Here is a 113,932-nt window from a genome sequence, read left to right on the forward strand (position 1 = left end):
TAACCCTGAGATCGCCATCAGGTGCGATGTACCGGTTTCCTGCATCAGGATCTTTATCTCGCGAGGGATCGCCAGACGTTCCCCCATGCCTAACCCCAGCATCACCGATTGCCAGGGCAGTTCCGCCAGGGTTTGATTGAGCGAGGCCAGATAACGCGCTCGTACACTACAGTTTCGCTCGCGAACTTCAGCGCTGATAAAGCGTCCGGTTAACGGACGATGCTGTGACAGCGCATAGCGCTGGCTGTCAAACCCGCCTTCGTTGAGCTGACCATGTACCGGACGCGCGCGTAGCGTCATGGCCCAAACCTGCCCTGCACAGGGCGGTTCAGGCAAATAATTACCGTAGAGGCTTACCCCAGGCGCGGGAAATAGCCGTCGCCCATCCAGACGGACAATTCTGCCCTGATGAGTTGTCTGCCCATCTGTTGCTGTCAGCACAACCTCAACCTGACGATTCCCGTTTGTTAACGTCTGTGTCGGCCATAGGGCCTGGCGAGCGCTGAGTACTCCCCAGACAAAAAACAGCGTTATCAATGCCGCGTATTGCGCAGCTCTACGGCGACATTGCGCAATAAGCAGCGCCAGCAGCATCAGTCCCCAGGTAACCGAACGCCCGGGCAAATCGGGCAACCAGAGCAGCGGCAGAATGCCGATAATCACACAGCCAGCAAGTTGTGGTAAACGCATTAGCACCTCCCTGTCAGAGGGAGTGTTGCGCTAAATGGAGAAAGTGTCTTTGAGGACAGAAAAGAAGTGGATTGCGCAATCCAGAGAACTTTCTCTGTTAACGCAAAAGAACTGACGTTTTGCGAGGCAACTTCCAGTACAGCTTTAAAGGCATAAAAAAAGCACCCAAAGGTGCTTTTTTAACGTTTAAGTATGTTGTCGCCGCTCAGCGAAACTTACTCTTCGTAAATATTGGCGCGGTCGCGTAATTCTTTGCCCGGCTTAAAGTGGGGAACGTACTTACCTTCCAGTTCAACTTTATCGCCAGTTTTTGGGTTACGCCCGGTGCGGGGTGCTCGATAATGCAGAGAGAAGCTGCCGAAACCGCGGATTTCAATGCGCTCGCCTTGAGCAAGCGTTGAGGCCATATGCTCCAGCATTTCTTTAACAGCATCTTCCACTGCTTTCGCAGGAATGTGAGATTGCTGGCTGGCAAGTCTTTCTATCAATTCTGACTTGGTCATTATTCCTCCGGTTTCCTTCAAGGCAAAATTAGCTAACAGCTTAAACAAGGGCGGCCGTAGCCGCCCTTTGTGCTTGATTACAGGACGAATCCTGCAATCTGTCAAGTAAACTCGTCATAATTCAGGTTGTTGTAACCCGAAAGACTAAGATTACTCGCCTTTAGCTGCTTTGAAAGCTTCAGCCATTGCGTTGTTGGAGAAGTTTGCATCTTCCTGTTTGTTAACAGTTGCGATTGCATCTTTCTCATCAGCTTCGTCTTTCGCACGAACAGACAGGCTGATTGCACGGTTCTTACGATCAACGCCGGTGAATTTAGCTTCAACGTCGTCGCCTACGCTCAGAACCAGGGTGGCATCTTCAACGCGGTCACGGGAAGCTTCAGAAGCGCGCAGGTAACCTTCAACGCCGTCAGCCAGTTCTACGGTTGCGCCTTTAGCGTCAACTGCAGTCACTTTACCGTTTACGATTGCGCCTTTCTTGTTCAGTGCAACCCAGTTGTTGAACGGATCTTCTGCGAGCTGTTTAACGCCCAGAGAGATACGCTCGCGCTCTGCGTCAACCTGCAGAACAACTGCTGCGATTTCGTCGCCTTTTTTGTATTCACGAACTGCTTCTTCGCCTGCAACGTTCCAGGAGATGTCAGACAGGTGAACCAGGCCATCGATGCCGCCGTCCAGGCCGATGAAGATACCGAAGTCAGTGATAGACTTGATTTTACCTTCAACACGGTCGCCCTTGTTGTGGGTTTCCGCAAACTGCTGCCATGGGTTGTTTTTGCACTGCTTCAGGCCCAGGGAGATACGACGACGTTCTTCGTCGATATCCAGAACCATAACTTCCACTACATCGCCAACGTTAACAACTTTGGACGGGTGGATGTTTTTGTTGGTCCAATCCATTTCGGAAACATGAACCAGGCCTTCAACGCCTTCTTCGATTTCAACGAAGCAGCCGTAGTCGGTCAGGTTGGTCACGCGACCGGTCAGTTTGGTACCTTCCGGATAACGTTTAGCGATAGCTACCCACGGATCTTCGCCCAGCTGTTTCAGGCCCAGAGATACACGAGTACGTTCGCGGTCGAACTTCAGCACTTTAACAGTGATTTCGTCGCCAACGTTTACGATTTCGCTCGGATGCTTAACGCGTTTCCATGCCATATCGGTAATGTGCAGCAGGCCGTCAACGCCGCCCAGATCAACGAATGCACCGTAGTCAGTGAGGTTCTTAACGATACCTTTAACTTCCATGCCTTCCTGCAGGTTTTCCAGCAGCTGATCGCGCTCTGCGCTGTTTTCGGATTCGATAACGGCACGACGAGAAACAACGACGTTGTTACGTTTCTGGTCCAGCTTGATGACTTTGAATTCAAGCTCTTTGCCTTCCAGGTGCAGCGTGTCGCGCACCGGACGAACGTCTACCAGGGAGCCCGGCAGGAACGCACGAATACCATTCAGCTCAACAGTGAAGCCACCTTTAACTTTGCCGTTGATAATACCGACTACAGTTTCAGCGTCTTCGTAAGCTTTTTCCAGCGTGATCCAAGCTTCGTGACGTTTAGCTTTCTCACGGGACAGCAGGGTTTCACCGAAGCCGTCTTCTACTGCATCCAGAGCAACGTCAACTTCGTCACCAACCTGGATTTCCAGCTCGCCCTGGGCGTTTTTGAACTGCTCTGCCGGAATGGCAGACTCAGATTTCAGACCGGCGTCAACCAGTACTACGTCTTTGTCGATAGCAACAACAACACCACGAACGATGGAACCCGGACGGGTTTCGATTGTTTTTAAGGATTCTTCAAATAGTTGAGCAAAAGATTCAGTCATGTTTAATCTTCAGGTTTCATATTTAACGTCCACCAGGCTCCATGCCGGATGGGGTTGTTTAACATACCCGCTAACAGTCCGTTGCTGCGGGGTACTGCTATAATTCGCAGGCTATTGTGCTTTATCGACGATAAGATTAAGCGGAAGCCAGTTTTTCGCGCGCATATTGTAGCGCTTTTTCAATCACTTGCTCAATGTTTAGTTCTGTGGAATCAAGAACTAAGGCATCGGCAGCCGGGATAAGCGGCGCCACTGTACGATTGCGATCGCGGTCGTCGCGCTCTTTTATCTCGGATAAAAGGCGATCAAAGTTAACACTAAAGCCCTTCTCCTGCAACTGAAGCATGCGGCGATGCGCACGTTCTTCCGCGGAAGCGTCAAGGAAAATTTTCACCGGCGCATCGGGGAATACCACGGTTCCCATATCGCGTCCGTCAGCGATCAAACCGGGCAGCTCACGGAAGGCTCGTTGACGGCGCAGCAATGCCTCGCGCACGCGCGGAAAAGCGGCGACTTTAGAGGCCGTATTGGCCACATCCTGAGTGCGGATTTCCGCGCTAACATCCTCCCCCTCCAGAATGACTTCCAGGCTACCGTCAGTGGAGACAAAACGGACATCAAGATGCGCGGCAAGCGGCACCAGCGCCTCTTCGGATTCAACATCAACATGGTGATGCAGCGCAGCGAGAGCAAGAACGCGATAAATCGCTCCAGAATCCAGCAGATGCCAGCCCAGCGTTTCTGCCATTGCCTTGCATAACGTGCCTTTGCCCGCACCGCCAGGCCCATCAATGGTGATTACCGGAACTGTTGCCGTCATCTTTTTCTCCTTTAGCAAGGCGCATAAATATATAAACGCCGCGCATTATACGCATCTCTTCGACGGAAAGTGAGCATTGGTTGTAAATTACGGATAACTGGAAATCTAATGCGGAAGAATTGTGCAATTATAGCGGGCTGATAGAGCATCAGCCCGGAAGATGAGGCAGTTTTACTTTTTATCTTCCGCGATACGGTCGCGGATATGCTGCGCACGTTCAGCTGAAGGCGGGTGTGAATCGAACAGAGATTTGCTGTGGCCGGCGTCAAGGCTGGCCAGTTTGTCGAAGCTGCCCACCAGCCCCTGAGTGCTGATGTTGCGCTTTTTCAGCAGATCGTAGGAGAAATCATCAGCATCGGACTCCTGAGAGCGGGAGAAAGCGGAGTTAATCATTCCCTCTGCGATATCGCCCAGCTGAGATTTAGACAAGCTTGCAGCCGCTCCGCTGGTGGCTGAAATTGCATCACGCGCGGCAATGGTCGCATAGGCGGTTTGCATCGCTTTGCGCGAATGTCCCAGCGCTACGTGGCCCAACTCATGGCCCAGAACCGCTTCAACTTCATTATCGGTCATCATGTCCATCAGGCCGCTATAGACGCGGACGCAGCCGTTGGCCATTGCCCAGGCGTTGACGTCTGATGTCATGTAAACCTTATAGTTTACCGGCGTGCCGTTGATACTATTTCCTAACGCTTTGGCAATTTTATTCAGACGCTTGGTGTACTTACTTGAAGCGCCGGCCTTTTTATTTTCGCTATCCATTTGCTTACAGGCATCGTCGGAAAGCGCTTTGACTTCAGAGTCAGAAAGCGTTGCCGCTTTGTAGGCCGTCATCCCTGAACTTACGAGGGCGTTGGTGTCCACCCCCTGCATATTTTTACAACCTGCCAACAACGTGGCGGAAACCGCTAAAGCCAGCATTACTTTTGTATTTCTCATATCAATCATCCATTGATTAGCATATTAAATGCTTATAAATCCTGTATTTACAAGCAATCAAGGCTAGCATTTAGTTTTCCGCCCGACAAGCAGACATAAAAAAACGCCGACCCAAGGGTCGGCGTTTTCACCTAAAATTCGCGTGATTCAGGCCAGCGTACTGATTCGCGCCAGCTGTTCGAAGTAGTCCGGGAAAGTTTTTGCCGTACACTTCGGATCAAGGATGGTGACCGGCGTATCGGAAAGCGCCACCAGCGAGAAACACATTGCCATACGATGGTCGTTATAGGTGCCGATTTCAGCGAACTGGAGCTTCGCAGGCGGAGTGATGCGGATGAAATCCTCCCCTTCTTCAACTTCAGCTCCCACTTTACGCAGCTCAGTGGCCATAGCAAACAGGCGGTCAGTCTCCTTGACGCGCCAGTTATAAATATTGCGCAGAGTCGTGGTGCCTTTGGCGAACAGGGCGGCCGTGGCGATAGTCATCGCGGCATCCGGGATATGATTCATATCCATATCGATGGCGTTCAGTTCGCCGCGCGTGCAGGCGATATAATCATCGCCCCAGGTAATGGTTGCGCCCATTTTTTCCAGCACATCGGCAAACCGAATGTCGCCCTGCACGCTATCGCGGCCAATACCGGTGACTTTTACCGTCCCGCCTTTAATGGCTCCGGCGGCGAGGAAGTAGGATGCCGAGGAGGCGTCGCCTTCAACCAGATAATCGCCCGGCGAGCGATAGTGTTGATTGCCGCGCACGATAAATCGCTGATAAGACTGATTTTCAACCTCAACGCCAAAGGTTTTCATCAGGTGCAGCGTAATATCAATATAAGGTTTGGATACCAGATCGCCTTTAATCGCAATGACGGTATCCTGAGGCGCCAGCGGGGCGGTCATCAGGAGCGCGGTCAGAAACTGGCTGGAAACGCTGCCGTCCACTTCAACCTGTCCACCGCTGAAACCACCGCGCAGGCGCAGCGGCGGGTAATTCTCCTGCTCCAGATAATCAATCTGCGCCCCGCCCTGACGCAGCGCGTCAACCAGGTGACCAATCGGCCGCTCTTTCATTCGCGGCTCGCCGGTTAGCACAATATCGTTACTCCCCAGACATAACGCCGCCGCCAGCGGACGCATAGCCGTTCCGGCATTACCGAGGAACAGTTCTAATGCTTCAGCCGCGTGCAGTGGGCCGGCGTTACCGGTGACTTCGCAGCGGGTACGGTCGGAAGACAGGGTGTAATGAACTCCCAGCGCGCTCAGGGCATTCAGCATGTGGCGTACATCGTCGCTATCCAGCAGATTGGTCAGCACCGTCGTGCCGCGGGCCAATGCCGCCAGTAGCAAAGCACGGTTAGAAACACTCTTGGACCCGGGCAGGTTAATTGTGCCATCTACGCGTGCGATGGGTTGTAACGTCAGGGATTCCATTAAACTCAACTCTCAAACAAACAGAATAATAACCCCGCAGACGAGCTGCGGGGATGAAAAACACGACAGCGATTAGCCGTGACGGCGTTCGAAGTCCTGCATAAAGTCGGTCAGCGCCTTCACGCCCGCCAGCGGCATGGCGTTATAAATGGAAGCGCGCATGCCGCCCACTACGCGGTGGCCCTTCAGCGCATGCAGGCCAGCGGCAAACGACTCTTCGAGGAACAGTTTATCAAGCGCGCTATCGGCCAACTGGAACGGCACGTTCATGCGCGAACGGTTCGCCGCAGCGACATCGTTGCGATAGAAACCACTGTTATCGATGGTGCTATACAACAGGTCGGCTTTCTGCTGGTTGATTTTATCCATAGCGGCAACGCCGCCCTGCTCTTTCAGCCACTTAAACACCAGGCCGGAGAGGTACCAGGCAAACGTCGGCGGCGTGTTAAACATAGAGTCATTGGCCGACAGGATGGAGTAATCAAGAATCGACGGGCAGGCTATGCTGGCTTTACCCAGCAGATCTTCGCGCACAATAATCAGCGTCAAACCTGCAGGACCGATGTTTTTCTGCGCGCCTGCGTAGATTACGCCATAACGGCTTACGTCAATTTCACGAGACAAAATAGTCGAGGAGAAATCCGCCGTCACGATGACATCGTCGCCAAAATCAGGCGTTTCTTCAATGGCAATACCATCGATAGTTTCGTTCGGGCAGTAGTGCAGATAGGCCGCGCCCGGAGTCAGCTGCCATTCGCTCATCGGTTTAACCGCGCGCTGGCCGTCAACGGTGATTTTGGCGTCAATCACGTTCGGTTTGCAGTATTTATGCGCTTCTTTAACCGCGCTGGCTGCCCAGTAGCCGGCATCAACGTAGTCGGCAACGGTTTTATCACCCAGCAGGTTCAGCGGGATACCAGCAAACTGTCCGCGACCGCCGCCGTGACAAAATAAGACTTTGTAATTGGAAGGAATATTGAGCAGGGAGCGAAAATCCTGTTCCGCCTCTTCAGCCACCTTGATGAACTCTTTACCACGGTGGCTGATTTCCATCACCGACGTCCCCAAACCGTTCCAGTCGCAAAGCTCCTTTTGCGCCAGTTTGAGGACATCCGCCGGCAGCATTGCCGGGCCTGAACTGAAGTTATAGACCTGAGCCATTTCCCCTCACCACTTGCTATGTTATTTACCCGCGAACCGTCGCGGGCATAAGTTATTCCTGTGGCTATCGGTTTTATCATTCAGTGACACGCACCGCAATGGCTAAAACTGAGCCTGGGGGAAATGCGGACTCGGTCACACAAAAGAATCTGCCAGCTTGACGTCATAAAACCGACATAATTGCTGTCAGGTGACTCTTTTTGCCCGACTGACCTTCGACCATTCTGCATTTGCGCAGCGAGGGCATAATTGTTTATCCCCAGCTCGTAGCGTAAGGATTGCGCTACAGCGAACGCAGGCGTACTCATCATCGTGAGGTATGGTGATAAAACGATCGGTAAAACGGGAAGGCAAAATGGAAAGCCCGGCTTTAACATCTTCATCCTCATAGTAATAAAGGCTGATCTGGCCGTTGGTTTCCAGAATGGCCAGCCGTACCTGACCCAGTTGCTCAACCCCGCTGATTCTCAGTTCCATAAAAAACTCGAATTCGGTCATATTTTCCGCCTGCAGTTTCTCCCAGGCCAGTTCGCCGTTCTCCACAACAATAATCGGCTTACCTTCCAGCAAGTCCTCCAGTTTTTCGCTATGCCCCATCAGCCACATAATCAATCGATACAGCAGAGCCAGGGTAATAAATACCGCCAGTACCGGCAGCATGGGAACATCATCATAAAACGCGACGTCCCCTGCCGCCGAACCGAGGGTCAAAATGATGAGGACTTCGAAAAGAGACATCTGGCGAACGCCACGCCGCCCGGTTATCTTGAGAAAAATAAATACCAGGACGAAGGTATAGAGGCTACGCAGTGCCACCTCGGCCAGAAACTCCACGGGCACTTTATCCAGTGCCATACGATGCCAGTCAAATGTCTTCATGGTTAACGCCTGAACAGTTATTGAGTGACATAAGCATAGCCAGACGATGGAGATAGCACCTGTCATATAAAACCCGTATCATTGCGCGCTTTACGTACGATAAAAGTGACTGCCATGACTCAAACGTTTATTCCCGGCAAAGATGCCGCCCTGGAAGATTCCATCGCTCGCTTCCAGCAGAAGTTGCACGACCTCGGATTTGATATTGAAGAGGCCTCATGGCTCAACCCGGTACCGCACGTCTGGTCAGTGCATATCCGCGATAAAGAGTGCGCTCTGTGCTTCACCAACGGCAAAGGCGCCACCAAAAAAGCCGCGCTGGCCTCGGCCCTTGGAGAGTACTTTGAGCGTCTCTCGACTAACTATTTTTTTGCCGACTTCTGGCTGGGCGAGACCATCGCCAACGCGCCTTTCGTTCACTATCCGAATGAAAAATGGTTCCCTTTAACCGACGATGACGAAGTACCGGAAGGCCTGCTGGATGCCCGCCTGCGCGCATTCTACGATCCTGACGATCAGTTAACCGCCAGCATGCTGGTCGATCTGCAGTCAGGTAATGACGATCGCGGCGTCTGCGGTTTGCCGTTCACCCGTCAGTCAGATGGCGAAACTGTCTATATTCCGATGAATATCATCGGCAACCTCTACGTTTCTAACGGAATGTCCGCGGGCAACACCCGCAACGAAGCCCGCGTTCAGGGCCTCTCGGAAGTGTTCGAACGCCATATTAAAAACCGCATTATCGCTGAAAGTATCAGCCTCCCGGAGATCCCGGCGGAGGTGATGGCGCGCTATCCGGGCGTGGTTGAATCCATCAACAAGCTGGAGGCCGAAGGTTTCCCGATTTTCGCTTATGACGGTTCGCTCGGCGGCAAATATCCGGTTATCTGCGTTGTGCTGTTTAACCCCGCAAACGGCACCTGTTTCGCCTCGTTTGGCGCGCATCCTGATTTCGGCGTGGCGCTGGAACGTACCGTTACCGAACTGCTGCAGGGCCGCAGCCTGAAAGATCTCGACGTCTTCACGCCGCCAACCTTTGATGATGAAGAAGTCGCCGAACATGCGAATCTTGAAACGCACTTTATCGATTCCAGCGGCCTGATCTCCTGGGATATGTTTAAGCAGGATGCCGACTACCCGTTCGTGGACTGGAGCTTCTCCGGGACCACGGAGGAAGAGTTCGCCACCCTGATGGCTATCTTTAAGCAAGAAGATAAAGAAGTTTACATCGCCGATTACGAACACCTTAGCGTCTACGCCTGCCGGATAATTGTTCCGGGCATGTCTGATATCTATCCGGCGGAAGACCTCTGGCTGGCGAATAACAGCATGGGCGCACCTCTGCGGGAAACGATTCTTTCTCTGCCGGAAAGCGAATGGGAAAAAGAAGATTATCTGGCGCTTATCGAGCAAATGGATGATGAAGGCCTTGATGATTTCACCCGCGTGCGCGAACTGCTCGGTCTGGCAACCGGCAAAGACAACGGCTGGTATACGCTGCGCATTGGCGAGCTAAAAGCAATGCTGGCGCTGGCGGGCGGCGATCTCGAGCAGGCCTTGATCTGGACCGAGTGGACCATGGAATTTAATGCCTCAATCTTTAGCGCCGAACGCGCTAATTACTACCGCTGCCTGCAAACTCTGCTGCTGCTGAGCCAGGAAGAGGAGCGTCAGCCGCTGCAGTATCTCAACGCTTTCGTACGCATGTACGGCGCCGATGCCGTTGAAGCCGCCAGCGCCGCGCTTAGCGGAGAAGCACCGTTCTATGGGCTGCAGGCAGTAGACAGCGATCTGCTCGCTTTCCCGGCTCACCAGTCGCTACTGAAAGCCTACGAAAAGCTACAGCGCGCAAAAGCTGCATTCTGGGGTAAATAAGCTCACTTTACTGCCTGAATCACCGTATGATGAGGGGGCAAATAGGCCCCCTCTTTTTATGTTTTCCACAACCCGCAACCAGGTTGTAGCCATAAAGTTAATTAGTGGTGAGAAATAATAAAATCGCGCCGCAAATATTGTTAATTTTAATAAAAATACCCCATTTTAATTAACCGAAAAACGGGGGTAAAATGAAAATAATCAACATTATTTGTAAAATTTAAAATTTATTTTTTCATTAAAAATCAAATAATTAGATATAAAAACATCAATTCCACACACTAAAAGGGCCTATAGTTCCGGTAGGATATGATCTACATCAAATTCCCTTCTATAATGCTTTGTTAGTATCTCACCGCCAACTTACATAAAGAGAGAGTTAGTGTGAAAGCTGACAACCCTTTTGATCTTTTACTCCCTGCTGCCATGGCGAAAGTCGCCGAAGAAGCAGGTGTCTATAAAGCGACAAAACATCCGATAAAGACGTTTTATCTGGCTATCACCGCAGGTGTCTTCATCTCTATCGCTTTTGTTTTCTATATTACCGCGACAACCGGCACGGCCGGGATGCCATTCGGGGTTGCCAAACTGATTGGAGGCATCTGCTTCTCACTGGGTTTGATTCTCTGCGTTATATGCGGTGCCGACCTGTTTACTTCAACCGTTCTTATCGTTGTGGCGAAAGCCAGCGGAAGAATAACATGGGGTCAGCTGGCTAAAAACTGGCTAAACGTCTATGTTGGTAACCTGGTTGGTTGCTTACTCTTTGTATTGCTGATGTGGCTTTCAGGCGAATATATGACTGCCAACGGTCAATGGGGACTTAACGTTCTGCAAACCGCCGACCACAAAATGCACCATACTTTTATTGAAGCTGTGTGCCTGGGTATCCTGGCAAACCTGATGGTCTGCCTTGCGGTATGGATGAGCTACTCCGGCCGTAGCCTGATGGATAAAGCCATGATTATGGTTTTACCGGTGGCAATGTTTGTTGCCAGCGGGTTTGAGCACAGTATCGCGAACATGTTTATGATCCCGCTGGGTATCGTCATTCGCGACTTTGCGAGCCCGGAATTCTGGACCGCAGTTGGTTCAACTCCGGAAAGTTTCTCTCACCTGACCGTCATGAACTTCATCACTGATAACCTGATTCCGGTAACAATCGGGAACATCATCGGCGGTGGTCTGCTGGTTGGGTTGACATACTGGGTCATTTACCTGCGTGGCGACAACCATCACTAAGGGTTGTTTCAGGCAGTAAATAAAAAATCCACTTAAGAAGGTAGGTGTTACATGTCCGAGCTTAATGAAAAGTTAGCCACAGCCTGGGAAGGTTTTGCGAAAGGTGACTGGCAGAACGAAGTCAACGTCCGCGACTTCATCCAGAAAAACTATACCCCGTACGAAGGTGACGAGTCCTTCCTGGCTGGCGCAACTGAAGCGACCACCAAGCTGTGGGACACCGTAATGGAAGGCGTTAAACAGGAAAACCGCACTCACGCGCCTGTTGATTTTGACACTTCCCTTGCGTCCACCATCACCTCTCATGACGCTGGCTACATCGAGAAAGGTCTCGAGAAAATCGTTGGTCTGCAGACTGAAGCGCCGCTGAAACGTGCGATTATCCCGTTCGGTGGTATCAAAATGGTAGAAGGTTCCTGCAAAGCGTACAATCGCGAGCTGGACCCAATGCTGAAGAAAATCTTCACTGAATACCGTAAAACCCACAACCAGGGCGTGTTTGACGTTTACACCAAAGACATCCTGAACTGCCGTAAATCTGGCGTTCTGACCGGTCTGCCGGATGCCTATGGTCGTGGTCGTATCATCGGTGACTACCGTCGCGTTGCGCTGTACGGTATCGACTTCCTGATGAAAGACAAATACGCTCAGTTCGTCTCTCTGCAAGACAAACTGGAAAGCGGTGAAGATCTGGAAGCAACCATCCGTCTGCGTGAAGAAATCTCTGAGCAGCACCGTGCGCTGGGTCAGATCAAAGAAATGGCGGCGAAATATGGCTGCGATATCTCTGGTCCTGCTACCAACGCTCAGGAAGCTATCCAGTGGACCTACTTTGGTTACCTGGCTGCCGTTAAATCTCAGAACGGCGCGGCAATGTCCTTCGGTCGTACCTCCAGCTTCCTGGACATCTTCATCGAACGTGACCTGAAAGCGGGTAAAATCACCGAGCAAGACGCTCAGGAAATGATTGACCACCTGGTCATGAAACTGCGTATGGTTCGTTTCCTGCGTACTCCAGAATATGATGAACTGTTCTCCGGTGACCCGATTTGGGCAACTGAATCCATCGGCGGTATGGGCGTTGACGGCCGTACTCTGGTAACCAAAAACAGCTTCCGTTTCCTGAACACCCTGTACACCATGGGGCCGTCTCCGGAGCCGAACATCACCATTCTGTGGTCTGAAAAACTGCCGCTGAGCTTCAAAAAATTCGCTGCAAAAGTGTCCATCGATACCTCTTCTCTGCAGTATGAGAACGATGACCTGATGCGCCCAGACTTCAACAACGATGACTACGCTATCGCTTGCTGCGTAAGCCCGATGGTTGTTGGTAAGCAAATGCAGTTCTTCGGTGCTCGCGCTAACCTCGCGAAAACCATGCTGTACGCAATCAACGGCGGCGTTGATGAAAAACTGAAAATGCAGGTTGGTCCTAAATCTGAACCGATCAAAGGCGACGTTCTGAACTTCGATGAAGTGATGGACCGCATGGATCACTTCATGGACTGGCTGGCTAAACAGTACGTCACTGCGCTGAACATCATCCACTACATGCACGACAAGTACAGCTACGAAGCCTCCCTGATGGCGCTGCACGACCGTGATGTTATCCGCACTATGGCATGTGGTATCGCAGGTCTGTCCGTTGCTGCTGACTCCCTGTCTGCAATCAAATATGCGAAAGTTAAACCGATTCGTGATGAAAACGGTCTGGCTGTCGACTTCGAAATCGAAGGCGAATACCCGCAGTTTGGTAACAACGACTCTCGCGTCGATGATATGGCCGTTGACCTGGTTGAACGTTTCATGAAGAAAATTCAGAAACTGCACACCTACCGTAACGCTATCCCGACTCAGTCCGTTCTGACCATCACCTCTAACGTTGTGTATGGTAAGAAAACTGGTAACACCCCAGACGGTCGTCGCGCTGGCGCTCCGTTCGGACCAGGTGCTAACCCGATGCACGGCCGTGACCAGAAAGGTGCAGTTGCCTCTCTGACCTCCGTTGCTAAACTGCCGTTTGCTTACGCGAAAGATGGTATCTCTTATACCTTCTCTATCGTTCCGAACGCGCTGGGTAAAGACGACGAAGTTCGTAAAACTAACCTCGCAGGCCTGATGGATGGTTACTTCCACCACGAAGCGTCCATCGAAGGCGGTCAGCACCTGAACGTCAACGTCATGAACCGCGAAATGCTGCTCGACGCGATGGAAAACCCGGAAAAATATCCGCAGCTGACCATCCGCGTATCCGGTTATGCAGTACGTTTTAACTCCCTGACTAAAGAACAGCAGCAGGACGTTATTACTCGTACCTTCACTCAGACCATGTAATGGTATTGACTGAAATCGTACTGTAAAAAGCGTACAATAAAGGCTCCACGCAAGTGGGGCCTTTTTAGCAATACCTTCCTGTCCCAGTCTCTTTTGTCCGCTGTCTATACTTTATGGATAACAGCCAAAACAGACTTAACACAGCCGGTTTGAGCTGTGCATGCACAGGCCCCGGACGGGCCGAATCTGGAGATATCACCGCAATGTCAACAATTGGTCGCATTCACTCCTTTGAATCCTGTGGCACCGTCGATGGCCCGGGGATCCGCTTTATCACTTTCTTCCAGGGCTGCCTGATGCGCTGCCTCTATTGCCACAACCGCGATACCTGGGATACCCACGGCGGTAAAGAGATTACCGTTGAAGAGCTGATGAAAGAGGTGGTGACCTATCGCCACTTTATGAACGCTTCCGGCGGCGGCGTAACGGCATCCGGCGGCGAAGCCATTCTGCAGGCCGAATTTGTTCGCGACTGGTTCCGCGCCTGTAAGAAAGAAGGTATTCATACCTGTCTCGACACTAACGGCTTTGTGCGCCGTTACGATCCGGTTATCGATGAACTGCTTGAGGTGACCGATCTGGTGATGCTCGATCTCAAGCAAATGAATGATGAAATTCACCAGAACCTGGTTGGCGTCTCTAACCATCGGACGCTGGAGTTTGCCCGCTATCTGTCAAACAAAAACATCAAAGTCTGGATCCGCTACGTGGTGGTCCCTGGCTGGTCCGACGATGATGATTCCGCGCATCGCCTGGGTGAGTTTACCCGCGATATGGGCAACGTCGAGAAAATTGAACTGCTGCCGTATCATGAGCTGGGCAAACATAAATGGGTGGCCATGGGCGAAGAGTACAAGCTGGATGGCGTCCATCCGCCTAAAAAAGAGACCATGGAACGCGTGAAGGGAATTCTGGAACAGTACGGTCATAAAGTGATGTACTAAATTTCCCCACCCGGTAGCGCAAGCGCTACCGGGTTTTTGCCAAACTATGATAAGCATCAGGACATAAAGTATTCCGACAGCTTATTTGCCACGCTTTCAATAGAGAAAATGCGCTTCTGATGCGCTTTACGGTATTCCGCATAGCGTTCATCCTGCTCTTCCAGCGCGCTGAGGATCCGGTCGGCCACCATCATGGCGCCGGCAATTTCCGCAAATCCTGACTCCCCCTCCCCCTGTAAAGCCACCGCCGCCTGAAGATTCCAGTCAGATAAGCGGGCTAACGGCGCGAACGTCCCCCGCGTCAGCGACAATATTTTCACGCCCTGCTGCTTTGCCAGGGACAGGGACTGCATCATATCCGCCGAGGCCTGTTCAGTATGCACGACGATAATGCCGGTTTTTTGGTTATCAGCCAGCAACGGCATCGCCGCCGGATAAGAGCGATCGACAAAGCTGGCCGCCTTACCCATATTGATTAAATTCATTTGCAGGAATAACGCGACCGGCACTGCCGTGCCCACGGCATAGATAGCAATGCTGTTCAGGGCGTTAAGCCAGTCAGCTGCGGCTTTCAGCTCCTGGTTATCCACGATAGCATTACTGTCGCGAATGCTCGCCAGCACCGGCGCAATCTCTTCGTTCTCGTTGATACCGTTGTCTTCCGAACGCGCGGCGCCCTGCTCCATCGCCAGCGCAGTTCTGAAATCCGAGAAACCTTTAAATCCGAATGCCCGACAAAAACGGGTGATACTCCCTTCACTGGTATCAATGGAGTCGGCCAGTTCTGAAATCGTGTGACGCATCACAAAGTCAGGATTTTCCGTAATAAAACGGCCAACTTTCTCCAGTATCGGGCTTAGCCCTGAAGCTCCATTTCTTATGCTTATCAACAAGTTATTGTCTATCTGGCTCATGTTTTGCCTTATTTGCTCAAAATGCAAACACAGTCACATCTTTCGTCCTGCCGCAAAGATAATAATTATTATCTCACACAAACAAATAAAAATAATTATTTTTACAAACAGGAGAACATCGAATGAAAGGTCTCATAGTCTGTCGTACCGGTATGGGCAGCTCCTTAATGCTCAAAATAAAAGCACAAAAAATCATCGACAAACACGGCTGGGATATCGAGCTGGAACACGACGTCCTCTCAGGCTTACGCACCTGGCGAGATATTGATTTTGTCATCACTATGCGCGATCTCACCGATGAAGTCGAAGCCGCCGGATTCAGAGCTGTCGGCATCACCGACCTGATGAACAGTGAAGAGATGGAATCTGCGCTCACCGACATCGTTCAAAGCAACTAACCTCTCCCGGAGGCAATATGGATTTCCTCAGATTTATTGTATTCGACATTCTGGGCGTAACCCCACTTTTAGTTGGCTTTATTGCATTAATCGGCCTGTTAATCCAACGCAAGCCGATTGAAAAAGTGCTTTCCGGCACTTTTAAAACCATCGTCGGCTTTCTGGTATTCGCCGGCGGCGCTGGTCTGGCGGTGACTTCCCTGGGTAACTTTCAGACCTTATTCAGCGATGGTTTTGGCCTGAAGGGCGTAATGCCGCTGGCTGAAGCGCTAACCGGACTGGCGCAAACCAAATTCGCCATGTGCGTTTCGCTGATTATGGTGATTGGTTTTGCCTGGAACCTGTTCTTTGCCCGCGTAACGCCGTTTAAATACATCTTTCTTACCGGGCAACATAACCTGTATCTCTCCGCGCTGCTTACCGTGACGCTAAAGGCGCTGGGCTACAGCGACATGACAACCATTATTGTCGGCTCGGTGCTGCTGGGGCTCGCCGCCTGCCTCTATCCGGCTATTGCGCAACCGTGGATGCGAAAAATTACCGGTAACGATGAGATCGCCATGGGGCACTACGTCACGCTGGCCTATGCCGCCTCCGGCTGGATCGGTTCTAAAGTCGGCGATCCTAAACAATCTACCGAAAAGCTGAATCTCCCCGGTTGGCTGGGGATCTTCAAAGATTACATTGTTTCAGTATCGATCTCGGTGAGTATTTTCTATTACATCGCCGCGCTCGCGGCCGGAAAAGCTGCGGTCACCGCAGCGGCCGGCGGCATGCACTGGCTGGTTTACCCGCTCTTTCAGTCGCTGACCTTTACCGCTTCTCTGTACATCATCATTACCGGCGTGCGCCTGCTGCTGTCAGAAATTGTTCCGGCCTTTCTCGGCATCTCGGAGAAGTTTATTCCTAATGCCAAACCCGCGCTCGACTGCCCGGTCGTCTTTCCCTACGCTCCAACCGCCACGGTTCTCGGATTTATCTCGTCTTTTGTCGGCGGGCTGGTGGTGATGGGTTTGCTGGCGATCCTCGGACAAACCGTCATTATCCCGGTCGCTATTCCCTACTTCTTCATCGGCGCCACCGCTGCGGTATTTGGTAATGCCTCCGGCGGCTGGAAAGGCGCGATTGCCGGAAGCTTCATCACCGGGATCCTGATCGGTATTGGCCCTGCGCTGATTTACCCGATTATGGAGTCCGTCGGTCTTTCAGGCACCAGCTTCCCGGAAACTGACTTCGTTGCCCTGGGTCTGGTCGTGTACTACATCGGTAAAATGCTGCCCTAAGAAGGAAAGAACATGAACATTGATGAACTGAAATCCCATGCGCTTGCCGCTCGCCGCGAGATAGTCACCATGATTTACGAATCCGGGATTGGCCATCCGGGCGGGGCATTGTCGATAATCGACATTCTTACCTGGCTCTATTATCAGGAAGTCGATTTGCAAGCCTCCCCGCGCTCGCGCGTGGTGATGAGTAAAGGCCACGCCGTCGCCGCGCAGTACGCCATGCTCTATCAAAAAGGAAAGATCGATCGCAGCGAGTTCCATACGTTCCGGCAGATCAACTCGCGCCTGCAGGGACACCCAAGCATTAAATCACTACCGGAGGTCGATGCCACAACCGGTCTGCTGGGTCAGGGGCTGTCGATTGCTTTTGGTATGGCGGCCGCCAAAAAGCGGCGCAACGATCCGCACCGGGTCTTTGCCATCGTTGGCGATGGCGAAATGCATGAAGGCCAAATCTGGGAAACCTTACAGCAGGCTGGTCACATGAAAATGGATAATCTGGTCGCCATCTTCGATTACAACGGCTTCTCTTCCCACGACCCCGTTAATGAAGTCGTTAATCTCGAGCCGCTGGCGGACAAAATCCGCAGCTTTGGCTGGCATGTACTGGAGCTGCACGATGGCAATGATATGCATCAGGTTGCCGATACCCTGATGCTATCCCGCCATCTGAAAGGCAAGCCGGTCGCCATCGTGGCGCACACGACGAAAGGTTCCGGCGTCAGCTATATGGAAAACAACGGTGACTGGCACTCAAAAACCCCGAGCAAAGAACAATTTCAGCAGGCAATGGAGGAGTTACAGTGATGAAAGCACCCCGTGATGAGATCGGTAAAGCCCTGATTGCGCTAAAAGAAAAAGGCTATCCCGTCGTTGTTATCGACAGTGATTTAGCCAGCTCTACCCGTACTGACCAGTTTCAGGCCATCTATCCTGAGGCCTTTTTCGAAATGGGCATTGCGGAAGGCTCCGCCATGAGTTTCGCGGTCGGCCAGGCGCTGGAAGGCTTTATGCCCTTCTATGTTAACTTTGCCATGTTCGTCACCGGCACCGCCTGGACCCAGCTGCGGCAGGCCTGCTACGCCAAAGCCAATATAAAACTCGTCGGTAGCCATCCCGGTATGGATGATGGACCTGACGGCGCTTCTCATCATGCGCTGGAGGACTTAGCGCTGACCCGCGTCCTTCCGGGATTAACCATCCTGACGCCAGCAGATGCGGAAGAAATCGCCGAGGCCTTCGAGCAGGCGGCAAAAATAAAGGGGCCCGTTTATATCCGCGTTGCCCGCGAACCGATGCCGGTTCGCGACAAAAGCGTCGTGCCGCGGGTGAGCGATATCGCCGCCATCGCCGACAGCGGCAATGATTTTGCGATTCTTTTTGAAGGGACGGTTCTGGAGCAGGCCACCGAGGGTTATGAAAAGTTGGTCGCCAGCGGCAAAAAGGGCAAGCTGATTCACGTCGCAACCCTTAAGCCCTTTAATCAGCAAGAATTTTATCGGCTGGTTAATGATTGTCCACTTATCGCTACGCTTGAAAATCATACCGTCAACGGCGGCCTCGGCGGGCTGATCGCGGAAACCCTGACGCAAAAGGCGCATCCGGCGCGCCTTACGCGGCTGGGAACGCAGGATACCTTTACCGAATCGGGTAACAGCAGACAGTTAAAAGCCAAATACGGCATTTCGGGAGAAGCGCTGTTTAATGCTCTACGCTAACCACCAGGCGAGCCGGTCAGATGGCGGTCGGCTCGCGCATAAAAGGAATGTGTATGGAAGAGACGCTGTTTTCCGCCTGTCAGTTCACCAGCCACTGCCTGAACTGGCGCAGCGCTGTTCAGCTCGCCTGCCGCCCGCTAGAGCAACAGGGGAAAATTACCGCCGGGTATGCCGGTGCGATTATCCACGCCACAGAGCAGGATGGCTCCTGGTATATACTGAGCCCGGGATTTGCGCTACCGCATGCGCGTCCGGAAGCGGGCGTGCTGAGCAAAAATAGCGCGCTTTCGCTGCTTTGCTGTAGCGAAGCCGTTGATTTTCCGGATCATCCCGGAATTCGGCTGATAGTCATACTGGCGGCGGCAGATAGCGAACAGCATATTCAGACGATCCAGCGGTTAGTCTGCTGGCTGGATGAGGGGGATAGACTTCAGCGATTCAGCACGGTGCAAAGCCAGACCGAGTTTGCCGCGCTTCTTGCTTCGCATTAAACCATAGCCAGGGCGTGACCTGGCTATGTTCTGCATAAATCAGGCGTGCGCCACCGGCGTAGGATGGTGGCCCGCTTTGCGCAGCAGCGTCAGCAGATAGATGAATGACACGCTGGCGATCATGATAAACAGCAGATTATCAGAGAAATTCTGCATCAGCATCGCGGTAAGGGTCGGCCCAAGCAGGCTACCCACGGTATAGCTCATTAAGAGCGCCTGGTTCATCGCCACCAGCTGATGACGCTCCACTTTTTCACAAGCCCAGGCCATAGCCACCGGATAGAGCGTAAAGCCGGATGCCCCCAGCACGAACAGCGCCGGCGCCATTGCGGCCTGGCTTAACATTGCCAGACAGCCGAGGATCACCACAAATACCTGAACGCGCAGGACCAGCAGACGCCCGTAGCGATCGGCAAGACGGCCAATCGGCCACTGCCCAACGATACCCGCGCTCACCATTACCGCCATCCAGAAGCCAATGCCGGAATCGCTAACGCCCTGGTGGTTAAGCCATAGCGGCATCAGGCCATACAGCGAACCGAGAACGATGCCGGAAATAATGCAGCCGTTGACCCCATGGCGGGCCTGACGCAGCCGTAGCATTGGCCAGATACGCGCCGGTTCATGCGGTTCATCGGCCTGAGTCGCCACGCGAGCAAACAGCAGCGGCAGGATGGCCGCCAGAGCCAGCGCCGTCACCCACGGCAGAACGCTCATCAGATCCGTCGGCAGTTTGCTGACCATTAGCTGGCCCAGTACCGTGCCGACATAATAAATCATCATATAGGCCGCCAGCAGTCGACCCCGGCTCCGCGAAGTGCCGCTACAGACCAGCGCGCTCTCAACCACCACCCAAATCATCGCGCAGCCGACGCCGGCGATAAAACGCCAGCTGAACCAGCTCCAGAAGCCAATAGTGATACCAAGACCCACGCAGCCCACGGCAAAAATAACCGATGCCAGGTAATAGCTGCGGTTAAATCCCAGACGCTTAATTACCCATCCGGCGAGCAACGTTCCCACCAGATTACCGGTAAAATAGGACGACCCCACCATTCCAACCTGCCAGGTCGGCATATTTTCATGGGCGAGCCAAAGCGGGACGAGCGTATTTAAAACCGCTATCGCCAGAGTCAACAGAAGCAGGCCACAGAGCAGCATTTGCACTGGCCGGGTGTAGATGGTCATGGATATAAACCGTGATGGAGTTCAGATTTCGTGCGCATCATGCCACTGCTGAAAACATTGTCAATCTACCTGAAATCAGGCCTGACGCGGTTTGCGGGGGAACGATTGAAGTTTTTTATCCAGCGGATCGTCAACAGAATAGTTATTTATATTATTCCATTGTTTTTATTAATTTATTAAAAAAAAGCGGTGGGAATATCAGTAGAAATATTTCATGAATCGACCGCACTTTTTATCGCGCCAGAAATCATAATTCTGGCGCGATAAAGGACGATTAGCTGGCGATTGCCATCCCGACGGTCATATGCAGGCCATAGAAGACGCCGCGGCCGATCGCTTCGCCAACCAGCACCAGCGCAAATGCCAGCCCCAGAAGCGGCAATGCGGGCTGATAGCCTTTGAGCTGCGGAGCAATCCAGCATACCAGCGCCAGCACCAGAGCCACCACGCGCCACGCCATCAGCGAACCATAGTTCGGCACCAGCGCCGAGGCCTGCTGGATAGAGCTATGGATTGTTGTCAGCTCCTGACCCTGCATCAGCACCACGGTCACGCTCACCACCAGCGCCAGCAGAGTCACCGCCGGCAGCAGGCGCATCGCCCAACCGTTGACGTCCGCAAAGCGCAGCAGCAGATATCCCAGCAGCGGACCGCCGATAAACATCGTCAGGAAGAAGCTCAGTGGCGTCCAGACCGTGTACCAGGTGGGCACCGTATCGATGGTGTTATAGACGCGGACCATCATCCAGACAAAGATTATCCCGAGCACCATGGTAATAACCAGCCAGAGGTGACGCAGTCCCGCGGGTAGCTTATTCACCACCGCCAGCAGCCAGCCAATGCCGCCGACGGCAAAGAACAGCGCACCGCTGGCGATTTCGTTGCTGAGCGATGAAGCCCCCACGCGATTAAGCGAGTTAAAAGCGCGCATCGGCGACCCAAGATGCAGAGTCGAGGCAATAAAACCTACGCCCATCAGCACCCACAGGCCAAACATACTTCGCACCACGCGCTGCTGCTGTTCACGCGTTAAATCGCCCTTTATTAGCGCCAGAGCCAGTACAATAAATCCGCCCACGACGCACTGACCCAAGACCGTGAAAATAATCAGCGGCCATTCATGCCATCCACTCCCCATCTCACACCTCCTTCGGGTTAGCCAGGTAGCCGGTGGTATCTCCACACGGTCGGCTGTTGGCATTAGGTTTAATCACAATGCTCGGCTTAGTGAAATGCGCCGAAGGCAGCGGCGCGACGGCAGCCAGCTGACCGTGTTTTTTACGCAGATCTTCAATCGGGCCGAAATCCAAGGCGCGCAGCGGGCAAGATTCCACACAAATCGGTTTTTTGCCGTCGGCGACGCGCTCGTGGCAGCCATCGCATTTGGTCATATGGCCTTTTGTCGCATTGTACTGCGGTGCGCCGTACGGGCAGGCCATATGACAGTAGCGACAGCCGATACAGACATCTTCATCGACGACAACAAAGCCATCTTCACGCTTGTGCATCGCTCCGCTAGGGCAAACTTTAGTGCAGGCAGGATCCTCACAATGGTTGCAGGCGATAGAGAGGTAATAGGCAAAGACGTTTTGCTGCCATACCCCGTTATCCTCCTGCCAGTCGCCGCCGGCGTATTCGTAGATACGACGGAAGCTGACTTCCGGCGTAAGGTTTTTATAGTCTTTACAAGCCAGTTCGCAGGTTTTGCAACCGGTGCAACGGGCGGAATCAATAAAAAAACCATATTGAGTTGTCATCGGTTACTCCTTACAGCTTTTCAACCTGGACGAGGTTGGTATGCGATGGATTGCCTTTCGCCAGCGGCGACGGGCGTTGGGTGGTCAGCACGTTGATGCTGCCAGCCTGATCCACGCGGCCTGCGTCCGGGTTATACCAGGCCCCCTCACCCAGCGCGACCACGCCAGGTATCATTCTCGGGGTCACTTTGGCTTCGATATGGACTTCACCACGATCGTTAAAGATGCGGATCCGATCGCCATTAGCGATGCCGCGCTTCTGCGCATCCAGCGGGTTGATCCACATCTCCTGACGGCAAGCCGCTTTCAGCACGTCAACGTTGCCGTAGGTGGAGTGCGTACGGGCTTTATAGTGAAAACCGGTGAGCTGCAGCGGATACTTTTCAGCCAGCGGATCGTCATAGTTTTCAAACCCAGGGCTGTAGATCGGTAGCGGGTCGATGACATCCTGTTCTTTAAGCTCCCAGGTCGCCGCAATTTCCGCCAGCTGCGCAGAGTAAATTTCAATTTTCCCTGACGGCGTCGTTAACGGATTGGCGGCGGGATCTTCACGGAAGGCTTTATAGGCAACGTGGTGACCTTCCGGATCGCGCTGCTTGAAGATTCCCTGCTTGCGGAATTCATCAAACGGCAGCAGTGCCGGGATCGCTTTACGGGATTGTTCATAGAGATGACGCAGCCACTCTTCCTGCGTGCGACCTTCGGTGAAGCGTTGCTCAACGCCCATGCGCTTCGCCAGTTCGCTGGTCATTTCATAAATGGTTTTGCACTCAAAGCGCGGCTTGATGGCCTGGTCGGCAAAAATCACGTAGGACATGTTGCCGCAGGAAGCATCCAGCGCAAAATCCATCTGCTCCGAGGCCGTACAGTCCGGCAGCAGAATATCGGCATATTTTGCTGAGGAGGTCATATGGCAATCAATGACCACAATCATTTCGCACTTCTTGTCATCCTGCAGGATGTCATGGGTACGGTTGATTTCTGAGTGCTGGTTGATAAGACAGTTACCAGCATAGTTCCAGACCATTTTGATAGGGACGTCAAGCTTATCTTTGCCGCGCACGCCGTCGCGCAGCGCGGTCATTTCCGTACCGCGCTCAATCGCATCGGTCCACATAAACATGGAAATACTGGTTTCCACCGGATTATCCAGCGTCGGCATGCGTTCAAAAGGCAGGGAGTAAGAACCTTCACGCGCGCCGGTGTTGCCGCCGTTAATCCCGACGTTACCGGTTAAGATCGCCAGCATTGAAATTGCACGGGATACCAGCTCACCGTTGGCATGACGCTGCGGGCCCCAGCCCTGAGAAATATAGGCAGGTTTAGCGCTGGCGATTTCGCGCGCCAGCTGCACGATACGCGCCTGGGGAATGCCGGTAATCGTCGCCGCCCACTCAGGGGTCTTCGCGATACCGTCTTTGCCCTGACCGAGAATATAGGCCTTATAGTGGCCATTGGCTGGCGCTCCTTCCGGCAGCGTTTTCTCGTCATAGCCTACGCAGTATTTATCGAGGAAAGGTTGATCAACAAGGTCTTCAGTAATCATCACCCACGCCAGCGCGGAGACCAGCGCGGCGTCGGTTCCTGGGCGAATCGGGATCCACTCGTCTTCGCGTCCGGCACCGGTGTCGGTATAGCGTGGATCGATAATAATCAGCCTGGCGTTGGATTTCTCCCGCGCCTGTTCCAGGTAATAGGTTACCCCGCCGCCGCTCATTCGGGTTTCCCCGGGGTTGTTGCCAAACAATACGACCAGCTTACTGTTTTCGATATCCGACGGGCTATTGCCATCGGCCCAGCCACCGTAGGTATAGTTCAGGCCAGCGGCAATTTGAGCGGTGGAGTAGTCGCCATAATGGTTGAGATAGCCGCCGCAGCAGTTCATCAGGCGGGCAATCAGGGTTTTTCCCGGTGGCCATGAGCGAGTCAAAGTTCCGCCGAGGGTACCCGTTCCATAGTTCAGATAGATAGACTCATTACCGTACTCTTTTATCAGGCGCTGCATATTGCTGGCGATAGTATCAAACGCTTCTTCCCAGCTGATGCGCTCGAATTTGCCCTCGCCGCGCTTGCCCACGCGCTTCATCGGATATTTCAGGCGGTCCGGGTTGTAGACGCGTCGACGCATCGAGCGGCCGCGCAGACAGGCGCGAACCTGATGCAGGCCGTCGTAGCTATCATCGCCGGTATTGTCTGTTTCAACATATTTGATCTCACCATCGACCACATGCATCCGCAGCGGACAGCGGCTACCGCAGTTAACCGTACAGGCGCTCCAGGTAACGGTTTCGCTGGTGGGACTCAGGCTATCCGCAGCGTGGGCAATGCGCGTGAAGGGTAAGGTAAAAGCGCTGCTGGCCATTGCCAGCCCGCCAATCGCCGTGGTTTTCATTAAACCACGCCGGCTCACCTCGGCAGCCAGTAAAGCATCGGGGGTTTTGGTTTTCATAGATACTCGCTTTGGTTGCTCACAATTAACTTAAAGCCGCTATATAGTTTGATATATAACGAAATTAGACTTTATTAGTTTTTTATGCTGGTTAATCCAAAGGGAGTATCTGCGTATTCGCGAAGTCGATTATTGCCCGGTATCAAGAAGGGGGTAAAAAAAAAGCGCCCGCAGGCGCTTTTGAGAAAAGAGTCGAAAAATCAGCCGATAAATTCAAGGCCGCGCATATACGGACGCAGCACTTCCGGAATTTCAATGCGGCCATCCGCCTGCTGATAGTTTTCCATCACCGCGACCAGCGTACGCCCAACCGCCAGGCCAGAACCGTTCAGCGTGTGTACGAGGCGAGTTTTCTTGTCAGACTTGCTGCGGCAGCGCGCCTGCATACGACGCGCCTGGAAATCCCACACGTTGGAGCAGGAAGAGATTTCACGATAGGTATTCTGCGCCGGTACCCACACTTCCAGATCGTAGGTTTTGCACGCGCTGAAGCCCATATCGCCAGTGCACAGAGCCACTTTACGATACGGCAGACCCAGCAGCTGCAGCACTTTCTCGGCGTGACCGGTCATCTCTTCCAGCGCGGCCATGGAATCTTCCGGACGCACAATCTGCACCATCTCAACTTTGTCGAACTGGTGCATGCGGATCAGACCACGGGTATCACGGCCGTAAGAGCCCGCCTCAGAGCGGAAGCACGGCGTATGGGCGGTCATTTTGATCGGCAGATCGTCTTCATCGATGATTTCATCGCGAACCAGGTTGGTCAGCGGGACTTCCGCCGTCGGGATCAGCGCATAGTTGCTGCTGTCGGCTTCTTCTTCCAGCGGGCGGGTATGGAACAGGTCGCCGGCAAATTTTGGTAGCTGACCAGTGCCGTACAGCGTGTCCTGGTTAACCAGATACGGAACATAGTTTTCGCTGTAACCGTGCTGTTCAGTATGCAGATCCAGCATAAACTGCGCCAGCGCGCGGTGCAGGCGTGCCAGCTGGCCCTTCATGACCACAAAACGAGAACCGGTCAGCTTCACGGCGGCGGCAAAATCCAGCCCTCCGTGCATTTCGCCCAGCGTGACGTGATCGCGAATGTCAAAATCGAACTCGCGCGGTGTCCCCCAGCGGCTGACTTCAACGTTATCGTTTTCATCGCGACCGGCCGGTACGTCATCATGCGGGATGTTTGGAATAGCCAGCGCAATATCGCGGATTTCCGCCAGCAGCGCGTCCAGCTCGGTCTTAGCGGCATCAAGCTGCTCACCGAGCTTGTTCACTTCCAGGCGTAATGGCTCAATATCTTCCCCGCGCGCTTTCGCCTGGCCAATGGATTTCGATCGGGAGTTACGCTCCGCCTGCAGGTTTTCAGTTTGAACCTGCAGAACTTTACGACGCTCTTCCAGAGCGCGAAGTTTATCTACATCCAGCTTAAAGCCCCGGCGTGCCAGTTTTTCTGCGACTGCGTCTGGCTCGGTACGCAGCAGATTGGGATCGAGCATGCTTATCCTGTGCTTATCGAATTAATAAAGAAAAATGGCCGCAGAGCGCGACCACGGAAATAGTGTGACAACCTTACCGCAACGCCTCAATTATCGGTAGCGTTTTATCGGGCTATTTTGATCCTGTTCGGTTAACCAGGCGAGCTTTTCGCCTATTTTGCCCTCCAGCCCCCGGTTTGTCGGCTGATAATAGCGAGTTTGCGCCATTTCCTCCGGGAAGTACTGCTCTCCGGCGGCATAAGCATTAGGTTCATCATGTGCATAGCGGTACGCCTGCCCGTAGCCCATCTCTTTCATCAGCTTCGTGGGGGCATTGCGCAAATGTACCGGGACGTCGTAATCGGGACGTTCGCGCGCGTCGGCCATTGCCGCTTTAAAGGCGGTGTAAACAGCGTTGCTTTTGGGCGCACAGGCAAGATAAACAATGGCCTGAGCAATGGCGCGTTCACCTTCCGCCGGTCCGACGCGGGTAAAGCAGTCCCAGGCGGAGATCGCAACCTGCATCGCGCGCGGATCGGCATTGCCTACATCTTCAGAGGCAATCGCCAGGCAGCGGCGGGCAACGTAGAGGGGATCGCCGCCGGCGGTAATAATCCGCGCGTACCAGTAGAGGGCGGCATCCGGCGCGCTTCCGCGGACCGATTTATGCAGCGCGGAGATTAAATCGTAAAAGCGATCGCCTTTGTTGTCGAAACGCGCGCTGCGCTCGCCGGCAATTTCGGTCAGCAGTTCAACCTGCAACACGCGATTGCCGGAGGCGTCGGTTTCAGCCATATCGGCCATCATTTCCAGCGTATTCAGCGCCCGGCGCGCATCACCGTTGACGAGGTCAGCGATGGCCTTGCGCGTCTCGTCCGGTAGTACAATATTTTGCCCACCGTAGCCGCGCGTTTTGTCGCTCATGGCCTGATTAAGCACCTGCTCGATATCGTCGCTGGTCAGCGACTTCAGCAGATAGACGCGCGCGCGGGATAGCAGTGCAGAATTGAGTTCAAAGGAAGGGTTTTCCGTCGTCGCGCCGATAAAGGTGATAGTTCCATCTTCGATATGCGGCAAAAAGGCATCCTGCTGGCTTTTATTAAACCGATGGACCTCATCGACAAACAGGATCGTGCGGCGACCCGCATTGCGGTTTTGACGCGCGCGTTCAATGGCCTCGCGGATCTCTTTCACTCCGGAGGTAACCGCTGAAATACGTTCAACGTCGGCGCTGGCGTAGCGCGCAATGACCTCAGCGAGGGTGGTTTTTCCCGTTCCCGGCGGCCCCCAGAGAATCATCGAGTGCAGGTGCCCGGCTTCAATCGCCCTCGGTAAGGGTTTACCCGGCGCCAGCAGGTGCTGCTGGCCAATGTACTGTGCTAAATTTTCTGGCCGCATACGGGCGGCCAGAGGTTGAAACGCGTTATCGGAAAAATCGAGCGACAGGTTGCTCACGTTCGCCTCTATTTACGTTGATCGTCCACCGTAACCCCTTGCGGCGGCGTAAAGGTGAACTTAGATGCATCCACGGCACCATTTTGTTGCGATTTCAGCTGATAGCTGCTGCGTTGATCGTCCTGTTCCACGGCGCTGAATTGATGAATCGTACCGTCACGACCCACATTGATGGTGAACTGCTTAAGATTACCGCTGCCGTTTTTCGGAGTCAGAACAAAATCGTCACCGTTCTGCTTAATGTTGTAGTTTTGCCAGTCGCTGGCCTGATTACGGGCAATCAGCATAAACGGCGTATTGCTGGTCGCGTCTTTTAACCAGGTGGCGGTTGCCTGCTCAACAAACGGATTGTAGAACCATAGCGTTTTGCCATCAGAAACCAGCACGCTTTCATCTGGCTGAGTCATGTGCCAGTTGAACAGATTTGGCCGCTTGACCCAGAGATCACCCTGCCCGTCCTGAACGGCATTACCGCTGCCGTCGGTGACCTTCTGCGTAAAACTGGAGTGGAAGCTGCTCACTTTATCAAGGCGGCTTTTTAAATCGCTAGCGGCATCCGCCCATACCTGGCTGACAACCAGACCGGACAGTAATGCACAGGTGATTGCGAGTTTTTTCATTATCATTCCTTTATGTGCGTCACTCCCGACGCGGGAGCCTCTTCTGCCAAATTTAGACCCGCTAACGGCGGCTAAACAGCAGAAAAGGCTGATTTTCACTTATTTACCCAGCTTAGCGGTTACTCGAAGGGCGGCGGAGCCAGCACTTCACGGTTACCGTTATGACCCTGCTCGCTCACAATACCCTGGGCTTCCATTTGCTCAATAATACGCGCGGCGCGGTTATAGCCAATGCGGAACTGACGCTGTACCCCAGAAATGGAGGCTTTGCGTTTTTCCGTCACAAAATTCACGGCCTGATCGAATAGCGGATCGAGCTCTTCCCCGCCATCGTAGCCACCGCCGCCGCCTTCGCTTTCGCTGTCGGAGGTGATGCCATCGACATACTGCGGACGACCGCGCGCTTTCCAGTCCTGAACGACAGCGTGAACTTCCTCGTCGCGCACAAAAGCGCCGTGCACGCGCACCGGAATCGTCGAGTTAGGCGCGGAGTAGAGCATATCGCCCATCCCCAGCAGAGATTCCGCACCGCCCTGATCGAGGATGGTACGCGAGTCAATTTTACTCGAGACGGTAAAGGCGATACGCGTCGGGATGTTGGCTTTGATGAGGCCGGTAATCACGTCAACCGAAGGGCGCTGAGTTGCCAGTACCAGGTGGATACCCGCGGCGCGCGCTTTCTGCGCCAGACGGGCGATCAGCTCTTCCACTTTCTTACCAACGGTCATCATCAGGTCGGCAAATTCATCGACCAGCACCACGATATAAGGCTCTTTTTTCAGTACCGGATGGGTTGCATCCATACTGTCGCCAGGCTTCCAGTACGGATCCGGAATTGGCCGTCCCATACGCGCGGCTTCGGCAATTTTCTCGTTGTAACCCGCCAGATTACGCACACCCAGCGCAGACATCAGCTTATACCGACGCTCCATCTCGTTAACGCTCCAGCGCAAAGCGTTGGCGGCGTCTTTCATATCCGTCACCACCTCGGTCAACAGATGCGGTATGCCTTCATAAACCGACAGCTCGAGCATTTTCGGGTCAATCATGATGAATTTCACATCTTCCGGCTGCGCTTTGTAAAGCATGCTCAGGATCATGGCGTTGACCCCAACAGACTTACCGGAACCGGTAGTACCAGCCACCAGCAGGTGCGGCATCTTCGCCAGGTCGGCGGTTACGGGTTCGCCCGCGATGTCTTTGCCGAGGACCACGGTGAGAGGTGAAGGATTGTCGCGGAATTTCGCGTTATCGAGCACTTCGCGCAGGTAAACGGTTTGCCGTTTTTTATTAGGCAGCTCCAGGCCAACGTAAGGCTTACCCGGAATAACTTCAACTACGCGCACCGCCGCTGTGGACAGGGAACGGGCCAAATCTCGCGACAGGTTGGAAATACGCGCTGCTTTCACACCCGGCGCCAGGTTAAGCTCAAAGCGAGTGATTACCGGGCCCGGTGAGTAGTTCACCACGTCGGCTTTAATGCGGAAATCGGCCAGACGAGCTTCAACCAGACGCGCCATCTGCTCAAGCGCAAAGGTATCAATCGGCTCAACTTCAGCCGGGGGCGGCGTAAGTAGGTCAAGAGACGGCAGCAGCGTCGTCGGCTTCTGCAACGGGCGACTGTCGCCATTGCGCATCAACAACGGATGAATGAGACTCTCCTGCGGCTGTGGAGCCGGCTGCTGCGGGGCGTGCCCCTGAGAAGCATGCTGCTGCGGATAGCTGCCAGCAGCCTGCTGCGGCATTTGCGGATGTTGAGCCGGCTGATGCTGCGCAGATTGATAAGCCTGGTGCTGCACATTTTGCGGTTGCTGAGGGGCGTGCTGATGCGGCATCGGCTGCGGCACGGGCTGCGAATGCTGGACCGGCTGCTGATACTGCGGAGCAGGCTGCTGCACTTCCGGCAATGGCGTGAAGACAGGCTCGCTCGGCGCATCGTCAACTAACGTTTTCATTGGCGAGAATTCATAGTCAGCCGCAGAGAACGGATGAGATCCCGGCGGCTGCTCGCTTGCGTAGCGCTGCTGTTGAGACGCGGCAAACTGACGAGCCAGCTCGGCTTCAGCAGCGGAATCGTCATCTGCAGTTTCATCTTCGGCAGCGTAGCTATCACCATAGCGCTGATTTTGCGCGGCGGCGAACTGACGCGCCAGCTCTCCCTGCTCGAGCTCTGCAACTTCCTCGTCAGACAGCGAATCATCATAGTGCTGATGCTCAGCCTGACGCGCGCGCTCTTCGGCTAACCGCTGCGAAGGCAGCTTGATCCCGTAGGAGGCAAGTTCCCGGCGGGTGGGAACCCGTACGCGATTTGGACGAGGCAATTTCGGGCCAATGCCTTCTTTTACCTGCGCGCGAGGACCGCCCGAAGCCGGGCTAAATAGCGGCGCAGCGCCGGATGCGGCAGAAGCGGTTGAGGCCGCGGCGGCGCTAGCTGCAGCCGCCCCCGTTGCCTGATGGACCCCGGCCGCCAGTGCGCTCACGGCGGCAACATCTCCCGCCGGTGAAGACGGAGGCGTGATGGGTTTTGTCGCCACCGGACTGACGGGTTCAGGAATCGGCTGATACCAGGCGGCAAGCTGCTCGCGTTCACGCGCGCGTTTCTCTTCTACTTCTTCAAAGTAATACATCGGCGGACGCTGAGGCTTCACCTCCTCTTGCGGGGGCTCAGGCTCAACGGGGGCAGCATAGGGATCGGGCTGGTGCACTGGCGCCTGTTCCGGCTGGTACGCATGCTGCGGCTGCGAGAACGGTTCCGGCTGATAAGCTGGCTGCTGCACCGGAGCCTGCTCCGGCTGGTACGCATGCTGCGGCTGCCATGCTGGTTCCGGATGATAAGCTGGCTGCTGCACCGGAGCCTGCTCCGGCTGGTACGCGTGCTGCGGCTGCCATGCCGGTTCCGGCTGATAAGCTGACTGCTGCACCGGAGCCTGTTCCGGCTGGTACGCATGCTGCGGCTGCGAGAACGGTTCCTGCTGATAAGCTGGCTGCTGCACCGGAGCCTGCTCCGGCTGATACACGTGCTGTGGCTGCAAGAACGGTTCCGGCTGATAAGCTGGCTGCTGCACCGGAGCCTGCTCCGGCTGATACGCGTGCTGCGGCTGCGCGATCGGTTCCGGCTGATAAGCTGGCTGCTGCACCGGAGACGGCTGCGGCTGGTACGCGTGCTGCGGCGGTGTCACTGGTTCGGGCTGATAGACTGGCTGAGCGTCGTACCCTGGCAGCGGTTCAGACCATGCCTGCGGAGCAGCGGTATCCTGCGCGGCCACTGCTACCGGATCGGCAATGCTATGGCCGTTCAACAGCGGATCGTATGGGTCAAAATCGCCAGGGCGTGCCGCGCTGACTCCGGAGAACAGAACGTCATCGGCATTGGCCGGACGCGCTGCGCTGGAACCAGAAAAGAGCACATCATCAGCGGCAACAGGCGCACCGCTGGCGCTATACTGAATCTCATCTTCCGCATCATCCATCCGCTTACCGGAGAACAGAGCGGCATCAGTTTTACGCCCCATCGGGTTAGCGAATTTTTCGGCCAGGCGCTGGCGGCGGGCTAAGGCGCTGCGTAGAATCCGCGCGCGTCGAGAACCCTGCGGCCTGGCGGGTTCATCATCTTCATATTCTTCTTCATCATCTTCATATTCCCCTTCATCAACCCAGGTGTCGTCACGACGGGTACGGTTGCTGGCAAACGTGAGAACAGAGAGAATCACACCGCCGATTTTTTCGGCAATGCTGACCCAGGACCAGCCGGTAAACAACGTCAATCCGGCCGCCCAGATGCAGAGCAGCGCGATTGTGCCGCCGCTGCTGTGCAGCAGAGGTTGCAGGGTGGTGCTCAGCAGACTGCCGATCACCCCGCCGGAGGCAAAGTACCAGATATCATCAGCGTTGATAGCCGCCAGCCCACAGGACGTGAGAATCAGCGCCAGCGCACCGATCAAACGCAGCGAGACGGCGAAATAATCGATGTACTCGTCGTTTTCCTGATGACGCCAGGCAAACCAGCAGCCGCCGATAATAATGACCGGAATGGTGTAAGCCATTACGCCAAAAATGAAAAATAGCGTATCGGCCAGCCATGCTCCGGGCGTACCGCCTATGTTATGAATAGGCTCGTGCCACGCCGTTTGCGACCAGCTAGGATCCGAGGGATTAAAGCTGAGTAAGGCCGCCATCAACCAGATGGCAAAAAGGGAGCAAAGAATGAGTAATGCCTCAAGGAGACGGCGCCCGCTACTCAGCTTTGTGAACTTGACTTCTTTGTCTTCGGTGTATTCCTGGCTCAAGAAAGGCTCTCCAGGTATCAGGCTGTTTCCTGCCTTCAGCTAAAACGGACAACAGTGCCGGGTCTCCCCGGCACTGTTGCTGTATGGATTAACAGGAGTGTAATCAAACTACGTCGATTTTGCACCTGTTCCGTGTTAGCGCGTCTTAATTACCAGACGATTACTTTGCTTGACTTCTTCCATTACCACATAGGTACGGGTGTCGTTTACGCCCGGCAGGCGCAGCAAGGTCTCGCCCAGTAGTTTACGATACGCAGACATATCCGGCACGCGGGTTTTCAACAGGTAATCGAAATCCCCGGAAACCAGATGACACTCTTGAATTTCTTCAAGTTTTTGCACAGCGGAGTTAAATTGCTCAAACACATCCGGCGCGCCACGATTCAGAGTAATCTCAACAAATACCAGAAGTGATGCATCCAGATAATGCGGGTTGAGCAGCGCTGTATAGCCCTGAATAAAACCCTGTCTTTCCAGTCGACGCACGCGCTCAAGGCAAGGCGTCGGAGAAAGTCCCACCCGTTTAGAAAGCTCGACGTTGGAAATACGCCCGTCTTTTTGCAATTCATTCAAAATATTACGATCAATGCGGTCGAGATCTTTGCCAGGGCGCTTCTTGCTATCTACCATTATTATTGTCTCTCTGTATTCCTTCCCTACTCCTGTTCCGACTCTGAGCCTTCACTGCCAGAGTCCATCCTGTCATTACCCTTACGACGATGGGTAACCCAGGGGTACGTGAGAAGCCCGTTGCCTGACGGCAGTCACCGACATCACGCATGGCGTCTGTCCACACCATGCGTAGATTTCGCTAACCCGGATAAAAATGGCATTTGCGTGCATTAAAATTCGCCACACGCTAAACACTGCTTTTCTTCTTCCATGAATGTTTTCGCAAAAGCACAGGGGATTGTCAAAGCAAAACATCGATTTTTAGTACAAGATGCCAGATATTCATTATCCTCCCCCGTTGATTCTCATGTTTTCCTCTTATAATTGTCCCCCTGACAGTAGAATTAGTTATATTCTTCGTTCGTTAAATCGCCAATTAATCAGCAGCTTCTATTACACATATCGTTAACAAAACTGCCACGCTCTTTTTTTACGTCCACAAATTCCCTACAATCCAGCGCATGTATGCTAATAAATTACGAGGATCTCATGGGCACGGCCAAACACAGTAAACTGCTTATTCTTGGTTCTGGACCTGCGGGATATACCGCTGCGGTCTACGCAGCGCGCGCAAATCTGCAGCCGGTACTGATTACCGGAATGGAAAAAGGCGGTCAGCTGACCACCACCACTGAAGTGGAAAACTGGCCAGGCGATCCTAACGATCTGACCGGACCGCTGCTGATGGAGCGCATGCACGAACATGCCACCAAGTTTGAGACCGAAATTATTTTCGATCATATCAACAGCGTCGATCTACAAAACCGTCCGTTCCGCCTGACTGGCGACAGCGGTGAATACACCTGTGACGCCCTGATTATCGCCACCGGCGCATCAGCGCGTTATCTGGGGCTTCCATCAGAAGAGGCATTTAAAGGCCGCGGCGTTTCTGCCTGCGCCACCTGCGACGGTTTCTTCTATCGTAACCAGAAAGTCGCCGTCATCGGCGGCGGCAATACGGCTGTTGAAGAGGCGCTGTATCTCTCCAACATCGCTTCCGAAGTCCATCTGATCCACCGTCGTGACGGCTTCCGCGCGGAAAAAATCCTCATCAAACGCCTGATGGATAAAGTGGAAAACGGCAACATCGTGCTGCATACCAACCGCACCCTCGAAGAAGTAACCGGCGATCAGATGGGCGTGAGCGGCCTGCGCTTGCGCGATACGCAGAATGCTGACAATGTTGAATCCCTGGAGGTTGCCGGGCTGTTCGTTGCTATCGGGCATAGCCCGAACACGGCGATTTTTGCCGGTCAACTGGAGCTGGAAAACGGCTACATTAAAGTTCAGTCCGGCATCCACGGCAACGCCACCCAGACCAGCATTCCTGGCGTCTTCGCTGCGGGTGACGTGATGGACCATATCTATCGTCAGGCGATTACCTCTGCCGGAACAGGCTGTATGGCTGCGCTGGATGCAGAGCGTTATCTGGATGGTTTAGCCGACGCTTGCAAATAATCTTTACAAGTCAGTAACAAAGGTAAAGAAGGCGACGAAAAGTCGCCTTTATTTTTGCCCCGTTGTAACATTGCCGTGCCCAAAAAACTCATAACTACACCTGCTAAGCGCGCAATGAATAAAACCCGTCAACAAGAGTTAACCCGTTGGTTAAAAGATCAAAGCATTATCTCCCGTCGCTGGTTGATGATTTCCCGTCTCCTGGGCGTCATTAGCGGCCTGCTCATCGTTGCTCAGGCCTGGTTCCTGGCGCGGATCCTTCATCGCATGATTATGGAAAATATTCCCGCCACGGCGCTGCTGCTGCCTTTTGTGTTACTGGTGCTGGTCTTTGTGCTGCGCGCCTGGGTTGTCTGGCTGCGTGAAAGAGTGGGTTTTCAGGCGGGCCAGCATATCCGCGTTGAGATTCGCCGCCAGGTTCTGGATCGCTTACAGCAGGCGGGGCCTGCCTGGATACAGGGGAAACCCGCAGGCAGCTGGGCCACGCTGATCCTTGAGCAGATCGACGATATGCATGACTACTATGCTCGCTATTTACCGCAGATGACGCTGGCGGCCAGCATTCCCTTACTGATCGTCATCACTATTTTCCCCATCAACTGGGCCGCAGCGCTGATTCTGTTGGGCACAGCGCCGCTTATTCCTCTGTTTATGGCGCTGGTTGGCATGGGAGCGGCCGATGCCAACCGACGTAACTTTCTCGCTCTGGCGCGGTTAAGCGGCCATTTTCTCGACCGCCTGCGCGGTATGGAGACGCTGAGAATTTTTCATCGCGGTCAAGCAGAGACGGATAACATACGCGAGGCTTCTCAGGATTTCCGTCAGCGAACAATGGAAGTGCTGCGTCTGGCATTTCTCTCCTCCGGCGTGCTGGAATTTTTCACCTCGCTCTCGATTGCGCTGGTAGCCGTTTACTTTGGCTTTTCCTATCTGGGAGAGCTCAACTTTGGCCACTACGGCGCCGGAGTGACGTTGATGGCCGGTTTCCTCGCGCTGATTCTGGCCCCCGAGTTTTTCCAGCCGCTGCGCGATTTAGGCACCTTTTATCATGCAAAAGCGCAGGCTATTGGCGCCGCTGATAGCCTGAAGACCTTTATGGAAACGCCGCTGGCGCAGCCAGAACGTGGGGAAAAAGTATTAAGCGATAATGAAATGATTAGCATCGAAGCCCGCGACCTGCTGATCAAATCCCCTGAGGGTAAAGTGCTGGCCGGGCCGCTGAATTTTTCCCTACGCGCTGGCGAGCGCGTGGTGCTGGTTGGGCAAAGCGGCTCCGGCAAAAGCTCGCTACTGAATACGCTAACGGGTTTTCTTCCCTACGAGGGCTCGCTCAAGGTCAATGGCGTTGAGTTAAAGAGTCTGGATGCCGACCGCTGGCGCCATCTCCTGAGCTGGGTAGGGCAAAATCCGCAGCTGCCGGCGGCAACGCTGCGTGACAACGTCCTGCTGTCCTGCCCTGATGCCACCGAAGCACAGCTACAGCTTGCGCTGGATAAAGCGTGGGTCAGCGAGTTCCTCTCCCTTCTGCCGCAGGGTATTAACACGCCTGTCGGCGATCAGGCCGGTCGCCTGTCGGTCGGGCAGGCTCAGCGTGTCGCCGTCGCGCGGGCGCTGTTGGTACCCTGCCGCCTGCTGCTGCTGGACGAACCCGCAGCCAGCCTGGATGCCCATAGTGAGCAGCGCGTGATGCAGGCGCTGACCAATGCATCAACGCAGCAAACCACGCTAATGGTTACCCACCAGCTGGAAGGCCTTGCGAACTGGGATGCAATCTGGGTGATGCTTGATGGTCAAATTGTTGAACAAGGCAGTTATTCGCAACTGGCAACCGCAGGCGGCCCTTTTGCAACCCTGCTTGCTCATCGTCAGGAGGAGATTTAAATGCGCGCATTATGGCCTTACCTGGCGCTGTACAAACGACACAAATGGCTGCTGCTGCTCGGTATCGTGCTGGCGATCGTTACGCTGCTGGCCAGCATTGGCTTATTAACGTTATCCGGCTGGTTCCTGTCGGCATCGGCCGTTGTTGGCGTAGCGGGCATCTACAGCTTTAACTATATGTTGCCAGCCGCGGGCGTACGCGGCGCGGCGATCATTCGCACCGCTGGCCGTTATTTTGAGCGTCTGGTCAGCCATGACGCAACCTTTCGCGTCCTGCAGCATCTGCGGGTATTTACCTTCAGCAAACTGCTACCGCTCTCCCCCGCCGGGCTGGCGCGTTTTCGTCAGGGTGAACTGCTTAACCGGGTGGTTGCAGATGTCGATACCCTGGATCATCTCTATCTGCGCGTCATATCGCCGCTGGTAGGCGCGCTGGTGGTAATTCTCGTCGTCACCGTGGGGCTGAGCGTACTGGACGTTACTCTGGCTCTGACCCTGGGCGGTATTATGCTACTTACCCTGCTGGTGATGCCGCCGCTGTTCTATCGCGCCGGTAAGCCCGCCGGTGAAAGCATGACTCATTTCCGCGGGCAGTATCGCCAGCAGTTGACCTCATGGCTGCAGGGGCAGGCGGAGCTGATGCTGTTCAACGCCAGCGATCGTTACCGGCAGCAAATGGAAAAAACCGAAGCGCATTGGCTGGATGCGCAGCGTCGCCAGGCGGAACTGACGGCCCTCTCCCAGGCGCTGATGCTGCTGATTGGCGGAGTGGCGGTTATTACTATGCTGTGGCTCGCCTCAGCAGGCGTTGGCGGCGATACTCAACCGGGCGCGCTGATCGCGTTGTTTGTCTTCTGCGCGCTGGCGGCGTTTGAAGCGCTGGCGCCGGTAACCGGCGCATTTCAGCATCTGGGGCAGGTGATCGCTTCCGCAAAGCGTATCACGCAAATTACCGAACAAGAGCCGGAAGTCGCCTTCACTCAGGGCGAAAGCCAAAAGCTGGATCGCGTTTCGTTGAGCTTAAATCAGGTTACCTTCAGCTATCCGCAGCAGCCCTCCCCTGCGCTGGATAAAATATCATTGCAGATCGAGGCCGGTCAGCATATCGCCATCCTGGGACGAACAGGCTGCGGTAAATCGACGCTGTTACAGCTGCTGACCCGTGCCTGGGATCCTGCGGAGGGAGAGATATTACTCAATGATCAGCCGCTGACGCAGCTTAACGAAGCGACGTTGCGCCAGGCGATGAGCGTCGTGCCACAGCGCGTACATCTGTTCAGCGCGACCCTGCGCGACAACCTGCTGCTGGCTTCCCCGGGGGCCAGCGATGCCCGGCTTGCAGAAACGCTTGAACGCGTCGGTTTAGCCAGGTTGCTGGAAGATAGCGGCCTGAATAGCTGGCTGGGAGAAGGTGGTCGTCAGCTTTCCGGCGGCGAGCTGCGCAGGCTGGCTATCGCTCGCGCCCTGCTTCACGATGCGCCGCTGATGCTGCTGGACGAACCTACTGAAGGCCTTGATGCGACGACCGAAAGCCAAATACTTGATTTACTTGCTGAAGTTATGCGTGAAAAAACCGTGCTGATGGTAACTCATCGTCTGCGCGGGCTGGCGCGGTTTAATCAGATAATAGTCATGGACAACGGAAAGATTATTGAGCAAGGTAGTCACGCAGAATTGCTGGCTGAACAGGGGCGTTACTACCAGTTTAAGCAGCGTCTGTAGGCTACTATTGAATCATTGCCTGATGCGTTGAGGTAAAAATGCGGCTGGTTCAGCTCTCTCATCATTCCATCGCCTTCCCCTCCCCGGAAGGCGCTTTGCGCGAACCTAATGGTCTGTTAGCGCTGGGCGGCGATCTTAGCCCGGCGCGGTTACTGATGGCCTATCAGCGCGGTATTTTTCCATGGTTTTCGCCCGGTGACCCAATTCTCTGGTGGTCCCCCGACCCGCGAGCGGTACTGTGGCCGGAGAAATTCCATCTCAGCCGCAGTATGAAGCGTTTTCATCAGCGCTCCCCGTATCGCGTAACGTTGAATCACGCCTTCGGTCAGGTTATTGAAGGCTGCGCCGATCATCGTGATGAAGGAACATGGATAACGCAGGGTATTGTTCAGGCATACCATCAGCTACATGAGCTGGGGCACGCTCATTCTGTTGAAGTGTGGCAGGGAGAGGAATTAGTGGGTGGCATGTACGGTGTTGCACAGGGGGCGCTGTTTTGCGGAGAATCAATGTTCAGCCGAGCCGAAAATGCCTCCAAAACCGCACTGCTGGTCTTTAGCCAGGCGTTTATGCACGATGGTGGAAAATTAATCGATTGCCAGGTGCTAAACAAGCATACGGCTTCGTTGGGCGCAGTGGAAATTCCTCGCCGCGATTATCTCGACTATCTCTCCGTACTGCGGACGTATCGCCTGCCGGAGCGGTTCTGGGTGCCAAGGGTGCTATTTGCAGGAGAAGCATAAATGTTTTCAGCACATTTTTTGTCGGGATGTTATAATTGCGCGGTAGAGTAGCTTCTGCCCGTTGCCCCGCCGCCGTTTGGGAATAATAAGAGTCAGATAACGCCCATCGTTCTGTCACTCCCCCTTTACGTTTGCGCCTGTCGCCCGGTTTATCCGCGTGAATTACGGGCAATGCGCCAAAACTACTTCGGCGATTTGACGTAAAACTTTACATACTTGCTGAACTTCGGCATTATCTTGCCGGTTCAAAACTACGGTAGTGATACCCCAGAGGACTAGATGGCCAAAGAAGACAATATTGAAATGCAGGGCACCGTACTTGATACGCTGCCTAACACTATGTTCCGCGTAGAACTGGAAAACGGTCACGTGGTAACTGCGCATATTTCCGGTAAAATGCGTAAAAACTACATCCGCATTCTGACGGGCGACAAAGTGACTGTTGAGCTGACCCCGTACGACCTGAGCAAAGGCCGCATTGTCTTCCGTAGTCGCTGATCGTTTTCGCGCTTAACGCGCCAGATGCTGAAGGCCGGGATAATTCCCGGTCTTTTCATTTCTTTTATTCTCACGCCGTTTCCCTCTTCGGCTTTGACGGCCCTGTCTCTGCGCCCGTAAAATAATAGCTGGATTGTCCTGGCGAGAAAGGATACCCAAATGAGCGCCCTGCAAATTATCTATCCCAACGATATGCTTCATCCGTCACAACCTGACGAGATGTTTTTAGCTGAGTACACTTATGCCTGCCAAAGCAGTATTACCTGCCTGTTACTCTCATCAGAGGCTGCGGCGCTGGGCGACTACCGCTTTTCATCCAGTTTTTCAGCCAATATGCCGGTACTGTGGCGCGGATGGATGCTGCACCCGGATGAGTACGAAAGTTTATCCCGAGCGGTGGAAAAGCGAGGCGCTCGCTTATTAACGTCATGCCAGCAATATCTTCAATGCCACCATTTGCCGGGCTGGTATGAAAGTTGTCGGGATCTCACGCCAGAAACCATCGTGACTAGCGAAGATGCTGACTTTGCTGCCCTCACTAAGGAATATGGTTGGCCTGCTTATTTTGTGAAGGACTATGTAAAGTCGCTCACAACCTCCCGCGGCTCAATCGCTCGCAATGCGCAAGAAATTGATGAAATCATCACATTGCTTAAACAGTTTCGCGGTGAAATTGAAGGAGGAGTTTGCCTGAGACGCGTGGAGAAATTTGATACATCCAGCGAAAGGCGATTCTTTGTTCTCGATGGCAAAGTTCATGCCGCAAACGGCGATATTCCTGCCAGGGTTAGCGAAATCGCCGCACGTATAAACAGCCCTTTTTACTCTATAGATGTTATCAATGATGAAGCTGGTGCTTTGAGGCTCGTCGAGATGGGTGACGGCCAGGTATCGGATATCAAAGAGTGGTCCGTTGAGCGTTTTGTGAAAATGCTGAGTGACTATGCGGTAAGTCAGGAAATTTAAGGATGGAATGCTGCCTTTATGGCAGTGAACTGGGCAAACCGCACCCCATCATATTGTTATTATTGAAATTAAATAATAAACCTCCTCTGCCATATTTTTTTTAACCGGTTTTTTTTATTTAAAATCAACATGTTAAAAAAACGAATAAAAGGATTCAGAAGAGAGGCATAAAAAAACCGGCCCTGAGGCCGGTTTTGACGTTTCACGCAAGCGACTTAATGTGCCGCTTCCGGTTTGTGCTTTTGCGCACTCTGGAAGGCATAGGTCAGCGCGTTTTTCTCTTTGTCCAGCTCAACGATCACCTGACCGCCGTCAACCAGTGAGCCAAACAGCAGCTCGTTAGCCAGCGGTTTTTTCAGGTTGTCCTGAATCACCCTCGCCATCGGACGCGCGCCCATGGCCCGGTCGTAGCCTTTCTCGGCCAGCCAATCGCGGGCTTCCTGGCTTACTTCCAAAGAGACGCCTTTCTGATCCAGCTGGACCTGCAGCTCAACGATAAACTTATCCACCACCTGGTGGATAACCGTCGTGGACAGGTGATCGAACCAGATAATGTTGTCGAGGCGGTTACGGAACTCCGGCGTAAAGATCTTTTTGATCTCATCCATCGCATCCGGACTGTTGTCCTGATGGATAAGGCCAATCGATTTACGCTCGGTTTCACGCACGCCGGCGTTGGTGGTCATCACCAGCACCACGTTGCGGAAATCCGCTTTGCGGCCGTTGTTATCGGTCAGCGTACCGTTATCCATTACCTGCAACAGCAGGTTAAAGACGTCCGGATGCGCTTTTTCAATTTCATCGAGCAGCAGTACCGCATGCGGATGCTTAATAACCGCATCGGTCAGCAGCCCGCCCTGATCGAAACCGACGTATCCCGGAGGCGCACCAATTAAGCGGCTGACGGTATGACGTTCCATATATTCGGACATATCAAAACGCAGCAGCTCAATACCCAGCGACTTCGCCAGCTGTACAGTAACCTCAGTTTTACCCACCCCGGTAGGCCCGGCAAACAGGAAAGAGCCGACAGGTTTGTGCTCATGGCCAAGCCCGGCGCGCGCCATCTTGATCGCTTCGGTTAAGGCCTCAATCGCTTTATCCTGGCCAAAGACCAGCATTTTCAGGCGATCGCCAAGGTTTTTCAGCGTATCGCGGTCGCTGCGGGAAACGCTCTTCTCAGGAATACGCGCAATTCGCGCCACCACGGACTCAATATCCGCCACGTTGACCGTTTTCTTACGTTTGCTCACCGGCATCAAGCGCGCGCGCGCGCCGGCTTCGTCAATCACGTCAATCGCCTTATCCGGCAGATGACGATCGTTAATGTATTTCACCGCCAGTTCCACCGCCGCACGTACCGCTTTCGCGGTGTAACGCACGTCGTGGTGCGCTTCATACTTCGGCTTCAGACCGTTAATAATCTGCACTGTCTCTTCCACGGAAGGTTCGGTGATATCAATTTTCTGGAAACGACGCGCCAGCGCGCGATCTTTTTCAAAGATGTTGCTGAACTCCTGGTAGGTCGTCGAACCGATAACCCGGATTTTACCGCTGGAAAGCAGCGGCTTAATCAGGTTAGCAGCATCGACCTGCCCGCCGGAAGCCGCGCCCGCACCAATGATGGTGTGGATTTCATCAATGAACAGAATACTGTTGGTATCCTGCTCCAGCTGCTTAAGCAGCGCTTTAAAGCGTTTTTCAAAATCGCCGCGGTATTTAGTGCCTGCCAGCAGCGAGCCAATATCCAGTGAATAGATAGTGCAGTCGGCCATCACTTCAGGTACGTCGCCCTGCACGATACGCCAGGCGAGACCTTCGGCAATTGCGGTCTTACCGACGCCGGATTCCCCCACCAGCAGCGGGTTGTTCTTGCGACGGCGGCACAGAACCTGAATAGCACGTTCCAGCTCTTTCTCGCGGCCGATCAGCGGATCGATACCGCCTACGCGGGCAAGCTGGTTGAGGTTGGTGGTGAAGTTTTCCATACGATCCTCCCCGCCTGCTTGCTCTTCACTGCTGCCAGGCTGGCTTCCGCTGTTATCGGAAGACTGGCTCGGCTCGTCTTTGCGCGTACCGTGAGAGATGAAGTTCACCACATCAAGTCGGCTGACTTCATGTTTACGCAGCAGGTATGCCGCCTGAGACTCCTGTTCGCTGAAAATCGCGACCAGAACGTTGGCGCCGGTCACTTCGCTGCGACCGGATGACTGGACGTGGAAAACAGCACGTTGCAGCACGCGCTGGAAGCTCAGCGTCGGCTGAGTGTCGCGCTCTTCTTCCGTTGCAGGCAGTACGGGTGTGGTCTGTTCGATGAAGGCTTCAAGTTCCTGACGCAGCGCGACCAGGTCCACTGAACACGCTTCAAGCGCTTCGCGGGCCGAAGGGTTGCTAAGCAGCGCCAGCAACAAGTGCTCGACGGTCATGAACTCATGACGGTGCTCGCGCGCTCTGGCGAAAGCCATGTTTAAACTGAGTTCCAGTTCTTGATTGAGCATAGGCACCTCCCCCAAGTTTATTGCCTGCATTCAGGCTTTTTCTAGCGTACACAACAACGGATGTTCGTTCTCCCTCGCGTATTGGTTCACCATCGATACTTTGGTTTCCGCGACTTCAGCGGTAAACACTCCGCAAATCGCTTTACCTTGATAGTGAACCGTCAGCATCAGTTGCGTTGCACGTTCAACATCATAAGAAAAGAATTTTTGTAACACGTCAATAACAAACTCCATTGGAGTGTAGTCATCATTGACTAATATCACTTTATACATAGATGGCGGTTTTAGCGCATCTTTAACTTCGTCCTCGATTAGCTGATCGAAGTCCAACCAGTCTCTCTTACTCATCGTCAGTGTTCATCATCGGTTGCTGTTGCCAACAGGCGGTGGCCTGTCGATGACCAGAGGCTATGCACATCACAAATCTACAATAGATCATAGATAATTATCATCTATTACTTCCATCCGCGATGTCTGTCACATTCCCCGGCAATAGCGTTAACTGCTTCAAATTTTGACGCATTTTTCACCGTCCCCGGTCGTCAATCGCTTGACGCATTTCCTGATTTCTCTAAATTGTAGTGGCGAGAGTTGGCGAGCAAATGAACAACTCGTCACTCCACTACCGGTTCATTCCATCTTACTTATAAGATTTACGAAGGATGTCGAAGTATGGAAATGGGTACTGTTAAGTGGTTCAACAATGCCAAAGGGTTCGGTTTTATCTGCCCTGAGGGCGGCGGCGAAGACATTTTCGCCCATTACTCGACCATCCAGATGGATGGTTACAGAACGCTAAAAGCCGGACAAGCGGTTCGGTTTGATGTTCACCAGGGGCCAAAAGGTAATCACGCCAGCGTGATCGTCCCTGTTGAAGCGGAAGAAACAGAAACAGCCGCATAACTCTTTTGCTTCATTGTGTACATCCTGCCAGTAAAATGCCAGTCCTTCTGACTGGCATTTTTTTATCGCTACTCCCGTGCCAGGGCGTCGACCGGGTCCAGACGAGCCGCATTGCGCGCCGGGAGCCAGCCAAACAACACTCCGGTCAGCGTCGAGCATAAAAATGCGGTCAGCAGCGCCAGCGGCGAAAAGCCGATTTCCCAGCCGGGCAAAAACAGCTGCAGCACGAAGGCAATCAGCAACGAAAGCGTCACGCCCAGCGCCCCGCCGACCAGGCAAACCAGCACCGCCTCAATCAAAAACTGCTGCAGTACGTCGCTGGCCCGCGCCCCGACAGCCATACGGATACCGATCTCTCGCGTGCGTTCGGTAACGGAGACCAGCATAATATTCATCACGCCAATCCCGCCAACCACCAGCGCAATCACCGCCACCAGGGTCAGAAACAGCTGTAGTGTATGTGTGGTCCGTTCCGCCGTTTTCAAGATGCTGTCCATATTCCAGGTGAAAACATCTTTCTTACCGTGGCGCAGTTCCAGGAGACGTAACAGCTGCTGCTCGGCAAGCGCGCTGTCGTAACCTTCATTGACCCGGACGGTGATGGAGTTCAGCCACGACTGCCCCATAACCCGGCCGGCCATCGTGGTATAGGGTAACCAGACGCGCAGAATTTTGCTGCTGCCAAACATCGACTGTTTTTCATCGGCAACGCCGATGACCGTCGCGGGCATGTTGCCGACAAGAATCACTTCGCCAACGACCCGCGCTTTGTGCGGAAACAGCTGTCGACGCGCGTTGCTATCGAGCACCACCACCTGCGCGCGGCTATTTAGCTGGAGTTCGTTGAAGGTGTTACCTTCGCTAAAAGTCATACCGTAAACGTTAAAGTACTGCGCCCCCACGCCCTCAGCGCTAGCGGCAACGTCGATATTATCCGCCCGCAGACGCAGGCTTTTGGAGACCGCAGGGGTCGCCGAGCTGACCCAGGGCTGTTTCTGAATAGCAAGCAGATCGTCGTACTTCAGCGACTGCTGATAGCGGGGATCGTCATCGCCGAAATCCTTACCGGGATAAACATCAATGGTATTGGTGCCTATGGCGCGGATATCGGCCAGCACCATTTGCTTCGCGGCATCGCCCACCACCACAATCGACACCACCGATGCAATGCCGATAATTATCCCGAGCATCGTCAGCAGCGTGCGCATTTTATTCGCCGCCATGGCGCGCCAGGCCATGACCAGCGCCTCGCGAAAACCGCTACTGAACTGACGCCATGCCGACGGTTCGGCCGCCGTGCGCTGGCGCAGCGCGCCGCCTTGCGCGGAGCTCAACGCGGGCGGGTTACGCACGATCTCACCGTCGTGTATCTCAATGACCCGCTCAGCCTGAGCCGCCACCTGCGGGTCATGGGTGACGATAATGACCGTATGTCCCTGCGCTTTCAGCTGGTGAAGGATCCCCATGACCTCTTCGCCGGAGCGGCTGTCCAGCGCACCGGTAGGCTCATCCGCCAGAATCACTTCCCCGCCGTTCATCAGGGCGCGGGCAATACTCACCCGCTGCTGTTGGCCGCCGGAGAGCTGTGAAGGTTGATATTCTGCCCGGTCGCCAAGCCCCAGTCGTACCAGCAGCTCATGGGCGCGGGCCAGCCGCGCTTTGCGCTCCGCTCCGGCATAGACCGCCGGCACTTCCACGTTCTGCGCCGCGGTGAGATGCGATAGCAGATGATAGCGCTGAAAAATAAAACCGAAATGTTCCCGCCGCAGGCGCGCCAGCTCATCGCCGTTGAGACGCGCCACATCGGTTCCGGCAACCCGATAGGTGCCGCTGGTGGGTTTATCCAGACAGCCGAGAATATTCATCAGCGTGGATTTCCCTGAGCCGGAAGCCCCGACAATAGCCACCATCTCGCCGGCGGCAATGCTCAACGTAATACCTTTCAGCACCTCAACGTTGCCATCGCCGGAGGGGTAGCTGCGGCGAATATCACGCAGTTCAAGTAACGCCGTCATTTCGCTGCTCCGGCCGCACCTTCGCCGATAATGACTTCATCCCCCTCTTCCAGCCCTTTCACCACCGCCACATCGGTGTCATTCCGCGCACCGATAACGATTTCACGCTCTTTAACTTCACCGGTACGTAGCAGACGCACGTGATAGCGGTTATCGCCGATGGCCTCCCCCAGCGCGCTCAGCGGGATGGTGATGACGTTTTTGACTTCCGAAAGCTGAATATGCACCTGGGCGGTCATCTCCAGGCGCAGGATGCCCTGCGGGTTCGGTACCTCAAAGCGGGCGTAGTAGAAGATGGCGTCGTTAACCTTTTCAGGCGTCGGTAGAATATCCTTCAGCGTCCCTTCATAGCGCGTCAGCGGATCGCCCAACACCGTAAACCAGGCCTTTTGCCCCGGCTTGAGATGGATGACGTCCGCTTCCGAAACCTGCGCCTTCACCAGCATGGTGCTGAGATCGGCCAGGGTCAAAATATTCGGCGCCTGCTGGGCGGCAATCACCGTCTGCCCCTGCAGGGTGGTGATTTGCGTCACTTCCCCGGACATCGGCGCCAGAATTTTGGTGTAGTCGAGGTTAGTTTTAGCCGTATCCAGGGTGGCCTGATTGCGTTTGACCTGCGCTTCAATCGTGCCGATTTGCGCCTCTTTCACCGCCAGGTCGGTCGCGGCGGTGTCCAGGTCCTGCCGGGAGACCAGCTGACGCTGCGCCAGCTGCTGCTGGCGAGCTAAAGTCGCCGCAGAGAGTTTACGCTCCGCGCGCGCCTGGTTGAGCTGCGCCCGCAGCTCCATCAGCGTCGCTTCAACTTCCTTAATCTGGTTTTCCGCCTGCTCCGGGTCAATAACCCCCAGCAGCTGGTCTTTTTTCACTTTGTCGCCAATCTCGACGCGCAGCGTTTTGAGCTGTCCGCTCACCTGCGCCCCGACATCCACTTTTTTTAACGCATCCAGCTTACCGGTCGCCAGCACGCTCTGCTGCAGATCCCCTTTACGCACCACCAGCGTCTGATATTGCGGCAGCGGCGCATTCAGTATTCGCCATCCCCAGACGGCGAGGGCCAGCACGACAATCGCCAGCAGCCACCAAATTTTCCTGCGCTTTCCATTTAATTTCATAACCATTCCTGATGTTTTAATCCGCAGAACCGGCGTCAATTCTATCTAAATGCGGTAACAGAATAACGTTCATTTTTAGCTGCGCTTAATTTTTGTTTAACTGAGGTTGAGTGATGTGCAGATGCAGACGCGCCGGAATCGCTCCCGGCACGAAGAGATAAACGTTGGTCGCCGCTAATCCGCCCGCCCGCGCGCCAGCCATAGCACGCGAGAAAACATTTTTTTCAACAGCGTCGGAATGGCGTCAACGCCGCGACGTCCGGCCTCCATCGCCACTTCAATCGCCAGGTCTGGCTTAGACGAGCGATGAATCGCTTTGGTGATCACCCGCCGCATATTCATAGGAATATTCATCGGCAGCTGCGCGACCCGATGATAAACATCATCGAATCCCTGACGATACATAAAATGTTCCATATCCATCGCCGGTAGCGCGGTGAGATGGTCTCGCTCCAGCATTTTATCGTCATTCAACAAACTGCGAACGGTGGCGGCGTATTTCTTCCCGGCTTCATCGCCATCCACCAGCACGTGCCACTCAATGCCCATTCGCCGGGCGAACTTAATCAGCGGTTTTAAACCCGACTGGGCAAACTCGATCACCTTCACCCCTTCCGCATCAAAGTGATGGCCGCACTGGCGGGCCAGTTCGTTGATAACCCAGGTTTCCGTCTCGCCTTCCACCAGCAGCCAGCAGCGGGCAAACAGCGATGAAGCGCGGTTAAAACGAATATGAAATGCGATGCGTCGACTGTCTTCTGCATTCATTCCACCAGGCCCCAGCCGCCAGGCCGACACCCGTGACGATTCACGCACCAGTCGGCACACATGCTCGACGGGCGTTAGCGACAGCAGCTCGCCGGAGTTCGTCGTCGTCACCCGCTGCAGCGGCAGCAAATTGAGCAAATGCCAGGCCACGGATAGCATAATGGGGTGCAGTCGGGTTTCCGGATCCTCAATTAACAGCAGCGGCCGCGCATCGCGATCGAGTCTGACGGTCCCTTTCGCCTGCAACAACGTGGAAAAGAGCCCCAATAAAATCACCCGATGGCTACGGCCGCCGGGTTTGTCGATCATACGGTTGATGATGTCCAGATAGCGCCAGCTGCGCTGTTCATCATGTGAATGGCGGCGCATCAGGCGGTGACGAGATTGCGCGCTGCTCTGCTCGGCAAAATAGTGCTCCAACAGCTGCACCATGGCCGACAGCCCCTGTCTGATTTGCCCGTCGGTTAAATTTTGCGGATGGTGCACCAGCTCGCGGGAGAGAAAATCGAGCTGGCGGGCGGTAATTTCGATCTGCGGCGAATGCGGCACGGTACCGTTGTGGATCCGCCGCATAAAACGGGCATCGCGCAGGCGCAGCACCGGCATCAGCCGCACCAGGTGACGGGCGAGCTCATCAATATTTTCAACCTCCAGCGCTTCCCCTTCGCCGTTAATAAAGCTGCGCAGAGTCATCACGCTATCATCATCGGCAAGCTCCCCCTCCAGGCGGTAGAACACTCGCTGATAGCCATCGTCGCAGGGTACCCAGCAATTGCTGAGCGGCCGATAGCGGCGGACCCGATGGCGGCCCGGTTCATTTTCACGGAAGGTCAGAATAATATGCAGATGACGCTCACGCCCCTGAACATCCCCGGGCGGAAACCAAAAATCTTCCCGAACAAAATGATAGAGATCGAACTCCGGCGACAGGAGCAGCGTCAGGGCATCCAGCAGGCTGGATTTACCCCATGCATTTTCGCCAATCAGCACGTTATTTTGCTCCAGCATCAACGATAACCGGTTGATGCCGCGAAAGCCTACTATTTCGACGCGCTCAAGATGCATATCCCCTCCGCTCGGTGGCTACTTTCTCCTTCAGTTATCAGCAGTATAGCGAGGTGGGGATGAACATGACACACCCGCTACTCCGCGCTGCAGGATAAATCTTAAGCGTATGTATCCGCACGGTGACTATTCAGCTTGCAAAATACTTAACGGGTTGCCAGTTTTTTAATTTGTTCTGTTCTACACTTCAACTCGGTAGACATTACTGAAGGAATCACATCACCTTGCCCTAAATCAAGTTACCTCGATTTATATTGCTAGTGCGACGATGTTGAACGTCCATAAAATAGCGGCGCTTTATTTTTATCGTCGTTATTTATATCGATAAATAAAGACCGGCGCGGTTTTCCGCGCTCGTAACATTATTTTATTGAGGTGGTTATGTTTAGAAAATTAGCAGCAGAATGCTTTGGTACATTCTGGCTGGTGTTTGGTGGTTGCGGCAGCGCCGTTCTGGCGGCAGCCTTCCCGGAATTAGGTATTGGTTTTGCCGGCGTCGCGTTAGCCTTCGGCTTAACGGTATTAACCATGGCGTTTGCCGTCGGTCATATTTCCGGCGGCCACTTTAACCCGGCAGTCACTTTAGGCCTGTGGGCTGGCGGTCGTTTCCCGGCTAAAGAGGTGATTGGCTATATTATCGCCCAGGTTGTCGGTGGTATTATTGCCGCCGCTATTCTGTATATCGTCGCCAGCGGTAAAGCGGGCTTTGACGCCGCCGCCAGCGGGTTCGCGTCGAACGGTTACGGCGAACACTCACCGGGCGGTTTCTCCATGCTCTCCGCAATTGTGATTGAGATTGTCCTGACCTGCGGCTTCCTGTTGGTCATCCACGGTGCCACCGATAAAAACGCTCCGGCGGGCTTCGCCCCTATCGCCATTGGCCTGGCGCTGACCCTTATTCACCTGATCAGCATTCCGGTCACCAACACTTCTGTCAACCCGGCTCGTAGCACCGCGGTAGCGATTTTCCAGGGCGGCTGGGCGCTGCAGCAGCTGTGGCTATTCTGGGTGATGCCGATTATCGGCGGTATTCTCGGCGGCGTGCTCTACCGTACTCTGCTGGAAAAACGCAGTTAAGCACCCTCGCTTCTCTGAAGGCCCGGTTTCCCGGGCCTTTCTTTTTTTCGACTACTTTACTCAGTCCGGCGATTTGGGTAGTGTCAGGGACGCTATTTTCACTCTGCAAGGACCACGTCGTTCATGTTTTCGGGACTATTAATCATTCTGCTGCCGTTAATCGCAGGCTACCTTATTCCTCTCCATCGGCCGTCAGCCCTTAAACTTATCGCACGACTTCTGAGCTGGATCGTTTACGTTATTCTCTTTTTTATGGGAATTAGCCTGGCGTTCCTCGATAATCTGGCCAGCAACCTGTTGTCGATACTTCATTACGCAGCGGTCAGCGTCGTCATTATCCTGCTGTGTAATATTGCGGCTCTGATGTGGCTTGAGCAGAAAATGCCCTGGCAAAATCATCATCGCCAGGAAAAATTACCCTCGCGTCTGGCAATGGCGCTGGAATCCCTTCAGCTATGCGGCGTAGTCCTTATTGGTTTTCTTATTGGCCTGAGCGGCCTGCCTTTTTTACAACACGCCACCGAGGCCAGTGAATATACGCTGATTTTCCTGCTGTTCCTGATCGGTATTCAGCTGCGTAATAATGGCATGACCCTGCGGCAAATTGTTCTGAATCGCCGCGGAATGATGGTTGCGGTGGTGGTGATGGTGAGCTCACTGCTGGGCGGAATCATTAATGCCTTTATTCTCGACCTGCCGCTAAAAACCGGCCTGGCCATGGCCTCCGGCTTTGGCTGGTATTCGCTTTCCGGCATCCTGTTAACAGAATCCTATGGCCCGGTGATTGGTAGCGCCGCCTTCTTTAACGATCTGGCACGAGAGCTGCTGGCGATTATGCTGATCCCGGGGCTGGTACGCCGCAGCCGTTCAACGGCGCTAGGCCTGTGCGGCGCAACATCGATGGATTTTACGCTGCCGGTACTGCAGCGCTCAGGCGGCGTGGAGATCGTGCCGGCAGCTATTGTTCATGGCTTCATTCTCAGCCTGCTGGTGCCCATCCTGATGGCCTTTTTCTCCGCTTAATACCTCTCAGGCGGTAGCCCTCTACCGCCAATTTTGCGCTAAATCAATCTCCCTGTAAGTTGTATCAGAAATACCTTTTCTCCTCACGCGCTCGGGCATAACCTTAAACATGTATATTAAATATAACTTTAAAAGGTGTGACCATGTTTTGTGTGCAATGTGAACAAACCATCCGTACTCCAGCAGGAAACGGCTGCTCTTACGCGCAGGGTATGTGCGGGAAAACGGCCGAAACGTCCGATCTGCAGGATCTGCTGATTGCCTCTCTGCAGGGCCTCTCCGCCTGGGCGCTTAAAGCTCGTGAATATGGCATCATCGACCACGACGTCGATAGCTTTGCGCCGCGCGCTTTTTTCTCTACGCTGACTAACGTTAACTTCGACTCCCCGCGTATCGTTGGCTATGCGCGTCAGGCTATCGCCATGCGTGAAGCGCTTAAAGCCCAGTGCCTGAACATTGATGCCCACGCGACGGTTAACAATCCGATGGCCGCTGTGCAACTGGCTAGCGACGATCTGGGCGACCTGCAGCGTCAGGCGGCGGAATTTACTCCGAATAAAGACAAAGCGGCCATCGGCGAGAACATTCTCGGCCTGCGCCTGCTGTGCCTGTACGGCCTGAAAGGCGCTGCGGCCTATATGGAGCACGCGCACGTTCTGGGCCAGTACGACAACGACATCTACGCCCAGTACCATAAAATCATGGCATGGCTGGGTACCTGGCCTGCCGATATGAACGCTCTGCTGGAGTGCTCAATGGAAATCGGCCAGATGAACTTCAAAGTCATGAGCATTCTGGACGCCGGTGAGACCACCAAATACGGTCATCCGACCCCAACCCAGGTCAACGTTAAAGCGACCGAGGGCAAGTGCATCCTGATCTCCGGCCATGACCTGAAAGATCTCTATAACCTGCTGGAGCAGACCGAAGGCACCGGCGTTAACGTCTACACCCACGGGGAAATGCTGCCGGCGCACGGCTATCCGGAGCTGCGTAAATTCAAACACCTGATTGGGAACTACGGCAGCGGCTGGCAGAACCAGCAGGTGGAGTTCGCCCGTTTCCCGGGGCCGATCGTCATGACCTCTAACTGCATCATCGACCCAACCGTCGGCGCCTATGACGATCGTATCTGGACCCGAAGCATCGTTGGCTGGCCGGGCGTGAACCATCTGGAAGGCGAAGATTTCGCCCCGGTTATCGCCCAGGCGCAGCAGATGGCAGGCTTCCCGTACAGCGAGATCCCGCATCTCATCACCGTAGGTTTCGGCCGTCAGACCCTTCTGGGCGCTGCTGATACCCTTATCGATCTGGTGAGCCGGGAAAAACTGCGCCACATCTTCCTGGTTGGCGGCTGCGACGGCGCGCGGGGCGAGCGTAATTACTTCACCGATTTTGCCACCAGCGTACCGGACGACTGCCTGATCCTGACCCTGGCCTGCGGTAAATACCGCTTCAATAAACTCGATTTCGGCGATATTGAAGGCCTGCCGCGTCTGGTCGATGCCGGTCAGTGCAATGACGCTTACTCGGCGATTATCCTGGCGGTGACCCTGGCGGAAAAACTGGGCTGCGGCGTCAATGATCTGCCGCTATCGCTGGTGCTTTCCTGGTTCGAGCAGAAAGCGATTGTCATTCTGCTGACCCTGCTCTCACTAGGCGTGAAAAACATCGTAACCGGCCCGACCGCGCCAGGCTTCTTCACCCCGGATCTGCTGGCCGTGCTCAATGAGAAATTCGGTCTGCGCTCTGTGACCACCGTAGAAGAAGACATGAAGCAACTGCTGAGCGCGTAAGGAGCTATCCATGACCATACCAACCTCACAATGCCCGTGGCGAATGCAGGTGCATCACATCCATCAGGAAACGCCGGATGTGTGGACCATTTCATTGCTCTGCCATGACTATTATCCGTACCGTGCCGGGCAGTACGCGCTGGTGAGCGTGCGTAATTCGGCAGAGACCCTGCGCGCTTACACTATTTCGTCCACGCCGGGCGTCAGCGAATATATTACGTTGACCGTTCGCCGTATTGACGATGGCGCGGGATCACAGTGGCTCACCCGCGACGTAAAGCGCGGCGACTATATCTGGCTGTCCGACGCGATGGGGGATTTCACCTGCGATGATAAAGCGGACGATAAGTTCCTGATGCTGGCCGCAGGCTGCGGCGTCACGCCGATCATGTCGATGCGCCGCTGGCTGGCAAAATATCGCCCGCAGGCTGATGTGCAGGTGATTTTTAACGTTCGTTCGCCGCAGGATGTGATTTTCGCTGAGGAGTGGCGTCAGTATCCGGTGACCCTGGTGGCGGAAAATAACGCTACCCACGGTTTCGTGGCAGGACGTTTAACGACTGAACTACTGCAAAGCGTGCCGGATCTGGCATCGCGCACCGTGATGACCTGCGGTCCGGCGCCGTATATGGATCTCGTCGAGCAGGAAGTGAAAGCGCTGGGCGCGACGCGCTTCTTTAAAGAGCAGTTCTTTACGCCAGTCGCCGTCGCGGCCACCAGCGGTCTGAAGTTCACCAAACTGCAGCCGGCGAAAACGTTTTATGCCCCGGTCGGCACCACGCTGCTCGAAGCGCTGGAAAGCAATAAGGTGCCGGTTACCGTCGCCTGCCGCGCGGGCGTTTGCGGCTGCTGCAAAACGAAAGTGGTTTCCGGTGAATATACCGTCAGCAGCACCATGACGTTAACCGATGCGGAAATCGCTGAAGGCTACGTGCTGGCCTGCTCCTGCCAGCCGCAGGGAGATTTGGTACTGGCTTAATGTTGTTGCTGGCCATGCTACGCGGTAACCGTCGGGTAGCATGGCTCTTACTGAACTGCCGGAACGGCAGTGAACCAATTCAAAAATGCCGATGCGAGCGGTCATCCTTTCTAAGCTGCCTGTACGGCAGTGAACGTGTATGCAGATTTCAAGAAGGCGCGTAACCCTTTCTAAGCTGCCTGTACGGCAGTGAACTTTCCCTTCTCGAATTCGTCCAGAGTTAGCCATTTCTAAGCTGCCTGTACGGCAGTGAACGGTGCCGGTAGCGCCGCGTTTAATCTCTATCTTTTCTAAGCTGCCTGTACGGCAGTGAACACTAGCCCGGCGCACCTGCCTTATTGTTTTATCATGCAATAATCAATAAAAAGCCCTTTTACCCTTTTTTTGAGGCAACAATAAAAAATATTAAAAAATCAATATCTTAAAATAACTCCCAAAAAAAGGGTCTGAAAAACGAGCGGCGAGACCCTGGCAAACAGGATGTGGCCAGGGTGAGGCAGAAAACCCTGGTGCACTTAGCGCCAGGCCGAGGTTCCGCCAATGGAATAGCGCCCTGCCCCAAGGAAGGCAATCGTCAGCGCGCCAACAAAGAAATAGACCAGACTCTCAATCGCCCACGCGCCTACCGCATCCAGCGCGAAGGTTTTACCCGTCCCGACCATCAGCCACGTGAATGCCAGCACCAGCGCCGCAGGGCGCGTCAGGATCCCCACAATCAGCAAACATGGCGCAACCACTTCTCCAGCTAAAACCCCATAAGCGATAAAGCCCGGCAGACCTTTCGCCACCAGCATGCTGCTGATGCCCCCCACGCCATCGAATATCTTGTGTAATCCGTGAAACAGCATCAGGCCGCCAACGGCAAGTCGTAACAAAAGTTTGCCAAAATCATCATGCGACAGCAGTTTATCAACACCATTTAACAGAGATTTAACCATTTGAAATGATTCCTGTTTACCACCGAAGGTGAACACAGCGTATGCGCAATATCCGACGAATAAAAGCAGCTGAAAATGAGGGGCCAACGGCGGGCGTAATGGTCATTTTCATCTAAGCTTGTATGCGTTATCACTTAAGGAGATGGAAAACCATGAAACAGACCGTGGCGGCATACATTGCCAAAACTCTAGAACAGGCTGGCGTTAAACGTATTTGGGGCGTGACTGGGGATTCTCTTAATGGCTTAAGCGACAGCCTGAACCGCATGGGGACCATCGACTGGATGCCCACGCGCCATGAAGAAGTTGCCGCCTTCGCCGCCGGAGCGGAAGCGCAGCTTACCGGCGAACTGGCGGTGTGCGCCGGTTCCTGCGGGCCGGGCAACCTGCATCTGATTAACGGTCTTTTCGACTGCCACCGCAACCATGTTCCGGTGCTGGCCATCGCCGCCCATATTCCTTCCAGCGAAATCGGCAGCGGTTACTTTCAGGAAACGCATCCGCAGGAGCTGTTTCGCGAATGCAGCCACTACTGCGAACTGGTCTCCTCGCCGGAGCAGATCCCGCAGGTGCTGGCCATCGCTATGCGCAAAGCGGTGATTAACCGCGGCGTCTCGGTAGTGGTGCTCCCCGGCGACGTTGCGCTAAAACCCGCGCCGGAAAGCGCCAGCAGCCACTGGTACCACGCCCCGCTGCCGCAGGTGACGCCGGCAGAAGAAGAACTGAAAAAACTGGCCCAGCTGCTGCGCTATTCGAGCAATATCGCGCTGATGTGCGGCAGCGGCTGCGCCGGAGCGCATAAAGAGCTGGTTGAGTTCGCCGCGAAGCTGAAAGCGCCTATCGTTCACGCGCTGCGCGGCAAAGAGCACGTTGAATACGATAACCCTTATGATGTTGGGATGACCGGGCTGATAGGCTTCTCCTCCGGTTTCCATACCATGATGAACGCTGACACCCTGGTGCTGCTCGGCACCCAGTTCCCCTATCGCGCCTTCTACCCGACGGACGCAAAAATTATTCAGATCGATATCAACCCCGGCAGTATCGGCGCGCACAGTAAAGTGGACATGGCGCTGATCGGCGATATCAAATCCACCCTCAGCGCGCTGCTGCCGCATCTGGAAGAGAAAACCGACCGCAAGTTCCTCGACAAAGCCCTGGAACACTATCGCGACGCGCGCAAGGGGCTCGATGACCTGGCGAAGCCAAGCGATAAAACCCTTCATCCGCAGTATCTGGCGCAGCGGATCAGCCACTTTGCCGACGACGACGCCATTTTTACCTGTGACGTCGGAACGCCAACCGTGTGGGCTGCGCGCTATTTACAGATGAACGGCAAGCGCCGCCTGATCGGATCGTTCAACCACGGTTCGATGGCTAACGCCATGCCGCAGGCCATCGGCGCGAAGGCCACCGCCCCCGACCGTCAGGTCGTGGCAATGTGCGGCGACGGCGGCTTTAGCATGCTGATGGGGGATTTTCTCTCGCTGGCGCAAATGAAGCTGCCGGTGAAGATCGTTATCTTCAATAACAGCGTCCTGGGCTTTGTCGCGATGGAGATGAAGGCCGGCGGCTATCTGACAGACGGCACCGAGCTGCATGCGACCAACTTTGCCCGCATCGCCGAGGCCTGCGGCATTAAGGGCATCCGTGTCGAAAAAGCGGCTGACGTTGACCAGGCGTTGCAAACCGCCTTCAGTACCGACGGCCCGGTCCTGGTGGATGTGGTGGTCGCCAGTGAAGAACTGGCGATGCCGCCGCAGATCAAACTGGAGCAGGCCAAAGGTTTCAGCCTTTACATGCTGCGCGCGATTATTAGCGGCCGCGGCGATGAGGTTATCGAACTGGCGAAAACTAACTGGCTAAGGTAAAAATATCCTTTTCAATTCATACGCAAAAACATTCGTGTCGCATTAAGGCGGCAAGCCCGAAAATCCCCGGAAGCAGAAATAACGATGTGACCGGGGTTTGAGGGTGCAGCCAACGCAGAGGCAGCGCGAAGGATGAAGTGTATAAGGATATGTCATGATAGATTTACGCAGTGATACCGTCACCCGCCCGGGCCGCGCCATGCGGGAAGCGATGATGGCCGCCCCGGTCGGGGATGACGTGTATGGCGATGACCCGACCGTTAACGAACTCCAGCGCTTTGCCGCCGACCTGGCGGGCAAAGAGGCCGCTATCTTCTTGCCGACCGGCACTCAGGCCAACCTGGTCGCGCTGCTCAGCCACTGCCAGCGCGGCGAAGAGTATATTGTCGGCCAGGGCGCGCATAATTATCTCTACGAAGCCGGCGGCGCGGCGGTGCTCGGCAGTATCCAGCCGCAGCCTATCGACGCCGCAGCTGACGGTTCCCTGCCGCTCGATAAAGTCGCAGCCAAAATCAAACCGGACGATATCCATTTCGCCCCTACCCGGCTACTGTCGCTGGAAAACACCCACAACGGCAAAGTGCTGCCGCGTGAATATCTTAAAGATGCCTGGGAGTTTACGCGTCAGCGCGGCCTGGGGCTGCACGTCGACGGGGCGCGTATCTTTAACGCCGTCGTGGAATACGGCTGCGCGCTGCGTGAGATCACCCGCTACTGCGACTCTTTCACCATCTGTCTGTCTAAAGGTCTCGGCGCGCCGGTAGGCTCGCTGCTGGTGGGGAGCGAAGCGTATATTCGCCGCGCCATCCGCTGGCGGAAAATGGTCGGCGGCGGGATGCGTCAGGCCGGGATTCTGGCCGCGGCGGGCCTGTATGCTTTGCAGAACAACGTCGAGCGTTTAAAAGAGGATCATGATAACGCCGCATGGATGGCAGAACAGCTGCGCGCCGCCGGCGCGGAAGTAATGCGTCATGACACCAATATGCTTTTTGTTCGCGTCGGTGAAGCGCGCGCCGCCGCCCTGGGCGAGTATCTGCGCGAACGCGGAGTGCTGATCAACGCCTCGCCCATCGTGCGCCTGGTGACGCATATTGACGTGAACCGTCAGCAGCTTGCCGAGGTGGTTAGCCACTGGCAGACATTTTTAAATCGTTAAGGAGACCGGCGTGTCGCAGCGAATTCTGGTGCTTGGCGCCAGCGGTTATATCGGCCAGCATCTGGTAACAAGGCTCAGCGAGCAGGGCTTCACCGTGCTGGCGGCGGCACGCCAGATCGACAGACTCAAGAAGCAGCATCTCCCCGGCGTCGAGTGCTATTCGCTCGATTTAAACCAGCCTGACGCGCTACCCGCCCTGCTGGCGCAGGTTGACACCGTTTATTATCTGGTACACGGGATGGGCGAAGGCGGCGACTTTATCCGCCACGAGCGGCAGGTCGCCCTTAACGTCCGCGACGCGCTGCGCAAAACGCCGGTGAACGAAGTCATTTTTCTCAGTTCGTTACAGGTTGCAGAAGAGGAACAATCCGATCATCTGCGCGCCCGCCAGATCACCGGCGATCTGCTGCGCGAATCGGGCATACCGGTAGCGGAAGTTCGCGCCGGCATTATCGTCGGCGCCGGTTCCGCCGCATTCGAAGTGATGCGTGATATGGTTTACAACCTGCCAGTACTGACGCCGCCGCGCTGGGTGCGCTCGCGCACCACGCCGATTGCGCTGGAAAACTTACTCTATTATCTGCTGCAGCTGCTGAACCATCCTGCGGCAGAGCATCGCATTTTTGAAGCCGCCGGGCCGGAAATTTTGAGCTATCAGCAGCAGTTTATCCGCTTTATGGCAGTCAGCGGCAAACGTCGGCCGTTGATCCCCATTCCTTTTCCGACCCGTTGGATTTCGGTGTGGTTTCTCAACATCATTACTTCAGTGCCGTCAACCACGGCCAGGGCGCTAATTCAGGGGCTAAAGCACGATCTGATCGCCGACGACCGCGCCCTGCGGGCGCTCATCCCGCAACCTCTCATCGCTTTTGATGAAGCGGTGCGCCGCACGCTAAAGGAAGAGGAGCAACTGGTGAACTCCAGCGACTGGGGCTACGATGCGCAGGCCTTTGCCCGCTGGCGCCCAGAGTACGGTTACTACCCGAAACAGGCGGGCTGCACCGTTAACACTTCCGCCAGCCTTGCTGCGCTGTGGAAGGTGGTCAACCAAATTGGCGGCAAAGAGGGCTATTTCTTCGGCAACGCTCTGTGGAAAACTCGCGGAGCGATAGATCTGCTGGTCGGTCACCGGCTGGCAAAAGGTCGCCCGGAAAATGAATATCTGCAGACCGGCGATGCGGTGGACAGCTGGAAGGTGATTATCGTCGAGCCGGAAAAGCAGTTGACGCTGTTATTCGGCATGAAAGCGCCCGGCCTTGGCCGCCTGAGCTTTACCCTGCGCGATAAAGGCGACCATCGCGAACTGGACGTCCGCGCCTGGTGGCACCCGCACGGTATGCCGGGACTCTGCTACTGGTTGCTGATGATCCCGGCGCATCTGTTTATTTTTCGCGGTATGGCCCGACGCATCGCGCACCTGGCGGAGCAAATCACCATCAAATAGAGTATAGGTACAGAATTCTTTCATGATTCTCATTGCATCGTAGTCAGAATCACGGAAAAATGCGCACGAAATTCTTTTGTTAAACAGTGGATCGATATGAAGGTACTGGTTACCGGTGCGACCAGCGGATTAGGCCGCAACGCGGTGGAATATCTGCGTAACAGGGGCATTAGCGTCAGAGCGACCGGGCGCAACGAAGCGATGGGCAAGCTTCTGAGCAAAATGGGCGCAGAGTTCGTCCCTGCGGACTTAACCGAGCTGGTCTCTTCGCAGGCCAAAGTGATGCTCGCCGGTATCGATACCCTGTGGCACTGTTCCAGCTTTACTTCACCCTGGGGCACTCAGCAGGCTTTCGATTTAGCCAACGTCCGCGCAACCCGTCGCCTCGGCGAATGGGCGGTTGCCTGGGGCGTACGCAACTTCGTACATATCTCCTCACCGTCGCTCTATTTTGATTACCACCATCATCGCGATGTTCAGGAAGATTTTCGTCCGCAGCGTTTCGCCAACGAATTCGCCCGCAGCAAGGCGGCAAGCGAAGACGTGATCCATCTTCTGGCGCAGGCCAACCCGAATACCCGCTTCACGATCCTGCGTCCGCAAAGCCTGTTTGGCCCGCATGATAAAGTGTTTATTCCGCGTCTGGCGCAGATGATGCAGCACTATGGCAGCGTTCTGTTACCGCGCGGCGGCAGCGCGCTGGTGGACATGACCTATTATGAAAACGCGGTGCACGCGATGTGGCTCGCCAGCCAGCCACAGTGCGACCTTCTGCCCTCGGCCCGGGCGTACAACATCACTAACGGCGAACCGCAAACCTTGCACAGCATCGTGTTGAAACTCATCGATGAGCTGGGGATTAAGTGCCGCATCCGATCGGTTCCCTATCCTATGCTGGATATTATCGCCCGCAGCATGGAGCGCTTTGGCAATAAGTCAGCTAAAGAGCCCGCCTTTACCCACTACGGTGTCTCCAAGCTGAACTTCGATTTTACCCTTGATATCTCTCGCGCTCAGCAGGAGCTGGGCTATCAGCCGGTGGTGAACATGGATGAAGGGATTATCCGCACCGCCGCGTGGTTGAAGGACCACGGCAAGCTGCACTATTAACCGCGCCCGTACTTTTCCAGCAGCGCTTCAGCCATCGCCAGCGTTTGCGCATCGGCAACGCCGTCCCAGCGCGCGGGGCGGAAGTGCATCTGGAAAGCCATAATCACCCGCTTTTGCTGCGCTGGGGTCATTTCCGGCGTCACCTGATAGCCGTAGCGCGCCAGGACGTCCAGCAGCTCGGCAGTGTCTACCGGCTCGTATGACGGACGCCCCTGCAGATAAAACGCCACGCGCCGGGCATCCGGCCATGCGCCAATCCCCTGCTCCGCCAGCCTGTGCCACGGGAACAGCGGCCCCGGATCGTCTTTGCGCTGCGGGGCAATGTCGGCATGCGCGACTACGTTCTGCGGCAGGATCTGATAGCGAGCGATGATGTCCTTCGCCAACGGGATCAGGGCGTCAATCTGCGCCGGATTAAACGGCGTAAAGCTTTTCACCCCCGCCGTTTTTTGCCAGCCGCGATTCTCCAGCTCAATGCCAATCGAGGTATCGTTAATGCGCGTGCTGCCGCGCCAGAAGCTGACCCCCGCATGCCAGGCCAGATCCTCTTCCGGCACCAGCTGCCAGATCCGCGGTTTGCCTCCGTGCAGCGGCGGTTTCTCCGGGATCAGATAGTGAGAGCTCACCTGATTATCCGTCAGCGTCGCTAAGGAAACGTCGAAATCATCGGCGGTATAGTGGATCACCAGCACTTTGATGCGCGGATAAGCGGCCTGCGCCGGATGGCGCTTATCCAGCTGATAGCCATCGCGATCGATAATACCTTTTTCGCTGGCGCAGCCCGCCAGCAGCAGCGCCAGCAGTACGCCTGCCCGGCATCGTTTCATCGGCGGGTCTTCACCGCGGTGCCGCTGACGCTGACCATCAGCATACTGCTGTCTTTTCCCACGGTTTCGTAGTCAATATCAATCCCGACCACCGCATTGGCGCCCAGCGCCTTCGCCTGCTCGCTCAGCTCTTCAAACGCAATTTCGCGGGCCTTGCGCAGCTCTTTTTCATAGGCGCCGGAACGACCGCCGACGATATCGCGAATGCTGGCGAAAAAATCGCGGAATACGTTGGCGCCGAGAATCGCTTCCCCGGTGACGACGCCGCAGTATTCAATGATGGGCTGACCTTCAAGGGTCGGAGTAGTGGAAAATTGCATGATGAAACTCCTTCTTTAGCGTTCAATGCGTTAGCTCTAAGGGTCAAGCACAATCCCTATCTGATACACTATGCTTGAAAAGATATTCTAACGTAGTGAGCTCATAAGGAAATCATCATGCGCTACAAAGTTCTTGCACTCGTCCTCCCCTGCGCGCTGGCGCTCAGCGCCTGTACTACCGTCACGCCTGCCTACAAAGATAACGGCACCCGTAGCGGCCCCTGCATCGAAGGCGGCCCGGATGACGTGGCGCAGAAGTTTTATGACTACCAGCTGCAGAATCGCAATAGCGATTTAACCGCGCTGCGTCCGTACCTGAGCGACGGTCTGGCAAAACTGCTGAACGACGCGCGTCAGGATCCGTCGAACAACGCCCTGCTGCAGTCTAATCTGTTCTCCAGCAGCAGTACCCCGGCCGACAGCGCCGAGGTCGCCAGCGCCTCCACGATCCCCAACCGCGATGCGCGCAACATTCCGCTGCGCGTGGAGCTAAAACAGGGCACCCAAAGCTGGAAGGATGAAGTGCTGATGATTCAGGAAGGCCAGTGCTGGGCGGTAGATGACGTCCGCTACCTCGGCAATAACGGCCATGCGCCGGCAGGCACCCTGCGTCAAAGTCTGGAAAAACGCTAACCGGCCGCTGGCACCTGGCAAAGAATCCCCGGTCTCCTTCAAGGCGCAGACCGGGGGCCGGTAGAGGCGAGGCTCATGGCTGAGCCGGGTAACAAAGCCAACGCTTCTGCGGCCTGAAGTATGACGGGTATAACCCGGTAAAATGTCGGTAATTACTCTGGTATTGCCGACATTTACTCCCCCCGCCTCCACGAAGCCATATTTTGTGCTAACTTTAAATGTAAACGTGGTTTACATTTAACTTTTAACGCATAAATATTGCATAACTATTCTGCCAAAGGTACTATTTGCGGCCTCAATTGCTATTTGTATCAGACTGCCCAGATGAGCATTAAATTAAACGGCATTAATTGCTTCTACGGCGCGCACCAGGCGCTGTTCGACATCACGCTGGATTGCCCGCAGGGGGAAACGCTGGTGCTGCTCGGCCCAAGCGGTGCCGGAAAAAGCTCGCTGCTGCGCGTTCTTAACCTGCTGGAGATGCCGCGTTCCGGCACGCTGCACATCGCCGGGAACCATTTCGACTTTACCAAAGCGCCTTCTGACAAAGCCATCCGCGAGCTGCGCCAGAACGTCGGTATGGTGTTCCAACAGTACAATCTGTGGCCGCATCTGACCGTGCAGCAAAACCTGATTGAAGCGCCTTGCCGCGTGCTCGGTTTAAGCAAAGATCAGGCTTTAGCGCGCGCAGAAAAGCTGCTCGAACGTCTGCGCCTGAAACCCTATAGCGATCGCTACCCGCTGCATCTTTCCGGCGGCCAGCAGCAGCGTGTCGCCATTGCCCGCGCCCTGATGATGGAACCGCAGGTTCTGCTGTTTGATGAACCTACGGCGGCGCTCGATCCAGAAATCACCGCCCAGATCGTCAGTATTATCCGCGAACTGGCTGAAACCGGCATTACGCAGGTCATCGTCACCCACGAAGTGGAAGTGGCGCGTAAAACGGCAAGCCGCGTGGTGTATATGGAAAACGGCCATATCGTTGAACAAGGTGATGCCGGCTGCTTCGCGCATCCGCAGACCGACGCGTTTAAAAACTATCTTTCACATTGATGTTTTCGGGGAAATGACGATGAAAAAAGTACTGATTGCCGCTCTTCTTGCGGGCATGAGCCTCTCCGCTACCGCTGCCCAGACCATTCGTTTCGCCACCGAGGCCTCTTACCCTCCGTTTGAATCGATCGACGCTAATAACAAAATTGTCGGCTTTGACGTCGATCTGGCGAACGCGCTGTGTAAAGAGATTGATGCGACCTGCACCTTTACCAATCAGGCTTTCGACAGCCTGATCCCCAGCCTGAAGTTCCGCCGTTTCGACGCGGTAATGGCCGGGATGGATATCACCCCTGAGCGTGAAAAGCAGGTGCTGTTCACGACCCCGTACTATGAAAACTCTGCGTTGTTCGTCGGCCAGCAGGGTAAATTCACCAGCATCGATCAGCTGAAAGGCAAAAAAGTCGGCGTGCAGAACGGCACCACTCACCAGAAATTCATCACCGACAAACATCCGGAAATCACTACCGTTCCTTATGACAGCTACCAGAACGCGAAGCTGGACCTGCAGAACGGCCGTATTGACGCCGTGTTTGGCGATACCGCAGTAGTGACCGAATGGCTGAAGAGCAATCCGAAGCTGGGAGCAGTCGGCGACAAAGTCACCGATAAAGACTACTTCGGCACCGGTCTCGGCATTGCGCTGCGCCAGGGCAATACCGAGCTGCAGCAGAAATTTAACGCTGCGCTGGAAAAAGTGAAGAGCGATGGGACTTACCAGTCTATCTATAACAAATGGTTCCAGAAGTAACGCTGAATGAACGAATTTTTTCCATTAGCAAGCGCCGCCGGGATGACCGTCGGCCTTGCCGTTTGCGCCCTGATCATCGGTCTGGTGCTGGCGATGCTGTTTGCCGTCCTCGAGTCGGTGAAGCTGCGCCCGGTCGCCTGGCTCGCAACCGGCATTGTCACCCTTTTGCGCGGACTACCGGAAATCCTGGTAGTTCTGTTTATCTATTTTGGTTCCTCTCAGCTGCTGCTGACCCTTTCTGACGGCTTTACTATTAATCTCGGCATTGTGCAGATCCCGGTACAGATGCAGATTGAAAATTTTGACGTCAGCCCGTTCCTGTGTGGGGCTATCGCGCTTTCTCTGCTGTATGCCGCTTACGCATCGCAAACGCTGCGCGGGGCGCTTAAAGCCGTTCCGCAGGGGCAATGGGAATCCGGTCAGGCGCTGGGATTATCAAAAGCCGCTATTTTCTTTCGCCTGGTGATGCCGCAGATGTGGCGCCACGCGCTGCCGGGCCTCGGTAACCAGTGGCTGGTGCTGCTGAAGGATACCGCACTGGTGAGCCTCATTAGCGTCAACGATCTGATGCTGCAAACCAAAAGTATCGCTACCCGAACCCAGGAGCCGTTTAACTGGTATATCATCGCGGCAGCAATCTATCTGGTCATCACCCTGTTGAGTCAGTACATTCTGAAACGTATTGATCAGCGAGCGACGCGCTTCGAACGGAGACCAGGCTGATGCTTGATTACTTACCCGAACTGCTAAAAGGGCTGCATACCAGCCTGACGCTGACCGCGGCCTCGATCATCGTGGCGCTGATTTTGTCGCTAATCTTCACCATCATCCTGACGTTAAAAACCCCGGGGCTGGTGTGGGTCGTGCGCGGCTATATCACGCTATTTACCGGCACGCCGCTGCTGGTGCAGATCTTCCTGATTTACTACGGCCCGGGCCAGTTTCCGTCGCTGCAGGAGTATCCGCTGCTCTGGCATCTGATTTCCGAGCCCTGGCTCTGCGCGCTGATTGCCCTTTCTCTTAACAGCGCCGCTTATACCACCCAGCTGTTCTATGGCGCAATCCGCGCCATTCCGGACGGCCAGTGGCAATCCTGCGGCGCGCTGGGGATGAGTAAGAAGGATACGCTGGCGATCCTGCTGCCGTACGCTTTTAAACGCGCCCTCTCCTCCTACTCCAATGAAGTGGTGCTGGTGTTCAAGAGCACGTCCCTGGCCTACACCATTACCCTGATGGAAGTGATGGGCCACAGCCAGCTGCTCTATGGACGCACCTATGATGTAATGGTGTTCGGCGCCGCCGGCATCGTTTATCTGGTGGTCAATGGCCTGCTGACGCTACTGATGCGTCTGGTGGAACATAAAGCGCTGGCCTTTGAGCGACGCAATTAAAAACGCATATCCAGCCAAATCAAGACGGGTAGTTCACTGAATTATCCGTCTTTTTTTATTCAAACCAAAATAAATATCTATATTTATTGAATATAAATTCACTTAGTGGCATTGTTACTGCCAGCCGCAGACACGGCACAACAACATAAGATTGACCGACGGGAGTTCCACGATGAAAAAGTTAGTTCTGGCCGCACTGCTTAGTTCTTTCGCCTTTGGCGCCGCTGCCGCAGAAAAAATCAGCTTTGGCGTTTCTGCAACTTACCCACCGTTTGAATCGATGGACGCCAATAACCAAATCGCCGGTTTCGACATCGACCTGGCCAACGCGCTGTGCAAACAGATGCAGGCCGAGTGTACTTTTACCAACCATGCCTTCGACAGCCTGATCCCGGCGCTCAAATTCAAGAAATATGATGCGGTCATCTCCGGCATGGACATTACCCCGGAGCGCAGCAAGCAGGTGGCGTTTACCGACCCGTACTACGCTAACTCCGCGCTGGTTATCTCGAAGAAAGATGCTTTCCACTCTTTCGCCGATCTGAAAGGCAAGCGCATCGGGATGGAAAACGGCACCACGCACCAGAAATACCTCCAGGATAAACATCCGGAAGTGAAAACCGTGGCTTACGATAGCTACCAGAATGCGTTCATCGACCTGAAAAATGGCCGTATTGATGGGGTGTTTGGCGATACCGCCGTGGTCAACGAGTGGCTGAAAACCAACCCGCAGCTGGGCGCGGCAACGCCGAAAGTCACCGACGCGCAGTACTTCGGTACCGGCCTCGGCATTGCGGTACGCCCGGATAACAAAGCGCTGCTGGAAAAACTGAACGCCGCGCTGAAGGCGATTAAAGCTGACGGTACCTACGATAAAATCAGCAAGCAGTGGTTCCCGGAGTAAACCCTCCCGGAGGCGGCGCTTGACGCGCCTGTCCGGGCTACCGGCCCGCAGACAGCCGTGGCACCGTAGCCCGGGCAAGCACAGAGCAGCCCGGGAAGAAGCCGCGCCAAAGTCTCCATCCCGGCGCATTCCCCGGGTTGCGGCGTAAACGCCTGACCCGGGCTACCGGCCCGCAGACAACCGTGGCCCCGTAGCCCGGGCAAGCACAGCGCGGCCCGGGAAGAAGCCGCGCCAAAGTCTCCATCCCGGCGCATTCCCCGGATTACAGCGTAAACGCCTTCTCCGGGCTACCGTTGAGCAGACAGCGCTAAACCTGTATCCCGAGCAACCAATCCGCCACCTTAAACCGGCAGGGTAAACTGGAAACAGGCTCCTGCCGGCGCTTCAAGCAGGCGAATATCGCCGCCGTGCAGCTGCAGCATCCGCCGGACAATCATTAATCCCAGCCCTCCTCTCGATGCGCTTTGCGCGCCAGGTTCCAGCACCGAAGGTCGTTCAAACAAGGTTGCCCGCAGCTCGCCGGCGATGCCCGGCCCGCTATCGGCCACCTCGACGATAATCTCTGACCCTGACCGCCGAGCCGCCAGGCGAATAACCCCGCCCTCCGGCGTATGACGAATGGCGTTATCGAGCAAATTGGTCAACACCCGTTCAATCATTGAGAGATCGGCGGTGACCGGCGGTAATCCGGCAGCCAGCTCCAGCTGCAAACCGATATTGCGCGTCGCGACGGGCAGATCGAATTTTTGCGCCACATCCTGCACCAGCTCGGCCAGCACGAACGTTTCCGGCTGCGGCTTAATCCCACCGTGCTCCAGGCGGGCCAGCTCAAACAGCTGCTGAGAAAGATGGCGCACTTTATTGCCCTGGCGCAGCGCGATATTCAAATACTGCTTGTTCTCTTCCATCGTCAGGCGATCGGCCTTCAGGCTTAACGTTTCCAGATATCCCAGCAAGGAGGTGAGCGGCGTGCGTAAATCATGGGAGATATTGGCAACGAACTCCCGCCGCTGACGGTCGCTATCGGCCAGACGATCCCACTGCCCGGCAATCTGGCGGGCCAGTTCAATAAAGCGGTTATGCAGTACGGCGACTTCGTTTCCCGGATTCGCCTCCGGGGTTTGCGCCGCCAGCGCCTTAATCGCATGGATGCTGTCCTGCTCATTCGTAGCCACCAGCGCGGTGAGCTGACGCACCGGGCGCGTGACCCACCGCCAGGCGAGCAGTCCCGCCAGCAGGCCGAGAGCGGCCACCAGCAGCAGAGTCCACAGCAGCAGGCTGGACAGTGTTTTCTGCCAGGCGCTTGCCGCCAGTTCATTAAAGGTTTCGCCCTGCAGAATGATATACAGATAGCCGCGCAGCTGACCGTCCTGGCGCAGCGGCGCCACGCTAAAAACTTTTTGTTTATCAAGGCTGCGCGGATCGTCGCCGTATACCGGCCACGCGCCGCCGGAAAGGAACGTTTGCACCGGCGCCAGATCGATGCGCTGGCGTTTGATATGACCGGGCGGCGCGGCGTCGGCCAGCAGCTCGCCGTCGGGCGAAAGCAGATACAGTTCCACGCTGGGGTTGAAGGTCATCAGCCGGTCGAAAAGCGGTTTCAGCATCCGGCGGTCAACCTGCCCCTGAGCGTCCAGCAGCGGCTCGCGAGCGGCGATTTGCTGCGCCAGCCCGGCGGAAAGACGCTGGACCATCACGTTGCCGTACTGCGCGCTGCTGTAGAGCTGGATCAGGCAAACGGCTAACGCACAAAGCAGCAGTAACGAGGTAAACACCAGCGCCAGGCGCTGGCTGAGGCTGAGACGGCGGATCATGGCTGCGCCTCTTTGCGCTCCACGGCAAATTTATAGCCTTTACCCCAGACGGTCAAAATGATGTCCGGCTCGGCCGGGTCGCGCTCAATTTTGGTGCGCAGGCGGTTGATATGGGTATTGACCGTATGCTCATAGCCGTCGTGCTGATAGCCCCACACCCGATCGAGCAGCTCAAGACGGGAAAAGACCTCCCCGGGGTGACGAGCAAAATAGTATAAAAGATCGAACTCGCGCGGGGTGAGATCCACCATCTCGCCGCGCAGCTTAACGTCGCGGGATAGAGGATCGATGCTCAAGCCGTGGCTATTGATACGCCCGGCATCCATTAACAAATTTTGCCCCATCGCCTCCTGGCGACGAAACACCGCTTTGACCCGGGCGGTCAGTTCGAGAATCGAAAAGGGTTTGGCCAGATAATCATCCGCCCCCATTTCAAGGCCCTGCACCCGCTGGGTTTCGCTGGCGCGGGCGCTGATAATAATCACCGGCAAATAGCGGGTTTGCTGACGAATACGCCGACAAATTTCCAGACCGTCAACGCCCGGCAGCATCAGGTCGAGGATCACCGCATCCCAGAGATCCTTTTCCAGCTGCCGCAGGGCCTGCGCCCCGTCCGCTACGTGAACAATCTGATATCCCTCATCGAGCAGATTCAGGCGCAGCAGCGCAGCGATATCTTCATCATCTTCAACCAACAGAATTTTTTTTGCCACCGGCAGCACTCCGCTATTCTTACGTTCTGATAAGCCAAGCTTACCCGATCTTTGCCGGCTGAAGAGTTCACATTTTGTTTATACTTCGCGAACCAGCAGGGTCAACACCTCATAGTGGGCGGTATGCGGGAACATATCGAATAGCTGGACGCGCGCGATGCGGTAGCCATTCAACCGGGCGATATCTTTCGCCATCGTGCGGGCGTTGCAGCTGGAGTAGATAATAAAATCCGGCGCCATACGGTTTAAATAGTCGCACAGTCCGTCGCCGATACCCCGACGCGGCGGGTTCACCAGTACCAGATCGGGAATTTCGCCTTCGCCGGTAGCAAACTGCGTGGAATCGAGCGCCTGGAAATGCAGATTCTGCAGGCCGAGCTGCGCCGCCGATTGTCTGGCGCAGGCGATGGCCTCAGCGGCGATCTCAATCCCGGTCAGGCGCATCTCCGGCGTGGCGCAGTGCAGACCAAAGCCGCCAACGCCGCAAAAGAGATCCCACATATGATTAACTGGTAGCTGGCGCACCCAGTCGCGAGCGGTGGCATACAGCCGGCTGGCCACCGCCGGGTTGGTCTGAAAGAAGCTTTGCGGGCGGATCCAGAGCGGCACGCCGTTAAAGTTTTCCGCCAGCGCCTGCTGGTCGGTGAGGAAAATTTCCCGCTCTCCTTCCATGATGGCCATATGCACCGGCTGAATATTGGCGGTAATCACTTTCAGCTGCGGCAGCTGCGCCTGGAGCGCCGGCAGCGCGGCGCGCAGCTGGGCCAGCTTGGTCTCCGAACGCAGAACAAAGCGCAGCATCATCCCGCCGTCGAGCCGGCTTTCGGTCAGCAGAATGTACTTCAGCTCTCCGCGCCTGCGGGCAACGTTATAGGGCGTGAGTCCGGCGCGGGCGATAAACGGCTTGAGCGCAGCGAAGACGGGGGCGAAGCCTGGCGGATAGAGCGGGCAATCGGTGAGGTCTTCAGGGGAGCCATCACGGTGCAGCATTCCGAGCAGCGGGCGCTCTACGCTACCGCTGACCACCATTTTCGCTTTGTTGCGAAACCCGCTTTCCGGGCCGCAAACCGGCGCGCACCAGTCAGCGACGGGGGCATCGGCGAGAAGCGTGCGCAAATCGGCCATTTTATCGGCGAGCTGTTGCGATACCGGCAGTTCCAGCCACTGGCAGGAGCGACAGCGGCCCGCGTCATAGAGTGCGCAGTGCATAACAAGACCTTCAAAAAAACAGGGGCGGGGATTGTATCACCGTTACTGTAAACGGAAAAAGCGTCGGCACGGGGCCGGAACAAACAGCATGGCCAGCACCAGTAGATCCGGCAGCTTTTGCAGCACCAGAGAACGAAATATCTCGCGCTTCGATTCACCGGCAATGCTAAACAGCTCAGGATAACCGTAGCCCAATGAAGCGGCCCACAGGTAGCCAATCACGATAATCTGCGTCAACAGGAACAGCCAACGCGCCCAGTTGCGCCCTTTTACCAGCGAAAACGCGCACCAGATTTCAATAAATACCAGCACCAGACTTGAGAGAAACACCAGGGTGAGCGCCCACGTCTGCACGCTGCGATGGACAAAATCCGCGATTCCCTGAACGCCAAGCTGGTTGAGGATCATTAGCAAATCCAGGCCGCGGATTAAAATAATGGCGAAGGCCGCCACCTGCACCAGCGCAGGAACGTTAAGACGAGCATGAGACGAACGCGTTTTAGTAAACAATCCCAACGTAAAGTCTTCCATGAAAACGGCGCCACAAATGCGGCGCCGATGTTAACTCTATTGCAGATTTTAGGTGGTTCAGCCGCTTCTTGCACGCTGGATATCGCGCACCCGCTGCTTTTCCGCGCGGGCCATCAAATACCAGGCGATAAAACCAACAATCCCGACCACGCCGAGGATTAACGTTGCCAGGGCATTAATCTCCGGGTTAACCCCCATGCGCACGCTGGAGAAGACCAGCATCGGCAGCGTCGTCGCCCCCGGCCCGGAAACAAAGCTGGCAATAACCAGGTCGTCGAGCGACAACGTAAAGGCCAGCAGCCAACCGGAGACCACCGCCGGCATAATCATCGGCAGCGTAATGACGAAAAAGACCTTCAGCGGCGCGGCGCCCAGATCCATCGCCGCCTCTTCAATAGAGTGGTCCAGCTCACGCAGGCGCGATGAAATGACCACCGCGACGTACGCGGTACAGAAGGTGACGTGCGCCAGCCAGATGGTCAGCATGCCGCGATCCGACGGCCAGCCAATTGAATGCCCCAGCGCGACAAACAGCAGCAGCAGCGACAGGCCGGTAATCACATCGGGCATCACCAGCGGCGCGGTGATCATAAAAGCAAAGCCGTTTGAACCGCGGAAGCGGCCAAAACGCACCATCACCACTGCGGCAATGGTACCGAGGATCGCCGCCGCCGTCGCGGCGCAGGCGGCAATGGTCAGACTTAAGCCTACCGCGCTCATCATCGCATCGTCATGAAACAGCTCGCGATACCAGCGCGTCGACCATCCGGCCCATACCGTCACCAGCTTTGAGCTGTTGAACGAGTAAATCACCAGCATCAGCATCGGCGCATACAGAAAGGTAAAGCCAAGCAGCAAAATGACGATTCGCCACGGCGAACGGACTACCGGTAAATTATTCATCCGTGTTCCCCCACCTGTTTTTGCTGATGCTTGTGGAACCACATGATCGGTACGATCAGCAACAGCAGCATCACGATCGCTACCGCCGAAGCCACCGGCCAGTCGCGGTTGTTAAAGAACTCCTGCCACAGCACGCGGCCAATCATAATACTGTCCGGGCCGCCCAGCAGTTCCGGGATAACGAACTCCCCTACCGCCGGAATAAATACCAGCATCGACCCGGCAATAATCCCGCCTTTGGTGAGCGGGACGATCACCTGGAAGAAGGTCTTCAGCGGCCGGGCACCCAGATCCAGCGACGCCTCAACCAGCGAGTAATCGATGCGCGTGAGGGCGGTATAAATCGGTAGCACCATAAACGGCAGATAGGCGTAAACAATACCGATATAGACCGCCAGGTTGGTGTGCAGGATCTCCAGAGGCTGGTCGATAACCCCCAGCCACAGCAGGAAGTTGTTCAGCACGCCGTTGCTTTTCAGCAGCCCCATCCAGGCATAGACGCGGATCAGGAACGACGTCCATGACGGCAGAATGACCAGCAGCAGCAGGATATTCCGGGTCGATGGCTTACTGTGCGCCACCGCCCACGCCAGCGGATAACCCAGCAGCAGACAGCAGAACGTTGAGATCCCTGCCACCTGGAGCGACTGCAGATACGCCTCAAAATAGAGAGGATCGTCGGTAAGCTGCAGGAAATTACCGAGATTCAGCGTTAACGTTAGCTGGCCGTCGGCCCACTCCAGCAGATCGGTGTAGGGCGGGATCGCCCGCGCCATCTCCGCCAGGCTGATTTTAAAGACGATCAGAAATGGCAGCAGGAACAGCAGGATCAGCCATATGTAAGGCAGCGCAATCACCAGCTTTCGCCCGTGGGCCATCTGCAGCCGCGCCAGCCACAGCGCGAAACCGCCCGGTTTGTTTACGCCTGACGGGGGTTCTAATGTACTCATTGCCCTCTCCTCACACCGTCAGCACGACGCAGCTATCGGCGTCCCAGCATAAACGGACTTCATCGCCCCAGGTTGGCGCCCCTTTGCGGTAACGGTGCTCGTTCTGCAGCTGAGCGCTGAGCATCTGCCCGCTTTTCAGGCGCACATGGTAGATAGACAGGTCACCGAGATAGGCAATATAGATAACCTCACCTACCGCGAAGTTATAGCCATCCGCCGGTGGGTCCTCGCAGAGCATAATTTTTTCCGGACGCAGAGCCACCCACACCGGGACGTTATCGACGACGGAGGCATCGGGATCGACCTTCAGCGGATGCGTCAGGCCCGGGGAATCCAGTACCAGTCCATCTTCCTGGCGCTCTTTCACCAGCCCTTCAAAGACGTTAACCGAGCCGATAAACTCCGCGCTGTAGCGGGTAGTTGGGTGCTCGTAAATTTCCTCCGGCTCGCCGATCTGTACGAACTTGCCGCGGTTCATAATGGCGATACGCCCCGCCATGGTCATCGCCTCTTCCTGATCGTGGGTCACCATCACGCAGGTGACGCCGACGCGCTCAAGAATATCGACCACTTCCAGCTGCATCCTGTCGCGCAGCTTCTTATCCAGCGCGCCCATCGGCTCGTCAAGCAGCAGCAGTTTCGGTCTTTTCGCCAGGCTGCGGGCCAGCGCCACGCGTTGACGCTGACCGCCGGAGAGCTGATGCGGTTTACGCTTTGCGAACTCCTGCATATGCACCAGCGCCAGCATCTCCTGCACCCGACTGGTGATTTCAGCCTTAGGCAATTTGTCCTGCTTGAGGCCAAAGGCGATGTTCTGCTCCACCGTCATATGGGGAAAGAGCGCATAGGACTGAAACATCATGTTAATCGGCCGCTGATACGGCGGAACCCGCGCCAGATCGACGCCATCCAGGACAATCTGCCCGGCGGTAGGCTGTTCGAATCCCGCCAGCATGCGCAGCAGGGTTGACTTGCCGCAGCCGGATGCGCCCAGCAGGGCAAAAATTTCGCCTTTATAAATGGTGAGATTGACATCATCGACGGCGTGCTGGCCATCGAAGGACTTCGTTAAATTACGGATTTCGAGCAGCGGGGTCAGCGCTTTGGGGGTTTTCGCCTGCGGGCGAGGAATTACATCATTCACGGGGTGTTCTCCGGCAGAAATCAAATCATGGTGCAGGCGCACCATAACGGTGCGCCTGTTGCCGGCAGCGCGACGCTGATCCGGCCTACAACTCACGGAGAATTACTTACCGCTTTTCACCTTCGTCCATGCGCGAGTACGCACGCGATCGATTTTCGGATCCTGGACTTTCAGGGTGAACAGCTTGGCGAAAACGTCAGCCGGAGGGTAGATGGCCGGATTGCTGCGGATCGCTTCGCTGACCAGCGGCGTAGATGCTTTGTTGCCGTTAGCGTAATAGACATGATCGCTAATATGCGCGATAACGTCCGGACGCATCAGATAGTTCAGGAATTGATAAGCCTCTTCTTTGTTTTTCGCATCTGCCGGCATAGCGAAGACGTCAAAGAACGCCAGCGCGCCCTCTTTCGGGATAAAGTAGGAAACGTTGACCCCGTTCTTCGCTTCTTTCGCCCGGTTAGCCGCCTGCCATACGTCGCCCGCCCAGCCGATCGCGACGCAGATATCGCCGTTCGCCAGGTCGTTGATGTACTGCGAAGAGTGGAAGTAGCGAATATTCGGACGCAGCTTCAGCAGCAGGTCGGTTGCCGGGCCAGTGTAGTCATCGGCTTTGGTGCTATTAGGATCTTTGCCGAGGTAGTTCAGCACGGTGGCGAAAATCTCTTCCGGGGCATCAAGGAAGGAGACGCCGCAGCTTTTCAGTTTCTCCAGATTTTCCGGCTTCATCACCAGATCCCAGCTGTCCAGCGGCGCATCTTTGCCCAGCACGGCTTTCACTTTATCGATGTTATAGCCTATGCCGGTTGTCGCCCACAGGTAGGGAATCGCGTATTTATTGTCCGGGTCGTGCTTCGCGACCAGCTTCAGCACTTCCGGATCGAGATTTTTCCAGTTGGGGAGCTTGCTCTTATCCAGCGGCTGGAACACCCCTGCCGCCAGCTGGCGCTCGAGGAAGCTGGCCGACGGCACCACCAGGTCAAATCCGGTGCTGCCCGCCATAAGCTTACCCTCCAGCACTTCATTGGAGTCAAAAACGTCATACACCACTTTAATACCGGTCTCTTTTTCAAAATTCGCCACCGTATCCGGGGCAATATAATCAGACCAGTTATATACATGCAGGGTTTTTTGTTCGGCTGCGAGCGAACCGGCAGAGACGGCCATCAGCGCACCCGTAACCAGACCTGTTAACCATTTTTTACCAAAGGCGGTCATATCTCTTATTCCTTCTCAATGCCCGTTAACAAGCGGGCTGAATATACGCACTTGTTCGCATGCAATAATCATGCATATTTTTTCAATGCCTAAGAAAAGGAGAGAGGACCTCTCCCGGAATGGTTGCCCGCAACTGGAAGCAGCGTCAGAATAACTGTAGCCAGAATAAGAGGCTATAGCCCAGGAGAAAAAACGGCTTTTATCAATTTTTTATGCAATAAGGGTCTATGTGATAAGCCGAAAACGGCGGAATGGCGGTGAAAAATTCTTTACAGGAAGGTTAACAACAGAATAATCGCGGGTAATACGCAGCCACCATGGCAGTGACTGCGCTATTTTTCGCCAGCCTCAGTGAAGAAAATGGTACTGAATATTCTCAGCTATCGGCTCTTCTTCCTCAGACTTATACAGCACCTGGTTAGCGCTGGCTTCAAGGATGACCATCGATATCTGTTCTTCGCTCTGGCGGAAAAACCATGCAAACTGATCGATCGTCACGCCGACGCCGACGGTCAACGCCTGGCAAACCACCAGTTTCGGCAGATTATCATCCTGAATATCGAGGAAAGCTTTCACCGTCAACGAGCTGGCGTTAATCGCAGAAAGATCGGCGGAAAGCGGCAGGAGCGCGGAGGGTTTCACCTCAGCCAGCGCGGAGAAAAGCACCACGTTATCAACCAGGTCAAGTTTGGCATCAAAAATGCCTTCGAAATTTTGCATATGCGGCAGGTGCAGTGCCTGGCAGGAATCACACTCAAAAAAGCTGATGCCCAATTCGTCGAGCCATTGACGTAACGTATCAAGACCCGGAACGACCAGTGAATCCATATGACCTGTGACCTCTTACTGTGAAAATGCGACGCCATAGCTTACGCAAAAAAAGCGCCGTATTCCATGACGGTGTCGCGAAAGGCAGCTATCCCCCCATTTTCAGACAAAATCCGGGCGTCGCTTGTCGTTCAATCCAGGCGATCATCTTGCCGGCAATATCGACGCCGGTGGTGGTTTCAACCCCCTCCAGCCCCGGAGAAGCGTTCACTTCCATCACCAGCGGTCCGCGCGTGGCGCGCAGTATATCCACGCCCGCCACGTCCAGCCCGAGCGTTTGCGCCGCCTTAATGGCCATTTCACGCTCCTGCTCGCTGATAAGCGCCACCGAGGCTACGCCGCCGCGATGCAGGTTGGAGCGAAAATCGCCCTCCTTGGCCCGCCGCTCAATCGCCGCGACCACTTCATTACCCACCACGAGGCAGCGCACGTCCCGGCCTTTCGCCTCGGCGATATACTCCTGAACCAGAATATGCGCATTCAGGCCGCGAAAAGCGTCAATAACGCTCTCTGCCGCCTGGCGCGTTTCGGCCAGCACAACGCCGATCCCCTGCGTCCCCTCCACCAGCTTGACCACCAGCGGCGCGCCGCCAACCATGGCGATCAGATCGCTGGTGTCGTCCGGCGAGTGGGCAATACCGGTGAGCGGCAGGTCGATGCCCTGGCGCGCCAGCAGCTGGAGCGAGCGCAGCTTGTCGCGGGCGCGGGTGATGGCTACCGATTCATTCAGCGGGTAGCTGCCGAGCAGCTCAAACTGACGCAGCGCCGCGGTGCCGTAGTAGGTGATCGCCGTGCCGATACGCGGGATCACGGCGTCAAAATGCGGGAGCTGGCGGCCTTTATAGTGAATTGACGAGGCCACCGGGCTGACGTTCATATAGCAGGAAAGCGGATCGAGGATTTCCACCTGATGACCGCGTTTTTGCGCGGCTTCGCGCAGGCGTCGACATGAATAAAGCGTTCCATCCCGGGATAATATGGCAATTTTCACCCTGCACCTCTGCGAAAAGACCCGCTCTGGCGGGCCTCTGAGTAGCAAACAACGTTTTAAATTAGCGCTGACCTGCGGAATTTCCTTGCGTCAGACCGGGTGCAGTTTACACGCAATCAGCGCGTAGCCCATCCCTGCTTATGCAGATATTCCAGAATAAATGGCCGGCTTTCTTTGACGATAGTCCGGCGGATATGGTCGCTCCAGGTATCGCGACGCGTGTTGCTGCCGCGAGAGAGATAATAGTGCGCCAACTGCTCGTCATATTCAGCAAGGACCGTCTCATCCAGCGGCTGATAGTGATTTTCATGAACCAGCATCGCCGACGGCATGCGCGGTTTCACTTCCGGATTATCGTCAGGCCAGCCAAGGCACAGGCCAAACAGCGGCATTACGTGCTGTGGGAGCTTCAGCAGCTGGGTCACCGCATCAATATTGTTACGCAGCCCGCCGATATAGACGCCGCCCAGGCCAAGAGATTCCGCCGCCACCAGCGCATTCTGCGCCATAATCGCGGTGTCGACGCAGCCCAGCAGGAGCTGTTCGGCGAGCCCCAGCTGAGCGTCCGGGCAGATTTGCAGATTGCGGTTAAAATCAGGGCAGAATACCCAGAATTCCGCAGCCTGCGCCACGTGCTGCTGTCCGCCGCTCAGCGGCACCAGCTGTTGACGTATTTCCGGGTCGGTAACGCGAATAATTGAGGTACATTGTAAAAAACTGGAGCTGGAGGCTCCCTGCGCGCTGGCGATAATTGCGGCGCGCTGTTCTTCGCTGATCGGCGCGTCGGTAAAATGGCGAATAGAACGGTGGCTACGCAGCAGCTCAATGGTCGGCGTCATCTCGTTTTTCTCTGTCAGGCAATGATGAAGGGGAATTTTTCGTTTGCGTCAACTGCGGGGCAACAACTTTCGCCACACGCCAGATTAACGCCACGGCGGCCGGAAGCATCAGCAGGATCCCCGCGAAGATCATCAGCAGCGCCGCTGTCGGGCTGGAAAACGGCGCAGGCAGGCTGACGTACTGATTAAGCGAGAGCCAGGCCAGGGTCAACAGCACCATGCCGATAAACTCAACTACCAGAACGCTTTTGGGTAATGCTGCAGGCGATCGCATAACGCTCCTCCGGTCCAAAGCAATCACGCAACCGGGTAAAAAAGTCGCGTATCAGAGGGAGTATAGCGGTTTCATCAGCAGAATATTTAACAAACATAGCCTTAAGCCATCAAAGCAAAAGGCAGAACCTTCTTTTCCTCGTCGCCATAACGCGGCATGATACGCCCCATTCGCCATCCGGCTGAGGTTTAAGGAGAGAGAGTATGTTTACGGTAATTTTTGGTCGTCCAGGTTGCCCATATTGCGTTCGCGCCAAAGAACTGGCGGAAAAACTGAGCAACGAGCGCGATGATTTTAACTATCGCTACATTGATATCCACGCTGAAGGCATCAGCAAAGCCGATCTGGAGAAAACCGTGGGTAAACCGGTTGAAACCGTACCGCAGATTTTTGTCGATCAGAAGCACATTGGCGGCTGCACCGACTTTGAAGCCTGGGCGAAAGAGAATCTCGGTCTGTTTGCCTGAGACGACTCACTCCTCTGACGAGGGCTTGCGTCTGGTATCAAGCCAGGCGCAAATAAATAAAAAGCACAGCGCGCCCAGCGCGCACCAGAACACCGCGCTAAATAGCCACGCCAGTTCCTGCCAGAAAGATCGTTGAGTGACGAAGAATAACCGCATGACGACCAGACAAATAGGCGCAGCCAGCATAGCGCCGATAAGCGGACGCAGCACCCGCTGACCCGGGGAGAGGCAGCTTGCCGCCGCACCGGGTAGCAAAAAGAACAGCAGCCCGAGCTCAGGGTTACCGGTAGCCCGAAAGGCGCCTTTCATATGTAACAGCAGCGATAAGCAAACCACGATAAATAGAAAGAACCCACAGATAATACCGGCCCAAGCACGCTCAGATTTCACGACATCCTCCTGATTTTGCCTCTAACCAACTTCCACTTCGCCCAGTCAGATAAAGATTCTGGCAATCCATGCCAATAAAAGATCCCGTCAAGGTAATAACGATTGTTGCTAGCCGCAGCCCCCAGGAAAGATTAAACTATCGACTATATTTTGCTGGTTATAACGGGATGCCAGAATAGCGTTCGGGACAACGCGAACACTGGACCAACCTTAGACCAAATAACCATTTCCTTCAACAACTTACTAGTAAATGAGAAGTTGGCTTTCGTGAATATAAACGTCGCAGATTTGTTAAACGGGAATTACATCCTGTTATTGTTCGTTGTACTTGCACTGGGACTCTGCCTCGGGAAACTGCGTCTCGGGTCGGTACAACTTGGTAATTCCATTGGCGTTTTAGTGGTTTCCCTATTATTAGGGCAGCAGCATTTCAGTATTAACACTGACGCCCTCAATCTCGGCTTTATGCTGTTTATTTTTTGCGTCGGCGTAGAAGCGGGACCCAACTTTTTTTCTATTTTTTTTCGCGATGGGAAAAATTACCTGATGCTCGCGCTGGTAATGGTCGGCAGCGCAATGCTGATCGCCATGGGACTGGGTAAGCTCTTCGGCTGGGATATCGGCCTGACGGCCGGGATGCTCGCCGGCGCGATGACGTCCACTCCCGTGCTGGTCGGCGCCGGGGATACGCTTCGCCACTTCGGCATGCCCAGCGATCAGCTCGCCCTTTCGCTCGATCATCTGAGCCTCGGCTATGCGCTGACCTATCTGATTGGCCTGGTCAGCCTGATCGTCGGCGCCCGCTATATGCCGAAGCTGCAGCATCAGGATTTGCAGACCAGCGCCCAGCAAATCGCCCGCGAGCGCGGTCTCGATACCGACTCCCGGCGTAAGGTCTATTTACCGGTGATCCGCGCCTACCGCGTCGGTCCGGAGCTGGTGGCGTGGGCTGATGGTAAAAATCTGCGCGAGCTGGGTATTTACCGCCAGACCGGCTGCTACATTGAGCGCATCCGCCGCAACGGCATTCTCGCGAACCCGGACGGCGATGCGGTGCTGCAGATGGGCGATGATATCGCCCTGGTGGGTTACCCGGATGCCCATGCCCGCCTCGACCCAAGCTTCCGTAACGGCAAAGAGGTCTTCGACCGCGATCTGCTCGATATGCGCATCGTCACCGAAGAGATCGTGGTCAAAAACCACAATGCCGTCGGCCGTCGCCTGGCGCAGCTGAAGCTGACCGACCACGGCTGCTTCTTAAACCGCGTCATTCGCAGCCAGATCGAAATGCCTATCGACGATAACGTGGTGCTCAACAAGGGCGATGTGCTGCAGGTCAGCGGCGACGCGCGTCGCGTTAAAACCGTCGCCGATCGTATCGGCTTCATCTCCATTCACAGCCAGGTGACCGACCTGCTCGCCTTCTGCGCCTTCTTTATCGTTGGCCTGATGATCGGCATGATCACCTTCCAGTTCAGTTCGTTCAGCTTCGGCATCGGTAACGCCGCCGGTCTGCTGTTTGCCGGCATTATGCTCGGCTTCCTGCGCGCCAACCATCCGACGTTCGGCTACATCCCGCAGGGCGCGCTGAATATGGTGAAAGAGTTCGGCCTGATGGTATTTATGGCCGGCGTGGGGCTCAGCGCGGGCGCCGGGATTAACAACGGCCTCGGCGCCGTTGGCGGTCAGATGCTGGCGGCGGGCCTGATCGTCAGCCTGGTACCGGTGGTTATCTGCTTCCTGTTCGGCGCGTACATCCTGCGCATGAACCGCGCGATGCTCTTCGGCGCCATGATGGGCGCCCGTACCTGCGCGCCGGCGATGGAAATTATCAGCGATACTGCCCGCAGCAATATTCCGGCGCTGGGATACGCGGGGACCTACGCCATCGCTAACGTATTGTTAACCCTGGCAGGTACGCTGATTGTCATCATCTGGCCGGGACTACAGTGAATTTTTTAAGAAAAAAAACGCGCATACGCAGAACTTTTTTTGCTGGCATCAGTCATAAGTAGTGCCACTGCTTTTCTTTGATGTCCCCATTTTGTGGAGCCCATCAACCCCGCCACTTAGGTTCAAGGTTGATGGGTTTTTTGTTTTCTGCGCCCCACTCACTCTCCCGCCAGCCTTCCCACCATCAGTCGAATTGCTTCTCTGGATAGCGGCGCTCTGTCGGTCACGAAGTGCAGCGTCATACCCTCGATAAAGGCGTCAAGCCCGCGGGCCGTTGCTGGTTCAAACCACTGTTCCAGAGTCTGCTGGCTGCGCAGCATCCAGTTTTGCATGACTGCTTTTAAATTCGGCTGGCTGCTGCAAAAAGCATACAGCTGATACATCAGCTCCATATTGCGTGCGGTGGTCACCTGGGCGCTGAATATCAGCTCGGCAATCGCGTCACAGGCCTCTTCGCGGCTATGCACATCGGCAAAAAACAGCTGATACTGCGCCGACATCTGGCCGGTAAACAGGCTGAACGCTTCTTCGACCAGCGCCTCGATACCGCTGAAATAGTAGGTCAGCGAGCCCAGAGGCACGCCCGCACAGGTGGCGATTTTCCGATGCGTGACCGCGTGGATGCCGTGTATCGCGATCGTGTCCAGCGTCGCCTGCAAAATCCGCTCCCGACGCTGCGGGTCGTTTGGTCGACGGGCCATCAGTGTTCCTCTCTCATTTAAATAGGCGCTTAATCCCTTAGCGGATGCTGGGCGCATTCCTCAGGCTGAATCGAATCATAGAGGTCAATAAAAAAACATTCTTCAGCAAGCAGCCTGGATGTACAAATGTACACAACCTTGCTACTGTTGTCTGCATCTCTCCACTCTCGGGCATTTACGGATGACAGCGCAAACCTCCCGCAGAGCCCTTCAGCTAAGGCTGTGGGCGCTCTTCATGTTCTTTTTTATCCCTGGATTACTCATGGCCTCATGGGCGACCCGCACGCCGGCGATTCGCGATCTGCTCGCGCTCTCGACGGCGGAAATGGGGATTGTATTATTTGGACTATCAATAGGTTCGATGAGCGGTATCCTCTGCTCAGCGTGGCTGGTCAATCGATTCGGCACCCGAAAAGTGATTCGTACCACCATGTCCTGCGCGGTGGTCGGCATGCTGGTCCTCAGCGCCGCGCTATGGTTTACCTCGGCGGTGCTGTTTGCTGTTGGCTTAGCCATCTTCGGCGCCAGCTTTGGCTCAGCGGAAGTGGCGATTAACGTTGAAGGCGCCGCCGTTGAACGCGAAATGAATAAAACCGTGCTGCCGATGATGCATGGTTTCTACAGCTTCGGCACGCTCGTCGGCGCCGGAATAGGCATGGCGGTCACCGGCTTCGGCCTGCCCGCCGCGCCGCACATTCTGCTGGCGGCGCTGGTGGCTGTCGCCCCCATCGCTATCGCCATTCGCGCAATTCCGGAAGGTACCGGCAAGAATGCAGCGGAAGCGGCGCGCCATGAAGGCAAAGGCCTGCCGATATGGCGAGATGCTCAGTTGCTGCTGATTGGCGTCATCGTCCTGGCCATGGCCTTTGCCGAGGGTTCCGCCAACGACTGGCTGCCGCTGCTGATGGTGGACGGCCACGGCTTCAGCCCGACTTCCGGGTCGCTGATTTACGCGGGCTTCACCCTCGGTATGACCCTCGGCCGTTTTACCGGCGGTTGGTTTATTGACCGCTACAGCCGGGTGACGGTGGTTCGCGCCAGCGCGGTCATGGGCGCGCTGGGCATTGGCCTGATTATTTTTGTCGATAACCCGTGGGTCGCCGGCCTCTCCGTACTATTATGGGGACTCGGCGCATCGCTCGGCTTCCCGCTGACCATTTCCGCCGCCAGCGACACTGGCCCGGATGCGCCGAAGCGCGTCAGCGTGGTGGCGATTACCGGCTACCTCGCCTTCCTCGTCGGGCCGCCGCTGCTGGGCTTCCTCGGCGAGCACTTCGGCCTGCGTAGCGCCATGATGGTAGTGCTGGCATTGGTGCTGGTCGCGGCCATCGTCGCCCGGGCGGTTGCGAAGCCACACTCTGAACCCGTGATGGAGAACAGTTAATGAGCATCAAATTGATTGCGGTAGACATGGATGGCACCTTTCTGAGCGATGCCAAAACCTATAACCGTCAGCGCTTCCTCGCCCAGTATCAGCGGATGCGCGAGCAGGGCATCCGCTTCGTCGTCGCCAGCGGCAACCAGTATTACCAGCTTATCTCCTTCTTCCCGGAGGTAGCGCACGAGATCGCCTTTGTCGCCGAAAACGGCGGCTGGGTGGTCAGCGCCGGAGAAGATGTATTTAACTGCCGGATGCCGCAGGAACATTTCAATACCGTCATCGATCATCTCCAGACGCTGACCAACATTGAAATCATCGCCTGCGGTAAGCGCAGCGCTTATACCCTCAACCAGTATAATGATGAGCTGAAAGCGGTCGCGGCAAAGTACTATCATCGCCTCGAACTGGTCGACGACTTTAATCATATTGCTGATGATGCGATTCTGAAATTTGGCCTCAACGTCCCGGACCAGCTGATCCCTGAGATACAGCCGAAGCTACACGCCGCGCTTGGCGATATGGTAACCGCAGTCGCTACCGGCTACGGCAGCATTGACCTGATTATTCCTGGGGTACACAAAGCTAACGGCCTGCGCATCCTGCAGGAGCGCTGGGGGATCGACAATCATGAAGTGGTCGCCTTTGGCGATAGCGGCAACGATATTGAAATGCTGCAGCATGCCGGCTTCGGTTACGCGATGGCCAACGCCGCCGCGCCGGTGAAGGCCGTTGCTGGCTATCGTGCGCCGCACAATAACGAAGAAGGCGTACTGCATATCATTGATAAAGTGCTTAATCGCGAAGCGCCGTTCGTCTGAGACAGCGCCTGCTGCGGCGCGTAACGTCGCAGCAGGTCATTGGAGATTTACTGCGGTTCGAGGGAGCTGCCTACGCGTTTGTCCTTCAGGAAGTAGACCGTCATCGCCAGCCAGAGCACCCCGCTAAGCAAATTCAGCAAACTGAAGAGTCCGCTGCCGCCAGACTCATAGGCGTGCTTGCTCACTTCAATACCCACGGTAAAGATCAGCATTTGCAGCATCCCCATCGCCGCCGATACCGTCCCCTTGCTCATTTCGCTGGCAAACAGCGTCAGGCGCACCAGCCCGGCGTTAGCAAGCCCAATGCCGAAGGCGTAAACGCTCAGCCCGGCGGTCATCCACAAATAAGCGTGCGTCGAGGCGACCGTAGCGACGGCGGAGATCAGCAGGCCAAGCATAATTGGCCAGCCGCCGAGGATAATCAACGAACGCACCGTTTTGCGGGAAGTCTGGCGCGCCAGCACCAGGTTACCGGCGATCAACGCGCCAAAGATTGGCACCTGCAGCAAGCCATATTCGTAACTGGTCGCCTGCTCGCCGCTAATGATAATCACCGGCGACTGGGCTATCCACGCCAGCAGCGGCAGGCTGACAAAACCGGTGGCCAGCGCGCCGGCGACAAAGCGCAGGTTTTTCAGCACTTCACGATAATCACGCCCCAGCTCTTTTACCGATAGTTTCTCACCCATGCGGGTGGCGGTTTCCGGCATCGCCCGCTGTAGCCCGAAGAAGGCGATAGCGGCCAGTACGGCAAACAGGACAAACATCATCTCCCACGGCAGGATATGTACCCAGGCCGCGCCCACCAGCGGCCCAAGCAGCGGCGCAATCAGCGCGACGTTGGCCATTAATGCGGTAATCTTGATGCATACCGCCTCTTCAAAAGACTCCTGTATCGCCGCATAGCCAACCGCGCCAATAAAGCACAGGCTGATACCCTGCAAAAAGCGTAGCAGCGTGAACTGCTCAATAGTTTGCGCCAGCAGCGTCGCCAGGCAGGTCACGATAAACCACACCACCCCGGTCAGCATGACCGGACGGCGGCCGATGCGGTCCGAAAGCGGGCCCAGCAGCCACTGTAAAAACATACCGCCGGCGAGATAGGCGGTCATGGAGGTCGGAACCCATTCATTGCCAACGCCAAACTCTTCCACGACCGAGAGCATGCCCGGCTGGATCATATCATTGCCGATATAGGTGGCGAATTCGTATAACACCAGGCACAGCGGAAAGAGCAGCGCCTGACGTCCGAGGCGTTTGCCTGAAAGCGAAGAATTGTGCATGAAATCTCTTATTTAAATAAAACCGCGCAAAGTTTAATGAAAGTCGTGCCGGGGAGATAGCGAATTGTGAGCGATGACGAAAAATATCGCCATTCTGCAACCTCTTCGCCACCAGCGAATAAAAAATCCCGCTGTATGTATTTCGTTTATGTTTCAATTAGATTACACACTATATACTCCTTTATTCAGTCTGTTAACGAAGATACATGCAAGATTTCACTCATAACAAACTGATAATTAAGAAAATACTGCTTTACCTTAGCGCTACCGTTTCTTAGGGTGGGCGGCTTGTTGATAACGGATTAAAGAGCCCGGACGTATGCTGGAAAATATTAACTACTCGCTGTTTGCATTACTCAATGCCACTCCCTCGTCCCCGTGGTGGGCGATAGAGATCGCGACGTTTATCGCCAAAGACCTGATTATTATTGTGCCATTATTGGTATTAGCCTTATGGCTTTGGGGTCCAAACCAGCGTCAGCTAGTATTTAAGGTGATGATGGCATTAGCCATTAGTCTTACGCTGTCATGGATATTCGGCGCGCTTTTTCCGCACGAACGGCCGTTCGCCGCCGGTATGGGTTATAACTTCCTGCACCACTCGCCCAACAACTCCTTCCCGAGCAATCACGGCACCATCTGCTTTACCTTTGCGCTGGCCTTTATGTTCTGGCACCGCCTGTGGTCGGGAGTCCTGCTTTTCGCCGTTGCCTGCGCAATTGCCTGGTCCAGGGTCTATCTCGGCGTTCACTGGCCGATGGATATGCTGGGCGGACTTCTCACCGCGATGAGCGCCTGTCTAAGCGCCCAGCTTTTGTGGCAAAGCGGCGGAAAGACCCTTTATCAGCATCTGCAGCGGCTGTACCGCCTGTTCTTTTCGCTACCGATTCGCAAAGGCTGGGTGCGCGAATAACCTGTTTCTCAGCCGCCGGTAAATTGCGGCAGAGCCCAACGCCTGCGCGTGACTAACCCTCTTTCGGCAGGTAAAATCGCCGCTGACGCCCTGTCGATGCAGGGCGCTTTAGCCTAGAGGGAATATGGAAACTCGTCGTGACGAACGCATCAGCCAGCTTATTCAGGCACTCAAGCGCAGTGATAAACTGCATCTAAAAGAAGCGGCCACCCTGCTTGGGGTGTCGGAGATGACTATTCGTCGCGACCTCAACGGCCACAGCGGCCCGGTCGTTTTGCTGGGCGGCTATATCGTTCTGGAGCCGCGCAGCGCGACGCACTATCTGCTAAGCGACCAGAAAACGCGCCTTGTTGATGAAAAACGCCGCGCCGCCCGCCATGCGGCAAAGCTGCTTGAGGCCCATCAGATGGCCTTTTTCGACTGCGGGACCACCACGCCGTGGATTATCGATGCCATCGACAACGCCCTGCCGTTTACCGGGGTCTGCTATTCGCTCAACACCTTCCTTTCCTTGCAGGAAAAGCCACAGTGCCGCGCGATTTTGTGCGGCGGCGAGTTCCACGCCAGCAACGCCATTTTTAAACCGCTGAGCCTGCAGGATACGCTAAGCCATCTTTGCCCGGATATCGCGTTTTATTCCGCCGCGGGCGTCGATTGCGAGCAGGGAGCGACCTGCTTTAACCTCGAGGAGCTGCCGGTTAAACACTGGGCGATGAAAAGCGCGCGCTACCACGTGCTGGTCGTCGATCACAGTAAATTTGGCAAAGTTCGGCCGGCGCGGATGGGCGATTTATCGCAGTTTGACGTGATTGCCAGCGACGTGTGTCCGGATGACGAGCTGCTTACGCTGGCGAAAGAAAAACAGATTTCACTTCTTTACTAAAACCGCGCCCCGCAGGGCGCGGCCTGCATTTTACGAGAACCAGCCGCCGAACCAGCCGTGCAGTTTCATCAGCACGAAATCGATCATCCGGCTAAAGAACCCGCCTTCATTGACCGCTTCCATAACAATCAGCGGCCGCTGTTCAATGGTTTTATCATTCAGTTTAAAGTCGATGGTGCCGACAACCTGCCCTTTAGTCAGCGGTGCGGTCAGCTGCGTATCATTCAGGGTGTAGCTGGCCTTCAGGTTTTTCAGCTGGCCTTTCGGCAGCGTGATGGAACCGGCATCGCCCGCGCCAAGCTTCGCTTCACTGCTATCGCCAAACCAGACGCGCTGGGTAATGAAGGTGGCATCAGGTTTAATCGGCGTCACGGTTTCATAAAAGCGGAAGCCCCAGGTCAGCAATTTTTCAGATTCGTTAAATCGGATACGGTCAGTTTTGGTGCCGAGCACGACGGCAATCAGGCGCATGTCGTTTTGCGTTGCGGAAGAGACCAGATTGTAGCCCGCACCGGCGGTGGTTCCGGTTTTCACGCCGTCAGCGTTAAGGTTCGTGCTCCACAGCAGGCGGTTACGGTTCGGCTGACGAATTTTGTTGAAAGTGAACTCTTTTTCTTTGTGGATCGCATACTCTTCCGGCACATCATGGATCATCGCTTTGGTCAGCAGCGCCATATCGCGGGCAGTACTGAACTGACCCGGCGCATCAAGCCCGTGCACGGTCTTAAAGGTGGTATTGGTGAGGCCCATCTTCTGCGCATAGCCGTTCATCAGGCTGACAAACGCATCCTGGCTGCCCGCCACGTAGTCGGCAATCGCGATGCTGGCGTCGTTGCCGGACTGAATGATAACGCCCTTGTTAAGATCTTCCACCGACACCTGCATTCCAGGCTTGAGGAACATCACCGAGGAGCCGCGCAGCGCCGGGTTACCGGTGGCCCACGCATCGCGCCCGATGGTCACCATATCCGTAGACTTAATCTTACCCGCCTTTAGCGCCTGGCCGACAACGTAGCTGGTCATGATCTTGGTCAGGCTTGCCGGATCGAGTTTTTCATCGGCATTGCCTTCGCTGAGTACTTTGCCGCTGGCATAGTCCATCAGGATCCAGGCGCGCGCGTCAATGGATGGCGCATCGGGGAGTTGTTCCGCAGCCTGCACCGCAGGCGCGACGAGAAATAAAAGCGCGCAGCCTGCCGCGAGGCCGCGAAGGGAAAAAGCATCATGCGTCATAAGAGCCACCCAAGTATCCTTTCCAAACAAAAATATGCCGCCACACTCGTTCCGCGCCGGAGCAGCCGGTGAGTAAAGCGTACAAATGACCTTAAAGAAACAGCGAGTTGGTAAAGTTTTTAAAGTTTACGCAATAACCTCGCGCGGCGCTGCAAACAGCGCAATTTTTTTGATCGCGGTTGCCTAAATATTAACTTTATTCCAACATGAATGCTCACTACGCCGCAATGGCGGCGAAATAAAAAGCAGGAGCGGATATGATTACGCTGTGGGGCAGAAATAACTCAACCAATGTGAAGAAAGTGCGCTGGGTGCTGGAAGAACTCGACCTCCCGTATCAGCAAATTCTGGCAGGCCTGGAGTTCGGTCTGAATCACGATCCGGCCTATCTGGCCATGAACCCCAACGGTCTGGTACCGCTGTTGAAAGATGCAACGACCGATATCGTACTCTGGGAATCAAACACCATTATCCGCTATCTGGCCGCGCAGTATGGTCAGAATCGCCTGTGGGTGGAGTCGCCAGCCGAGCGCGCCCAGGGAGAAAAATGGATGGACTGGGCCAACGGTTCGCTCTCGCCTGCCCATCGACCCGTTTTAATGGGCCTGGTCAGAACGCCGGTAGAAAAACGCGATCCTGCCGCCATTGAAGCCGGTATTGCCGCCTGCGAGACGCTGTTCGCTATTCTGGACGACGAGCTGTCGCGCCATCAGTGGCTGTCGGGCGATGCCTTCGGCCTCGGCGATATCGCCGTCGCGCCGTTCGTCTACAACCTGCTGGAAACGGTAAAAACCTGGCAGCCGCGCCCGCATCTGCAGCGCTGGTACCAGCAGATCGGCGAACGTCAGGCCTGGCGCAACGTGGTGATGATCCCGGTCACCTGATTTTAACCCGCCGGACTCACCTTCAGCAGCTCACCGTTGGATTCGTCGGTTAACACATACAAATAACCATCGGGTCCAACGCGTACGTCGCGAATGCGTCTACCGCGATCGCTCAGAATGCGCTCCTGCTCCGTGACTTTATTGCCATCAACCTTGAGCACAATGAGCGATTCATCCTTCAGCGCGCCGATAAACAGCCTGTGTTGCCACTGCGGAAAAACCTGCGCGTTGTAAAACGCCATACCGCTCACCGCCGGCGACTTCTCCCAGACAAATAGCGGCGCTTCGGTGCCTTCCGCCTTTTTGCCTTTGGCTTCCGGGATCGGAAGGCCGCTGTAGTTAATGCCGTGCGTCGCCAGCGGCCAGCCGTAGTTTTTACCTTTTTGCACGATATTGATCTCATCCCCGCCGCGCGGCCCGTGCTCATGTAACCACAGCGTATCGCTCCACGGGTTCATCACCAATCCCTGAGGGTTACGAATTCCGTAAGACCAGATTTCAGGCCTGACGCCAGACTGGCCGACAAAAGGATTATCGGCCGGGACCTTGCCATCAGCCGTTAGCCGCACCACTTTTCCCTGCAGCTTATCGAGATCCTGAGCGGTTGAACGCTGGTTATTCTCTCCGAGACCGATAAACAGATGACCGCGACCGTCGAACGCCAGCCGTCCGCCAAAATGATTGCCGGTAGAGAGCTTCGGCTGCTGGCGGAACACCACCTGGAAGTTTTCCAGACGCTGGAGATCCTCGCTCAATCGGCCATAGCCCACCGCGGTCCCGGCTTTATCCTCATCCCCGCCCTCGGCATAGCTCAGCCAGACCCGGCGCGACTGGGCAAAGTCCGGTGCCAGCGCCACGTCCAGCAAACCGCCCTGCCCGTTAGCCCAGACCTGCGGTACGCCCGGGATCGCCGACGAGAGGCCTTTGTCGCGCTGCCAGAGCTTGAGTTCGCCGCCGCGCAGGGTGATCAAAATACCGCGATCGTCCGGCAGGAAGGCCAGCGCCCACGGGTGTTCGAGCTGGTTCTGCAACACCTCCACGCGCTCCCGGGCGGCAAGGACGGCAGTGGGTAACAGCAGCGCGGTAAGCGCTATCAGGGTGACGGTCTGGCGCATGGCATACTCCTTTTGTCAGCAATGCTGATAAGGGTAGCCAGCGTGGGGAAGCGGGAAGGGATTTTTACATAACATTAATCAGGGGGAGCAGGCTCCCCCTGTCTCAGGCGTGGGTAATGGGGGCAAAATCATTCAATTTATGAATGTTTAGCCGCAATACCGCCAGGCAGCTTTCCAGTTTATCTACGTTGACCGCAATGTAGGACGGGCAATCATGATGTCCGCTTAGCAGGCATACCGCCGCGGAAGCGACGGCTTCGCCCGCAAGGCGCAGGGCTTCCTTTTCCTCCGGCGCAACGGCGTGCTGCAGGCGCGGCGCGTATTCACGCATTTCATGGCACAGTTCAAACAAGTTATCACGTAGATGGTCGTTTTCGCTGACTGACATATAGCCTTTTGCTTTACGCAACTGTAAATAAGCATCAAGATCAATGGAGGCATTAATCAGCTTATTCATCAGGTTACGATACAGTCTGTCAACGTTCATCTCAGTTCCTCCTCTATCGTCCTTCACCATAATTATGATATGGTTATTTTTTGTACAAAACGCTGTGTGAGATCAATAATTCTCAGGTCATTAACATTATTTACAATGTTACAACTAAGATTATAATCCTCGCCTGCTCAACCTGCGCCCTTCAAGCAAAAATGTTATACGCTCTCAATCAAGATCAATTCTTTTCCATGTGATGAAAAATTATTTTTTTGCCGCAATGATCACAAATTAGCGCCATTCACATTGCCTGAAAATGTCACCGGGTGTCATATCACCTCACAAATATGTAATACGTATAACAAAACAGGTCACAGCAGGTTGCTCTATCTTGCTTGTAACCTTTGACGCTATCGCTTGAAGGAACAGAAATGATTAATCCCGGCAGAAGAAACTATATCTTGTTGAGTCTTTTCGACTTCCTCTACCTCTTCGCCTGGTCCTCGACCATGGCATTCTTTGTTATCTGGACGACCCAGCATCTCGGGATTAGCGCCACGAAAACCGGCCTGCTCTACTCGGTTAACGCCTTTATTGCCCTGCTGATGCAGCCCTTCTTTGGCTTTATTTCCGATAAATTCGGCCTGAAAAAACGACTCATCTGGTTTCTCGTCGCCATGCTGCTACCGGTGGGTCCGTTCTTTATTTATTTATATGCACCGCTGCTGGTGCACAGCTTCTGGCTGGGCGCGCTGCTCGGCGGGGTATACCTGGGGATTATTTTTAACTCCGGCTGCGGGGTGATCGATTCGTATATCGATAAAATTTCGCGGCGCTACCAGTTCGAATATGGCCGCGTAAGGATGTGGGGATCGTTAGGCTGGGCCGCCGCGGCGTGGATCGTCGGTAAGTATATCGACAGCAATCCGAACCTTGCTTTCTGGCTGGCCAGCATCGCCATTGTGATTGCCGCGATCTGTTTTATGCTGACCAAAATCGAACTGAGCGAAGCGGAGATGCAGAAAACCAGCGCGCTGAAAGTTTCCCATGCCCTTGAGCTGGCGAAGAACGGGCAGTTCTGGATGCTGCTGGTCTTCACCCTTTTCGTCACGCAAATCTACGATACCTACGATCAGCAGTTTGCCCAGTACTTTTCCCTGCAGTTCCCGACGCCCGAGGAGGGGAATCGCTGGTACGGCATTCTGGCCTCCATTCAGGTGTGCGGGGAGACGCTGTTTTTATGCCTGATGCCGTGGTTTGTAAACCGCACCGGCGCGAAGTGGGCGCTGATCATCGCCGGACTGATCATGTCGGTCCGTATCGTAGGCTCCGCGATCCCGCTGGGTCCGGTGTGGATCGGCGCGGTCAAAATGATGCATGCGCTGGAAAAACCGCTGATCCTGGTGTCAGTATTTAAATTCATCGCCGCCAACTTCGACAACAAGCTGTCATCGACGGTTTACCTGCTGGTGCTGTTTGTCGCCTCCATCGCCACCGCCGTTTACTCGCCGCTGGCGGGGTATTTGTATGACACTATCGGCTTCGCGCAGACGTATTATATTCTGGGCGGTGTCGCCGGGGTATTTACGTTAATTTCGGTATTTACGCTTCGCGATAATAGAGAACCAACCGCGCCGGGGTCTGCGCCAGGCGCTGGCGTTGCGCAAAGCCATTAATCATCAATTCGCCCGGAAGCGGCTTTCGGGCGAATCAACGAAAACTCCACTGCACGCTCACCACAAATATCGCCGGGATAATAATCCCGGTTTCTACGCCGAAATAAGGGGTAAAATTGTACTGCAGGCCATGATAAATATAGGGAGAGAAACCGACGCCGGTCAGTTTCTTCGCCGTTCGATAGGTACCTGAATCGCCGCAATCGCTAAAAGCTTTAAAGAAGAACTCCCCGGTGTAGGCATAGACGCCCTTAAACGTCCAGCCATTTGTCCCCGCATACCAGTCTCTCCTTGCCCCCAGAGAGAGGCAGCGATCGTCAAAACTATTTTTCATGGTCCCGACTAACAGGCTGTACTTCGAATCTGCCGACAGCTTGCGCTCAACGGAAAAAAATTGATTATTGAATTTTTCGTTATATTGGCCGTGATTGCCGGTCATATGATAGACAAATGAACCGGTATTCACTGAATATAACGCCAGCTCGTCGGCATAAACTGGCGCTGTGCCAATCATTACCAGCGCGCACGCTGAACCACCCAACTTTTTAAACATCGGAAACCTGATAAAAAATGAAAATCCATAGCAGTGACTATTTTACTGTTTCTGGCTTAAACCTGATTTAAACCACCCTGCGCTGGCTCCGGCGGTAAAAGATGAATAACGGCGTTATTTTTCTCAACAATACGGATAATCAACGCCGTAAAAAGAGATGCTGCTGTCTGCGGGCTAACAAGAAAAGGAGTATAAACTTTCCGCCGATCTCTGTAGAATCCCTGCCCTGACCATCCCAATAATTGAACACTTTTTAAGCTATGAGCAATGTCACCCCTCAGCCGAAGATCGGCTTTGTCTCTCTGGGCTGCCCGAAAAATCTGGTGGACTCAGAACGTATCCTGACTGAACTGCGTACCGAAGGGTATGATGTGGTTCCCTCCTACGATAACGCTGATATGGTTATCGTTAACACCTGCGGCTTTATCGATAGCGCCGTGCAGGAGTCGCTGGAAGCGATTGGCGAAGCGTTGAAAGAAAACGGCAAAGTGATCGTCACCGGCTGCCTGGGCGCAAAAGAAGATCAGATCCGCGAGGTGCATCCGAAGGTGCTGGAAATTACCGGCCCGCACAGCTATGAACAGGTGCTGGAGCACGTCCACCACTACGCGCCGAAGCCTAAACATAACCCGTTCCTGAGCCTGGTGCCGGAACAGGGCGTGAAGCTGACGCCGCGTCATTACGCTTACTTAAAAATTTCTGAAGGCTGCAACCATCGCTGCACCTTCTGCATCATCCCGTCCATGCGCGGCGATCTCGTCAGCCGTCCGATTGGTGAAGTGCTGGCGGAAGCCAAACGCCTGGCCGACGCGGGGGTAAAAGAGCTGCTGGTGATTTCTCAGGACACCTCCGCCTACGGCGTCGATGTTAAACATCGCAGCGGCTTCCACAACGGTATGCCGGTTAAAACCAGCATGGTTAGCCTGTGCGAAGAACTGGCTAAGCTTGGCATCTGGGTGCGCCTGCACTACGTCTATCCCTATCCGCACGTTGATGATGTGATCCCGCTGATGGCGGAAGGCAAAATTCTGCCCTACCTCGATATCCCGCTGCAGCACGCCAGCCCGCGCATTCTCAAGATGATGAAGCGTCCGGGCTCCGCCGACCGTCAGCTGGCGCGTATCAAGCAGTGGCGCGAAGTCTGCCCGGAACTCACCCTGCGCTCGACCTTTATCGTCGGCTTCCCGGGCGAGACGGAAGAAGATTTCCAGATGCTGCTGGACTTCCTGAAAGAAGCCCGCCTCGACCGAGTCGGCTGCTTCAAGTACAGCCCGGTAGAAGGCGCGACCGCCAACGAACTGGCGGATCAGGTACCGGAAGACGTTAAAGAAGAGCGCTGGAACCGCTTTATGCAGCTTCAGCAGCAGATCTCCGCCGAACGTCTGCAGGAGAAAGTCGGCCGCGAAATTATGGTGCTGATCGACGAAGTCGATGAAGAAGGAGCCATTGGCCGCAGCATGGCCGATGCGCCAGAAATCGACGGCGCGGTGTACCTCAACGGCGAAAGTAAAGTCAAACCGGGCGACGTTGTGCGAATAAAAGTCGAACACGCCGACGAATACGATCTGTGGGGCAGCCGGGTTTAATTCCGCCCGCTGAACCTGTCCCGGATAGCGGCGCTCATGCGCCTTATCCGGGCAACAAAACCGCACAGGATTAACGTGCTGTGTGCTTTCCCGGACACCTGTCCGGGCTGCACAATCCTCGAACGCTACCCTTTTATCCTCGGATCCAGCGCATCGCGCAGGCCGTCACCCAGCAGGTTAAACGCCAGCACCGTCAGAAAAATCGCGATTGCCGGGAACAGCGCCACGTGCGGCGCCATCACCATATCCGCCCGCGCCTCGTTCAGCATCGCCCCCCACTCCGGCGTCGGCGGCTGCGCGCCAAGCCCCAGAAATGACAGGCTGGCGGCAGAGATAATCGACACTCCGATGCGCATCGTAAAGTAGACCACAATCGATGATACCGTTCCGGGCAAAATGTGGTTAAACAGAATGTTAGCGTCGCTGGCGCCAATGCTGCGCGCCGACTCTATAAAAGTCTGCTGCTTAAGCACCAGCGTATTACCGCGCACCAGACGCGCAAATGCCGGGATCGAAAAGATCGCCACCGCGATGATGACGTTCGACATTCCGCTGCCCATCACCGCCACGACGGCAATCGCCAGAAGAATGCCAGGGAAAGCAAACAGCACATCGCAGATGCGCATAATGATGCGATCCCACCAGCCTTCGTAATACCCGGCCAGTAGCCCAAGTACGGTGCCGATAGCCGCGCCGATCAATACCGCCAGTACCCCGGCGGCCAGCGAAATCTGCGCGCCGACCAGCACCCGGCTAAAAATATCGCGCCCCAGCGAATCAACGCCGAACCAGTGCATCATCGACGGGCCATCGTTGAGCCGATCGTAGTCAAAATAGTTTTCCGCATCGAACGGCGCGATCCACGGCGCCACGATCGCCACCGCAATCAGCAGCAGCACAAATATCCCCGCGCCCATCGCCACCGGCTGGCCGCGAAACCGCCGCCAGAACTCGTGCCACGGGGTACGTATCTGCCCGGGTTTAACCCCCGGCATCGCGTTGATAACCGCTTGTCTTCTCCAGTTGAGCAATCGCACCTTACTTATACCTGATAGCCGGATTAATGGCGGCATACAGTACGTCCACCACTAAATTAATAAGAATAAACTCCAGCGAAAACAGGAGCACTTCCGCCTGAATCACCGGGTAATCGCGCATCTCCACCGAGTCCACCAGCAAACGTCCGAGACCAGGCCAGTTAAAGACCTTTTCCACCACGATTGAACCGCCGAGCAAAAAGCCGAACTGTAGCCCCATCATAGTGACGACCGGGATCATCGCGTTGCGCAGGCCGTGCTTGAGCACCACCAGCGTTTCGCTGACGCCTTTCGCCCGCGCGGTGCGCATATAGTCTTCATGCAGAACATCGACGAACGAGGCGCGGGTAAAACGCGCCATCACCGCCGCCACCGCCGCGCCCAGGGTGAGCGAAGGCAGAATATAGTGCCGCCAGCTGTCGGCGCCCACCGTTGGCAGCCAGCCCAGTTCAACGGAAAAGATCTGCATCAAAAGCATACCGAGCGCAAAGGCCGGGAACGAGATGCCGGTGACCGCCAGCGCCATGCCTATACGATCCGGCCAGCGATTGCGCCACACGGCCGCCACGATCCCTGCCGCCATCCCGAAGATGACCGCCCAGCCCATACTGGCAATCGTCAGCCAGAAAGTGGGCATAAAACGGCTGGCGATTTCGCTGCTCACCGGGCGGCGGGAAGCCATCGAGGTGCCAAAGTCGCCCTGCAAAATGTTGCTGATATAGTGCCAGAACTGCACGTGCAGCGGGCGATCGAGCCCAAGCTGCTGGCGCACCATTCCCACCACCTGGGCATCGGCTTCCGGCCCGGCAATCAGCCGAGCCGGATCCCCGGGCAGCATATGCACGAACAGAAACACCAGCACCGCTACAATCAGCAGCGTGGGGATCAGCCCCAGCAGGCGTTTAATCACATAATTGAGCATGCTTCTCCTTGCGCAAATTCCCCGCAGCCTGCGCCCGGGGACCCACAACTCTCTACTTAAGATCCGCCTGTTCAAAGCTAAATCCGGTATCCGGCTGGATGTAGAAACCGGTCAGATTTTTACTGTGCGCCGAGACCAGCTTTTCTACGACCAGCGGCACCCACGGCGACTCTTTCCAGATAGTATCCTGCGCGTCTTTATACAGCCGCGTTTTTTCCTGCGCATCAGTGGTTTTCAGCGCGTCATTGAGATCTTTATCGACCTGCGGATTGCTGTAGAAAGCCGTATTAAACAGGGTCGGCGGCCAGTTTTGCGACGCAAACAGCGGCGACAGCGCCCAGTCAGCTTCCCCGGTCGACGCCGTCCAGCCGGTGTAGAACATGCGTACGCCGCTCTCTTTCTGTCCCTTACCTTCAACTTCCGCCGCGCGCTGGCCCGCATCCATCGCCGTCAGCTGCGCCTTAATGCCCACCTGCGCCAGCTGCTGCTGGGTAAACTGCAGTACTTTCTGCGCCGTGCTGTGGTTGTGCGATGACCATAGCGTCGTGGTAAAGCCATTCGGATAACCCGCCTCTTTCAGCAGCTCACGAGCTTTAGCCGGATCGTACGGCCAGGCGCTGTAGCTTTCAGCATAGGCGATAGACGGCGGCACCACGCCGGTCGCCGGTGTGGCGTAGCCGGCAAAAGCGACTTTTACCAGCGCCTGACGGTTGATAGCGTAGTTAATCGCTTCGCGCACTTTGGGATTATCGAACGGCTTCTGCGTCACGTTCATGCTGATATAGCGCTGCATAATTGACGGGCTGGCTACCAGCTCTAGCTTGCTGTTTTTCTCCAGCAACGGCGCTTGCTCGTAGGGGATCGGGAACGCAAACTGCGCTTCGCCGGTCTGCAGCATCGCCGCGCGGGTATTATTATCCACGACCGGGCGCCAGGTGATGGAGTCCAGCTTCGGCAGCCCTGGCTGCCAGTAACCGGCGAATTTTTTCACTTTCACAAAATCGGTCTGGTTCCAGGTATCGAGCTGATAAGGCCCGGTGCCAACCGGATGGAAGCCAATCTCTTTACCATATTTCTTCAGCGCCGCCGGAGAAATCATCGCCGTCGCCGGATGGGCCAGAATGTTAATGAACGCCGAGAAAGGCTGTTTGAGGGTAATTTTCACCGTGGTCGGGTCTACCGCTTCGGTGCTGGCGATATTTTTATACAGGTTATAACGCTTGAGATGGTTTTCCGGGTTGCTGGCGCGATCGAGGTTCGCCTTAACCGCTTCGGCATTAAACTCGGTACCGTCCTGGAACTTCACCCCCGGATGTAGCTTAATGGTATACACCAGGCCGTCCGGGGAAACGGTATAGCTTTCCGCCAGCACGTTCTGTAGCTTCATCTCTTTATCGAGGCCGAACAGCCCTTGATAGAAGGACTTGGCGACGGCCTGCGACAGCGTGTCGTTAGCATCATACGGGTCGAGGGTCGTAAAATTAGAACCGACCGCCACCACCACATCTTTTGCGGCCAGAGCCGGAGCGGCTGTCAGCGCCGAGGCGACGCCCAGCGCCAACAGCCATTTGCCTGATACGCGTTGAGTCATGTTGTTCTCCTGAAATGCTGCATTATTGGTGTCGTTGTTAGCGCGCCAGCACGTCGGCGGCGGACTCTCTGGCGACAAAGTGCCCCGGCCCCACCTGCTGTAACGGCGTACTGATCCCCTCTTCGCCCCGCTTGAAAATGTTACCCGGCAGCTCGTCGGAGAGCAGCACGCGCTGCGGACGGCGATGCGCAGGGTCAGCCACCGGAACGGCGGCCATCAGTTTACGGGTATAGGGGTGCTGCGGGTTTTCAAACACGGCGCGGCGCGGGCCAATCTCGACAATGCGCCCGCGATACATCACCGCCACGCGGTGGCTGATGCGCTCAACCACCGCCATGTCATGGGAGATAAACAGAAATGCGATGCCCATCTCACGCTGTAGATCGAGCATCAGATTGATAATTTGCGCGCGAATCGACACGTCCAGCGCCGATACCGACTCATCGGCAATCACCACTTTCGGATTGAGCGCCAGCGCGCGGGCAATACAGATGCGCTGCCGCTGGCCGCCGGAAAACTCGTGAGGGTAGCGCCACGCATGTTCCGGCTCCAGCCCGACGCGTTCCAGTAGCCAACTGACCCGTTCGCGGGCGGCATCGCCCTCCAGCAGCCGATGCACCCGCAGCGGCTCCATAATCGAATAGCCCACCGTTTGCCGTGGGTCGAGGGAAGCGTACGGGTCCTGAAAAATAAACTGAATATCGCGGCGCAGTGCCTGAAGCTTACCGCCCGTTAGCGTATCAATTCGCTGGCCGTTGAAGATAATGCTGCCACCCTGGGTCTCTACCAGCCGCAGCAGCGCCCGGCCGGTCGTCGATTTACCACACCCGGACTCGCCCACCAGGCTCAGGGTTTCGCCGGGCCATAAATCAAAGCTGACCTTTTCGACCGCATGCACCTCACGGGTTACGCGGTTGAGAATTCCGCTACGCAGCGGGAAGCGCGCCACCAGATCGCGAACTTTAAGGATCGGTTCTCCGGCCACAACGGTGTTCTGCCCCTCCGACGACGGGCTCTGGTTTAACAGCGGGAAGCGACGCGGCAGCGAAGTGCCGCGCATCGCGCCCAGCCGCGGCACCGCGGCCAGCAGCGCCTGGGTATACGGGTGCTTCGGCGCGCGAAAAATCTCTTCCACGCTGCCGGTTTCCACCGCTTCGCCGCGATACATCACCAGCACGCGGTCGGCGATATCGGCGACCACCCCCATATCGTGGGTAATAAAGATAACGCCCATCGCCATCTCTTTTTGCAGGACGGCAATCAGCTGTAAGATCTGCGCCTGGATAGTGACGTCCAGCGCGGTCGTCGGTTCATCGGCAATCAGCACCGCCGGACGACAAGAGAGCGCCATGGCGATCATCACCCGCTGACGCATCCCGCCGGAAAGCTGGTGCGGATAGCGTGAGAGCATCGCTTCCGCTTCCGGAATGCGCACCTGATCGAGCATTTTTTTCGCTTCGCGCAGGGCCTCATCATGCTTCAGGCCCTGATGTAAGCGGATAGATTCGGCAATCTGCTCGCCGATGGTGAAGACCGGATTGAGCGAGGTCATCGGCTCCTGGAAGATCATCGCCATATCCGCGCCGCGCACGCCGCGCATTTCAGCGTCAGACTGTTCGCTCAGCTCAATCACCTGCCGACTGCGACGGCGCAGAAGTAGCGCATCGCTGCGCACTTCGCTGACCGCCCGATCGAGCAGGCGCATCAGGGCCAGCGAGGTCACCGATTTTCCCGAGCCCGACTCGCCGACAATCGCCAGCGTTTCGCCGCGCCGCAGGGTAAACGACAGGTCGCGGACGGCGGAAAAAGCCTGCTGTTGCTGATTAAACACGACGTTCAGGCCGCGCACTTGCAGAACATCATCGGCATCGATTTCTTGACTATGCGGCAACGCCCTTTCCTCTTATTCGCGATAAATACCAATCGTGGGCGTATCGCCCGCATAACACCAGGCACGGTACATGCCTTCGCTGTTAAACGGCAGCGCCACGTTGCCTTCTCTGTCGATGGCGATCAGGCCGCCGCTACCGCCCAGCGCCGGAAGCTTCTCCATCACTACCCTTTCGCAGGCCTCCTGCAGGCTGAGCTGGCTATACTCCATCAGCGCCGAAATATCGTAGGCCGCCAGGGTCCGCATAAACACTTCCCCGGTACCGGTACAGGACACGGCGACGCTGGCGTTATTGGCGTAGCAGCCCGCTCCCGGCAGCGGGCTGTCGCCGACGCGTCCCGGTAGCTTATTGGTCATCCCGCCGGTTGAGGTCGCCGCCGCGAGGTTGCCCGTCAGATCCATGGCTACCGCGCCGACGGTCCCCATTTTGTGCCGCTCATCCAGCGGCGCGGCGTGGTGATCGAGCACGATATCGTCGCCTTCCTGCGCCTGACGCAGCTGCAGTAAACGCTCAGGAGTAGAAAACAAGCTGTTATCGACGCGCGCCATACCGCGGGAAGCGGCAAACGCTTCCGCCCCTTCGCCAATCAGTAGCACGTGCGGACTTTGCTCCAGCACCAGCCGCGCCGCCAGCACCGGATTGCGTAAATGCTGAACGCCGGCCACGGCTCCCGCCTGTAGGCTGTAACCATCCATGACGCAGGCATCGAGTTCATGGCGGCTATCGCGGGTAAACACGGAGCCAATACCGGCATTAAATAGCGGACACTCTTCCAGCAGCCGAACTGCTTCGGTTACCGTATCCAGCGCGCTGGCCCCGGCCGCCAGCATTTTTTGTCCACTATCGACAATCGCCGACAGCGCTGCCACGTACTCCCGCTCGCGCTCCGGCGTCATCTGCGCGCGGCTAATCGCCCCGGCTCCGCCGTGAATTGCTATAACCGCCTTACCCATCGCGCCATTCCTTAACGATAAAGTGTATAAATATCATTATCGTGCTGACTGTCCTATACAATTTTTGAATATAGAAAGAGCGGAGGGTGATGTAAAGCTTGTACCCAGGTGGGTTATAGCTCGTCTCTCTTTTCTGCCATATACCCGTCATACTTCAAGTTGCATGTGCGTTGGCTTCGTTACTCGGCTCATCCATGAGCCTCGCCCTGACGGGCCGCCGTTACACGGCGTTCAAATCTGTTCCGTACAGATTTGTCGCTCACCCCAGTCACTTACTGAAGTAAGCTCCCGGGGATGTAATGAGGGACATCCTTGTCCCTCACCAGAGGCAGCCTTCAGCTGTTCAAATTCGTTCCCGACGAATTTGTCCCTACGTCGCCGCCTGCCTGCAACGCGAATTATTTAAGGTATAATAGGCGTTTTCGATGTTTGCCCGCAGGAGAAACCCATGGATTTTACCGCCGGACTGATGCCGCTCGACACAGCCCTGACCCAGATGCTCAATCGTATTACGCCGCTGAATGCGACGGAAACCGTACCGCTGTTGCAGGCCTTTTCGCGCGTGACCGCCCATGATCTCGTTTCACCGCTCAACGTACCCGGTTTTGATAACTCGGCAATGGACGGCTATGCGGTACGCCTGGCGGATCTCACCGACGGCGCAGCGCTGCCGGTCACCGGCAAGGCCTTCGCCGGTCAACCTTTTAACGGTGACTGGCCGGCGGGCACCTGTATCCGCATTATGACCGGCGCTCCGGTGCCGGAAGGCTGCGACGCGGTGGTGATGCAGGAGCAGACGGAACAAACCGATGGAGGCATCCGCTTCCTCGCGCCGGTGAAAAGCGGACAGAATATCCGTCGTCTCGGCGAAGATATCGCCCACGGTGCGGTCGTTTTCCCTGCCGGCACCCGCCTGACCGTTGCCGAGCTGCCGGTTCTGGCCTCGCTGGGGATTGCCGACGTCGAGGTGATACGCAAAGTGCGCGTGGCGGTTTTCTCTACCGGCGATGAACTCCAGCTGCCGGGCCAGCCCCTCGCCGACGGGCAAATTTACGATACTAATCGCCTGGCGGTACACCTGATGCTGCAGGAGCTGGGCTGCGAGGTCATTAACCTCGGCATTATTCCCGACGATCCGGCTAAGCTGCGGGAAGTCTTTATCGAGGCCGATCGACAGGCAGACGTGGTGATTAGCTCCGGCGGCGTCTCCGTCGGCGAAGCAGACTACACCAAAGCGATTCTCGAAGAACTGGGTGAAATCGGCTTCTGGAAGCTGGCGATTAAACCGGGTAAACCTTTCGCTTTCGGCAAGCTCAACCACGGCTGGTTTTGCGGTCTGCCGGGCAACCCGGTTTCCGCAACGCTGACCTTCTACCAATTGGTTCAGCCGCTGCTGGCGAAGCTCTCCGGTAACGGTGGGCAGGCTCAGCCGATGCGTCTGCGCGTGCGCGCCGCGACCCATCTGAAAAAATCGCCCGGACGACTCGATTTTCAACGCGGCGTGCTGCAGCGCGGTCCGGACGGCGAACTGACGGTTAACAGCACCGGTCACCAGGGATCGCATATCTTCAGCTCATTCAGCCTCGGCAACTGCTTTATCGTGCTGGAGCGCGAGCGCGGCAACGTGGAAGCGGGCGAATGGGTGGACGTTGAGCCCTTTAATCATCTGTTCGGAGGGCTGTAATGAGCGTGGAGCTGAGCGATGCGGAGATGCTGCGCTATAACCGGCAGATTATTCTGCGCGATTTCGATTTTGACGGTCAGGAGCAGCTGAAAGCCTCCCGCGTGCTGGTTGTCGGCCTCGGCGGGCTGGGCTGCGCCGCCGCGCAGTATCTGGCGGCGGCAGGCGTCGGCCTGCTTACCCTGCTCGATTTCGACACCGTTTCGCTCTCCAACCTTCAGCGCCAGACTCTGCACAGTGACGCCACCATCGGCCAGCCGAAGGTCGACTCCGCCCGCGCCGCACTGGCGCGGATTAATCCCCACGTTCAGCTCACGGCGCTCAACGCGCGGCTGGAAGACGAGGCGCTGGCGGCGCAAATCGCCGCCCACGATCTGGTGCTCGACTGTACCGACAACGTCGCGATCCGTAACCAGCTCAACGCCGGATGTTTTCGTCATAAAACACCGCTGGTCTCCGGCGCGGCAATTCGCATGGAAGGGCAAATCAGCGTTTTTACCTGGCAGGAAGATGAACCCTGCTACCGCTGCCTGAGCCGTCTGTTTGGCGAAAACGCCCTCACCTGCGTTGAAGCCGGGGTGATGGCGCCGCTGGTCGGCACCATTGGTTCGCTACAGGCGATGGAAGCGATAAAGCTGCTGACCCGCTACGGCAGCCCGGCGACGGGAAAAATCGTCATGTACGACGCCATGCGCTGCCAGTTCCGCGAAATGAAGTTGATGCGTAACCCTCAGTGTGAGGTGTGTGGCACGCCTTAGCCCTTTTCCGGCGACTGCCGTCGCCGGATGATTTGTGACCCGCAGCGGCTTTTTAGCCTCCATTTTCCTCCCTCCTTCTGCTTGTTGATTTATATCAATACAACTTTCATTCGAAAGTAATTTAATCTTCATATGCAAACAAGAGGGTGAATCATGATCTTCAACATTCAGCGTTACTCAACCCATGACGGCCCGGGGATCCGCACTGTCGTATTCCTCAAAGGCTGTTCGCTGGGCTGCCGCTGGTGCCAGAACCCGGAAAGCCGCGCCCGCACGGCGGATTTGCTGTACGACGCCCGCCTTTGCCTGGACGGCTGCGACCTCTGCCAGCAGGCTGCGCCGGAAGTGATTACCCGTAAGCTGGACGGTCTGATTATCCATCGCGAAAAGCTCACCGATGCGCATATCGGCAAATTGCGCGACTGCTGCCCGACGACGGCGTTAACGGTGTGCGGCGAAGAGAAAAGCGTCGAAGAGATTATGGCCACGGTGCTGCGCGACAAACCGTTTTACGACCGCAGCGGCGGCGGCATCACGCTTTCCGGCGGCGAGCCGTTTATGAATCCCGAGCTGGCCCGACAGCTGTTTGAGGCCAGCCACCGCGCCGGGATCCACACTGCGGTCGAAACCTGCCTGCACGTGCCGTGGAAATACGTCGAACCCGCTTTGCCGTTTATCGATCTGTTTCTCGCCGATCTCAAGCACGTCAACGAAGCGATTTTCCAGCAGTGGACGGACGGCAGCGCCCGTCGGGTACTGGATAACCTGCAGCGCGTCGCGCAGGCCGGAAAGAAAATCATCATTCGCGTACCGCTGATCCAGGGCTTTAACGCCAACGAAAGCGATATCGCCGCCATTACCGATTTTGCCGCTGACCGTTTAAAGGTTGGCGAGATCCACTTTCTGCCTTACCACACGTTAGGCATGAATAAATACCAATTACTCAGTCAGCCCTATACCGCTCCGGATAAACCGCTTGCTGCACCCGAGCTGCTCGCCTTCGCGCAGCACTATGCTCAGAGCAAAGGTTTAACGGCGACTCTACGAGGATAACCTTTTGACAACGTTGAAACTGGATACTCTGAGCCCGCGCATACAGGCGCATAAAATGGCGCTGGTGCATATCGTCAAGCCGCCGGTCTGTACCGAACGCGCCCTGCACTATACCCAAGCCTATCAGCAGCATCTGGATAAACCGATCCCGGTACGCCGCGCGCTGGCGCTGGCCCACCACCTGGCGGAACGCACAATCTGGATCAAGCACGATGAACTGATCGTCGGCAACCAGGCCAGCGAAGTTCGCGCGGCGCCAATCTTCCCGGAATACACCGTTAGCTGGATCGAAAAAGAGATCGACGACCTCGCCGATCGCCCCGGCGCCGGTTTTGCCGTTAGCGAAGAAAACAAACGCGTGCTGCACGAAGTGTGTCCGTGGTGGCGCGGTCAAACGGTACAGGACCGCTGCTACGGCATGTTCACCGATGAGCAAAAAGCGCTGCTGGCCACCGGCATTATCAAAGCGGAAGGCAATATGACCTCCGGCGATGCTCACCTTGCAGTCAACTATCCGCTGCTGCTGGAAAAAGGCCTCGACGGCATGCGCGCGAAAGTCGCCGAGCGCCGTTCGCGCATTAACCTGACCGTACTGGAAGATCTGCACGGCGAGCAGTTCCTGAAAGCCATTGATATCGTGCTGGAAGCGGTGAGCGAACACTGTAAGCGCTATGCCGGGCTGGCGCGCAGCATGGCCGCGACGGAAAGCCGTGAATCCCGCCGCGACGAGCTGCTGGCTATTGCCGAAAACTGCGACATCATCGCCCATGAGCCGCCGAAAACCTTCTGGCAGGCGCTGCAGCTGTGCTATTTCATCCAGCTGATTCTGCAGATCGAGTCCAACGGTCACTCGGTCTCTTTCGGCCGTATGGACCAGTATCTCTACCCTTACTACCGCCGCGACGTTGAGCTGGCACACTCTCTGGATCGCGAACACGCCATTGAGCTACTGCACTGCTGCTGGCTTAAACTGCTGGAGGTGAACAAAATTCGCTCCGGCTCGCACTCTAAGGCTTCCGCCGGGAGCCCGTTGTATCAGAACGTCACCATCGGCGGCCAGAATCTGGTGGACGGTAAAGCGCAGGATGCGGTGAACCCGCTCTCCTACGCCATCCTGGAATCCTGCGGTCGGCTGCGTTCGACTCAGCCTAACCTCAGCGTGCGCTATCACGCGGGCATGAGCAACGACTTCCTCGACGCCTGCGTGCAGGTGATCCGCTGCGGCTTCGGCATGCCGGCGTTCAACAACGATGAAATCGTCATCCCGGAATTTATCAAGCTGGGGATCGAGCCGCAGGACGCCTACGACTATGCCGCTATCGGCTGCATTGAAACCGCCGTCGGCGGTAAATGGGGCTATCGCTGCACCGGGATGAGCTTTATCAACTTCGCCCGCGTCATGCTGGCAACCCTGGAAGGCGGCCGCGACGCCACCAGCGGCCAGGTTTTCCTGCCGCAGGAACATGCGCTGTCAAAAGGCAACTTCGACAACTTTGAACAGGTCCTGGCCGACTGGGATACGCAGATCCGCTACTACACGCGCAAATCTATCGAGATTGAGTACGTGGTCGATACCATGCTGGAAGAGAACGTGCACGATATCCTCTGCTCGGCGCTGGTCGATGACTGCATTGAGCGTGCGAAGAGCATCAAGCAGGGCGGCGCGAAATATGACTGGGTATCCGGTCTGCAGGTCGGTATCGCTAACCTCGGCAACAGCCTGGCGGCGGTGAAGAAACTGGTGTTCGACCAGGGCGTCATTGGTCAACAAGAGCTGGCCAAAGCGCTGGCTGAAGACTTCGAAGGCCTGACCCACGAGCAGCTGCGCCAGCGCTTAATCAACGGCGCGCCGAAATACGGTAACGATGAAGATAGCGTCGATATTTTGCTGGCTCGCGCCTACCAGACCTATATTGATGAGCTGAAGCTGTATCATAACCCGCGCTATGGCCGCGGCCCGATCGGCGGTAACTACTACGCCGGCACCTCGTCCATCTCCGCCAACGTGCCGTTTGGCGCTCAAACGATGGCGACGCCGGATGGCCGTAAAGCGCACTCGCCGCTGGCGGAAGGGGCAAGTCCGGCTTCCGGTACCGACCACCTGGGGCCGACCGCGGTAATCAGCTCGGTAGGTAAACTGCCAACCGGCTCAATTCTTGGCGGCGTACTGCTTAACCAGAAGCTGAACCCGGCTACGCTGGAGAATGAGTCGGATAAGCAGAAACTGATGGTGCTGCTGCGCACCTTCTTCGAGGTGCACAAAGGCTGGCATATTCAGTACAACATCGTGTCGCGCGAAACGCTGCTGGAAGCGAAGAAACATCCTGACCAGTATCGTGATTTAGTGGTCCGCGTGGCCGGATACTCGGCGTTCTTTACCGCCCTGTCGCCGGATGCTCAGGACGATATTATCGCCCGTACCGAGCATACGCTGTAAGCCACATCCCCCGGCTTGCGCTGCGCTTAGCCGGGCTACAGGTTCGAAGCCGTTTGCGGGCCGGTAGTCCGGGTAAGGCGTTTACGCCGCAACCCGGGGTTTTATGCTGCACAAGGGTGAACACAAACTTTCATTCGAAATAAATTTGTGCTCCCCATCACATTGTAATTAGAATGTTACTGGTCGAAGTTAAGCCAGGAGCATGTGTTATGACCGTTAAAGTTATCGTCACCGATATGGACGGAACTTTTCTCAATGACGCCAAGCAGTACGATCGCTCGCGTTTTCTTGCGCAGTTCGCGCAACTCCAGCAGCAGGGTATTGAATTTGTGGTCGCCAGCGGCAACCAGTACTATCAGCTGATCTCTTTTTTCCCGGAAATCCGCGACCAAATCTCCTTTGTTGCCGAGAACGGCGCGCTGGTTTTCGAACACGGTCAACAGCTGTTCCACGGTGAACTTACCCGCCATGAATCCCAGGTGGTGATTGGCGAACTGCTCAAAGACCCGCAGCTCAACTTTGTCGCCTGCGGCCTCGAGAGCGCTTACGTCAGCGATCGCGCGCCCGACGCCTTTGTCGCGCTGATGTCAAAGCACTACCATCGTCTGCAGCGTATTGGCAGCTACCATGACATCGACGATAAACTGTTTAAGTTTTCCCTTAACCTGCCGGATAGCGAAATTCCGCAGCTTATCGACAAACTGCACGTCTCGCTGGACGGCATTATGAAGCCGGTCACCAGCGGTTTTGGCTTCGTCGATTTGATCATCCCCGGCCTGCATAAAGCCAACGGTATCAGCCGCTTGCTTAAGCGCTGGAACATTTCGCCGCAGGCGTGCGTAGCCATCGGCGACAGCGCGAACGACACGGAAATGCTGAAGCTGGTGAGATACTCTTTCGCAATGGCCAATGCCGCCGAAAGCATTAAAGCGGTATCGCGTTATGCTACCGATGACAACAACCACGACGGCGCGCTGAAGGTGATTCAGGCCGTCCTCGACCACGCCACCCCGTTCGACGAGTAGCGCCTCTCCGGGGCTTACCGCCCCGATTTTCCATTTTGTGCATCTCCGCATAATTTTAAACTTGCATTAACTTAATTTTAACTTAAATTATCGTATGTAAGATTTAATACTTTCGAATGAAAGATGAGAGGTCATTATGGCTATTACCTGTACCTGTGAAACTTTACCTGCCGACCCAAAAGCGGCCATCCGCCAGATTAAGCAAGAGCTGCGGGCGCAAATTGGCGACGTGCAGGCGGTGTTCGATCGTCTGACGGCGCGAATCGCTGCGCGTGTGGAAGAGATTGATGCCCTTAAAACCAGCGGACAGGACGTCTGGCCGACGATCCCGTTCGCCGATATTGCCCGGGATCGGGTTACGCAAGCCCAGCGCGAGCTCATCAAGCGTCGCGGCTGCGTGGTGATCAAGGGCCATTTTCCCCGCGAACAGGCGCTGGGATGGGATAACTCGATGCTCGCGTATCTGGACCGCAACCATTTCGATGAGGTCTACAAAGGTCCCGGCGATACTTTTTTCGGTTCACTGGAAGCGTCGCGCCCGGAAATCTATCCGATTTACTGGTCCCAGGCGCAGATGCAGGCGCGCCAGAGCGATGAAATGGCCGCCGCACAGTCATTTCTTAACCGCTTGTGGACGTTTAACCACGACGGCAAGCAGTGGTTTAACCCGGATATCAGCGTTATTTACCCGGACCGCATTCGCCGCCGCCCGCCGGGAACCACCTCGAAAGGTCTGGGCGCGCATACCGATTCCGGCGCCCTGGAGCGCTGGCTACTACCGGCCTATCAGAAAGTGTTTGCCGACGTGTTTAACGGCAATGTTGATGCTTACGACCCGTGGGACGCGGCGCATCGTACTGACGTCGAAGAGTACACGGTCGACAATACCACCAAATGCTCGGTATTCCGTACCTTCCAGGGCTGGACCGCGCTCTCCGATATGATCCCCGATCAGGGCCTGCTGCACGTCGTGCCGATCCCGGAAGCTATGGCTTACGTACTGCTGCGTCCGCTGCTCGACGATGTGCCGGAGGATGAACTGTGCGGCGTCGCGCCGGGCAAGGTATTGCCGATTTCGGAAAAATGGCACCCGCTGCTGATCAAAGCCTTAAGCTCTATTCCGGCGCTCAATGCGGGCGATTCGGTATGGTGGCACTGCGACGTCATCCACTCAGTCGCGCCGGTGGAAAATCAGCAAGGCTGGGGCAACGTCATGTATATTCCCGCCGCGCCGATGTGTGAGAAAAACCTCGCCTACGCGCAGAAGGTTAAAGCCGCGCTGACGCGCGGCGCTTCGCCGGGAGATTTCCCGCGTGAAGATTATGAAACCGACTGGGAAGGCCGCTTCACGCTGGAGGATTTAAATGTCCACGGCAAGCGGGCGCTGGGGATGGCGGATTAATCGTCGTATAACCCCTTAGGCTCAACGGCGGTGCGGCGGTTACCGGCACGTATCCGCCGCACCGAATCACGTACCGCCAGCGTACCATGCAATAATAGTGAGCCGTGCGGCGCATCGGGACGAATCAGCCTCTGCTGCAACAAATGTACTGCTTCAACGCCTAATTCATCGCGCGGGACGTGGACAGCGGTTAACGGCACATCCTGAATCGCCGCCAGGTTAAAGCCGTCGATACTCATGATAGAAATATCCTGCGGCACGCGTAATCCGCGCTTCTGCAGAGCAGCGATCGTCCCTGCCGCCATAAAATCACCGCCTACCAGAAACGCCGTTGGCAGCGGGCCATCACCGCGCTGATCCAGCCACTCGCCCACTTTTGTCTCAGTATCCCGGGCGCTGAAATTGGCGACGTCGATTAAATCCATGCTATCGACGAAGCGCAGATTCCGCGCACGCCACGCCTGCTTAATCCCCAGTAAACGCAGTTCCATAGTATAGCGGCGCAGGCACATCACGTTCATGATCGCCTGGTGCCCCATCTCAAACAGATAGCGGGCGGCGAATTGACCGATCAGTCGATGATCCGGCGCGACGGAAGGGAGGCGCATTCCGGCGTCGTGGCAGTTAATCATCACGCAGGGTTTAGCCAGGTCCGCCGCCAGATCGTGAATATGCGGATCGTCGATTCCCAGTAAGATGGCGGCCTGGGTCGATGTTTCATGCATACGCTGCAAAAACAAATTGGCATCGCTGTCATTCTCCTCCAGCGCGCAGTAGCGCAGATGCACCTCATGGGGCACCAGCGCCGAATTGATGCTCTGAATAACGCGATAGTAGTAAATATCTGTACGCTCATCGAACGCCCGCTGAGGGGCAAAGACCACCAGATTATTGAGCAGCATTCTCCCGGCGGCGATACCGTCCATGACGCCCAGCTCGCGAGCGCACTCCAGAACCCTCTGGCGGGCTCTGGCGCTGGTATTCGCTTTCCCTGCCAGCACTCGCGATACCGTACTGACAGAGAGCCCCGTGCGGCCCGCTATTTCGCTCACTTTTAGCTTTTTATCCATTTTGTGATCGCGCTCTAATTTGCTGATGAAAAAATTTTCATATTCAGAATATGAATATTTTTAAGGGAATTGCCCGCTTCTTACTGCGATCGCGATCGGCTCATGAAAAAATTTGCAGAATTGCCGCTAGGGTCCACCTCTTTTCTCCCTTAGCCTGAATTGGTCCACCACAAATCAAATAAGTCAACCAATCGTGGCGGAACAGCAGCATTATCGAACAACGAAACAGAAAATTTTAGCGACCACTCAGGAATCAGGCTGGTCAATTTTCCCTACTACATGTCTCGTGGAGAGTTCTATGAGCCAAGGTCTCAATAATGATATGGCGGTGAGTAAATCAGGCCGCATAGTAAAAAATCTGCGCTGGTGGATACTGGTGCTGTTTTTGCTGGGCGTGACCGTGAACTACATTACGCGCAACTCGCTGGGGATTATCGCCCCGGAATTAAAAACCTCGTTGGGGATTACCACCGAACAGTATTCATGGATAGTCGGCGCATTTCAGCTGGCCTATACCATTTTCCAGCCGCTCTGCGGCTGGCTCATCGACGTAATCGGCCTCAAGCTCGGCTTTATGATTTGCGCCACGCTGTGGGCCGTCGCCTGCATTGCCCATGCCGGTGCGGGAAGCTGGCTGCACCTGGCGATCCTGCGCTTTTTTATGGGCGGCGCTGAGGCTGCGGCGACGCCAGCCAACGCCAAAACGCTGGGTGAGTGGTTTCCAAAATCCGAGCGGCCGATAGCGGCTGGCTGGGCTGGCGTCGGTTTCTCGGTCGGCGCCATGCTGGCGCCGCCGATTATCTACTTTGCGCACGCCTCGTTCGGCTGGCAGGGCGCATTCATGTTCACCGGCGCGCTGGCGCTCTTGTGGGTCGTGCTGTGGTGGGCGTTTTATGATAATCCGGAGAAGCACCCTAACCTCGGGAAAGCTGAGCTGGCGCTGATCCAGCAGGATAATGAAGCACCGCCGGTCAAACTGCCCTTCTTTACCGCGCTGAAAACCGTATCAAAAAACAAGCGCTTCTACGGTATCGCCATTCCGGCCTTTATGGCGGAACCCGCCTGGGCGGTGCTGAGCTTCTGGGTACCGCTCTATCTGGCAAAAGAGCACGGGATGGATTTAAAGCAAATCGCTATGTTCGCCTGGCTGCCGTTTCTGGCGGCCGACCTCGGCAGCGTCGCCAGCGGCTATCTGACCAAACTGTATACCCGCTGGTTCGGCTGTTCACGGGTGAACTCGGTGGTCGCCAGCTCCGTGACCGGCGCCTTCCTGATGATTTCGCTCGCCACCGTGGCGATCACCCGCGATCCCTATATCACCATCGTACTGATTTCAATAGGCGGCTTCGGTCACCAGATTATCTCCTGCATGCTCAGCGCGCTGGTGGTGGAGTCGTTCGATAAAGGACAGATGGCGACCGTGAACGGCATGCGCGGATCCGCCGCGTGGATCGCCAGCTTTCTGTTCTCACTGTTAATTGGGGTCACCGCCGACAAAATCGGCTTCAACCCGCTGTTTATCGCCATGGGGTTCTTTGACCTGATTGGCGCGGTATTCCTGGTGGCATTTATTGCTGAACGTCGCGCAAAACGCGCCTGAGAGTGGATGTAAAAAATGAAGACTTTGAAAAACTGGACTTTACGCCAACGGCTGGAGCACCACGTTGAGCTGACCGTCGACGGCCAACACACCCTGTGTCTGTACGTTCTGGAAGAGAATATGTTCCGCGTGCTGCTGAAACGGCACGGTCAGCTGGCGGTGGATCGCACCTGGAGTATCGCTCCCGGACAGGATGTGCCGTGGGAAGGCCGTCCGCGCGAAGAGCTAAGCGGCTTTAGCCTCCCCGCCTGGCAGCTCACGGAACAGGAAGGCACCCTCTGTATCGTCACCGAACAGCTGCGCGTTATCGTCCACCAGCCGCTGTGGCTGGAATGGAGCTATCGCGATGAAGCCGGCGAGTGGCAGCCGCTGGCGAACGACCGCCCGACCAGCGCCTATCTGGCGAATGCGCACGGCGACGGCGTTGCCCACTACCTGAGCCGACGTAAAGATGAGCGCTTCTACGGTCTGGGTGAGAAGGCGGGCGATCTGCAGCGTACCGGCAAACGCTATGAGATGCGTAACCTCGACGCGATGGGGTATAACGCGGTGAGCACCGACCCGCTGTATAAACATATTCCATTTACCATCGCGCAGCGTAGCGATGTCAGCTACGGCCTGTTTTACGACAACCTGAGCAGCTGCTGGCTGGATCTCGGTAACGAAATCGATAATTACCATACCGCCTATCGCCGCTGGCAGGCGGAAGCTGGCGACATCGATTACTATCTGTTCACCGGCAAGCGCGTACTGGATATCACTAAAGCCTTCGTTCGCCTGACCGGTAAAACGCTGTTTGGGCCAAAATGGAGCCTCGGCTATAGCGGTTCGACGATGCATTACACCGACGCGCCGGATGCGCAAAACCAGCTGATGAACTTTATCCGTCTGTGCGATGAACACGCCATTCCGTGCGATTCGTTTCAGCTCTCATCCGGCTATACCTCGATTAATGGCAAACGCTATGTCTTTAACTGGAACTACAATAAAGTGCCGCAGCCGCAGGTGATGAGCCAGGCCTTCCACGATGCCGGGCTGAAGCTCGCCGCCAATATTAAGCCCTGCCTGCTGCAGGACCATCCGCGCTATAACGAAGTGGCGGAACGCGGGCTATTTATTCGTGATTCACAGGCCGATGCCCCCGAGCGCTCCAGCTTCTGGGACGACGAAGGGTCGCACCTCGACTTTACCAACCCGCAGACCGTCGCCTGGTGGCAGGAAGGCGTGACAACCCAGCTGCTGGAGATGGGTATCGACTCCACGTGGAACGATAATAACGAGTATGAAGTGTGGGACGGCGAAGCCCGCTGTTATGGGTTTGGCCAGGAGATTGCCATTAAACATATTCGCCCGGTCATGCCGCTGCTGATGATGCGCGCGTCGCTGGAGGCTCAGCAGCGCTTTGTGCCGCACAAACGTCCGTATCTTATCTCTCGTTCCGGCTGCGCCGGGATGCAGCGCTATGTTCAGACCTGGAGCGGTGATAACCGTACTAACTGGGACACGCTGCGCTACAACACCCGGATGGGGCTGGGAATGAGCCTCTCCGGACTGTTCAACGTCGGCCACGATGTTGGCGGCTTCTCTGGCGATAAACCGGACCCGGAACTGTTCGTTCGCTGGGTGCAAAACGGCGTTATGCATCCGCGCTTTACCATTCACTCATGGAATGACGACCAGACGGTTAATGAAGCGTGGATGTATCCGGAAATCACGCCGGCCATCCGTGCGGCCATTGAGCTGCGCTATCGTCTGCTGCCGTACCTCTATACCCTGCTCTGGCAGGCTCACGCCGACGATGAACCGATGCTGCGCCCGACCTTCCTCGATCACGAGCACGATCCGCAGACGTTTGCCGAATGCGACGACTTCCTGTTGGGTCGCGATCTGCTGGTCGCCAGCGTCGTCGAGCCCGGTGAGCGTCAGCGCCGCGTCTGGCTACCGGCTAATCAGGACGGCTGGTACGACTTTGATAGCCACCAGTGGTTCGCCGGCGGGCAGTGGATAGTCCTTGATGCGCCGCTGGAAAAGCTGCCGCTGCTGGTTCGTGCCGGAGCAGGCCTGCCGCTCAGCGAACGCATCCGTCACGTTGATGCGCAAAAAGACGATCGTCGTGAACTGAAACTGTTCCCGCTGAAAGGCGTGGGAACCCGCCGCGGCCTGCTGTTTGAGGATGATGGCGAAAGCTGGGGTTACCAGAATGGCCATGCGCTGTGGGTAGAGTGGGAAATGGTTTGCGATAGCGCCAGCATCAATCTGAAGGTCAACGCGCGCGGCGATTATCGACCGGCGTGGAAAGCGTTGAAGGTGTCGTTACCGGCAGGGGAAACCCGCAGGCTGCTGGTGAATGGTGAAGAAAAGAGCGAGTGGCGGGTGTAGTGCGGATAAGGCGCTGCAGCGCCGCCGGGGCATTCAACCACTCTGTTCTCTGCAAAGGGTATTCTGCGCACTGTTCCCGGGGGCGGCGCTTAACGCGCCTTGCCCGGGCTATAGGTTCACCGCCGTCCGCGATCCGGTAGCCCGGGCAGATGCGCAGCATCGCCTCCGGGGAATTCAGCCGCTCTGTTCTCTGCAAGGGGTA

The 113,932-nt window shown here is 55.7% G+C and carries 99 protein-coding genes and 1 CRISPR repeat array (1 of these 100 running past the window's edge); of the genes, 48 read left to right on the forward strand and 51 right to left on the reverse strand.

The window, feature by feature from the left end; genetic code table 11:
- The 8 genes from IAE27_RS15635 to IAE27_RS15670 form a co-directional block, all read right to left on the reverse strand.
- A protein-coding gene (locus IAE27_RS15635) for a ComEC family protein (RefSeq protein WP_070557439.1) crosses the window boundary here: on the reverse strand, positions 1-690 show its 5' end (the start). Its footprint begins 1,575 nt before the window's first position; the window shows 690 of its 2,265 coding nt (coding positions 1-690); it begins with the start codon at positions 688-690; its stop codon lies beyond the left edge, outside the window.
- 215 nt (positions 691-905) lie between these two features.
- Positions 906-1,193 carry an integration host factor subunit beta gene (ihfB, locus tag IAE27_RS15640; RefSeq protein WP_004100704.1) on the reverse strand — a complete coding sequence of 96 codons (288 nt, stop codon included), beginning with the start codon at positions 1,191-1,193 and terminating at the stop codon, positions 906-908.
- A 150-nt stretch (positions 1,194-1,343) separates the two neighbouring features.
- Positions 1,344-3,017 (reverse strand): 30S ribosomal protein S1, encoded by a 1,674-nt coding sequence (gene rpsA / locus IAE27_RS15645; protein ID WP_004100702.1) that lies wholly within the window; start codon positions 3,015-3,017, stop codon positions 1,344-1,346.
- Between the two features lie 136 nt (positions 3,018-3,153).
- The gene (cmk, locus tag IAE27_RS15650) at positions 3,154-3,837 is read right to left on the reverse strand and encodes a (d)CMP kinase (protein WP_004100701.1); all 684 of its coding nucleotides are present in this window, start codon (positions 3,835-3,837) and stop codon (positions 3,154-3,156) included.
- A gap of 171 nt (positions 3,838-4,008) precedes the next feature.
- Positions 4,009-4,776 carry a M48 family metallopeptidase gene (locus IAE27_RS15655; protein ID WP_200092649.1) on the reverse strand — a complete coding sequence of 256 codons (768 nt, stop codon included), beginning with the start codon at positions 4,774-4,776 and terminating at the stop codon, positions 4,009-4,011.
- Positions 4,777-4,923: 147 nt separating this feature from the next.
- Positions 4,924-6,207 (reverse strand): 3-phosphoshikimate 1-carboxyvinyltransferase, encoded by a 1,284-nt coding sequence (gene aroA, locus IAE27_RS15660; RefSeq protein ID WP_004100699.1) that lies wholly within the window; start codon positions 6,205-6,207, stop codon positions 4,924-4,926.
- A gap of 72 nt (positions 6,208-6,279) precedes the next feature.
- Positions 6,280-7,368, reverse strand: coding sequence for a 3-phosphoserine/phosphohydroxythreonine transaminase (gene serC / locus IAE27_RS15665; protein WP_004100691.1), 1,089 nt, complete (start codon positions 7,366-7,368; stop codon positions 6,280-6,282).
- A gap of 186 nt (positions 7,369-7,554) precedes the next feature.
- Complete coding sequence (locus IAE27_RS15670) at positions 7,555-8,247, reverse strand: DUF421 domain-containing protein (protein ID WP_004100689.1); 693 nt, start codon at positions 8,245-8,247, stop codon at positions 7,555-7,557.
- 114 nt (positions 8,248-8,361) lie between these two features.
- Between IAE27_RS15670 and ycaO the strand changes: the two genes are divergently transcribed.
- The 4 genes from ycaO (at position 8,362) to pflA (ending at position 14,642) form a co-directional block, all read left to right on the forward strand.
- Positions 8,362-10,122: a 30S ribosomal protein S12 methylthiotransferase accessory factor YcaO gene (gene ycaO / locus IAE27_RS15675; protein WP_070557450.1), complete on the forward strand. Its 1,761-nt coding sequence runs from the start codon at positions 8,362-8,364 to the stop codon at positions 10,120-10,122.
- A gap of 384 nt (positions 10,123-10,506) precedes the next feature.
- Complete coding sequence (gene focA, locus IAE27_RS15680; protein ID WP_004100685.1) at positions 10,507-11,364, forward strand: formate transporter FocA; 858 nt, start codon at positions 10,507-10,509, stop codon at positions 11,362-11,364.
- Between the two features lie 51 nt (positions 11,365-11,415).
- Positions 11,416-13,698 (forward strand): formate C-acetyltransferase, encoded by a 2,283-nt coding sequence (gene pflB, locus IAE27_RS15685; protein WP_016808066.1) that lies wholly within the window; start codon positions 11,416-11,418, stop codon positions 13,696-13,698.
- A 203-nt stretch (positions 13,699-13,901) separates the two neighbouring features.
- Positions 13,902-14,642 carry a pyruvate formate lyase 1-activating protein gene (gene pflA, locus IAE27_RS15690; protein ID WP_004100682.1) on the forward strand — a complete coding sequence of 247 codons (741 nt, stop codon included), beginning with the start codon at positions 13,902-13,904 and terminating at the stop codon, positions 14,640-14,642.
- Between the two features lie 56 nt (positions 14,643-14,698).
- Here the strand turns inward: pflA and IAE27_RS15695 are convergent, their stop codons facing one another.
- Positions 14,699-15,556, reverse strand: coding sequence for a MurR/RpiR family transcriptional regulator (locus IAE27_RS15695; protein WP_004111873.1), 858 nt, complete (start codon positions 15,554-15,556; stop codon positions 14,699-14,701).
- Positions 15,557-15,678: 122 nt separating this feature from the next.
- On the opposite strand from IAE27_RS15695, the gene IAE27_RS15700 reads away from it, so the two are divergent.
- The 5 genes from IAE27_RS15700 to IAE27_RS15720 are packed head-to-tail and all read left to right on the forward strand — an operon-like array spanning position 15,679 to position 19,449.
- On the forward strand, positions 15,679-15,954 hold the full coding sequence (locus IAE27_RS15700) for a PTS sugar transporter subunit IIB (RefSeq protein WP_004100672.1): 276 nt from the start codon (positions 15,679-15,681) through the stop codon (positions 15,952-15,954).
- 17 nt (positions 15,955-15,971) lie between these two features.
- The gene (locus tag IAE27_RS15705; protein WP_004100670.1) at positions 15,972-17,237 is read left to right on the forward strand and encodes a PTS ascorbate transporter subunit IIC; all 1,266 of its coding nucleotides are present in this window, start codon (positions 15,972-15,974) and stop codon (positions 17,235-17,237) included.
- A gap of 12 nt (positions 17,238-17,249) precedes the next feature.
- Complete coding sequence (locus tag IAE27_RS15710; protein WP_016808068.1) at positions 17,250-18,047, forward strand: transketolase; 798 nt, start codon at positions 17,250-17,252, stop codon at positions 18,045-18,047.
- Entirely contained in the window at positions 18,047-18,958 is a 912-nt protein-coding gene (locus tag IAE27_RS15715) for a transketolase family protein (protein WP_135800093.1), read from the forward strand. Before IAE27_RS15710 ends, IAE27_RS15715 begins: the two co-directional genes overlap by 1 nt.
- A gap of 53 nt (positions 18,959-19,011) precedes the next feature.
- Complete coding sequence (locus tag IAE27_RS15720; RefSeq protein ID WP_070557443.1) at positions 19,012-19,449, forward strand: PTS sugar transporter subunit IIA; 438 nt, start codon at positions 19,012-19,014, stop codon at positions 19,447-19,449.
- 39 nt (positions 19,450-19,488) lie between these two features.
- Here the strand turns inward: IAE27_RS15720 and IAE27_RS15725 are convergent, their stop codons facing one another.
- Positions 19,489-20,637: an MFS transporter gene (locus IAE27_RS15725; RefSeq protein WP_004111869.1), complete on the reverse strand. Its 1,149-nt coding sequence runs from the start codon at positions 20,635-20,637 to the stop codon at positions 19,489-19,491.
- Positions 20,638-20,648: 11 nt separating this feature from the next.
- On the opposite strand from IAE27_RS15725, the gene IAE27_RS15730 reads away from it, so the two are divergent.
- On the forward strand, positions 20,649-20,855 hold the full coding sequence (locus tag IAE27_RS15730; protein ID WP_123830269.1) for a hypothetical protein: 207 nt from the start codon (positions 20,649-20,651) through the stop codon (positions 20,853-20,855).
- A 56-nt stretch (positions 20,856-20,911) separates the two neighbouring features.
- On the opposite strand, the gene IAE27_RS15735 is transcribed toward IAE27_RS15730, so the two are convergent.
- The 8 genes from IAE27_RS15735 to lrp form a co-directional block, all read right to left on the reverse strand.
- Positions 20,912-21,775 (reverse strand): dimethyl sulfoxide reductase anchor subunit family protein, encoded by an 864-nt coding sequence (locus IAE27_RS15735; protein WP_004100660.1) that lies wholly within the window; start codon positions 21,773-21,775, stop codon positions 20,912-20,914.
- A gap of 1 nt (position 21,776) precedes the next feature.
- Entirely contained in the window at positions 21,777-22,394 is a 618-nt protein-coding gene (locus IAE27_RS15740) for a DMSO/selenate family reductase complex B subunit (RefSeq protein ID WP_004100653.1), read from the reverse strand.
- A gap of 10 nt (positions 22,395-22,404) precedes the next feature.
- Positions 22,405-24,843, reverse strand: coding sequence for a dimethylsulfoxide reductase subunit A (gene dmsA, locus IAE27_RS15745; protein WP_004100651.1), 2,439 nt, complete (start codon positions 24,841-24,843; stop codon positions 22,405-22,407).
- A 200-nt stretch (positions 24,844-25,043) separates the two neighbouring features.
- Positions 25,044-26,336: a serine--tRNA ligase gene (gene serS / locus IAE27_RS15750; protein ID WP_004111863.1), complete on the reverse strand. Its 1,293-nt coding sequence runs from the start codon at positions 26,334-26,336 to the stop codon at positions 25,044-25,046.
- A gap of 90 nt (positions 26,337-26,426) precedes the next feature.
- Positions 26,427-27,770: a replication-associated recombination protein RarA gene (gene rarA / locus IAE27_RS15755; RefSeq protein ID WP_004100647.1), complete on the reverse strand. Its 1,344-nt coding sequence runs from the start codon at positions 27,768-27,770 to the stop codon at positions 26,427-26,429.
- Positions 27,771-27,778: 8 nt separating this feature from the next.
- On the reverse strand, positions 27,779-28,390 hold the full coding sequence (gene lolA, locus IAE27_RS15760; RefSeq protein ID WP_004100642.1) for an outer membrane lipoprotein chaperone LolA: 612 nt from the start codon (positions 28,388-28,390) through the stop codon (positions 27,779-27,781).
- Positions 28,391-28,509: 119 nt separating this feature from the next.
- Positions 28,510-32,676 carry a DNA translocase FtsK gene (gene ftsK, locus IAE27_RS15765; RefSeq protein ID WP_142475406.1) on the reverse strand — a complete coding sequence of 1,389 codons (4,167 nt, stop codon included), beginning with the start codon at positions 32,674-32,676 and terminating at the stop codon, positions 28,510-28,512.
- Positions 32,677-32,811: 135 nt separating this feature from the next.
- Positions 32,812-33,306 (reverse strand): leucine-responsive transcriptional regulator Lrp, encoded by a 495-nt coding sequence (lrp, locus tag IAE27_RS15770; RefSeq protein ID WP_002439523.1) that lies wholly within the window; start codon positions 33,304-33,306, stop codon positions 32,812-32,814.
- Positions 33,307-33,837: 531 nt separating this feature from the next.
- Here lrp and trxB point away from each other — a divergent pair.
- From trxB to IAE27_RS15800, 6 genes are all read left to right on the forward strand, one after another.
- Positions 33,838-34,806 carry a thioredoxin-disulfide reductase gene (gene trxB, locus IAE27_RS15775; RefSeq protein ID WP_064396682.1) on the forward strand — a complete coding sequence of 323 codons (969 nt, stop codon included), beginning with the start codon at positions 33,838-33,840 and terminating at the stop codon, positions 34,804-34,806.
- A 114-nt stretch (positions 34,807-34,920) separates the two neighbouring features.
- The gene (gene cydD / locus IAE27_RS15780; RefSeq protein WP_108704008.1) at positions 34,921-36,687 is read left to right on the forward strand and encodes a heme ABC transporter permease/ATP-binding protein CydD; all 1,767 of its coding nucleotides are present in this window, start codon (positions 34,921-34,923) and stop codon (positions 36,685-36,687) included.
- Positions 36,688-38,409, forward strand: a complete 1,722-nt coding sequence (cydC, locus tag IAE27_RS15785; protein WP_108704009.1) for a heme ABC transporter ATP-binding protein/permease CydC — start codon at positions 36,688-36,690, stop codon at positions 38,407-38,409. It begins immediately after the preceding gene.
- Positions 38,410-38,447: 38 nt separating this feature from the next.
- On the forward strand, positions 38,448-39,152 hold the full coding sequence (gene aat / locus IAE27_RS15790) for a leucyl/phenylalanyl-tRNA--protein transferase (RefSeq protein ID WP_004111858.1): 705 nt from the start codon (positions 38,448-38,450) through the stop codon (positions 39,150-39,152).
- A gap of 279 nt (positions 39,153-39,431) precedes the next feature.
- Positions 39,432-39,650 (forward strand): translation initiation factor IF-1, encoded by a 219-nt coding sequence (gene infA, locus IAE27_RS15795; protein ID WP_002211347.1) that lies wholly within the window; start codon positions 39,432-39,434, stop codon positions 39,648-39,650.
- Positions 39,651-39,809: 159 nt separating this feature from the next.
- Entirely contained in the window at positions 39,810-40,616 is an 807-nt protein-coding gene (locus IAE27_RS15800) for an ATP-grasp domain-containing protein (protein ID WP_004100630.1), read from the forward strand.
- 215 nt (positions 40,617-40,831) lie between these two features.
- Here IAE27_RS15800 and clpA read toward each other — a convergent pair whose 3' ends face one another.
- A complete protein-coding gene (gene clpA / locus IAE27_RS15805; protein ID WP_004100629.1) occupies positions 40,832-43,114 on the reverse strand; it encodes an ATP-dependent Clp protease ATP-binding subunit ClpA in 2,283 nt (760 codons plus the stop codon).
- Between the two features lie 30 nt (positions 43,115-43,144).
- Positions 43,145-43,462 carry an ATP-dependent Clp protease adapter ClpS gene (clpS, locus tag IAE27_RS15810; protein WP_004100628.1) on the reverse strand — a complete coding sequence of 106 codons (318 nt, stop codon included), beginning with the start codon at positions 43,460-43,462 and terminating at the stop codon, positions 43,145-43,147.
- A gap of 324 nt (positions 43,463-43,786) precedes the next feature.
- On the opposite strand from clpS, the gene cspD reads away from it, so the two are divergent.
- Positions 43,787-44,017 (forward strand): cold shock-like protein CspD, encoded by a 231-nt coding sequence (cspD, locus tag IAE27_RS15815; protein WP_004100627.1) that lies wholly within the window; start codon positions 43,787-43,789, stop codon positions 44,015-44,017.
- A gap of 68 nt (positions 44,018-44,085) precedes the next feature.
- On the opposite strand, the gene macB is transcribed toward cspD, so the two are convergent.
- The 3 genes from macB to IAE27_RS15830 form a co-directional block, all read right to left on the reverse strand.
- Entirely contained in the window at positions 44,086-46,032 is a 1,947-nt protein-coding gene (macB, locus tag IAE27_RS15820) for a macrolide ABC transporter ATP-binding protein/permease MacB (RefSeq protein WP_004111855.1), read from the reverse strand.
- The gene (gene macA / locus IAE27_RS15825; RefSeq protein ID WP_004100624.1) at positions 46,029-47,144 is read right to left on the reverse strand and encodes a macrolide transporter subunit MacA; all 1,116 of its coding nucleotides are present in this window, start codon (positions 47,142-47,144) and stop codon (positions 46,029-46,031) included. The genes macB and macA overlap by 4 nt, the downstream gene beginning before the upstream one ends.
- Positions 47,145-47,318: 174 nt before the next feature.
- Positions 47,319-48,977 carry an ATP-dependent endonuclease gene (locus tag IAE27_RS15830; RefSeq protein ID WP_024273968.1) on the reverse strand — a complete coding sequence of 553 codons (1,659 nt, stop codon included), beginning with the start codon at positions 48,975-48,977 and terminating at the stop codon, positions 47,319-47,321.
- A gap of 381 nt (positions 48,978-49,358) precedes the next feature.
- On the opposite strand from IAE27_RS15830, the gene aqpZ reads away from it, so the two are divergent.
- From aqpZ to hcr, 4 genes are all read left to right on the forward strand, one after another.
- Entirely contained in the window at positions 49,359-50,054 is a 696-nt protein-coding gene (gene aqpZ / locus IAE27_RS15835) for an aquaporin Z (protein WP_004100621.1), read from the forward strand.
- A 123-nt stretch (positions 50,055-50,177) separates the two neighbouring features.
- Complete coding sequence (locus IAE27_RS15840) at positions 50,178-51,077, forward strand: lysine exporter LysO family protein (protein WP_004100620.1); 900 nt, start codon at positions 50,178-50,180, stop codon at positions 51,075-51,077.
- A 143-nt stretch (positions 51,078-51,220) separates the two neighbouring features.
- The gene (gene hcp / locus IAE27_RS15845; RefSeq protein ID WP_049591108.1) at positions 51,221-52,873 is read left to right on the forward strand and encodes a hydroxylamine reductase; all 1,653 of its coding nucleotides are present in this window, start codon (positions 51,221-51,223) and stop codon (positions 52,871-52,873) included.
- A gap of 10 nt (positions 52,874-52,883) precedes the next feature.
- Positions 52,884-53,852 (forward strand): NADH oxidoreductase, encoded by a 969-nt coding sequence (gene hcr / locus IAE27_RS15850; protein ID WP_064345125.1) that lies wholly within the window; start codon positions 52,884-52,886, stop codon positions 53,850-53,852.
- Positions 53,853-53,899: 47 nt separating this feature from the next.
- Positions 53,900-54,167: a CRISPR direct-repeat array (repeat unit 28 nt; unit sequence TTTCTAAGCTGCCTGTACGGCAGTGAAC).
- Between the two features lie 200 nt (positions 54,168-54,367).
- Here hcr and IAE27_RS15855 read toward each other — a convergent pair.
- Entirely contained in the window at positions 54,368-54,790 is a 423-nt protein-coding gene (locus tag IAE27_RS15855) for a DoxX family protein (protein WP_154022554.1), read from the reverse strand.
- A gap of 152 nt (positions 54,791-54,942) precedes the next feature.
- On the opposite strand from IAE27_RS15855, the gene poxB reads away from it, so the two are divergent.
- The 4 genes from poxB (at position 54,943) to IAE27_RS15875 (ending at position 60,371) form a co-directional block, all read left to right on the forward strand.
- Positions 54,943-56,661: a ubiquinone-dependent pyruvate dehydrogenase gene (gene poxB / locus IAE27_RS15860; protein ID WP_004100616.1), complete on the forward strand. Its 1,719-nt coding sequence runs from the start codon at positions 54,943-54,945 to the stop codon at positions 56,659-56,661.
- A gap of 154 nt (positions 56,662-56,815) precedes the next feature.
- Positions 56,816-57,817 carry a low-specificity L-threonine aldolase gene (gene ltaE / locus IAE27_RS15865; protein ID WP_004111844.1) on the forward strand — a complete coding sequence of 334 codons (1,002 nt, stop codon included), beginning with the start codon at positions 56,816-56,818 and terminating at the stop codon, positions 57,815-57,817.
- A gap of 10 nt (positions 57,818-57,827) precedes the next feature.
- Positions 57,828-59,261 carry a DUF2867 domain-containing protein gene (locus IAE27_RS15870; RefSeq protein ID WP_200092652.1) on the forward strand — a complete coding sequence of 478 codons (1,434 nt, stop codon included), beginning with the start codon at positions 57,828-57,830 and terminating at the stop codon, positions 59,259-59,261.
- 96 nt (positions 59,262-59,357) lie between these two features.
- Positions 59,358-60,371, forward strand: a complete 1,014-nt coding sequence (locus IAE27_RS15875) for an NAD-dependent epimerase/dehydratase family protein (protein ID WP_004100611.1) — start codon at positions 59,358-59,360, stop codon at positions 60,369-60,371.
- Here the strand turns inward: IAE27_RS15875 and IAE27_RS15880 are convergent.
- Positions 60,368-61,198, reverse strand: a complete 831-nt coding sequence (locus IAE27_RS15880) for an N-acetylmuramoyl-L-alanine amidase (protein ID WP_200092655.1) — start codon at positions 61,196-61,198, stop codon at positions 60,368-60,370. The two genes, IAE27_RS15875 and IAE27_RS15880, sit on opposite strands and share 4 nt — an antisense overlap.
- Positions 61,195-61,518 carry a heavy metal-binding domain-containing protein gene (locus IAE27_RS15885; protein ID WP_004100606.1) on the reverse strand — a complete coding sequence of 108 codons (324 nt, stop codon included), beginning with the start codon at positions 61,516-61,518 and terminating at the stop codon, positions 61,195-61,197. Before IAE27_RS15885 ends, IAE27_RS15880 begins: the two co-directional genes overlap by 4 nt.
- 117 nt (positions 61,519-61,635) lie before the next feature.
- On the opposite strand from IAE27_RS15885, the gene IAE27_RS15890 reads away from it, so the two are divergent.
- The 6 genes from IAE27_RS15890 to artJ all read left to right on the forward strand — a co-directional run bounded on the left by IAE27_RS15890 (position 61,636) and on the right by artJ (position 66,250).
- Positions 61,636-62,151 (forward strand): lipoprotein, encoded by a 516-nt coding sequence (locus IAE27_RS15890; protein ID WP_004100604.1) that lies wholly within the window; start codon positions 61,636-61,638, stop codon positions 62,149-62,151.
- 324 nt (positions 62,152-62,475) lie between these two features.
- The gene (artP, locus tag IAE27_RS15895; protein ID WP_004111834.1) at positions 62,476-63,204 is read left to right on the forward strand and encodes an arginine ABC transporter ATP-binding protein ArtP; all 729 of its coding nucleotides are present in this window, start codon (positions 62,476-62,478) and stop codon (positions 63,202-63,204) included.
- 19 nt (positions 63,205-63,223) lie between these two features.
- Positions 63,224-63,955 (forward strand): arginine ABC transporter substrate-binding protein ArtI, encoded by a 732-nt coding sequence (gene artI, locus IAE27_RS15900; RefSeq protein ID WP_004111833.1) that lies wholly within the window; start codon positions 63,224-63,226, stop codon positions 63,953-63,955.
- 6 nt (positions 63,956-63,961) lie between these two features.
- Positions 63,962-64,678 carry an arginine ABC transporter permease ArtQ gene (artQ, locus tag IAE27_RS15905; protein ID WP_004100599.1) on the forward strand — a complete coding sequence of 239 codons (717 nt, stop codon included), beginning with the start codon at positions 63,962-63,964 and terminating at the stop codon, positions 64,676-64,678.
- The gene (artM, locus tag IAE27_RS15910) at positions 64,678-65,346 is read left to right on the forward strand and encodes an arginine ABC transporter permease ArtM (protein ID WP_070557748.1); all 669 of its coding nucleotides are present in this window, start codon (positions 64,678-64,680) and stop codon (positions 65,344-65,346) included. The genes artQ and artM overlap by 1 nt, the downstream gene beginning before the upstream one ends.
- Before the next feature lie 172 nt (positions 65,347-65,518).
- Positions 65,519-66,250 (forward strand): arginine ABC transporter substrate-binding protein ArtJ, encoded by a 732-nt coding sequence (artJ, locus tag IAE27_RS15915; RefSeq protein WP_017146217.1) that lies wholly within the window; start codon positions 65,519-65,521, stop codon positions 66,248-66,250.
- A 341-nt stretch (positions 66,251-66,591) separates the two neighbouring features.
- Here the strand turns inward: artJ and IAE27_RS15920 are convergent, their stop codons facing one another.
- The 12 genes from IAE27_RS15920 to IAE27_RS15975 all read right to left on the reverse strand — a co-directional run bounded on the left by IAE27_RS15920 (position 66,592) and on the right by IAE27_RS15975 (position 77,661).
- Entirely contained in the window at positions 66,592-68,064 is a 1,473-nt protein-coding gene (locus IAE27_RS15920; protein WP_070557747.1) for an ATP-binding protein, read from the reverse strand.
- Positions 68,061-68,777 (reverse strand): response regulator transcription factor, encoded by a 717-nt coding sequence (locus tag IAE27_RS15925; RefSeq protein WP_004100592.1) that lies wholly within the window; start codon positions 68,775-68,777, stop codon positions 68,061-68,063. The genes IAE27_RS15920 and IAE27_RS15925 overlap by 4 nt, the downstream gene beginning before the upstream one ends.
- Positions 68,778-68,855: 78 nt before the next feature.
- Entirely contained in the window at positions 68,856-69,986 is a 1,131-nt protein-coding gene (gene rlmC, locus IAE27_RS15930; protein WP_200092658.1) for a 23S rRNA (uracil(747)-C(5))-methyltransferase RlmC, read from the reverse strand.
- Positions 69,987-70,028: 42 nt separating this feature from the next.
- Entirely contained in the window at positions 70,029-70,517 is a 489-nt protein-coding gene (locus IAE27_RS15935) for a YbjO family protein (RefSeq protein WP_004100588.1), read from the reverse strand.
- Positions 70,518-70,574: 57 nt separating this feature from the next.
- Positions 70,575-71,420 carry a putrescine ABC transporter permease PotI gene (gene potI, locus IAE27_RS15940; RefSeq protein ID WP_004100585.1) on the reverse strand — a complete coding sequence of 282 codons (846 nt, stop codon included), beginning with the start codon at positions 71,418-71,420 and terminating at the stop codon, positions 70,575-70,577.
- The gene (gene potH / locus IAE27_RS15945; RefSeq protein ID WP_004100583.1) at positions 71,417-72,370 is read right to left on the reverse strand and encodes a putrescine ABC transporter permease PotH; all 954 of its coding nucleotides are present in this window, start codon (positions 72,368-72,370) and stop codon (positions 71,417-71,419) included. The genes potI and potH overlap by 4 nt, the downstream gene beginning before the upstream one ends.
- Positions 72,371-72,380: 10 nt before the next feature.
- The gene (potG, locus tag IAE27_RS15950; RefSeq protein ID WP_004134592.1) at positions 72,381-73,514 is read right to left on the reverse strand and encodes a putrescine ABC transporter ATP-binding subunit PotG; all 1,134 of its coding nucleotides are present in this window, start codon (positions 73,512-73,514) and stop codon (positions 72,381-72,383) included.
- Between the two features lie 102 nt (positions 73,515-73,616).
- The gene (potF, locus tag IAE27_RS15955) at positions 73,617-74,729 is read right to left on the reverse strand and encodes a spermidine/putrescine ABC transporter substrate-binding protein PotF (RefSeq protein ID WP_016808083.1); all 1,113 of its coding nucleotides are present in this window, start codon (positions 74,727-74,729) and stop codon (positions 73,617-73,619) included.
- A 348-nt stretch (positions 74,730-75,077) separates the two neighbouring features.
- On the reverse strand, positions 75,078-75,557 hold the full coding sequence (locus IAE27_RS15960) for a YbjN domain-containing protein (protein WP_004100577.1): 480 nt from the start codon (positions 75,555-75,557) through the stop codon (positions 75,078-75,080).
- 88 nt (positions 75,558-75,645) lie between these two features.
- The gene (gene rimK / locus IAE27_RS15965; RefSeq protein ID WP_004100575.1) at positions 75,646-76,548 is read right to left on the reverse strand and encodes a 30S ribosomal protein S6--L-glutamate ligase; all 903 of its coding nucleotides are present in this window, start codon (positions 76,546-76,548) and stop codon (positions 75,646-75,648) included.
- Between the two features lie 116 nt (positions 76,549-76,664).
- Positions 76,665-77,387: a nitroreductase NfsA gene (gene nfsA, locus IAE27_RS15970; protein WP_004111822.1), complete on the reverse strand. Its 723-nt coding sequence runs from the start codon at positions 77,385-77,387 to the stop codon at positions 76,665-76,667.
- A complete protein-coding gene (locus IAE27_RS15975; protein ID WP_004100569.1) occupies positions 77,371-77,661 on the reverse strand; it encodes a YbjC family protein in 291 nt (96 codons plus the stop codon). The genes nfsA and IAE27_RS15975 overlap by 17 nt, the downstream gene beginning before the upstream one ends.
- Before the next feature lie 203 nt (positions 77,662-77,864).
- Between IAE27_RS15975 and IAE27_RS15980 the strand changes: the two genes are divergently transcribed.
- Positions 77,865-78,128, forward strand: a complete 264-nt coding sequence (locus IAE27_RS15980; RefSeq protein WP_004100567.1) for a GrxA family glutaredoxin — start codon at positions 77,865-77,867, stop codon at positions 78,126-78,128.
- 6 nt (positions 78,129-78,134) lie between these two features.
- Here IAE27_RS15980 and ybjM read toward each other — a convergent pair whose 3' ends face one another.
- Positions 78,135-78,518, reverse strand: coding sequence for an inner membrane protein YbjM (ybjM, locus tag IAE27_RS15985; protein WP_004100565.1), 384 nt, complete (start codon positions 78,516-78,518; stop codon positions 78,135-78,137).
- Between the two features lie 267 nt (positions 78,519-78,785).
- Here ybjM and IAE27_RS15990 point away from each other — a divergent pair, with 267 nt between their 5' ends.
- Positions 78,786-80,471, forward strand: a complete 1,686-nt coding sequence (locus IAE27_RS15990) for an aspartate:alanine antiporter (protein ID WP_004100564.1) — start codon at positions 78,786-78,788, stop codon at positions 80,469-80,471.
- A gap of 158 nt (positions 80,472-80,629) precedes the next feature.
- Here the strand turns inward: IAE27_RS15990 and IAE27_RS15995 are convergent, their stop codons facing one another.
- Positions 80,630-81,172 carry a TetR/AcrR family transcriptional regulator gene (locus tag IAE27_RS15995; RefSeq protein ID WP_004100562.1) on the reverse strand — a complete coding sequence of 181 codons (543 nt, stop codon included), beginning with the start codon at positions 81,170-81,172 and terminating at the stop codon, positions 80,630-80,632.
- Between the two features lie 181 nt (positions 81,173-81,353).
- Between IAE27_RS15995 and IAE27_RS16000 the strand changes: the two genes are divergently transcribed.
- Positions 81,354-82,556 (forward strand): MFS transporter, encoded by a 1,203-nt coding sequence (locus tag IAE27_RS16000; RefSeq protein ID WP_017146224.1) that lies wholly within the window; start codon positions 81,354-81,356, stop codon positions 82,554-82,556.
- Positions 82,556-83,371 carry a Cof-type HAD-IIB family hydrolase gene (locus IAE27_RS16005; RefSeq protein ID WP_017146225.1) on the forward strand — a complete coding sequence of 272 codons (816 nt, stop codon included), beginning with the start codon at positions 82,556-82,558 and terminating at the stop codon, positions 83,369-83,371. Before IAE27_RS16000 ends, IAE27_RS16005 begins: the two co-directional genes overlap by 1 nt.
- Positions 83,372-83,418: 47 nt before the next feature.
- Here IAE27_RS16005 and IAE27_RS16010 read toward each other — a convergent pair whose 3' ends face one another.
- Positions 83,419-84,654, reverse strand: coding sequence for an MFS transporter (locus tag IAE27_RS16010; RefSeq protein WP_016808088.1), 1,236 nt, complete (start codon positions 84,652-84,654; stop codon positions 83,419-83,421).
- A 319-nt stretch (positions 84,655-84,973) separates the two neighbouring features.
- Here IAE27_RS16010 and ybjG point away from each other — a divergent pair, with 319 nt between their 5' ends.
- Both ybjG and deoR read left to right on the forward strand, forming a co-directional pair.
- On the forward strand, positions 84,974-85,567 hold the full coding sequence (gene ybjG / locus IAE27_RS16015) for an undecaprenyl-diphosphate phosphatase (RefSeq protein ID WP_004100554.1): 594 nt from the start codon (positions 84,974-84,976) through the stop codon (positions 85,565-85,567).
- 124 nt (positions 85,568-85,691) lie between these two features.
- Positions 85,692-86,450 (forward strand): DNA-binding transcriptional repressor DeoR, encoded by a 759-nt coding sequence (deoR, locus tag IAE27_RS16020; protein ID WP_004100552.1) that lies wholly within the window; start codon positions 85,692-85,694, stop codon positions 86,448-86,450.
- Between the two features lie 30 nt (positions 86,451-86,480).
- Here the strand turns inward: deoR and dacC are convergent, their stop codons facing one another.
- Entirely contained in the window at positions 86,481-87,683 is a 1,203-nt protein-coding gene (gene dacC, locus IAE27_RS16025; RefSeq protein WP_016808089.1) for a serine-type D-Ala-D-Ala carboxypeptidase, read from the reverse strand.
- 257 nt (positions 87,684-87,940) lie between these two features.
- On the opposite strand from dacC, the gene IAE27_RS16030 reads away from it, so the two are divergent.
- Complete coding sequence (locus IAE27_RS16030) at positions 87,941-88,567, forward strand: glutathione S-transferase family protein (RefSeq protein WP_049593369.1); 627 nt, start codon at positions 87,941-87,943, stop codon at positions 88,565-88,567.
- Positions 88,568-88,569: 2 nt separating this feature from the next.
- On the opposite strand, the gene IAE27_RS16035 is transcribed toward IAE27_RS16030, so the two are convergent.
- Together IAE27_RS16035 and bssR are read right to left on the reverse strand one after the other, a co-directional pair.
- Positions 88,570-89,682, reverse strand: coding sequence for a PQQ-dependent sugar dehydrogenase (locus IAE27_RS16035; protein ID WP_200092661.1), 1,113 nt, complete (start codon positions 89,680-89,682; stop codon positions 88,570-88,572).
- Between the two features lie 103 nt (positions 89,683-89,785).
- Entirely contained in the window at positions 89,786-90,169 is a 384-nt protein-coding gene (bssR, locus tag IAE27_RS16040) for a biofilm formation regulator BssR (RefSeq protein ID WP_004100544.1), read from the reverse strand.
- Between the two features lie 380 nt (positions 90,170-90,549).
- Here bssR and IAE27_RS16045 point away from each other — a divergent pair, with 380 nt between their 5' ends.
- Positions 90,550-91,791 (forward strand): oligosaccharide MFS transporter, encoded by a 1,242-nt coding sequence (locus tag IAE27_RS16045; protein WP_162098348.1) that lies wholly within the window; start codon positions 90,550-90,552, stop codon positions 91,789-91,791.
- Positions 91,792-91,825: 34 nt separating this feature from the next.
- Here the strand turns inward: IAE27_RS16045 and IAE27_RS16050 are convergent, their stop codons facing one another.
- Positions 91,826-92,305 carry a hypothetical protein gene (locus IAE27_RS16050; RefSeq protein ID WP_026055890.1) on the reverse strand — a complete coding sequence of 160 codons (480 nt, stop codon included), beginning with the start codon at positions 92,303-92,305 and terminating at the stop codon, positions 91,826-91,828.
- Between the two features lie 299 nt (positions 92,306-92,604).
- Here IAE27_RS16050 and rimO point away from each other — a divergent pair, with 299 nt between their 5' ends.
- The gene (rimO, locus tag IAE27_RS16055; protein ID WP_070557740.1) at positions 92,605-93,930 is read left to right on the forward strand and encodes a 30S ribosomal protein S12 methylthiotransferase RimO; all 1,326 of its coding nucleotides are present in this window, start codon (positions 92,605-92,607) and stop codon (positions 93,928-93,930) included.
- Positions 93,931-94,055: 125 nt separating this feature from the next.
- Here rimO and gsiD read toward each other — a convergent pair whose 3' ends face one another.
- From gsiD to iaaA, 5 genes are read right to left on the reverse strand one after another with little or no spacing between them, the layout of a single operon-like run.
- Positions 94,056-94,967, reverse strand: a complete 912-nt coding sequence (gsiD, locus tag IAE27_RS16060; protein WP_070557739.1) for a glutathione ABC transporter permease GsiD — start codon at positions 94,965-94,967, stop codon at positions 94,056-94,058.
- Position 94,968: 1 nt separating this feature from the next.
- On the reverse strand, positions 94,969-95,889 hold the full coding sequence (gene gsiC, locus IAE27_RS16065; RefSeq protein ID WP_004100533.1) for a glutathione ABC transporter permease GsiC: 921 nt from the start codon (positions 95,887-95,889) through the stop codon (positions 94,969-94,971).
- 52 nt (positions 95,890-95,941) lie between these two features.
- The gene (gsiB, locus tag IAE27_RS16070; RefSeq protein ID WP_004100531.1) at positions 95,942-97,480 is read right to left on the reverse strand and encodes a glutathione ABC transporter substrate-binding protein GsiB; all 1,539 of its coding nucleotides are present in this window, start codon (positions 97,478-97,480) and stop codon (positions 95,942-95,944) included.
- 37 nt (positions 97,481-97,517) lie between these two features.
- Positions 97,518-99,371: a glutathione ABC transporter ATP-binding protein GsiA gene (gene gsiA, locus IAE27_RS16075; protein ID WP_070557738.1), complete on the reverse strand. Its 1,854-nt coding sequence runs from the start codon at positions 99,369-99,371 to the stop codon at positions 97,518-97,520.
- Between the two features lie 12 nt (positions 99,372-99,383).
- Positions 99,384-100,325, reverse strand: a complete 942-nt coding sequence (gene iaaA / locus IAE27_RS16080; RefSeq protein WP_023320623.1) for a beta-aspartyl-peptidase — start codon at positions 100,323-100,325, stop codon at positions 99,384-99,386.
- 448 nt (positions 100,326-100,773) lie between these two features.
- Between iaaA and moeA the strand changes: the two genes are divergently transcribed.
- The 6 genes from moeA (at position 100,774) to IAE27_RS16110 (ending at position 108,681) form a co-directional block, all read left to right on the forward strand.
- The gene (gene moeA / locus IAE27_RS16085; protein ID WP_108704036.1) at positions 100,774-102,009 is read left to right on the forward strand and encodes a molybdopterin molybdotransferase MoeA; all 1,236 of its coding nucleotides are present in this window, start codon (positions 100,774-100,776) and stop codon (positions 102,007-102,009) included.
- Positions 102,009-102,764, forward strand: a complete 756-nt coding sequence (moeB, locus tag IAE27_RS16090; protein ID WP_004100525.1) for a molybdopterin-synthase adenylyltransferase MoeB — start codon at positions 102,009-102,011, stop codon at positions 102,762-102,764. The genes moeA and moeB overlap by 1 nt, the downstream gene beginning before the upstream one ends.
- A gap of 153 nt (positions 102,765-102,917) precedes the next feature.
- Positions 102,918-103,817: a glycyl-radical enzyme activating protein gene (locus tag IAE27_RS16095; protein ID WP_004100522.1), complete on the forward strand. Its 900-nt coding sequence runs from the start codon at positions 102,918-102,920 to the stop codon at positions 103,815-103,817.
- Between the two features lie 4 nt (positions 103,818-103,821).
- Complete coding sequence (locus IAE27_RS16100; protein ID WP_004100520.1) at positions 103,822-106,254, forward strand: formate C-acetyltransferase/glycerol dehydratase family glycyl radical enzyme; 2,433 nt, start codon at positions 103,822-103,824, stop codon at positions 106,252-106,254.
- Between the two features lie 209 nt (positions 106,255-106,463).
- Complete coding sequence (locus tag IAE27_RS16105) at positions 106,464-107,279, forward strand: Cof-type HAD-IIB family hydrolase (protein WP_016808101.1); 816 nt, start codon at positions 106,464-106,466, stop codon at positions 107,277-107,279.
- A 136-nt stretch (positions 107,280-107,415) separates the two neighbouring features.
- Positions 107,416-108,681 carry a DUF1479 domain-containing protein gene (locus tag IAE27_RS16110; protein WP_070557736.1) on the forward strand — a complete coding sequence of 422 codons (1,266 nt, stop codon included), beginning with the start codon at positions 107,416-107,418 and terminating at the stop codon, positions 108,679-108,681.
- Here the strand turns inward: IAE27_RS16110 and IAE27_RS16115 are convergent.
- Complete coding sequence (locus IAE27_RS16115; RefSeq protein WP_004100514.1) at positions 108,678-109,751, reverse strand: LacI family DNA-binding transcriptional regulator; 1,074 nt, start codon at positions 109,749-109,751, stop codon at positions 108,678-108,680. The two genes, IAE27_RS16110 and IAE27_RS16115, sit on opposite strands and share 4 nt — an antisense overlap.
- A 298-nt stretch (positions 109,752-110,049) precedes the next feature.
- Between IAE27_RS16115 and IAE27_RS16120 the strand changes: the two genes are divergently transcribed.
- Positions 110,050-111,351: an MFS transporter gene (locus IAE27_RS16120; RefSeq protein WP_070557735.1), complete on the forward strand. Its 1,302-nt coding sequence runs from the start codon at positions 110,050-110,052 to the stop codon at positions 111,349-111,351.
- Positions 111,352-111,366: 15 nt separating this feature from the next.
- Entirely contained in the window at positions 111,367-113,730 is a 2,364-nt protein-coding gene (locus IAE27_RS16125) for a TIM-barrel domain-containing protein (RefSeq protein ID WP_135800082.1), read from the forward strand.
- Positions 113,731-113,932 lie beyond the last annotated feature (202 nt).

Origin of the sequence: Klebsiella sp. S69, from assembly GCF_016516145.1 — a bacterium.
Lineage (GTDB): Bacteria > Pseudomonadota > Gammaproteobacteria > Enterobacterales > Enterobacteriaceae > Klebsiella > Klebsiella oxytoca.

Excerpts from the sequence above, each read along its gene's own strand:
- ihfB (WP_004100704.1), bottom strand. The coding sequence starts at position 1,193 with ATGACCAAGTCAGAATTGATAGAAAGACTTGCCAGCCAGCAATCTCAC.
- rpsA (WP_004100702.1), bottom strand. The coding sequence starts at position 3,017 with ATGACTGAATCTTTTGCTCAACTATTTGAAGAATCCTTAAAAACAATC.
- cmk (WP_004100701.1), bottom strand. The coding sequence starts at position 3,837 with ATGACGGCAACAGTTCCGGTAATCACCATTGATGGGCCTGGCGGTGCG.
- IAE27_RS15655 (WP_200092649.1), bottom strand. The coding sequence starts at position 4,776 with ATGAGAAATACAAAAGTAATGCTGGCTTTAGCGGTTTCCGCCACGTTG.
- aroA (WP_004100699.1), bottom strand. The coding sequence starts at position 6,207 with ATGGAATCCCTGACGTTACAACCCATCGCACGCGTAGATGGCACAATT.
- serC (WP_004100691.1), bottom strand. The coding sequence starts at position 7,368 with ATGGCTCAGGTCTATAACTTCAGTTCAGGCCCGGCAATGCTGCCGGCG.
- IAE27_RS15670 (WP_004100689.1), bottom strand. The coding sequence starts at position 8,247 with ATGAAGACATTTGACTGGCATCGTATGGCACTGGATAAAGTGCCCGTG.
- ycaO (WP_070557450.1), top strand. The coding sequence starts at position 8,362 with ATGACTCAAACGTTTATTCCCGGCAAAGATGCCGCCCTGGAAGATTCC.
- pflB (WP_016808066.1), top strand. The coding sequence starts at position 11,416 with ATGTCCGAGCTTAATGAAAAGTTAGCCACAGCCTGGGAAGGTTTTGCG.
- pflA (WP_004100682.1), top strand. The coding sequence starts at position 13,902 with ATGTCAACAATTGGTCGCATTCACTCCTTTGAATCCTGTGGCACCGTC.
- IAE27_RS15695 (WP_004111873.1), bottom strand. The coding sequence starts at position 15,556 with ATGAGCCAGATAGACAATAACTTGTTGATAAGCATAAGAAATGGAGCT.
- IAE27_RS15700 (WP_004100672.1), top strand. The coding sequence starts at position 15,679 with ATGAAAGGTCTCATAGTCTGTCGTACCGGTATGGGCAGCTCCTTAATG.
- IAE27_RS15705 (WP_004100670.1), top strand. The coding sequence starts at position 15,972 with ATGGATTTCCTCAGATTTATTGTATTCGACATTCTGGGCGTAACCCCA.
- IAE27_RS15710 (WP_016808068.1), top strand. The coding sequence starts at position 17,250 with ATGAACATTGATGAACTGAAATCCCATGCGCTTGCCGCTCGCCGCGAG.
- IAE27_RS15715 (WP_135800093.1), top strand. The coding sequence starts at position 18,047 with ATGAAAGCACCCCGTGATGAGATCGGTAAAGCCCTGATTGCGCTAAAA.
- IAE27_RS15720 (WP_070557443.1), top strand. The coding sequence starts at position 19,012 with ATGGAAGAGACGCTGTTTTCCGCCTGTCAGTTCACCAGCCACTGCCTG.
- IAE27_RS15725 (WP_004111869.1), bottom strand. The coding sequence starts at position 20,637 with ATGACCATCTACACCCGGCCAGTGCAAATGCTGCTCTGTGGCCTGCTT.
- IAE27_RS15735 (WP_004100660.1), bottom strand. The coding sequence starts at position 21,775 with ATGGGGAGTGGATGGCATGAATGGCCGCTGATTATTTTCACGGTCTTG.
- IAE27_RS15740 (WP_004100653.1), bottom strand. The coding sequence starts at position 22,394 with ATGACAACTCAATATGGTTTTTTTATTGATTCCGCCCGTTGCACCGGT.
- dmsA (WP_004100651.1), bottom strand. The coding sequence starts at position 24,843 with ATGAAAACCAAAACCCCCGATGCTTTACTGGCTGCCGAGGTGAGCCGG.
- serS (WP_004111863.1), bottom strand. The coding sequence starts at position 26,336 with ATGCTCGATCCCAATCTGCTGCGTACCGAGCCAGACGCAGTCGCAGAA.
- lolA (WP_004100642.1), bottom strand. The coding sequence starts at position 28,390 with ATGAAAAAACTCGCAATCACCTGTGCATTACTGTCCGGTCTGGTTGTC.
- lrp (WP_002439523.1), bottom strand. The coding sequence starts at position 33,306 with ATGGTAGATAGCAAGAAGCGCCCTGGCAAAGATCTCGACCGCATTGAT.
- trxB (WP_064396682.1), top strand. The coding sequence starts at position 33,838 with ATGGGCACGGCCAAACACAGTAAACTGCTTATTCTTGGTTCTGGACCT.
- cydD (WP_108704008.1), top strand. The coding sequence starts at position 34,921 with ATGAATAAAACCCGTCAACAAGAGTTAACCCGTTGGTTAAAAGATCAA.
- cydC (WP_108704009.1), top strand. The coding sequence starts at position 36,688 with ATGCGCGCATTATGGCCTTACCTGGCGCTGTACAAACGACACAAATGG.
- aat (WP_004111858.1), top strand. The coding sequence starts at position 38,448 with ATGCGGCTGGTTCAGCTCTCTCATCATTCCATCGCCTTCCCCTCCCCG.
- infA (WP_002211347.1), top strand. The coding sequence starts at position 39,432 with ATGGCCAAAGAAGACAATATTGAAATGCAGGGCACCGTACTTGATACG.
- IAE27_RS15800 (WP_004100630.1), top strand. The coding sequence starts at position 39,810 with ATGAGCGCCCTGCAAATTATCTATCCCAACGATATGCTTCATCCGTCA.
- clpA (WP_004100629.1), bottom strand. The coding sequence starts at position 43,114 with ATGCTCAATCAAGAACTGGAACTCAGTTTAAACATGGCTTTCGCCAGA.
- clpS (WP_004100628.1), bottom strand. The coding sequence starts at position 43,462 with ATGAGTAAGAGAGACTGGTTGGACTTCGATCAGCTAATCGAGGACGAA.
- cspD (WP_004100627.1), top strand. The coding sequence starts at position 43,787 with ATGGAAATGGGTACTGTTAAGTGGTTCAACAATGCCAAAGGGTTCGGT.
- macB (WP_004111855.1), bottom strand. The coding sequence starts at position 46,032 with ATGACGGCGTTACTTGAACTGCGTGATATTCGCCGCAGCTACCCCTCC.
- macA (WP_004100624.1), bottom strand. The coding sequence starts at position 47,144 with ATGAAATTAAATGGAAAGCGCAGGAAAATTTGGTGGCTGCTGGCGATT.
- IAE27_RS15830 (WP_024273968.1), bottom strand. The coding sequence starts at position 48,977 with ATGCATCTTGAGCGCGTCGAAATAGTAGGCTTTCGCGGCATCAACCGG.
- aqpZ (WP_004100621.1), top strand. The coding sequence starts at position 49,359 with ATGTTTAGAAAATTAGCAGCAGAATGCTTTGGTACATTCTGGCTGGTG.
- IAE27_RS15840 (WP_004100620.1), top strand. The coding sequence starts at position 50,178 with ATGTTTTCGGGACTATTAATCATTCTGCTGCCGTTAATCGCAGGCTAC.
- hcp (WP_049591108.1), top strand. The coding sequence starts at position 51,221 with ATGTTTTGTGTGCAATGTGAACAAACCATCCGTACTCCAGCAGGAAAC.
- hcr (WP_064345125.1), top strand. The coding sequence starts at position 52,884 with ATGACCATACCAACCTCACAATGCCCGTGGCGAATGCAGGTGCATCAC.
- IAE27_RS15855 (WP_154022554.1), bottom strand. The coding sequence starts at position 54,790 with ATGGTTAAATCTCTGTTAAATGGTGTTGATAAACTGCTGTCGCATGAT.
- poxB (WP_004100616.1), top strand. The coding sequence starts at position 54,943 with ATGAAACAGACCGTGGCGGCATACATTGCCAAAACTCTAGAACAGGCT.
- ltaE (WP_004111844.1), top strand. The coding sequence starts at position 56,816 with ATGATAGATTTACGCAGTGATACCGTCACCCGCCCGGGCCGCGCCATG.
- IAE27_RS15875 (WP_004100611.1), top strand. The coding sequence starts at position 59,358 with ATGAAGGTACTGGTTACCGGTGCGACCAGCGGATTAGGCCGCAACGCG.
- IAE27_RS15880 (WP_200092655.1), bottom strand. The coding sequence starts at position 61,198 with ATGAAACGATGCCGGGCAGGCGTACTGCTGGCGCTGCTGCTGGCGGGC.
- IAE27_RS15885 (WP_004100606.1), bottom strand. The coding sequence starts at position 61,518 with ATGCAATTTTCCACTACTCCGACCCTTGAAGGTCAGCCCATCATTGAA.
- IAE27_RS15890 (WP_004100604.1), top strand. The coding sequence starts at position 61,636 with ATGCGCTACAAAGTTCTTGCACTCGTCCTCCCCTGCGCGCTGGCGCTC.
- artP (WP_004111834.1), top strand. The coding sequence starts at position 62,476 with ATGAGCATTAAATTAAACGGCATTAATTGCTTCTACGGCGCGCACCAG.
- artI (WP_004111833.1), top strand. The coding sequence starts at position 63,224 with ATGAAAAAAGTACTGATTGCCGCTCTTCTTGCGGGCATGAGCCTCTCC.
- artQ (WP_004100599.1), top strand. The coding sequence starts at position 63,962 with ATGAACGAATTTTTTCCATTAGCAAGCGCCGCCGGGATGACCGTCGGC.
- artM (WP_070557748.1), top strand. The coding sequence starts at position 64,678 with ATGCTTGATTACTTACCCGAACTGCTAAAAGGGCTGCATACCAGCCTG.
- artJ (WP_017146217.1), top strand. The coding sequence starts at position 65,519 with ATGAAAAAGTTAGTTCTGGCCGCACTGCTTAGTTCTTTCGCCTTTGGC.
- IAE27_RS15920 (WP_070557747.1), bottom strand. The coding sequence starts at position 68,064 with ATGATCCGCCGTCTCAGCCTCAGCCAGCGCCTGGCGCTGGTGTTTACC.
- rlmC (WP_200092658.1), bottom strand. The coding sequence starts at position 69,986 with ATGCACTGCGCACTCTATGACGCGGGCCGCTGTCGCTCCTGCCAGTGG.
- IAE27_RS15935 (WP_004100588.1), bottom strand. The coding sequence starts at position 70,517 with ATGGAAGACTTTACGTTGGGATTGTTTACTAAAACGCGTTCGTCTCAT.
- potI (WP_004100585.1), bottom strand. The coding sequence starts at position 71,420 with ATGAATAATTTACCGGTAGTCCGTTCGCCGTGGCGAATCGTCATTTTG.
- potH (WP_004100583.1), bottom strand. The coding sequence starts at position 72,370 with ATGAGTACATTAGAACCCCCGTCAGGCGTAAACAAACCGGGCGGTTTC.
- potF (WP_016808083.1), bottom strand. The coding sequence starts at position 74,729 with ATGACCGCCTTTGGTAAAAAATGGTTAACAGGTCTGGTTACGGGTGCG.
- IAE27_RS15960 (WP_004100577.1), bottom strand. The coding sequence starts at position 75,557 with ATGGATTCACTGGTCGTTCCGGGTCTTGATACGTTACGTCAATGGCTC.
- nfsA (WP_004111822.1), bottom strand. The coding sequence starts at position 77,387 with ATGACGCCGACCATTGAGCTGCTGCGTAGCCACCGTTCTATTCGCCAT.
- IAE27_RS15975 (WP_004100569.1), bottom strand. The coding sequence starts at position 77,661 with ATGCGATCGCCTGCAGCATTACCCAAAAGCGTTCTGGTAGTTGAGTTT.
- IAE27_RS15980 (WP_004100567.1), top strand. The coding sequence starts at position 77,865 with ATGTTTACGGTAATTTTTGGTCGTCCAGGTTGCCCATATTGCGTTCGC.
- IAE27_RS15995 (WP_004100562.1), bottom strand. The coding sequence starts at position 81,172 with ATGGCCCGTCGACCAAACGACCCGCAGCGTCGGGAGCGGATTTTGCAG.
- IAE27_RS16000 (WP_017146224.1), top strand. The coding sequence starts at position 81,354 with ATGACAGCGCAAACCTCCCGCAGAGCCCTTCAGCTAAGGCTGTGGGCG.
- IAE27_RS16005 (WP_017146225.1), top strand. The coding sequence starts at position 82,556 with ATGAGCATCAAATTGATTGCGGTAGACATGGATGGCACCTTTCTGAGC.
- IAE27_RS16010 (WP_016808088.1), bottom strand. The coding sequence starts at position 84,654 with ATGCACAATTCTTCGCTTTCAGGCAAACGCCTCGGACGTCAGGCGCTG.
- ybjG (WP_004100554.1), top strand. The coding sequence starts at position 84,974 with ATGCTGGAAAATATTAACTACTCGCTGTTTGCATTACTCAATGCCACT.
- deoR (WP_004100552.1), top strand. The coding sequence starts at position 85,692 with ATGGAAACTCGTCGTGACGAACGCATCAGCCAGCTTATTCAGGCACTC.
- dacC (WP_016808089.1), bottom strand. The coding sequence starts at position 87,683 with ATGACGCATGATGCTTTTTCCCTTCGCGGCCTCGCGGCAGGCTGCGCG.
- IAE27_RS16030 (WP_049593369.1), top strand. The coding sequence starts at position 87,941 with ATGATTACGCTGTGGGGCAGAAATAACTCAACCAATGTGAAGAAAGTG.
- IAE27_RS16035 (WP_200092661.1), bottom strand. The coding sequence starts at position 89,682 with ATGCGCCAGACCGTCACCCTGATAGCGCTTACCGCGCTGCTGTTACCC.
- bssR (WP_004100544.1), bottom strand. The coding sequence starts at position 90,169 with ATGAACGTTGACAGACTGTATCGTAACCTGATGAATAAGCTGATTAAT.
- IAE27_RS16050 (WP_026055890.1), bottom strand. The coding sequence starts at position 92,305 with ATGATTGGCACAGCGCCAGTTTATGCCGACGAGCTGGCGTTATATTCA.
- rimO (WP_070557740.1), top strand. The coding sequence starts at position 92,605 with ATGAGCAATGTCACCCCTCAGCCGAAGATCGGCTTTGTCTCTCTGGGC.
- gsiC (WP_004100533.1), bottom strand. The coding sequence starts at position 95,889 with ATGCTCAATTATGTGATTAAACGCCTGCTGGGGCTGATCCCCACGCTG.
- gsiB (WP_004100531.1), bottom strand. The coding sequence starts at position 97,480 with ATGACTCAACGCGTATCAGGCAAATGGCTGTTGGCGCTGGGCGTCGCC.
- iaaA (WP_023320623.1), bottom strand. The coding sequence starts at position 100,325 with ATGGGTAAGGCGGTTATAGCAATTCACGGCGGAGCCGGGGCGATTAGC.
- moeA (WP_108704036.1), top strand. The coding sequence starts at position 100,774 with ATGGATTTTACCGCCGGACTGATGCCGCTCGACACAGCCCTGACCCAG.
- moeB (WP_004100525.1), top strand. The coding sequence starts at position 102,009 with ATGAGCGTGGAGCTGAGCGATGCGGAGATGCTGCGCTATAACCGGCAG.
- IAE27_RS16095 (WP_004100522.1), top strand. The coding sequence starts at position 102,918 with ATGATCTTCAACATTCAGCGTTACTCAACCCATGACGGCCCGGGGATC.
- IAE27_RS16105 (WP_016808101.1), top strand. The coding sequence starts at position 106,464 with ATGACCGTTAAAGTTATCGTCACCGATATGGACGGAACTTTTCTCAAT.
- IAE27_RS16110 (WP_070557736.1), top strand. The coding sequence starts at position 107,416 with ATGGCTATTACCTGTACCTGTGAAACTTTACCTGCCGACCCAAAAGCG.
- IAE27_RS16115 (WP_004100514.1), bottom strand. The coding sequence starts at position 109,751 with ATGGATAAAAAGCTAAAAGTGAGCGAAATAGCGGGCCGCACGGGGCTC.
- IAE27_RS16120 (WP_070557735.1), top strand. The coding sequence starts at position 110,050 with ATGAGCCAAGGTCTCAATAATGATATGGCGGTGAGTAAATCAGGCCGC.
- IAE27_RS16125 (WP_135800082.1), top strand. The coding sequence starts at position 111,367 with ATGAAGACTTTGAAAAACTGGACTTTACGCCAACGGCTGGAGCACCAC.